The organism is Enterobacter sp. 200527-13, assembly GCF_027924865.1.
GTDB lineage: Bacteria > Pseudomonadota > Gammaproteobacteria > Enterobacterales > Enterobacteriaceae > Enterobacter > Enterobacter ludwigii.
In genome coordinates this window covers 57,118-155,732 of sequence record NZ_BSCM01000009.1, presented here as the reverse complement: position 1 = coordinate 155,732, position 98,615 = coordinate 57,118, and the positions used below count along the sequence as shown (strand labels likewise).

93 protein-coding genes (1 of these 93 running past the window's edge) are annotated in these 98,615 nt (G+C 54.0%); 42 read left to right on the top strand and 51 right to left on the bottom strand.

Going from position 1 to position 98,615, the window contains the following annotated elements; genetic code table 11:
• Positions 1-182: 182 nt before the first annotated feature.
• The 7 genes from QMG44_RS21440 to QMG44_RS21410 all read right to left on the bottom strand — a co-directional run bounded on the left by QMG44_RS21440 (position 183) and on the right by QMG44_RS21410 (position 9,613).
• Positions 183-941, bottom strand: coding sequence for an amino acid ABC transporter ATP-binding protein (locus tag QMG44_RS21440; RefSeq protein WP_040018709.1), 759 nt, complete (start codon positions 939-941; stop codon positions 183-185).
• A gap of 7 nt (positions 942-948) precedes the next feature.
• Positions 949-2,052 carry an amino acid ABC transporter permease gene (locus tag QMG44_RS21435; RefSeq protein ID WP_086532052.1) on the bottom strand — a complete coding sequence of 368 codons (1,104 nt, stop codon included), beginning with the start codon at positions 2,050-2,052 and terminating at the stop codon, positions 949-951.
• 9 nt (positions 2,053-2,061) lie between these two features.
• The gene (locus tag QMG44_RS21430) at positions 2,062-3,243 is read right to left on the bottom strand and encodes an amino acid ABC transporter permease (protein ID WP_014171878.1); all 1,182 of its coding nucleotides are present in this window, start codon (positions 3,241-3,243) and stop codon (positions 2,062-2,064) included.
• A 67-nt stretch (positions 3,244-3,310) separates the two neighbouring features.
• Positions 3,311-4,336 carry an amino acid ABC transporter substrate-binding protein gene (locus QMG44_RS21425; protein WP_014171877.1) on the bottom strand — a complete coding sequence of 342 codons (1,026 nt, stop codon included), beginning with the start codon at positions 4,334-4,336 and terminating at the stop codon, positions 3,311-3,313.
• Between the two features lie 487 nt (positions 4,337-4,823).
• Positions 4,824-5,045: a lipoprotein gene (locus tag QMG44_RS21420; protein ID WP_008502867.1), complete on the bottom strand. Its 222-nt coding sequence runs from the start codon at positions 5,043-5,045 to the stop codon at positions 4,824-4,826.
• Between the two features lie 303 nt (positions 5,046-5,348).
• Entirely contained in the window at positions 5,349-8,462 is a 3,114-nt protein-coding gene (locus QMG44_RS21415) for an efflux RND transporter permease subunit (RefSeq protein ID WP_086532053.1), read from the bottom strand.
• An 11-nt stretch (positions 8,463-8,473) separates the two neighbouring features.
• Positions 8,474-9,613, bottom strand: a complete 1,140-nt coding sequence (locus tag QMG44_RS21410) for an efflux RND transporter periplasmic adaptor subunit (RefSeq protein WP_025202897.1) — start codon at positions 9,611-9,613, stop codon at positions 8,474-8,476.
• A 383-nt stretch (positions 9,614-9,996) separates the two neighbouring features.
• Here QMG44_RS21410 and envR point away from each other — a divergent pair, with 383 nt between their 5' ends.
• Complete coding sequence (gene envR, locus QMG44_RS21405; protein WP_073396289.1) at positions 9,997-10,716, top strand: acrEF/envCD operon transcriptional regulator; 720 nt, start codon at positions 9,997-9,999, stop codon at positions 10,714-10,716.
• On the opposite strand, the gene QMG44_RS21400 is transcribed toward envR, so the two are convergent.
• From QMG44_RS21400 to QMG44_RS21335, 14 genes are all read right to left on the bottom strand, one after another.
• A complete protein-coding gene (locus tag QMG44_RS21400; RefSeq protein ID WP_020883497.1) occupies positions 10,620-12,713 on the bottom strand; it encodes a bifunctional diguanylate cyclase/phosphodiesterase in 2,094 nt (697 codons plus the stop codon). The genes envR and QMG44_RS21400 overlap by 97 nt on opposite strands.
• Positions 12,714-12,852: 139 nt before the next feature.
• The gene (locus tag QMG44_RS21395; RefSeq protein WP_020883498.1) at positions 12,853-13,017 is read right to left on the bottom strand and encodes a DUF2556 family protein; all 165 of its coding nucleotides are present in this window, start codon (positions 13,015-13,017) and stop codon (positions 12,853-12,855) included.
• Between the two features lie 180 nt (positions 13,018-13,197).
• On the bottom strand, positions 13,198-13,494 hold the full coding sequence (fis, locus tag QMG44_RS21390; protein WP_000462905.1) for a DNA-binding transcriptional regulator Fis: 297 nt from the start codon (positions 13,492-13,494) through the stop codon (positions 13,198-13,200).
• A 23-nt stretch (positions 13,495-13,517) separates the two neighbouring features.
• Positions 13,518-14,483 carry a tRNA dihydrouridine synthase DusB gene (dusB, locus tag QMG44_RS21385; protein WP_014171871.1) on the bottom strand — a complete coding sequence of 322 codons (966 nt, stop codon included), beginning with the start codon at positions 14,481-14,483 and terminating at the stop codon, positions 13,518-13,520.
• Between the two features lie 330 nt (positions 14,484-14,813).
• Positions 14,814-15,554, bottom strand: a complete 741-nt coding sequence (locus tag QMG44_RS21380) for a carbonic anhydrase (protein ID WP_063156911.1) — start codon at positions 15,552-15,554, stop codon at positions 14,814-14,816.
• A gap of 137 nt (positions 15,555-15,691) precedes the next feature.
• Positions 15,692-16,573, bottom strand: coding sequence for a 50S ribosomal protein L11 methyltransferase (gene prmA, locus QMG44_RS21375; RefSeq protein ID WP_063156910.1), 882 nt, complete (start codon positions 16,571-16,573; stop codon positions 15,692-15,694).
• A gap of 11 nt (positions 16,574-16,584) precedes the next feature.
• The gene (panF, locus tag QMG44_RS21370) at positions 16,585-18,036 is read right to left on the bottom strand and encodes a sodium/pantothenate symporter (RefSeq protein WP_086532054.1); all 1,452 of its coding nucleotides are present in this window, start codon (positions 18,034-18,036) and stop codon (positions 16,585-16,587) included.
• The gene (locus QMG44_RS21365) at positions 18,026-18,268 is read right to left on the bottom strand and encodes a YhdT family protein (RefSeq protein WP_006178860.1); all 243 of its coding nucleotides are present in this window, start codon (positions 18,266-18,268) and stop codon (positions 18,026-18,028) included. The genes panF and QMG44_RS21365 overlap by 11 nt, the downstream gene beginning before the upstream one ends.
• A gap of 110 nt (positions 18,269-18,378) precedes the next feature.
• Positions 18,379-19,728, bottom strand: a complete 1,350-nt coding sequence (gene accC, locus QMG44_RS21360; protein ID WP_020883502.1) for an acetyl-CoA carboxylase biotin carboxylase subunit — start codon at positions 19,726-19,728, stop codon at positions 18,379-18,381.
• 10 nt (positions 19,729-19,738) lie between these two features.
• Positions 19,739-20,200: an acetyl-CoA carboxylase biotin carboxyl carrier protein gene (gene accB, locus QMG44_RS21355; protein ID WP_014171866.1), complete on the bottom strand. Its 462-nt coding sequence runs from the start codon at positions 20,198-20,200 to the stop codon at positions 19,739-19,741.
• A gap of 21 nt (positions 20,201-20,221) precedes the next feature.
• Complete coding sequence (aroQ, locus tag QMG44_RS21350) at positions 20,222-20,674, bottom strand: type II 3-dehydroquinate dehydratase (RefSeq protein ID WP_014171865.1); 453 nt, start codon at positions 20,672-20,674, stop codon at positions 20,222-20,224.
• A gap of 234 nt (positions 20,675-20,908) precedes the next feature.
• Positions 20,909-21,508 carry a protein-methionine-sulfoxide reductase heme-binding subunit MsrQ gene (msrQ, locus tag QMG44_RS21345; RefSeq protein ID WP_014171864.1) on the bottom strand — a complete coding sequence of 200 codons (600 nt, stop codon included), beginning with the start codon at positions 21,506-21,508 and terminating at the stop codon, positions 20,909-20,911.
• Entirely contained in the window at positions 21,509-22,510 is a 1,002-nt protein-coding gene (msrP, locus tag QMG44_RS21340) for a protein-methionine-sulfoxide reductase catalytic subunit MsrP (RefSeq protein ID WP_281853270.1), read from the bottom strand.
• A 77-nt stretch (positions 22,511-22,587) separates the two neighbouring features.
• Positions 22,588-23,562: an MDR family oxidoreductase gene (locus tag QMG44_RS21335; RefSeq protein ID WP_020883505.1), complete on the bottom strand. Its 975-nt coding sequence runs from the start codon at positions 23,560-23,562 to the stop codon at positions 22,588-22,590.
• Between the two features lie 182 nt (positions 23,563-23,744).
• Between QMG44_RS21335 and csrD the strand changes: the two genes are divergently transcribed.
• The 8 genes from csrD (at position 23,745) to tldD (ending at position 36,011) form a co-directional block, all read left to right on the top strand.
• Positions 23,745-25,685: an RNase E specificity factor CsrD gene (csrD, locus tag QMG44_RS21330; RefSeq protein WP_086532056.1), complete on the top strand. Its 1,941-nt coding sequence runs from the start codon at positions 23,745-23,747 to the stop codon at positions 25,683-25,685.
• 281 nt (positions 25,686-25,966) lie between these two features.
• Complete coding sequence (mreB, locus tag QMG44_RS21325; RefSeq protein ID WP_000913396.1) at positions 25,967-27,010, top strand: rod shape-determining protein MreB; 1,044 nt, start codon at positions 25,967-25,969, stop codon at positions 27,008-27,010.
• Positions 27,011-27,071: 61 nt separating this feature from the next.
• Positions 27,072-28,088 (top strand): rod shape-determining protein MreC, encoded by a 1,017-nt coding sequence (gene mreC, locus QMG44_RS21320; protein ID WP_014171860.1) that lies wholly within the window; start codon positions 27,072-27,074, stop codon positions 28,086-28,088.
• Positions 28,088-28,576 (top strand): rod shape-determining protein MreD, encoded by a 489-nt coding sequence (gene mreD / locus QMG44_RS21315; protein ID WP_014071997.1) that lies wholly within the window; start codon positions 28,088-28,090, stop codon positions 28,574-28,576. The genes mreC and mreD overlap by 1 nt, the downstream gene beginning before the upstream one ends.
• A gap of 9 nt (positions 28,577-28,585) precedes the next feature.
• Positions 28,586-29,179: a nucleoside triphosphate pyrophosphatase gene (locus QMG44_RS21310; protein ID WP_014171859.1), complete on the top strand. Its 594-nt coding sequence runs from the start codon at positions 28,586-28,588 to the stop codon at positions 29,177-29,179.
• Positions 29,169-30,638, top strand: coding sequence for a ribonuclease G (rng, locus tag QMG44_RS21305; protein WP_014885432.1), 1,470 nt, complete (start codon positions 29,169-29,171; stop codon positions 30,636-30,638). Before QMG44_RS21310 ends, rng begins: the two co-directional genes overlap by 11 nt.
• A 42-nt stretch (positions 30,639-30,680) precedes the next feature.
• Positions 30,681-34,481 (top strand): AsmA2 domain-containing protein YhdP, encoded by a 3,801-nt coding sequence (gene yhdP, locus QMG44_RS21300; RefSeq protein ID WP_049021931.1) that lies wholly within the window; start codon positions 30,681-30,683, stop codon positions 34,479-34,481.
• A gap of 84 nt (positions 34,482-34,565) precedes the next feature.
• The gene (gene tldD / locus QMG44_RS21295) at positions 34,566-36,011 is read left to right on the top strand and encodes a metalloprotease TldD (RefSeq protein ID WP_014171856.1); all 1,446 of its coding nucleotides are present in this window, start codon (positions 34,566-34,568) and stop codon (positions 36,009-36,011) included.
• 51 nt (positions 36,012-36,062) lie between these two features.
• Here the strand turns inward: tldD and QMG44_RS21290 are convergent, their stop codons facing one another.
• Entirely contained in the window at positions 36,063-36,677 is a 615-nt protein-coding gene (locus tag QMG44_RS21290; RefSeq protein ID WP_032680184.1) for a YagU family protein, read from the bottom strand.
• A 218-nt stretch (positions 36,678-36,895) separates the two neighbouring features.
• Entirely contained in the window at positions 36,896-37,822 is a 927-nt protein-coding gene (gene aaeR / locus QMG44_RS21285; protein WP_014171854.1) for an HTH-type transcriptional activator AaeR, read from the bottom strand.
• A 179-nt stretch (positions 37,823-38,001) separates the two neighbouring features.
• On the opposite strand from aaeR, the gene aaeX reads away from it, so the two are divergent.
• The 5 genes from aaeX to QMG44_RS21260 all read left to right on the top strand — a co-directional run bounded on the left by aaeX (position 38,002) and on the right by QMG44_RS21260 (position 42,980).
• A complete protein-coding gene (aaeX, locus tag QMG44_RS21280; protein WP_003860416.1) occupies positions 38,002-38,205 on the top strand; it encodes a p-hydroxybenzoic acid efflux pump operon protein AaeX in 204 nt (67 codons plus the stop codon).
• Between the two features lie 7 nt (positions 38,206-38,212).
• Positions 38,213-39,145 (top strand): p-hydroxybenzoic acid efflux pump subunit AaeA, encoded by a 933-nt coding sequence (gene aaeA, locus QMG44_RS21275; protein WP_020883509.1) that lies wholly within the window; start codon positions 38,213-38,215, stop codon positions 39,143-39,145.
• Positions 39,146-39,150: 5 nt separating this feature from the next.
• Complete coding sequence (gene aaeB, locus QMG44_RS21270; RefSeq protein WP_014171852.1) at positions 39,151-41,118, top strand: p-hydroxybenzoic acid efflux pump subunit AaeB; 1,968 nt, start codon at positions 39,151-39,153, stop codon at positions 41,116-41,118.
• 89 nt (positions 41,119-41,207) lie between these two features.
• Positions 41,208-42,662, top strand: a complete 1,455-nt coding sequence (locus QMG44_RS21265) for an NAD-dependent succinate-semialdehyde dehydrogenase (protein WP_086532057.1) — start codon at positions 41,208-41,210, stop codon at positions 42,660-42,662.
• 45 nt (positions 42,663-42,707) lie between these two features.
• Entirely contained in the window at positions 42,708-42,980 is a 273-nt protein-coding gene (locus QMG44_RS21260; RefSeq protein WP_014171850.1) for a barstar family protein, read from the top strand.
• A 67-nt stretch (positions 42,981-43,047) separates the two neighbouring features.
• On the opposite strand, the gene yhcN (QMG44_RS21255) is transcribed toward QMG44_RS21260, so the two are convergent.
• The 3 genes from yhcN (QMG44_RS21255) to argR all read right to left on the bottom strand — a co-directional run bounded on the left by yhcN (QMG44_RS21255) (position 43,048) and on the right by argR (position 44,536).
• Complete coding sequence (gene yhcN / locus QMG44_RS21255; RefSeq protein ID WP_014171849.1) at positions 43,048-43,314, bottom strand: peroxide/acid stress response protein YhcN; 267 nt, start codon at positions 43,312-43,314, stop codon at positions 43,048-43,050.
• 110 nt (positions 43,315-43,424) lie between these two features.
• Complete coding sequence (gene yhcN / locus QMG44_RS21250) at positions 43,425-43,688, bottom strand: peroxide/acid stress response protein YhcN (protein WP_086532058.1); 264 nt, start codon at positions 43,686-43,688, stop codon at positions 43,425-43,427.
• A gap of 377 nt (positions 43,689-44,065) precedes the next feature.
• Positions 44,066-44,536 carry a transcriptional regulator ArgR gene (argR, locus tag QMG44_RS21245; protein WP_014171847.1) on the bottom strand — a complete coding sequence of 157 codons (471 nt, stop codon included), beginning with the start codon at positions 44,534-44,536 and terminating at the stop codon, positions 44,066-44,068.
• Between the two features lie 397 nt (positions 44,537-44,933).
• Between argR and mdh the strand changes: the two genes are divergently transcribed.
• A complete protein-coding gene (mdh, locus tag QMG44_RS21240; protein WP_014171846.1) occupies positions 44,934-45,872 on the top strand; it encodes a malate dehydrogenase in 939 nt (312 codons plus the stop codon).
• 83 nt (positions 45,873-45,955) lie between these two features.
• Here mdh and degS read toward each other — a convergent pair whose 3' ends face one another.
• From degS to zapG, 3 genes are all read right to left on the bottom strand, one after another.
• Positions 45,956-47,023, bottom strand: coding sequence for an outer membrane-stress sensor serine endopeptidase DegS (gene degS / locus QMG44_RS21235; protein WP_020883511.1), 1,068 nt, complete (start codon positions 47,021-47,023; stop codon positions 45,956-45,958).
• Between the two features lie 92 nt (positions 47,024-47,115).
• Complete coding sequence (gene degQ / locus QMG44_RS21230) at positions 47,116-48,483, bottom strand: serine endoprotease DegQ (RefSeq protein WP_014171844.1); 1,368 nt, start codon at positions 48,481-48,483, stop codon at positions 47,116-47,118.
• A gap of 169 nt (positions 48,484-48,652) precedes the next feature.
• Positions 48,653-49,051 carry a Z-ring associated protein ZapG gene (zapG, locus tag QMG44_RS21225; protein ID WP_014171843.1) on the bottom strand — a complete coding sequence of 133 codons (399 nt, stop codon included), beginning with the start codon at positions 49,049-49,051 and terminating at the stop codon, positions 48,653-48,655.
• A gap of 189 nt (positions 49,052-49,240) precedes the next feature.
• Between zapG and zapE the strand changes: the two genes are divergently transcribed.
• The 3 genes from zapE to rpsI all read left to right on the top strand — a co-directional run bounded on the left by zapE (position 49,241) and on the right by rpsI (position 51,491).
• Positions 49,241-50,365: a cell division protein ZapE gene (zapE, locus tag QMG44_RS21220; protein ID WP_086532059.1), complete on the top strand. Its 1,125-nt coding sequence runs from the start codon at positions 49,241-49,243 to the stop codon at positions 50,363-50,365.
• Between the two features lie 289 nt (positions 50,366-50,654).
• Positions 50,655-51,083: a 50S ribosomal protein L13 gene (gene rplM, locus QMG44_RS21215; protein ID WP_003860434.1), complete on the top strand. Its 429-nt coding sequence runs from the start codon at positions 50,655-50,657 to the stop codon at positions 51,081-51,083.
• Between the two features lie 15 nt (positions 51,084-51,098).
• Positions 51,099-51,491 (top strand): 30S ribosomal protein S9, encoded by a 393-nt coding sequence (gene rpsI / locus QMG44_RS21210; protein WP_003860436.1) that lies wholly within the window; start codon positions 51,099-51,101, stop codon positions 51,489-51,491.
• Positions 51,492-51,502: 11 nt separating this feature from the next.
• On the opposite strand, the gene QMG44_RS21205 is transcribed toward rpsI, so the two are convergent.
• Positions 51,503-51,805 (bottom strand): hypothetical protein, encoded by a 303-nt coding sequence (locus QMG44_RS21205; RefSeq protein WP_136342246.1) that lies wholly within the window; start codon positions 51,803-51,805, stop codon positions 51,503-51,505.
• Between QMG44_RS21205 and sspA the strand changes: the two genes are divergently transcribed.
• The 6 genes from sspA to QMG44_RS21175 all read left to right on the top strand — a co-directional run bounded on the left by sspA (position 51,804) and on the right by QMG44_RS21175 (position 57,814).
• Positions 51,804-52,442 carry a stringent starvation protein SspA gene (gene sspA / locus QMG44_RS21200; RefSeq protein ID WP_014071978.1) on the top strand — a complete coding sequence of 213 codons (639 nt, stop codon included), beginning with the start codon at positions 51,804-51,806 and terminating at the stop codon, positions 52,440-52,442. The two genes, QMG44_RS21205 and sspA, sit on opposite strands and share 2 nt — an antisense overlap.
• A 5-nt stretch (positions 52,443-52,447) precedes the next feature.
• Entirely contained in the window at positions 52,448-52,939 is a 492-nt protein-coding gene (sspB, locus tag QMG44_RS21195) for a ClpXP protease specificity-enhancing factor (RefSeq protein ID WP_025202910.1), read from the top strand.
• Between the two features lie 379 nt (positions 52,940-53,318).
• Positions 53,319-54,002 carry a DUF1120 domain-containing protein gene (locus tag QMG44_RS21190; protein WP_020883513.1) on the top strand — a complete coding sequence of 228 codons (684 nt, stop codon included), beginning with the start codon at positions 53,319-53,321 and terminating at the stop codon, positions 54,000-54,002.
• Between the two features lie 120 nt (positions 54,003-54,122).
• Positions 54,123-54,827, top strand: coding sequence for a fimbria/pilus chaperone family protein (locus QMG44_RS21185; RefSeq protein ID WP_086532060.1), 705 nt, complete (start codon positions 54,123-54,125; stop codon positions 54,825-54,827).
• Positions 54,828-54,836: 9 nt separating this feature from the next.
• Positions 54,837-57,257 carry a fimbrial biogenesis outer membrane usher protein gene (locus QMG44_RS21180; protein ID WP_020883514.1) on the top strand — a complete coding sequence of 807 codons (2,421 nt, stop codon included), beginning with the start codon at positions 54,837-54,839 and terminating at the stop codon, positions 57,255-57,257.
• Complete coding sequence (locus QMG44_RS21175) at positions 57,254-57,814, top strand: membrane protein (protein ID WP_014171836.1); 561 nt, start codon at positions 57,254-57,256, stop codon at positions 57,812-57,814. Before QMG44_RS21180 ends, QMG44_RS21175 begins: the two co-directional genes overlap by 4 nt.
• Positions 57,815-57,919: 105 nt before the next feature.
• Here the strand turns inward: QMG44_RS21175 and QMG44_RS21170 are convergent, their stop codons facing one another.
• Complete coding sequence (locus QMG44_RS21170) at positions 57,920-59,338, bottom strand: glutamate synthase small subunit (RefSeq protein WP_014171835.1); 1,419 nt, start codon at positions 59,336-59,338, stop codon at positions 57,920-57,922.
• A gap of 9 nt (positions 59,339-59,347) precedes the next feature.
• Positions 59,348-63,808 (bottom strand): glutamate synthase large subunit, encoded by a 4,461-nt coding sequence (gene gltB, locus QMG44_RS21165; protein ID WP_281853271.1) that lies wholly within the window; start codon positions 63,806-63,808, stop codon positions 59,348-59,350.
• 682 nt (positions 63,809-64,490) lie between these two features.
• On the opposite strand from gltB, the gene QMG44_RS21160 reads away from it, so the two are divergent.
• Positions 64,491-65,432, top strand: coding sequence for a TIGR01212 family radical SAM protein (locus QMG44_RS21160; protein ID WP_123266848.1), 942 nt, complete (start codon positions 64,491-64,493; stop codon positions 65,430-65,432).
• On the opposite strand, the gene QMG44_RS21155 is transcribed toward QMG44_RS21160, so the two are convergent.
• Positions 65,412-66,914: a helicase HerA-like C-terminal domain-containing protein gene (locus QMG44_RS21155; RefSeq protein ID WP_086532061.1), complete on the bottom strand. Its 1,503-nt coding sequence runs from the start codon at positions 66,912-66,914 to the stop codon at positions 65,412-65,414. The genes QMG44_RS21160 and QMG44_RS21155 overlap by 21 nt on opposite strands.
• 137 nt (positions 66,915-67,051) lie before the next feature.
• Between QMG44_RS21155 and QMG44_RS21150 the strand changes: the two genes are divergently transcribed.
• Positions 67,052-68,698 (top strand): glycerone kinase, encoded by a 1,647-nt coding sequence (locus tag QMG44_RS21150; protein WP_086532062.1) that lies wholly within the window; start codon positions 67,052-67,054, stop codon positions 68,696-68,698.
• A gap of 81 nt (positions 68,699-68,779) precedes the next feature.
• Here QMG44_RS21150 and QMG44_RS21145 read toward each other — a convergent pair whose 3' ends face one another.
• From QMG44_RS21145 to pepA, 5 genes are all read right to left on the bottom strand, one after another.
• Positions 68,780-69,799, bottom strand: coding sequence for an NAD(P)-dependent alcohol dehydrogenase (locus QMG44_RS21145; protein WP_020883520.1), 1,020 nt, complete (start codon positions 69,797-69,799; stop codon positions 68,780-68,782).
• Positions 69,800-69,882: 83 nt separating this feature from the next.
• On the bottom strand, positions 69,883-70,386 hold the full coding sequence (locus tag QMG44_RS21140) for a GNAT family N-acetyltransferase (RefSeq protein WP_020883521.1): 504 nt from the start codon (positions 70,384-70,386) through the stop codon (positions 69,883-69,885).
• A 123-nt stretch (positions 70,387-70,509) separates the two neighbouring features.
• On the bottom strand, positions 70,510-73,365 hold the full coding sequence (locus QMG44_RS21135) for a valine--tRNA ligase (protein WP_086532063.1): 2,856 nt from the start codon (positions 73,363-73,365) through the stop codon (positions 70,510-70,512).
• Positions 73,365-73,808 carry a DNA polymerase III subunit chi gene (holC, locus tag QMG44_RS21130; protein WP_086532064.1) on the bottom strand — a complete coding sequence of 148 codons (444 nt, stop codon included), beginning with the start codon at positions 73,806-73,808 and terminating at the stop codon, positions 73,365-73,367. The genes QMG44_RS21135 and holC overlap by 1 nt, the downstream gene beginning before the upstream one ends.
• A 111-nt stretch (positions 73,809-73,919) precedes the next feature.
• Positions 73,920-75,431 (bottom strand): leucyl aminopeptidase, encoded by a 1,512-nt coding sequence (gene pepA, locus QMG44_RS21125; protein WP_014171826.1) that lies wholly within the window; start codon positions 75,429-75,431, stop codon positions 73,920-73,922.
• A gap of 266 nt (positions 75,432-75,697) precedes the next feature.
• Here pepA and lptF point away from each other — a divergent pair, with 266 nt between their 5' ends.
• From lptF to mtgA, 5 genes are all read left to right on the top strand, one after another.
• Entirely contained in the window at positions 75,698-76,798 is a 1,101-nt protein-coding gene (gene lptF, locus QMG44_RS21120; RefSeq protein WP_014171825.1) for an LPS export ABC transporter permease LptF, read from the top strand.
• Positions 76,798-77,880: an LPS export ABC transporter permease LptG gene (gene lptG / locus QMG44_RS21115; protein WP_020883523.1), complete on the top strand. Its 1,083-nt coding sequence runs from the start codon at positions 76,798-76,800 to the stop codon at positions 77,878-77,880. The genes lptF and lptG overlap by 1 nt, the downstream gene beginning before the upstream one ends.
• A 135-nt stretch (positions 77,881-78,015) precedes the next feature.
• Complete coding sequence (gene arcB, locus QMG44_RS21110) at positions 78,016-80,349, top strand: aerobic respiration two-component sensor histidine kinase ArcB (RefSeq protein WP_032679053.1); 2,334 nt, start codon at positions 78,016-78,018, stop codon at positions 80,347-80,349.
• 231 nt (positions 80,350-80,580) lie between these two features.
• A complete protein-coding gene (gene elbB, locus QMG44_RS21105) occupies positions 80,581-81,234 on the top strand; it encodes an isoprenoid biosynthesis glyoxalase ElbB (RefSeq protein WP_032670144.1) in 654 nt (217 codons plus the stop codon).
• Entirely contained in the window at positions 81,231-81,956 is a 726-nt protein-coding gene (gene mtgA / locus QMG44_RS21100; protein ID WP_044857272.1) for a monofunctional biosynthetic peptidoglycan transglycosylase, read from the top strand. Before elbB ends, mtgA begins: the two co-directional genes overlap by 4 nt.
• A 38-nt stretch (positions 81,957-81,994) precedes the next feature.
• Here the strand turns inward: mtgA and npr are convergent, their stop codons facing one another.
• The 11 genes from npr to QMG44_RS21045 form a co-directional block, all read right to left on the bottom strand.
• A complete protein-coding gene (gene npr, locus QMG44_RS21095; protein WP_003861872.1) occupies positions 81,995-82,267 on the bottom strand; it encodes a PTS phosphocarrier protein NPr in 273 nt (90 codons plus the stop codon).
• Positions 82,264-83,118 carry an RNase adapter RapZ gene (gene rapZ / locus QMG44_RS21090; RefSeq protein WP_014171820.1) on the bottom strand — a complete coding sequence of 285 codons (855 nt, stop codon included), beginning with the start codon at positions 83,116-83,118 and terminating at the stop codon, positions 82,264-82,266. Before rapZ ends, npr begins: the two co-directional genes overlap by 4 nt.
• A gap of 45 nt (positions 83,119-83,163) precedes the next feature.
• Positions 83,164-83,655 carry a PTS IIA-like nitrogen regulatory protein PtsN gene (gene ptsN / locus QMG44_RS21085; protein ID WP_014171819.1) on the bottom strand — a complete coding sequence of 164 codons (492 nt, stop codon included), beginning with the start codon at positions 83,653-83,655 and terminating at the stop codon, positions 83,164-83,166.
• An 82-nt stretch (positions 83,656-83,737) separates the two neighbouring features.
• A complete protein-coding gene (gene hpf / locus QMG44_RS21080) occupies positions 83,738-84,025 on the bottom strand; it encodes a ribosome hibernation promoting factor (protein ID WP_014171818.1) in 288 nt (95 codons plus the stop codon).
• A 22-nt stretch (positions 84,026-84,047) separates the two neighbouring features.
• Entirely contained in the window at positions 84,048-85,481 is a 1,434-nt protein-coding gene (rpoN, locus tag QMG44_RS21075; protein ID WP_014171817.1) for an RNA polymerase factor sigma-54, read from the bottom strand.
• A 47-nt stretch (positions 85,482-85,528) separates the two neighbouring features.
• Positions 85,529-86,254: an LPS export ABC transporter ATP-binding protein gene (gene lptB / locus QMG44_RS21070; RefSeq protein ID WP_014171816.1), complete on the bottom strand. Its 726-nt coding sequence runs from the start codon at positions 86,252-86,254 to the stop codon at positions 85,529-85,531.
• Between the two features lie 6 nt (positions 86,255-86,260).
• On the bottom strand, positions 86,261-86,815 hold the full coding sequence (gene lptA, locus QMG44_RS21065) for a lipopolysaccharide ABC transporter substrate-binding protein LptA (RefSeq protein ID WP_020883526.1): 555 nt from the start codon (positions 86,813-86,815) through the stop codon (positions 86,261-86,263).
• On the bottom strand, positions 86,784-87,359 hold the full coding sequence (lptC, locus tag QMG44_RS21060) for an LPS export ABC transporter periplasmic protein LptC (RefSeq protein ID WP_014171814.1): 576 nt from the start codon (positions 87,357-87,359) through the stop codon (positions 86,784-86,786). The genes lptA and lptC overlap by 32 nt, the downstream gene beginning before the upstream one ends.
• Positions 87,356-87,922, bottom strand: coding sequence for a 3-deoxy-manno-octulosonate-8-phosphatase KdsC (gene kdsC, locus QMG44_RS21055; protein WP_014171813.1), 567 nt, complete (start codon positions 87,920-87,922; stop codon positions 87,356-87,358). The genes lptC and kdsC overlap by 4 nt, the downstream gene beginning before the upstream one ends.
• A gap of 14 nt (positions 87,923-87,936) precedes the next feature.
• Positions 87,937-88,923: an arabinose-5-phosphate isomerase KdsD gene (gene kdsD / locus QMG44_RS21050; RefSeq protein ID WP_020883527.1), complete on the bottom strand. Its 987-nt coding sequence runs from the start codon at positions 88,921-88,923 to the stop codon at positions 87,937-87,939.
• A gap of 13 nt (positions 88,924-88,936) precedes the next feature.
• Entirely contained in the window at positions 88,937-89,914 is a 978-nt protein-coding gene (locus QMG44_RS21045) for a calcium/sodium antiporter (RefSeq protein ID WP_020883528.1), read from the bottom strand.
• Between the two features lie 231 nt (positions 89,915-90,145).
• Here QMG44_RS21045 and mlaF point away from each other — a divergent pair, with 231 nt between their 5' ends.
• From mlaF to murA, 7 genes are all read left to right on the top strand, one after another.
• Positions 90,146-90,958 carry a phospholipid ABC transporter ATP-binding protein MlaF gene (gene mlaF / locus QMG44_RS21040; protein WP_020883529.1) on the top strand — a complete coding sequence of 271 codons (813 nt, stop codon included), beginning with the start codon at positions 90,146-90,148 and terminating at the stop codon, positions 90,956-90,958.
• Between the two features lie 7 nt (positions 90,959-90,965).
• Complete coding sequence (gene mlaE / locus QMG44_RS21035; protein ID WP_010436044.1) at positions 90,966-91,748, top strand: lipid asymmetry maintenance ABC transporter permease subunit MlaE; 783 nt, start codon at positions 90,966-90,968, stop codon at positions 91,746-91,748.
• A 4-nt stretch (positions 91,749-91,752) separates the two neighbouring features.
• Positions 91,753-92,301, top strand: coding sequence for an outer membrane lipid asymmetry maintenance protein MlaD (gene mlaD / locus QMG44_RS21030; RefSeq protein WP_025202923.1), 549 nt, complete (start codon positions 91,753-91,755; stop codon positions 92,299-92,301).
• Between the two features lie 18 nt (positions 92,302-92,319).
• Positions 92,320-92,955, top strand: a complete 636-nt coding sequence (gene mlaC / locus QMG44_RS21025; RefSeq protein WP_014171807.1) for a phospholipid-binding protein MlaC — start codon at positions 92,320-92,322, stop codon at positions 92,953-92,955.
• Positions 92,955-93,248, top strand: a complete 294-nt coding sequence (mlaB, locus tag QMG44_RS21020; protein WP_014171806.1) for a lipid asymmetry maintenance protein MlaB — start codon at positions 92,955-92,957, stop codon at positions 93,246-93,248. The genes mlaC and mlaB overlap by 1 nt, the downstream gene beginning before the upstream one ends.
• A gap of 126 nt (positions 93,249-93,374) precedes the next feature.
• Positions 93,375-93,629 carry a BolA family iron metabolism protein IbaG gene (gene ibaG, locus QMG44_RS21015; protein ID WP_008501458.1) on the top strand — a complete coding sequence of 85 codons (255 nt, stop codon included), beginning with the start codon at positions 93,375-93,377 and terminating at the stop codon, positions 93,627-93,629.
• A 50-nt stretch (positions 93,630-93,679) separates the two neighbouring features.
• Positions 93,680-94,939, top strand: a complete 1,260-nt coding sequence (murA, locus tag QMG44_RS21010) for a UDP-N-acetylglucosamine 1-carboxyvinyltransferase (protein WP_020883531.1) — start codon at positions 93,680-93,682, stop codon at positions 94,937-94,939.
• Between the two features lie 61 nt (positions 94,940-95,000).
• On the opposite strand, the gene sfsB is transcribed toward murA, so the two are convergent.
• The gene (gene sfsB, locus QMG44_RS21005; protein WP_014171802.1) at positions 95,001-95,288 is read right to left on the bottom strand and encodes a DNA-binding transcriptional regulator SfsB; all 288 of its coding nucleotides are present in this window, start codon (positions 95,286-95,288) and stop codon (positions 95,001-95,003) included.
• Between the two features lie 231 nt (positions 95,289-95,519).
• Positions 95,520-96,491 (bottom strand): octaprenyl diphosphate synthase, encoded by a 972-nt coding sequence (ispB, locus tag QMG44_RS21000; protein ID WP_020883532.1) that lies wholly within the window; start codon positions 96,489-96,491, stop codon positions 95,520-95,522.
• A gap of 256 nt (positions 96,492-96,747) precedes the next feature.
• Here ispB and rplU point away from each other — a divergent pair, with 256 nt between their 5' ends.
• The 4 genes from rplU to cgtA form a co-directional block, all read left to right on the top strand.
• A complete protein-coding gene (gene rplU, locus QMG44_RS20995; protein ID WP_003025032.1) occupies positions 96,748-97,059 on the top strand; it encodes a 50S ribosomal protein L21 in 312 nt (103 codons plus the stop codon).
• A 19-nt stretch (positions 97,060-97,078) separates the two neighbouring features.
• The gene (gene rpmA / locus QMG44_RS20990; protein ID WP_004385076.1) at positions 97,079-97,336 is read left to right on the top strand and encodes a 50S ribosomal protein L27; all 258 of its coding nucleotides are present in this window, start codon (positions 97,079-97,081) and stop codon (positions 97,334-97,336) included.
• Between the two features lie 96 nt (positions 97,337-97,432).
• Positions 97,433-98,398, top strand: coding sequence for a DMT family transporter (locus QMG44_RS20985; RefSeq protein WP_014171799.1), 966 nt, complete (start codon positions 97,433-97,435; stop codon positions 98,396-98,398).
• 15 nt (positions 98,399-98,413) lie between these two features.
• Positions 98,414-98,615, top strand: the start of a protein-coding gene (gene cgtA, locus QMG44_RS20980) for an Obg family GTPase CgtA (RefSeq protein WP_014171797.1). 971 nt of this gene lie beyond the right edge of the window; only the first 202 of its 1,173 coding nucleotides appear in the window; it begins with the start codon at positions 98,414-98,416; the stop codon falls past the right edge of the window.

Below are 98,615 nucleotides of genomic sequence, written 5' to 3'. Positions count from 1 at the left end.
TGCCGAACTCAGAAGTGAAACGCCGTAGCGCCGATGGTAGTGTGGGGTCTCCCCATGTGAGAGTAGGGAACTGCCAGACATCAAACAAGTGAAGAGGCCATCCGAAAGGATGGCCTTTTTGCGTTATGTTTCCCGGAAAAAGTCAGACCCGGTAAGCGAAGCGCCACCGGGCTAAGACACGCTTAATGGATCACTTGTGACAGGAAAGCCCGCGTACGTTCAGATTTAGGATGTGCGAAGAACTCATCCGGCGGTGCCTGCTCAACGATTTCCCCACGATCCATAAAGATCACCCGATCGGCCACGGTTCTGGCAAACCCCATTTCGTGCGTCACACACAGCATGGTCATCCCGGACTGCGCCAGTCCAATCATGGTATCCAGTACCTCTTTCACCATTTCCGGATCCAGGGCGGATGTCGGTTCATCAAACAGCATAATTTTTGGTTTCATACAGAGCGAACGGGCGATAGCCACGCGCTGCTGCTGACCGCCTGATATCTGGCCTGGAAATTTATTGGCGTGCTCTGCGATACGTACCCGTTCCAGGTAGTGCATCGCCAGTGCTTCAGCATCCTTTTTAGGCATCTTTCGTACCCAAATTGGCGCAAGCGTACAGTTCTGCAGAACGGTGAGATGGGGAAACAGGTTAAAGTGCTGAAACACCATTCCCACTTCCTGGCGCACCCGTTCGATGTTACGAATATCTTCATTCAGCTCGATGCCATCAACAACAATGCGCCCCTGCTGATGTTCTTCAAGGTGGTTAATACAGCGAATGGTCGTGGATTTTCCGGACCCGGAAGGGCCACAAAGAACGATCCGTTCTCCCTGCTTAACCTTGAGGTTAATGTCTTTCAAAACATGAAACTGCCCGTACCATTTATTCACGTTTTCCAGCGTAATCATCGCGTCGGCAGGTGTCATAGTAATCTGGCTCATAATTTCCTCAGTGCGGTGTACGCCCGGTGTTAAAGCGCTTTTCCAGATGCTGGCTATAGCGCGACATGCTAAAACAAAAGATCCAGTAGATCAGAGCAGCGAAGACATATCCCTCGGTGGACATACCCAGCCAGGCAGGGTCAACGGTCGCCTGTTGCACGCTGCTAAAGAGATCGAACAGCCCGATGATGATCACCAGGCTGGTATCTTTGAAGAGGGCAATGATGGTATTGACCAGGCCCGGGATAACCAGCTTGAGTGCTTGTGGCAATATCACCAGTCCCTGCGTTTTCCAGTAGCCAAGCGCCAGTGATTCCGCCGCTTCGTACTGACCTTTAGGCAGAGCCTGCAGGCCCCCACGCACCACTTCCGCAACGTAAGCGGACTGGAAAAGGATGACCCCGACCAGGGCACGGATCAGTTTGTCTATCGTTGTCCCTTCTGCCATAAACAGCGGCAACATGACCGAAGACATAAACAGAACGGTGATAAGCGGTACGCCACGCCAGAATTCAATGAAAATAACGGAAAGCACACGTACGACAGGCATTTTTGAGCGCCGCCCAAGCGCGAGCAAAATACCCCATGGCAGTGCGCCGGCTATCCCAACGGACGCGATAATCAGCGTCAGCGTTAACCCACCCCACTGACGTGTTTCAACACGTTCCAGCCCCAGGAAGCCGCCATACAACAGCCCCCAAACAATAATGGGATACACCACTGCCCAACAGGCAATATAACGGCCCCGATGAGGCAGTTTTTTCCAGAACATTACGGCGATGGAGAGCAGCCCGATGGCCAGTGCCAGATTAATCCGCCAGCGCTGTTCATGCGGATACAATCCATACATGAACTGGCCAAAGCGCTCATGGATAAACACCCAGCAGGCCCCTGCTTTTGTGCAGTCTGCGCGAGTGGATCCCGACCAGTTAGCCTGTAAAAAAGCCCAGTTCAGCAACGGTGGAATTAATTCCCACATAAGCCACAAACATACAATTGTCAGCAGGCTGTTACTCCAGCTGGAGAACAGATTCTTACGCGCCCAGAGAATTAAACGTCCGCCTGTCGAACTGGCAGGGCGCGAGGAGTGCGACAGTATCGCTTTTGTCATCATAGATCCTTAGCGCTCGACCAGTGCTATACGACGGTTATAGAGGTTCATCAGCAACGAAATCACCAGGCTGATGATCAGATAGACAGACATTGTGATGGCGATAGTTTCAATGGCTTGTCCGGTCTGGTTAAGCACGGTTCCGGCAAACAGCGACACCATATCGGGGTAGCCAATGGCGGCCGCCAGCGATGAGTTTTTGACAATATTGAGGTATTGACTGGTCAGCGGCGGAATGATGACCCGTAACGCTTGCGGAATAATGACCTGACGAAGCGTCACCGTATGGGGTAATCCCAGCGAGCGTGCCGCCTCGTGTTGTCCGTAAGGAACGGCCTGGATCCCCGCACGAATAATCTCGGCGATAAATGCAGAGGTATAAATCGAAAGCGCCAGCGTCAGTGCTGCCAGCTCAGGAATTAAAACCATTCCGCCCTGGAAGTTAAAGCCACGCAGCTGCGGAATATCCCAGTGAAGGGCGGCCCCAAACAGCCAGTGTGTCAGGAGTGGCAGACCAATGATAAGGATGGCGGCGGTTGGCCAGGTTTTACGAAGCTGCCCGGTTTTGAACTGATGCTTGCGGTTATAGCGGAACATGGCGGCTGAGAGAGCAAGCGCTATTACAAGGGCGGCAATGAAGGCATACAACCCTTCACCCGGCTGCGGAGAAGGAATATACAACCCGCGATTACTCAGGAAAAACAGATCAAGAGCGTCAATAGCTTGACGTGGCCCCGGCAGGTTGCGCAGCACGGCAAAATACCAGAAAAAAATCTGCAGCAGCGGCGGGATATTACGGAACGTCTCAATATAAAAAGTAGACAGTTTGCGCAGCAGCCAGTTTTCGGACAGACGTGCCAGACCAATAAAGAAGCCCAGTATGGAGGCAAAAACAATACAAAGTGCAGAGACCAGCAGCGTATTCAGTAAACCGACCACGAACACGCGTCCATACGTGTCGCCTTCCTGATAATCAATAAGGTGTTGAACAATGCCAAACCCCGCGCTGCGATCCAGAAAAGCAAAGCCGGAGGTAATACCGCGATTATTCAGGTTGGTTATAGTGTTATGGATGAGATACACGGCGATAAGAACAACCGCAATAATCGCAATAACCTGGAATAGCCAGGCGCGGACCGCGGGATGAGAAAAGGATAGCGATCCTTTTACGGCTGAGCGGCGATGGGACATAAAGAAACCTCGGTAACCATGACTCTGGGGCGGGCACTGCCTTAACAGTGCCCGTTACAACAATGTCTTAACGTACTGGTGGCGCGTACTGAATACCGCCGTTGTTCCAGAGATTGTTCTGGCCGCGTTTGATCTTCAGAGGGCTTTCCGATCCCACGTTGCGCTCAAAGATCTCAGCGTAGTTACCCACCTGTTTGATGATGTTGTAAGCCCACTTGTTATCCAGCTTCAGATCCTTCCCGAAATCGCCCTCTGTTCCCAGCAGATGAGCCATATCCGGCGTGGACGGTTTAGCGGCTTTCTCGTCGACGTTTTTCGAGTTGATGCCCATCTCTTCGGCATTCAGCATGGCAAACAGCGTCCAGCGAACAATGGAGAACCAGTCTTCATCGCCACGACGCACAACCGGTCCAAGAGGCTCCTTGGAGATCACTTCGGGCAGGACAATCCACTCCGCCGGGTTGCTCAGCTTAATACGCAAGGCGTACAGCTGTGACTGGTCAGAAGCCAGCGTGTCGCAACGACCGGATTCCAGCGCTTTGGCCGATTCATCGGAGCGATCGAATGTCACAGGGGTATATTTCATGTTATTTGCTTTGAAATAATCCGCGACGTTCAGCTCGGTATCGGTACCGGCCTGGATACAAACGGTCGCGCCATCCAGCTCTTTGGCGCTTTTCAGGCCCGCTTTATTGTGGGTCAGGAAACCGATACCGTCATAATAGGTCACGCCAGTAAATGCCATTCCCATGCCTGCATCACGGGAGGAGGTCCAGGTGGTATTACGGGAAAGCATGTCAACTTCGCCAGACTGTAATGCAGTAAAACGTTCTTTCGCCGTCAGCGGGGTATATTTTACTTTACTGTCGTCACCGAAAACGGCGGCGGCGACACCGCGGCAGACATCGACATCAATACCGGTAAATTTGCCGTTTGCATCGGCATAAGAGAAGCCAGGTAAACCGTCACTGATCCCACATTGAACAAACCCTTTCTTTTTAACGGCATCCAGTGTCGTACCCGCATGGGCCTGACCGGCTACAGCAAACAACATGCCCGCGGCGGCCAGGCTGGCTATCATCGTCTTTTTCATAATGCATCCTGTGTGGCGAAATTTATCGTTATAGAGGCGTTTTAAACGCTTTACCTGTCTGTGGCTTTGGCCAACGTTTATAAAGCAAACGTAATGCCAGGTTTTGCGCTCAACAAAATAGGTGACCAGTGAGCGCATAATGCTGAGTGTAGACAGGGTTAAATAAAGATAGCGCCCCGAAACGGTGCGAAATTACAACCTGTGCCACAAATCGGAGCAAAACTTTCAGCGGCTATACCTTAAAAAGAAGAGATAGTTTCTGGGGTGAATATTGGCAGGGTATTAAATGTAATTAATATGTGAAAATCATCACGATAGAATATGTAATTTAACGCTGTGCATTAAAAATATGTGACTGTCCGCAGGATGAAATAAACAAGGTGGGTAAAGACAGGGCTATTTTTTTACTTATCTGGAAACGCTGCACTCTTTAAAAGCAAAAGCGCGGACAGAGCCGCGCTTTCTACACACATGATACGTTCTGATGTTACTTCGTCAGAGCAACGATACCCAGCGTCAAACCTGCCACTGCGGCAGCACCACCGGCGATAGCACCTGCTGTTTCCCAGTTGTCCTGAGTGGTGCCTTTCATACAGGTATTGGTATGAACCAGTCGGCCTTGATCGTCGTATACCGGTACACATGGAGAGTCGTGCGCGCATCCAGCAAGCAGCGCAGCGAGTAGTGCAACGGAAATGAATCTTTTCATGATGTTACCTCAGTATTATTTCTCATTCGCTATACAGCCAGGAGGGCTATTAACGAACTGGAGACTATTTTACCACCGGGATAAGGCAACGTTGCACGGGGAATAATCTCAAATTATGTTGTTTGTAAAAATCGTGGAGAAAAGTCGCTGTCAGGATGAATTAATGGAGAAAATATGAAGACGTAACGCGGCGTTTTTACTTAATGCAAATGGTTAACTATTAATGCTGTGATTATGACATATCTAATTCATTGTTTATGCTAAAAATAAAAAAGGCACCTGAGGTGCCTTTTTTGAGAAACATTACTCTTTATGTTTCGTAAACCGGCGCCGGACAACCACAAAGAAGACGGGCACGAAGAAAATGGCCAGAAGCGTTGCGGAAAGCATCCCTCCCATAACGCCTGTCCCGACAGCATTTTGCGCGCCGCTCCCGGCTCCTCTGCTGATGACCAGCGGCATCACGCCAAGGATAAAGGCCAGCGACGTCATCAGGATCGGTCGAAGACGCATTCTGGATGCTTCCAGTGTGGCTTCAATGATCCCTTTACCTTCTTTATCCATCAGATCCTTAGCAAACTCGACGATCAGGATGGCGTTTTTCGCCGACAGACCAATCGTTGTCAGCAGGCCGACCTGGAAATAGACATCATTGTTTAACCCGCGAATCGATGCGGCGAGAAGCGCGCCCGTGACACCCAGCGGCACAACCAGCATGACCGAGAAGGGAATAGACCAGCTTTCATAAAGCGCAGCCAGGCACAGGAACACCACAATCAGTGAAATGGCGTACAGGGCAGGTGCCTGGTTACCAGACAGTCGTTCCTGATAAGACATTCCCGTCCAGTCATGGCCGATACCGGAAGGCAGTTTTGCGGCGAGGTTCTCCATCAAGGCCATCGCCTCACCGGTACTTTTACCCGGCGCGGACTCACCGAGGATCTCCATCGAAGGCATTCCGTTGTAGCGCTCCAGGCGAGGCGAGCCATACACCCAGTGCGAGCTGCTAAAGGAGGAGAACGGCACCATTTCACCATTCGCGCTGCGCACGTAGAGGTTGTTTATGTCCCCTGGCAACATACGGAAGTGCGCGTCGGCCTGGACGTACACTTTTTTCACGCGTCCATGATCGATAAAGTCGTTCACATAGGTTCCCCCCAATGCCGTCGAGATCGTCTGGTTGACGTCAGAGAGGCTGACGCCCAGCGCCTGTGCCTTCTCCTGGTCGACATCCAGTTTGAACTGTGGGGTATCTTCCAGACCGTTAGGACGAACGCGAACCAGCAGATCGGGGTGCGCTTTCACCATGCCGAGCAGCTGATTACGCGCCTGAGTCAGTTGGGTATGCCCCAGGTTAGCTTGATCAATCAACTCAAAGTCAAAGCCCGTTGCGGTACCCAGCTCGATAATCGCAGGCAGGTTAAACGGGAACACGAGGCCATCTTTAATCTGACTGAAGGCCTTTGTCGCACGCCTTACGATCGCCTCAACGCTATTTTCTGCTCCGGGACGTGCTTCCCAGGGCTTCAGGCTAACGAATGCAATACCGGAGTTCTGACCCTGACCACTAAAGCTAAAGCCGTTCACGGTAAACACCGATTCAACGTTAGCCTTCTCGTTGTTGAGATAATAATTTTGAACCTGGTCAAGCACCTGCTGGGTACGCATCTGGGTGGCTCCGGCGGGGAGCTGGACCATAGTCATAAATACCCCCTGATCCTCTTCGGGCAGGAAGGAGGTGGGTAAGCGCAGGAACAGTACAGCCATACCACCGACGATGATGACGTATACCACCAGATAGCGCCCGGTCTTACGCAAAATGCCGCTTACGCTGTTGCTGTAATGCTCCACGCTCCGGTCAAAGAGCGCATTAAACCAGCCGAAGAAGCCACCTTTCTTTTCGTGGTGATCGCTGGAAACGGGCTTAAGCAAGGTGGCGCACAGTGCCGGTGTCAGAATCAGAGCGACCAGCACCGACAGCGCCATAGCCGAGACAATGGTCAGCGAGAACTGACGATAGATGGCTCCCGTTGAACCGCCAAAAAAGGCCATGGGGATAAAGACCGCTGAAAGCACCATGGCGATACCCACCAGTGCGCCCTGTATCTGCCCCATCGACTTCTGTGTCGCCTCTTTTGGCGGCAGCTTGTCCTCAACCATGACGCGTTCGACGTTCTCAACCACCACGATGGCGTCATCAACCAGCAGGCCAATCGCCAGCACCATACCGAACATGGTCAGGGTGTTGATGGAGAAACCGAACGCCGCCAGGATCGCAAACGTACCCAACAGCACGACCGGCACCGCAATTGTCGGGATAAGCGTCGCCCGCAGGTTTTGCAGGAAAAGATACATCACCAGGAAGACGAGAATGATCGCTTCGAACAGCGTTTTCACCACTTCGTGGATAGAGATCTTCACAAAAGGCGTGGTGTCATAGGGGTAGACTACCTTCAGCCCCTGCGGGAAGAACTGCTGGAGCTGGGCCAGTTTGCTCTTGATGGCGGCGGCCGTGTCCAGTGCGTTTGCACCGGTAGCCAGCTTAATCCCCAGGCCGGTTGCCGCTTGCCCGTTGATTTTGGTGACCATATTGTAGTTTTCGCCACCCAGCTCGATGCGGGCCACATCTTTCAGATGAACCATGGAGCCGTCCTGGTTCACCTTGAGCGTCACGCGGCCAAACTCTTCCGGAGATTTCAGACGCGTTTGTGCAATGATCGAGGCGTTCAACTGCTGCCCCGGTACTGACGGCGTTCCGCCTAACTGGCCGGCCGCTATCTGGTCGTTCTGCGTTTTCAGCTGATTAATCACATCCAGTGGCGTCAGCTGGTATTTGTTCATCGCGTTGCTGTTGAGCCAGATGCGCATCGCATACTGGGCACCAAACAGCTGCACATCACCAACTCCCGTGGTGCGGCTAATGGCATCTTTCACGTTAGATGCGACATAGTCAGAGATGTCATCCTGCGTGAGGTCTTTGTTATCGGAAACAAAGCCTGCGACCAGCAGGAAGCTGCTGCTGGACTTCTCAACACCGATCCCTTGCTGCTGGACCTCTTGGGGGAGCAGAGGCATGGCGAGCTGCAGTTTGTTCTGCACCTGTACCTGCGCAATGTCCGGGTCTGTTCCAGACTGGAAGGTCAGCGTGATGGTGACATTACCTGCGGAATCGCTGGTGGATGACATATACATCAGGTTATCGATACCGTTCATGTTCTGTTCGATAACCTGCGTTACGGTATCCTGCACCGTTTGCGCATCAGCACCCGGATACGTTGCGGTGATAGCCACGGCGGGAGGGGCAATGGTCGGATACTGCGCGATGGGCAGTTTGAGAATAGCCAGCCCGCCTGCAATCATCAAAATGATGGCAAGCACCCAGGCGAAAACCGGCCGTTGGATAAAGAAATTAGCCATGTCGTCGTCCCTTAACCGGCTGGAGTCGTGGTGGTATCAGGCGTCGCGACGACGGTAGCGCCCGGTCTGACTTTTTGTAAGCCGCTGACAATGACGCGGTCGCCATTTTTCAGCCCTTCCGTCACCAGCCAGCGATCGCCAATCGCCTGAGGGGCAACGACGGTACGTGACTCAACCTGGTTTTTATCGTTAACCACCAGAACGGATGCATCACCGCGCGGCGTGCGGGTCACGCCTTGTTGTGGGACCAGAATCGCATCAGGCTGTGTGCCTTCATCAATGCGGGCCCGGACAAACATGCCAGGCAACAGCAGGTGCTGTGGGTTTGGGAAAATCGCGCGCAAGGTGATAGAGCCGGTACTTTCGTCGACCGTGACATCCGAGAACTGCAGCGTACCTTTCAACGGGTAGGGCTGACCATTCTCCATCACCAGCTCAACGGTGCTGGTGGCCTCTCCTTTTTGCAGGCTCGTCTGCTTCAGACGCATAAAATCACTGCTGGACTGGGTGACGTCGACATACATCGGATCAAGCTGCTGAACCGTTGCCAGGGCTGCGGCTTGCCCGTTCGTCACCAGTGCGCCTTCGGTGACGCTGGATTTACCGATGCGACCCTCGACGGGAGACGTCACTTTGGTATAGGCAAGATTAATGCGCGCGCTTTCAACGCCTGCCTGTGCGGCAACGACGCTGGCATCTGCTTGCTGCGCTGTCGCCACGGCCTGGTCGTATTCCTGCTTGCTGACATACTGCGTGCCAACCAGCGTGAGATAGCGTTTTACCGTCAGGTGCGCAATGTTAGCCGCCGCCTGGGCCTTCGCGAGTTCACCTTTCGCGTTGTCATACGCGGCCTGATAGGTGGCAGGATCGATCTGATAAAGTGACTCGCCGGCTTTTACATCACTTCCCTCTGTGAAGTTACGACGCAATATGATGCCGCTCACCTGAGGACGAACCTCCGCAACGCGAAAGGCATCTGTTCTGCCCGGGAGTTCGGTGGTGACAGCCAGAGGGGCGCTTTTCACAATATGCACGCTGACCTGAGGTGCCTGCGGATGCGGTGGTTGGTTTTCCTGACCATCGCATCCAGTGAGCAGTACCGCGCAGACAATAAAACCGGATAAGGGCAAACGTCTGAAATAATTCGTCATTACTGTTCCTTTAAATACCCATGAACCGATATTTGCCGTGAATCGGTAGCAGGGCAGAGGGATAAAAATAAAATGTAGGGCGTATAATAATGAGGGTAATTAATGTTTTTTAATTTATAAGTGCGAATGAACAGGCCTTAAGGCAAAAATCAGAATCAAACCTGGTGTTAGCGAGGATATACTTCTGGCTGGTTAATCAGATAAATGGCATTTAACGTGGTTCAATTATTCATCTCATGAATTTAATTATATCTATGCATTTGTCTTAATTATTAATTAAGCGATTTGACTTTTTTTGTGCAAAATTAAAACGCAAAGTAGTGAATACTTTCGTGTACCTGAACCGTGTAAATATAAACTTTGTGAGTAACGAGTAGTCGTCTATGGCGCGTAAAAAGAAAGAAGAGGCTCAACAAACCCGTCAGCAGCTGATTGAAGCGGCTATCGGGCAGTTTGCGACGCGGGGCGTGGCGAACACGACGCTGACGGATATCGCGGATGCAGCAAATGTTACACGGGGTGCCATCTATTGGCATTTTACCAGTAAAACAGAAATATTTAATGCCATCTGGGAACAGCAATTACCGTTTCGTGACATCATTCGTGACAGACTTTCTCTTTCTGCAGGCAGCGATCCCTTGTTAATGCTTCGTGAGCAATTTATTGCTGCGTTGCAATATATTGCACATGAGCCTCGGCAATGCGCTCTTTTGCAAATTTTGTATCATAAGTGTGAATTTAATAGCGATATGATTTCAGAGTGTGAAATCAGAAAACGTATTGGTTTTAATTATGAGTCTTTACGTGCCACGTTGCAGGACTGTATTTCGCGGAACCTCATTTCGTCACAGGTAAATGTTGATCTAACCCTGATTGTTTTCCACGGTTTTTTCAGCGGAATCATTAAAAACTGGTTAATGAATAACAGCAGCTTTAATCTTTATCAGCAGGCTCCTGCGCTGGTTGATAGCATTCTGGCGACACTCCCTGTCGTGCGGGTGTCGCCTCATGAGGATGATTTTAGCTCAGCGCCAGGTAACATTTCCCCTTGCGCGCAGAGCGTTTCGATGGTCTGCGCACTGACCGGCTTGCCCAACAGATAGCCCTGAAGCGTGTTGCAGCCCAGCGCCGTCAAAAAGGTTTGCTGTGCTTCGGTTTCCACCCCTTCCGCCACGACTTTCAGATTTAGCGTTTTTGCCAGGGCCACAATCGCTGAGACAATGGTGGCGTCTTCGCTTTCACCGCTTAACTCTTTCACGAACGCTCTGTCAATTTTCAACTCACAGGCCGGCAGGCGCTTGAGATAAAGCAGGCTGGAATAGCCTGTACCAAAATCATCAATGGACGCTTTCACGCCCGCGTCCGTCAGCTCTGTCAGCACGCGCACACTCTCATCCGGGTTGCTCATCGCCGTGGTTTCCGTCACTTCAAGGATCAGCATCTCCGGCGGTACGTTGTGACGCGTCAGGCAGTCGAGCACCGTTTTAACCAGTGAAGGTTGCTCAAACTGCAGTGTCGACAGATTCACCGCCATCGACCAGTTTTGATGCCCCTGAAGGTGCCACTCCCGCAACTGACGGCAGGCCTCATTAAGCACCCAGTTACCAATCGGGATGATCAGCCCCGTTTTTTCCGCCAGCGGCAGGAACAGGTCTGGCGTCAGTAATCCCTGTTTCGGGTGTTGCCAGCGCAATAGCGCCTCGAACCCAAGGACAGGACCCGCCGGTGCGTGGAATTTTGGCTGATAAAGCAGGCGCAGTTCATTACGATCGATAGCCAGCCACAGATCGTTCATCAACTGGAGATGGGTCTGCGCCAGGGTGTTCATGGAGGGCTGGAAAAAGTGATAACCGTTTCGGCCCATGTGCTTCGTGTGGTACATCGCCGCATCGGCGTTAAACATCAGCTCGCGCTCGGTTTTACCGTCGTGGGGATAGAGCGCGATACCAATGCTAAGGGTTACCACCAGTTCATAGGGATCCAGATTGAATGGGCTATCGATAGCGCGAACCAGCGAGTTGGCCAGCGAGGCCGCATCATCCGGACCTTCTCCTTCTGCCAGCAGAACAAACTCATCACCACCGATACGGGCAAGGGTGAACTGACCCTTCAGGGGCGTGAGCAGGCGCTGCGTCACGGCGACAAGCAGTCTGTCACCGACATCATGGCCGTACGCATCGTTGATGGTTTTAAACCCGTCGAGATCCATGAACATCAGTGCAAAATGGGTGCCTTCACGGTCAGCTTTGCTGATGGCCTGATCGAGTCGGTCCTCCAGCAAAACACGGTTCGGCAGACGCGTCAGCGTATCCTGCAAAGCCAGTTGAGCGAGTTCGCGGTTCGCTTCTGCAAGTGATGAGGCCAGAAGAGAGGTTCGTGCCTGAAGGCGGGCATCCAGCATCGAGACCAGCAGCGTGATCCCCAGTATGGCGAGTGCGACGACGCTGACCAGTACTGCCAGCCAGCTGCCGTTAATACCTTCATGATGTGTCATGGTCGACATTGGGAACTGAGCGGCTTTCATCCCGGCATAGTGCATACCGGCAATGGCGATCCCCATCGTAACGGCGGCGGCAAGACGCATCAGAGACACCTGAGACGCTTCATGCCGCAAGCGGAACGTCAGCCATAATGCGGCGAGCGAAGCCGCAAGCGCAATGACAACCGAAATGGCCACCCATGTTTTGTCCCAGATAATACCGGGAGAGACTTCCAGCGCCGCCATGCCGGTGTAATGCATCGCCACAATGCCGCAGCCCATCACTAACGCACCGGGCAGCAGACGGCGCAAACGTAACTGCTCACAGCTTACGAGCCACAGCGCAAACAGTGACGAGCCCACGGCGATAACCATGGATAGCACCGTCAGGGTCGCGTTGTAGCGCATGCTCATGGAGAGGTCCATCGCCAGCATGCCGATAAAATGCATGGCCCACACGCCAATCCCCATGGCAATACCGCCGCCGGCCAGCCAGACGCGCGCAGCCACGCCCTGACTCCCGGCAACACGAGCAGCCATATTCAGCGCGGTATAGGCAGCAAGGATAGCAACAACAAAGGAGAGGACGACGAGGATATGGTTGTATTGGCTAACCAGCATGATCGGTTCTACTCGAGTGTGAGGTTACGCAGGTGCGGTTGAGAAGGGCGAGACATTATCATCGTAAGGTAACGGCTCAAAGGGATTTAAATCCCCGTTTTTAGTGGGTCATAATAGTGAGTTTAGCGACGTCAGGCGGTTAGTCGAGTTCTGAGCAGTTCACTAATTTTAGCGGATTTACGGAATTCATATTGCGACACTTATCGGCTTCAGTGCTCATCAGTTCAATCCACTGCATCAGGAGCGCGTCGAAGAGGAAAACCGAGACAGCAAATACAACCAGCCACCAGTATTTACGAATCATACGTATCGTTCCGGGTGAAGAGGTTCAGTGAGGTGGTGGAAATATACACGAAAAGTTGCGGTTTAAAAGGGGGATAAACGAAGGTTTACACAGCCTTGACGGTGACAGGCACGGGCAATAAAAAAGGCGCATCCCCATGCCAGGTAGCGCCTTTTTAAACAAGCATTTCGCTAACCGAAATTAGTTCATGCCGTATTTTTTCAGTTTCTTACGCAGTGTACCACGGTTGATACCCATCATCAGGGCAGCGCGGGTTTGGTTACCGCGGGTGTATTGCATCACCATGTCCAACAGTGGCTGTTCAACTTCAGCCAGTACCAGCTCATACAGGTCATTAACATCCTGACCGTTCAGTTGAGCAAAATAGTTCTTCAGTGCCTGTTTAACCGAGTCACGCAGGGGCTTTTGAGTTACCTGATCCTGAGAGTTAACGGTAGAAACGGTCAGTACGTCAGAATTTACGCGTTGTTCGAACATAGTTCTGTCAGCTCTTTATTTCATTACGCAAGATTTTCGAAGTATGCCTCCAACGCCTCCAGCTGTACGCTGGCATCCTCTATGGCGTTGAATGTGCGCCGAAACTGGTCATTTGGAGCGTGCTCCTGGAGATACCAGGATACGTGTTTACGCGCAATTCGGTACCCTTTTGCCTGACCATAAAAGTCATGCAATTCCCGAACATGCGAACAAAGCAAGCGCTTTACCTCTGCCAGTGGCAGTGGGGCAAGCAACTCCCCAGTGTCCAGATAATGCTGGATTTCCCGAAAGATCCAGGGTCTTCCCTGAGCGGCACGTCCTATCATCAGAGCATCAGCTCCCGTATAGTCGAGCACAGCTCTGGCTTTAAGCGGGTCAGTAATGTCACCATTCGCGATAACCGGAATGGAAACTTTCTGCTTAACTGCCCGAATGCTGTCGTATTCAGCTTCACCATTGAACAAACAGGCGCGAGTGCGTCCATGGATGGTCAGGGCCTGAATGCCACAGTCTTCGGCCAGTTGGGCAATCTCTACACAGTTACGGTGTTCCGGCGACCAACCCGTGCGAATCTTCAACGTAACAGGAACGTCCACTGCGCTGACAACCGCGGTCAGGATAGACTTCACCTGGTCGGGGTATTGCAGAAGGGCTGAACCTGCAAGCTTGCGATTCACTTTCTTGGCCGGGCAACCCATATTGATATCAATAATCTGGGCGCCACTTTCCACGTTAATCCGCGCGGCATCTGCCATCTCTTCAGGCACGCTTCCGGCAATTTGCACGGTGCGAATACCTGGTTCATCAACGTGCACCATCCGAAGGCGGGACTTATCGCTTTCCCACACTTGTGGGTTAGACGACATCATCTCGGAAACGGTTAAACCTGCCCCCATCTCATAGCACAGCGTCCTGAACGGCCGGTCGGTAATACCTGCCATTGGGGCTGCGATCAGGCGATTTCTGAGCTGGTAGTGTCCGATGCGCATGAGTTAAGAAATGACCATACTGTGACTGCAAGGCGGCGTATATTACGCATTTTTTGCACGAGATGAAAGGCCAAACTTTGAACAATCCACTGTTGTAGATCAAGGAATCGCCGCTCTGTCCTTCAGGTGAAAATTATAAATCTGTTAAATCATAAGGTTATGACGTAATGATTATTTTATAGCCGCTTACAATTTCCCGTAACTTCTCATCATTTCTGAATAAATGCATCACTTGAGCGGGATAATCTGCTGTTTTTAGCAGCAGATTATCCCGCTTGTTTGCGATCTGAGTCGCATTTTAGAACATGATCTGCATGCGAAAAATGCGCATTATTCGACGACTACGCGACCATGAAGGGGTTGTACCGGGCGGTTATTTTCGTGGTGCATCGTGTGGGAGAATTTCTCAAGCTGCTCTGCAGAGACGGTCAGCGGGTGCTTCAGTACAATCCAGGTTACCCCCTCTGAGCACGGCGGCGTGGTCAGCGAGCCGCTAAAGCGCCAGTATGTTTTATCTTTTGGAATCAGCTTGTTTAGATTGAGATCCTGCTTAATGGAGACGTTCTGTTCGGCCTGCTCAGGCATGACGCTCCACAGCTTATCCAGCTCCGGGTTCGTGGCCCCTTTATCGAACATGACCGCCACCACCGCCAGCTCTCCGGCCGCGTTTTTGTGCACCAGATGCATTTCCATCGCAAATTTCTTGCCATGCACGGTGTTTTCGCTCGGCGCGTGGAAATGGAACTGTTGCAGGGTCCAGGTTTGCTTATCGAGGGTAAGGGTATCGCGGGTTTCCGGCTTTTCACTTGCCTGAATGGTGTGGCCGTTGTTCGTCAGCGTCACAGGGCCATCAATGTAATGTGTTTGCAGCGGGGAGAGGTGCGCGTTCGCGGTGGATTCAATGTTGATGGGGGACTGATTCATCCCGCTTTGACAGGTTTTGTAAGCCTCGTCCAGTTCGCCCCAGTGTTCCGGTGCGCCTTCGCCTTCGTAGCTCCAGTGTGATGCACAGGCTGAAGCCGAGATAATGCTCAGCGCAAAGAGCGCTGCCTTGCCAGTAAAGTGGGTCATAGTATTCTTCCGGTGAATTATTGTGGTTCAAACCATTTTTATCAATATGATTTGTGTGGGTATTTTACCGGAGAAGGGCACGGGAAGAGAGGATTATCGGAGGAAGAGAGGCGTGGTCAGATGACCACGCCAATGGCTTACTTTTTACAGCCCGTAATACGACACCACTCTTCTTTTTCGACCACCGGGTCGAGGGCGAAAAGATCGGCGTAGGCTTCGCAAACGCTGTCAGCCTGGCTTGCCAGGATCCCGGAAAGCCCCAGCAGACCGCCGTCAACGGGCAGTACGCTGATTAACGGGGCCAGTTCGCGTAATGGGCCGGCCAGAATGTTCGCCACCACCACATCGGCTTTCATGGCTTCTGGCTGCGCATCCGGCAGATACAGTTCAAGGCGGTCAGAAACGCCGTTGCGTTCAGCGTTATCACGGCTGGCCTGAATAGCCTGTGGATCGATATCGATCCCAATGGCTTTGGCCGCGCCCAGTTTCAGCGCCGCGATAGCGAGGATCCCGGATCCGCATCCGAAGTCGATCACCGTCTTGCCGTCCAGATCCAGACTGTCCAGCCACTGCAGGCACAGAGAAGTCGTCGGGTGAGTACCGGTCCCAAATGCCAGGCCCGGATCCAGCATCACGTTTACCGCGTTTTCATCCGGAACGTCACGCCAGCTCGGGCAGATCCACAGACGTTTACCGAACTGCATCGGGTGGAAGTTATCCATCCACTCACGTTCCCAGTCTTTGTCTTCCAGCTGTTCGATTTTGTGTGCAAAACCCGCACCCAGCAGCGGATGATTTTCCAGGATCGCGACAACCTCTTTCATGTCAGTTTCTGCATCAAACAGGCCAATAACGTCGGTATCACCCCACAGGCGGGTTTCGCCCGGCAGTGGCTCAAACACCGGCGTGTCATGCGTGTCCTGGAAGGTGATGGAGACCGAACCGGCTTCCATCAGCGCATCGCTTAGCTCTTCGGCGTTAGCGCCGGTTGTATTCAGTTTTAGTTGGATCCACGGCATGGCAAAACTCTTTATTTATCAGTAGAAATCGTAGCGGGCTGTGGGACAGGCTGACCGAAACGGTTCCCGACCACAAACGCCAGTAAACTTAACAGTAACGAAGGCACAATAGGATGGAAGCCCAGGTACTGAATTTTAAATGTAGCTAGCACGGCATACAGCACACCGCCGACAATCATGCCGCTCAGGGCACCGGCAGCGTTGGCGCGCTCCCAGTAGAGGCCCAATACCAGCGGCCACAGGAAGACGGCTTCAAGGCCGCCAAACGCCAGCAGGTTCAGCCAGATAATCATCTCCGGCGGACGCCATGCGGCTAACAGCAGCAGCGCGCCTAAAACGAGCGTAATCACCGCCGACATACGCTTCAGGCGTCGTTCATTTTGAACCTGCTCAGGACGCAGGTTCAGATAGAGATCTTTAATGATCGTAGCGGAACTCTGCAGTAGCTGGGCGTTAATGGTCGACATTATGGCGGCCATTGGCGCGGCGAGGAATATCCCCGCGGCAAAAGGCGGAAGCACTTTGACCATCAGGGTCGGGATCACCAAATCGGGTACCGTAAGGTCGGGGATCACCGCACGTCCTAACGCACCCGCCAGATGCATGCCGAACATCAGGATTGCAACAACGACCGTCCCGATAATAATACCCCGGTGAACGGCTTTGCTGTCTTTATACGAGATACAACGCACGGCGGTATGCGGCAGGCCAATAACACCAAAGCACACCAGCACCCAGAACGACGTCATAAATGTTGGCGAAAGGATATCATCCGCACCCTGTGGGGAAATCAGTTTCGGGTCAATCGCTTCCAGAGTTTCAACGGCATGGCTCAGACCACCTGCGGCGCGAACAATTCCCACCAGCAGAACGATTGTGCCGACGAGCATCACCATCCCCTGCAGCGTATCGTTCAGCACGCTGGCGCGAAATCCGCCAAACGCGGTATACAGCGCAATGCTCACCCCAAAGATGATAAGGCCCGTCTCATAGGGGATCCCTGCAGCGGTTTCCAGCAGACGTGCCCCGCCGATGAACTGCACCGTCATTGCACCAATAAACGCGACCAGCAGGCTTAAGCTTGCCAGCCACACCAGCAGACGGCTCTGGTAGCGCGCAAACAGCATATCGTTGAGCGTCACGGCGTTATAACGGCGTGCCAGAATGGCAAACTTTTTACCCAGTATACCCAGCGAGAGCCAGACGGCAGGCAGTTGAATCATTGCCAGCAGCACCCAGCCTAACCCGTATTTATAGGCTGCACCGGGGCCACCGATAAACGAGCTGGCGCTAATATAGGTGGCGGTAAGCGTCATGGCCAGCACGACACCGCCCATCGAGCGACTGCCGAGGAAATACTCATTCAGGAAGGTGCCGGTCGTTCTCTTACGCATTGCATAAACGGACAAACCAAACACGACCACCAGGTACGCGACCAGCGGCAGAATGACTTCAAGCTGCATCATCATCCTCCAGCGGGATATCCCGGTAGATAAATTTCACCATTGCCCAGCACAGCAGGATAAAGACCAGCGGCACCAGCAGGCAGGCCATTTCGAACCAGTGAGGCAGGCCGGTAATGCCAATAGCCGAGTCAGGTAAGTAAGCGGTCACCAACCATGCGGCAAGATAGAGAAGGGTCAGCCACAGCGCCCATCGCGCTTCTTTATGGGCCTGAACAAAACGCTTGTCCATTTTTTGTCCCTTGTGGATGAATAAAGCGGGGATTGTACATGATGGGGCTTTCCGATCCCCAGAAATAAAAAAAGGCCGGATTATCCGGCCTTTTTGGCGTGACTGCGCGATTACTTCTCTTGCAGACCGAGTTTTTTCTCCAGATAGTGGATGTTAGTCCCACCATTCTGGAAGTGCTCGTCGCTCATGATACGCATCTGCAGTTCAACGTTGGTTTTGATACCGTCGATGATCAGCTCCTGCAGGGCGTTCTTCATGCGGGCAATTGCCACGTCACGGTTTTCGCCGTAGCAGATAAGCTTACCGATCATGGAGTCATAGTACGGCGGTACGGTGTAACCCGCGTAGATATGAGACTCCCAACGCACACCAAAGCCACCCGGCGCGTGGAAACGCGTGATTTTACCCGGGCTTGGCAGGAAGGTATTCGGGTCTTCGGCGTTGATACGGCATTCCACCGCATGGCCTTTGACCACAACTTCTTCCTGTTTGATGGACAGAGGCTGACCCGCAGCGATACGCAGCTGTTCTTTGATCAGGTCAACGCCGGTAATCATTTCGGTAACCGGGTGTTCTACCTGAATACGGGTGTTCATCTCAATGAAGTAGAACTCGCCGTTTTCGAACAGGAACTCGAAAGTACCCGCACCGCGATAGCCGATATCGACACAGGCTTTAGCACAACGCTCGCCGATGTAGCGACGCAGTTCCGGCGTAATGCCCGGTGCTGGCGCTTCTTCAACCACTTTCTGGTGACGACGCTGCATGGAGCAGTCACGTTCTGCCAGATAGATAGCGTTACCCTGACCGTCAGCCAGCACCTGAATTTCGATGTGGCGTGGGTTTTCCAGGTATTTTTCCATGTACACCATGTCATTGCTGAAAGCTGCTTTCGCTTCCGCTTTGGTCATGGAGATGGACTGGGCCAGTTCAGCATCGCTACGCACAACGCGCATACCGCGACCGCCGCCGCCACCGGACGCCTTGATGATAACCGGATAGCCAATGCGTTTCGCATGAGCACGGTTAGCATCCATGTCGTCGGTCAGAGGACCGTCAGAGCCCGGTACGGTTGGAACACCGGCTTTTTTCATCGCGGTGATTGCGGACACTTTGTCGCCCATCAGGCGGATAGTGTCAGCTTTCGGGCCGATGAAGATAAAGCCAGAGCGCTCAACCTGCTCAGCAAAGTTGGCGTTCTCAGAGAGGAAGCCATAACCCGGATGAATTGCCACCGCGCCGGTGATTTCAGCGGCGCTGATGATAGCCGGGATGTTCAGATAGCTTTTTACGGACGGAGCCGGGCCAATACAGACCGTCTCATCCGCCAGCAATACGTGTTTTAAATCGCGATCCGCGCTTGAGTGCACAGCGACGGTCTTGATGCCCAGTTCTTTACAGGCACGAAGAATACGCAGTGCAATCTCGCCGCGGTTGGCGATAACAATTTTATCCAGCATGTTCGCCTCGTTACTCGATGACGACCAGCGGCTCGTCAAATTCAACCGGCTGACCACTTTCGACCAGAATCGCTTTCACAGTGCCTGATTTGTCTGCTTCGATCTGGTTCATCATTTTCATCGCTTCAACGATGCACAGGGTATCGCCTGCGTTGACTTTCTGACCCACTTCGATGAACGCTTTCGCGTCCGGGCTCGGGGTGCGGTAGAAAGTACCAACCATTGGGGAACGTACGATGTGACCACTGATTTCTGCTGCAGCGGCAGGTGCGGCTTCAGCTGCTGGTGCAACGGCTGCGGAAAGCGCAGGCTGCTGCACTGGCGCAGCATAAGCCTGCTGCATTACCGGGAAGCTAGCGGCTGGGGCTGCACGGCTGATGCGTACAGACTCTTCGCCTTCAGAAATTTCCAGTTCGGAGATGCCTGATTCTTCAACCAGCTCGATCAGTTTTTTAATCTTACGAATATCCATGAGTGGGTTCCGTACTCTTGTTTAGTGTGATTGTGACAAGCGTTTTACCGCTGTCTGTAAAGCGTATGAATAGCCGTCAGCGCCCAGTCCGCAAATAACGCCAGCGGCGATATCTGATAGATAGGAATGATGGCGGAACGGCTCTCGGGCGTGCACGTTGCTCAGGTGGATCTCGATAAACGGGATACTCACTGCGAGCAGTGCGTCGCGAATAGCAACACTGGTGTGCGTAAACGCGGCCGGATTGATCAGGATATAGTCCACAGTGTCTTTAGCCTGATGAATACGGTCGATGATTGCGTACTCCGCGTTCGACTGAAAATGATCCAAATCCACATTCAGCGACGTTGCTTCCGTGCTCAGACGGTTAACAATTTCACTCAATGTTAGCGAGCCGTACTTCTCTGGCTCGCGGGTGCCGAGCATGTTCAGGTTCGGTCCGTTTAAAACTAAGATATGGAACTTATCAGCCATTGTGCCGCTATCTCCTGCGATTCTCCGGTAAAAAACAAAATATACCTTCGAAGCACGATTGTCACCTTTTCAGAGGCCTAAAACCGCTGTCGGGTAAACCAAAGTCGCACATTATAACGATTTCGTAGCATTTGGCAGCTAAATACTGGTCTTATCAGGGAAGATTATCAACCGCTATCCGAAAAAGATTCGCGGTTGACAGGGATTCTGCGGGAAAACGCACAGTTTCGCGAATTATCGCAACCACTGACGGAACTTCTTGTAACGCCATGCTAAAAGCGCCACAGCCAGCAGCGCGTAGAGTATGGGCTGCGGGGAGAGGATCTTCACCGACCACAGATAATGGATGGGTGCGAGGATCGCGACAAGATAGACGAAGTTGTGCAGCAGTTGCCAGCGCCTGCCCAATGTACGTTGTGCATATTGCGTTGATGTCAGTGCTAATGCCAGTAACACCAGCCAGCTCACGATACCTAACGTCAGGTACGGACGGGTGACCAGTTCGCGGCCCAGCAGTGCCAGGTTGTTAATGCCCAGTTCCAGCAAGGCGTAGCTGGTCAAATGGAGCGTCGCCCAGGCAAAACACCATAGTCCCAAAAGCCGGCGGGTGCGTATCAATAATGGCTGTTTAGCGTAGCGCGCTAACGGTGACACCAGCAAGGTCGCCAGTAAAAATTTCAGAGCCATCCGACCGGTAAAGTGCTGGATATCCTTTGCCGGATCAGCGCTAAAAAGCCCCTGGCTGGCGGCCCAGAATAACCAGATAAAAGGAAGCAACCCGGCTAAGTGCAACAGCACTTTCAGCCAGGTTATCTGTTTTGCCGTTAAACGCACTCAGAAGTTCTCCCGTAAATTAAGGCCACGGTAAAGCGACGCCACTTCATCAGCGTAGCCGTTAAACAGCAGTGTTGGCTGACGCTTCACATCCAGCGCGCCGCCGGAACCGATAAATCGCTCGGTGGCCTGCGACCAGCGGGGATGATCGACGTGCGGGTTCACATTGGCAAAAAAGCCATATTCGTCGGGCGCCGCCAAGTTCCAGGTCGTGGGGGGACGTTCGCGGGTGAGCTTAATGCTGACGATAGATTTAATCCCTTTAAAACCGTACTTCCACGGCACCGTTAAGCGAACAGGCGCGCCGTTCTGCGGCGGGAGTGCTTTGCCGTAAACACCGACGGTCAGCAGCGTAAGAGGATGCATCGCTTCGTCGAGCCGTAACCCTTCGACATACGGATACGCAAGCCCACCGCCGATAAACCGATCTTTCTGGCCCGGCATCTCGTCCGGGGCGTAGCGCGTCTGGAAAGAGACATATTTTGCGTTGCTGGTGGGTTCAACCATCGCCAGCAGTTTATGCAGCGGGAAGCCTACCCAGGGCACGACCATCGACCAGGCTTCCACGCAGCGCATGCGGTAGATACGCTCTTCCAGTGGAAAACGGGTGGTGAGATCGTGATGGTCCAGCGTCAGCGGTTTTGCCACTTCACCGTCGATTTTCAGCGTCCACGGATCGGTTTTCATACTCCCCGCGTTGGCCGCAGGATCGGCCTTATCGAGACCAAATTCGTAGAAATTGTTATAGCCGGTCACTTTGTCTTCCGGCGTCAGCGTCAGTGTGTTTTGCCACTGAGCGGGTTTCGTAAAGGTGAGTGGGGCGCCAGAAGGGGCTTTCGGGCGATCGTTACCTTTAAACCAGTCGAGCAAGTCGGCATGAGCCACAGGGGAAAGCGTCAGTGCGGTGGCGCTGATGCTAAGCATTTTCAGGATCTGGCGGCGCTGTAACATAAAGACAGATTCCGACGTTACGTCGGCTTCCGTCAGTTTTCGGGTTTTCATGGCATCCTCCGTCATGCGTTTTTCTAAGCATGACGGAGGAGAGGGATTAGCGCGAATATGTCACGAAAATTTGAAGATTAGGCAATTTTCACCAGCGCGCGGCCGTGGAACTGGTTGTCCATGATCTTGCTGGCATATTCAGGCGCCTGGCTAAGCGTGATTTCGGTTGCGCTCTGAGTAAAGAACGTGTCCGGCAAATCGCGCTGCAGACGTTCCCAGGCCGCAATGCGGCGCGCCGCCGGGGTCATCACGGAATCAACACCCTGCAGGCGAACGTTACGCAGAATAAAGGGCATCACGGTGGTGGGCAGGGCAAAACCGCCCGCCAGACCACAGGCTGCCACGCAGCCGCCGTAGTTCATCTGCGCCAGCACTTTTGCCAGCACTTTGTCACCGACGGTATCTACCGCACCTGCCCAGAGCTGTTTTTCCAGTGGACGGGTTTCGGCAAACTCGTCGCGGCTCAGGATGCGATTAGCGCCGAGCTGACGCAGGTACGCGTGGGTGCTCTCGCGCCCGGAAACTGCCGCAACCTGGTAACCCAGTTTGTGCAGCAATGTTACCGCCGTGCTGCCCACACCACCGCTGGCACCGGTCACGACGATCTCACCCGATTCAGGGCGAATACCGGCATCTTCCAGCGCCATCACGCACAGCATGGCGGTAAAGCCTGCGGTACCGATGATCATCGCTTTACGACCATCCAGGCCTTGTGGCATCGGCACCAGCCAGTCGCCTTTCACGCGCGCCTGTGTCGCCAGCCCGCCCCAGTGATTTTCGCCCACGCCCCAGCCCGTGAGCAGCACCTGCTGGCCGGCATGGAAGCGCGGATCTTCGCTCGCATGAACCCGGCCCGCAAAATCGATACCTGGCACCATAGGGAAATTTCGGATGATTTTACCCTTCCCGGTAATAGCCAGCGCATCTTTATAATTTAAACTGGACCAGTCGATGTCGACGGTCACTTCGCCTGCCGGCAGTCGGCTCTCTTCAACGGCCTGCACCGAGGCAAGCGTTTTGCCGTCCTGCTGTTCTAAAATCAAAGCCTGCATACAGGGTCCTCACGACTCAGATGATTGGAAAATAGCTCCTGAAGACTATACTCCCTCAGGGAAAAGCAATGCCGATTTAACGCAATAAATTGCCAGATACGCCAGGTTTGATAGTATGCCGCATTTGAAATGCAAGTTAGCGCTTACTCGCTACCCCCACAACCCACGGAGTTATCTCAAGGATGCGATTAACGACGAAGTTCTCGGCTTTTATCACCTTACTGACGGGGCTGACCATTTTTGTCACGCTCCTTGGCTGTTCTCTGAGCTTTTATAACGCCATTCAGGACAAGCTGGTTAATCGGGTGCAGTCTGTCGCGTCGGTGATTGATAATCGTCTCCTCACCACCCCGCTGCCGGCGCTGTCCCGCGAGCTGGATGAGTTGATGGTGCCTGTCGATATTGTCCAAATCGACATTCTGCAGGGAAAGCATAATGTTTTAAGCCATGCCCGGCAGGACAGCTATCGGCCTGCGGGCGTGGTAAGCCAGTACCGGGAAGTGACGGTGCACTCCCTTAAAAACCCGGGCATGACCATAAACATGGTCTACCTCGATCCAATGGCCAGCTACTTCCGCTCGATGATGACCACCGCGCCGCTCACCGTCGCCGTCGCGTTTATTGTCCTGCTGATTTTTCTCGCGGTTCGCTGGCTGCGCCGTCAGCTCTCTGGTCAGGAACTGCTGGAGATGCGCTCCGTGCGTATACTGAACGGTGAACGCGGCCCGCAGGTGCGTGGCTCGATCCATGAATGGCCTGCGCGTGCCAGCAGTGCGCTGGATACGCTGCTCTCAGAAATTCAGTTCGCCAGCGATCAGCGCAGCCGTATGGACACACTGATCCGCTCTTACGCTGCGCATGATAATAAAACCGGGCTGAATAACCGTCTTTTCTTTGATAATCAACTGGCCACGTTACTGGACGATCCGGAAAAAGTCGGGACGCACGGTGTTGTCATGATGATTCGCCTGCCTGATTTCGATCTGCTGCGCGACACCTGGGGACAGCGCGTGGCGGAAGAGAATCTCTTTACGCTGATCAACCTGCTCTCCACCTTTATTATGCGTTATCCGGGGGCGCTGCTGGCCCGTTATCACCGCAGCGACTTTGCCGTGCTGCTGCCTCACCGTACGCTGAAAGAGTCAGAAAGCATCGCCAGCCAGCTGCTGAAAGCGGTGGATGCGCTGCCGCAGAGCAAAATGCTCGACAGGGACGATATGGTTCATATGGGCATCTGTGCCTGGCGCGGCGGCCAGTCGACGGAACAGGTGATGGAACATGCTGAAGCGGCAACCCGCAACGCCGTGTTGCAGGGCGCTAACGGCTGGGCTGTGTATGACGATTCGTTACCGGAAAAAGGGCGCGGCAATGTGCGCTGGCGAACGTTGATAGAGCAAATGCTCAGCCGCGGCGGGCCGCGCATTTATCAAAAACCGGCGGTGATGAAAAACGGGAACGTTCATCACCGTGAGCTGATGTGCCGTATTTTTGACGGTACGGAAGAGGTCATCTCCGCGGAATATTTACCGATGGTGCTGCAGTTTGGGCTTTCTGAAGAGTATGACCGCCAGCAGATCACCCGACTCATGCCGTTTTTATCCTTCTGGCCCGAAGAAAACCTGGCGCTACAGGTTACCGTGGAGTCGTTAATTCGCCCGCGTTTTCAGCGCTGGTTGCGTGATACATTAATGCAATGCGAAAAATCGCAACGCAAACACATTATTTTTGAACTTGCTGAGGCGGATGTGGGTCAACACATCAGCCGGTTACGTCCGGTAGTACGGTTGATTAATGCGCTAGGTGCCCGTGTCGCGGTCACGCAGGCGGGTTTAACGCTGGTCAGTACTAACTGGATTAAGGAACTGGATGTGGAGTTATTAAAGCTGCATCCGGGGCTGGTAAGGAACATTGAAAAGCGCACAGAAAACCAGCTGCTGGTACAGAGTCTGGTAGAAGCGTGCAAGGGAACGCGAACACAAGTCTTTGCCACGGGCGTGCGCTCCAGAAGCGAATGGCAGATGTTGACAGAGCGCGGTGTGACGGGCGGTCAGGGGGATTTTTTTGCCTCCTCTCAGCCGCTTGACACCAATGTGAAAAAATATTTGCAAAGATACTCTGTTTGACCTGCCGTTTAATCCGTTTTCACGTAGAATATCGCGCCTGTAGCTTTGAGTATGACGAGCAAAAAGCCAGTGAACGACCTTTAGCGGGTTACAAATGTCAGTGAGGGACGCTACTGTGTACTCAGCCCTGAGGGAATCAGGGAAAGATTTGTAACATCAGGATACGTACTGCACAAATTTTCACCGCTGCAGATGATTTTTGCGCCTTGTCGCTGCTGCGTGTGGTTGGTAAAGTAAGCGGATTTTGTTTTCCGCCCCAGCTTTCAGGATTATCCCTTAGTATGTTGAAAAAATTTCGTGGCATGTTTTCCAATGACCTGTCCATTGACCTGGGTACCGCGAATACCCTTATTTACGTTAAAGGACAAGGCATCGTATTGAATGAGCCTTCCGTTGTGGCCATTCGTCAGGATCGTGCCGGCTCGCCGAAAAGCGTAGCCGCTGTGGGTCATGACGCGAAGCAGATGCTGGGACGTACCCCTGGCAACATCGCCGCAATCCGCCCAATGAAAGACGGCGTTATCGCTGACTTCTTCGTGACTGAAAAAATGCTTCAGCACTTCATCAAGCAGGTTCACAGCAACAGCTTCATGCGCCCAAGCCCGCGTGTTCTGGTGTGTGTGCCGGTTGGCGCCACCCAGGTTGAACGTCGCGCAATCCGTGAATCAGCCCAGGGTGCAGGCGCGCGTGAAGTGTTCCTGATTGAAGAGCCAATGGCGGCGGCAATCGGTGCGGGTCTGCCTGTTTCTGAAGCGACCGGTTCTATGGTGGTGGATATCGGTGGTGGTACCACTGAAGTGGCCGTTATCTCCCTGAACGGCGTGGTGTACTCCTCTTCCGTGCGTATCGGTGGCGATCGTTTCGACGAAGCCATCATTAATTATGTGCGTCGTAACTACGGTTCCCTGATCGGCGAAGCGACCGCTGAGCGTATCAAGCATGAAATCGGTTCCGCTTACCCGGGCGATGAAGTGCGTGAAATCGAAGTTCGCGGCCGTAACCTGGCTGAAGGTGTTCCACGCGGCTTTACCCTGAACTCCAACGAAATTCTGGAAGCGCTGCAGGAACCTCTGACCGGTATCGTGAGCGCAGTGATGGTTGCCCTGGAACAGTGCCCACCAGAACTGGCGTCTGATATCTCCGAGCGCGGTATGGTTCTGACCGGTGGTGGTGCGCTGCTGCGTAACCTCGACCGCCTGTTAATGGAAGAGACAGGTATTCCTGTCGTAGTTGCAGAAGATCCACTGACTTGCGTCGCCCGTGGTGGTGGCAAGGCGCTGGAAATGATCGACATGCACGGCGGCGACTTGTTCAGCGAAGAGTAGTCATTGTGAAAGGGTAGCGTATCGCTACCCTTTCTCTCTGACACGAGAATACGCATAGCCTATGAAGCCAATTTTTAGCCGTGGCCCATCGCTACAGTTTCGCCTCATTCTGGCGGTCCTGGTTGCGCTTGGGGTCATTATTGCCGATAGCCGCCTCGGTACGTTCAGTCAGATCAGAACGTACATGGATACCGCCGTCAGTCCTTTCTACTTTATTTCAAATGGTCCCCGTGAGTTGCTCGACTCCGTTTCTCAAACGTTGTCTTCACGTGACCAACTCGAACTCGAAAACCGGGCATTACGTCAGGAACTGCTGTTGAAAAACAGCGAGCTGCTGATGCTGGGACAATATAAGCAGGAAAACGCGCGTCTGCGCGAGCTGCTTGGCTCGCCGCTGCGTCAGGATGAGCAGAAGATGGTGACGCAGGTGATCTCCACCGTCAACGATCCTTACAGCGATCAGGTTGTGATCGACAAAGGAAGCGTGAACGGTGTGTATGAAGGTCAGCCTGTTATCAGTGATAAAGGCGTTGTAGGCCAGGTTGTTGCTGTGGCCAAACTGACCAGCCGCGTTCTGCTGATCTGCGATGCCACGCATGCGTTGCCGATTCAGGTACTGCGTAATGACATTCGCGTCATCGCGGCCGGTAACGGGTGTACCGACGATCTCCAGCTGGAACATCTGCCGGCTAACACGGACATTCGTGTGGGCGACGTTCTGGTGACGTCGGGTCTGGGTGGACGTTTCCCTGAAGGGTATCCGGTTGCGGTTGTCTCTTCGGTGAAGCTTGATACGCAGCGTGCCTATACCGTGATTCAGGCGCGTCCAACCGCGGGTTTACAGCGTCTTCGCTACCTGCTGCTGCTGTGGGGCGCCGACCGCAATGGTGCTAACCCCATGACGCCTGAAGATGTTCATCGCGTCGCGAATGAACGCCTGATGCAAATGATGCCGCAGGTTCTGCCGGCACCGGATGCCATGGGCCCCCCTGCGCCAGTACCGGCCCCTGCTACGGGGCTAACGCAGCCGCTGCCGGATGCACCGCCACCGCCTAAACTCTCCTCGGGAGGGCAGTAGTGGCAAGTTATCGTAGCCAGGGACGCTGGGTTATCTGGCTCTCATTTCTCATTGCGCTGTTACTGCAAATCATGCCCTGGCCGGACGACATTCTCGTTTTCCGGCCAAACTGGGTATTGCTCATTTTGCTCTACTGGATCCTTGCCCTGCCGCACCGCGTAAATGTCGGCACAGGTTTTGTGATGGGTGCCATACTGGATCTCATTAGTGGCTCTACGCTTGGCGTGCGCGCCTTGTCCATGAGTATTATTGCGTACCTCGTCGCACTTAAATTCCAGCTCTTTCGTAACCTCGCGCTCTGGCAACAGGCGCTGGTGGTGATGTTGTTGTCGCTTGCTGCGGATATCGTTGTTTTCTGGGCAGAGTTTTTAGTGATCAACGTCTCTTTCCGACCGGAAGTGTTCTGGAGTAGTGTAGTAAACGGTGTGCTCTGGCCGTGGCTGTTCCTGCTGATGCGTAAGGTTCGCCAGCAGTTTGCTGTGCAATAAAAGGTTTCTATGACGTCTCTATATCTTGCTTCTGGTTCTCCGCGTCGTCAGGAGTTGCTCACTCAGCTGGGCGTCTCCTTTGAACGCATTGTTACGGGCATCGAAGAGAAACGCGCTGAAGGCGAAAGTGCCCAGCAGTACGTTTCTCGACTGGCGCGTGAGAAAGCGCAGGCAGGCGTGGCGCAAACGCCGCGTGACTTGCCGGTGCTGGGGGCAGATACCATCGTTATTCTTAACGGTGAAGTGCTTGAGAAGCCGCACGACGCTGAACATGCGGCGCGCATGCTGCGCAAAATGTCCGGACAAACACATCAGGTAATGACCGCCGTCGCGCTGGCGGACAGCCAGCACGTGCTGGATTGCCTGGTGGTAACGGACGTGACATTCAGAGTGCTTACCGACGACGAGATCGCCGCTTATATCACCAGCGGTGAACCGATGGATAAGGCAGGTGCATACGGTATTCAGGGGCTGGGTGGCTGTTTTGTCAGGAAGATTAATGGCAGCTATCACGCCGTAGTCGGCTTACCGCTGGTGGAAACGTATGAGTTGCTGAGCAATTTTAACTCACTGCGTGAGGGAAGGGATAATTATGACGGCTGAATTGTTGGTAAACGTAACGCCATCGGAAACCCGTGTGGCCTATATTGATGGTGGCATTCTTCAGGAAATTCATATTGAGCGTGAAGCGCGGCGCGGAATAGTAGGCAATATCTACAAAGGTCGTGTCAGTCGTGTACTACCGGGTATGCAGGCGGCTTTTGTAGATATTGGACTGGATAAGGCGGCATTTTTACATGCCTCCGACATTATGCCGCATACCGAGTGCGTCGCGGGCGAAGAGCAAAAGCAGTTTGCCGTGCGCGATATCTCCGAACTGGTGCGTCAGGGCCAGGATCTGATGGTGCAGGTCGTCAAAGATCCGCTGGGCACGAAAGGCGCCCGTCTGACGACCGACATTACCTTGCCTTCCCGTTATCTGGTCTTTATGCCTGGCGCGTCGCACGTGGGCGTTTCGCAGCGCATTGAGAGCGAAAGCGAGCGCGAGCGTCTTAAAAAAGTGGTCAGCGCTTACTGCGATGAACAGGGCGGGTTTATCATCCGTACCGCCGCAGAAGGGATCAGTGAAGACGATCTGGCGTCTGATGCGGCTTATCTCAAGCGCGTCTGGACCAAAGTCATGGAGCGTAAAAAACGCAACCAGACCCGCTACCAGCTTTACGGCGAACTGGCGCTTGCTCAGCGCGTCCTGCGTGATTTTGCCGATGCACAGCTCGACAGAATTCGCGTGGATTCCCGCCTGACCTATGAAGCACTGCTGGAATTTACCGCCGAATACATTCCCGAAATGCCTGGCCTGCTGGAGCATTACACGGGGCGTCAGCCTATCTTCGATCTCTATGACGTCGAAAATGAGATCCAGCGAGCGCTGGAACGCAAGGTTGAACTGAAGTCCGGCGGCTATCTGATCATCGATCAGACCGAAGCGATGACGACGGTGGATATCAACACCGGCGCGTTTGTCGGCCATCGCAACCTGGATGACACCATCTTTAATACCAACATCGAAGCCACGCAGGCCATCGCCCGCCAGCTTCGCCTGCGCAATCTGGGTGGCATTATCATCATCGACTTTATCGATATGAGTAATGAAGACCATCGCCGTCGTGTGCTGCACTCGCTGGAGCAGGCGCTGAGTAAAGATCGCGTGAAAACCAGCATCAACGGCTTCTCACAGCTGGGGCTGGTGGAAATGACGCGTAAGCGTACCCGCGAAAGCGTGGAGCACGTGCTGTGCAATGAATGCCCAACCTGCCACGGACGTGGCACAGTAAAGACGGTTGAGACCGTCTGCTACGAGATCATGCGTGAAATCGTTCGCGTTCATCATGCCTACGACTCCGATCGTTTTCTGGTCTATGCTTCCCCTGCGGTGGCTGAAGCGCTGAAAGGCGAAGAGTCGCACGCGCTGGCGGAAGTGGAAATCTTTGTCGGCAAACAGGTAAAAGTTCAAATCGAACCGCTCTATAACCAGGAGCAGTTTGACGTCGTGATGATGTAAGACGCGGTACGCCGCGTGACCAAAGCTGACAAGGAGAGATGAGTGAGGCGATTGCCGGGGATTTTATTGCTTACAGGGGCAACGCTGGTCGTGATTGTCGCGTTGCTCGTGAGCGGGCTGCGCCTCGTTTTACCGCATCTGGACAGCTGGCGTCCGCAGCTGCTGGCAAAAATCGAATCCACCACCGGTGTCCCGGTGGACGTGAGCCAGATAAGCGCCAGCTGGCAGAATTTTGGTCCGACGCTTGATGTCCGGGATATCAATGCCAGCCTGAAAGATGGCGGCTATCTGAAAATCAAACGCGTCACCCTGGCGCTGGATGTCTGGCAAAGCCTGCTCCATTTTCGCTGGCAGTTCCGCGATCTCACCTTTTATCAGCTTCAGTTTCTGACCAATACCCCGCTGTCCGGCGGCGATAGCAATCAGAGCCTTGAAACCAACCGCTTCAGCGATCTCTTCCTGCGTCAGTTCGATCATTTCGATCTGCGCGACAGCGAAGTGAGCTTTATTACCCTCTCCGGACAGCGCGCTGAACTGGCGATCCCACAGCTGACCTGGCTCAACGGCAAAGAACGCCATCGCGCGGAAGGACAGGTGAATCTCTCCAGCCTGAACGGCCAGCACGGCGTGATGCAGGTTCGTATGGATCTGCGCGACGACGACGGTTTGTTAAATAACGGCAAGGTATGGCTGCAGGCCGACGACGTGGATGTTAAGCCGTGGCTCGGCGACTGGTTACAGCAAAATATGCAGCTGGAAACCGCCCGTTTTAGCCTTGAAGGCTGGATGACCCTGACGAAAGGGGTATTTGCCAGCGGCGATATCTGGCTTAAGCAGGGGGGCGCAAGCTGGAAGGGCGAAAAACAGCAGCATCAACTTTCGGTCGATAACCTCACCGCGCACGTGACGAAAGAGAAAGAGGGCTGGCAGTTTGCCATTCCGGACACACGCATCACCATGGATAACAAACCCTGGCCGCGCGGGGCTCTGACGCTGGCCTGGATGCCGGAACAGGATGTCGGTGGGGCGACCAGCAAACGCAGTGACGAGCTGCGTATTCGCGCCAGCAACCTTGATCTGGCCGCAATAGAAGGTCTGCGCTCGATGGCCGCCAAGCTCTCTCCGGATCTGGGGGAGATCTGGCTGGCAACGCAGCCAAGCGGAAAGATAGATTCGCTGGCGCTGGATATCCCGCTTCAGGCCACGGAAAAGACCCGTTTTCAGGCCGCATGGAAAGGTCTGGCCTGGAAGCAGTGGAAGATGTTACCGGGGGCGGAAAACTTCAGCGGTAAGCTGGAAGGGAGCGTTGAGAACGGCAGGTTAACGGTCGATATGCATGACGCCAGAATGCCTTACGAAACGGTCTTCCGTGCGCCGCTGGAAATTGAACAAGGCAATGCGGTGCTCAACTGGTTGCGTAACGATAAAGGCTTCCAGCTGGATGGGCGCCATATCGATGTGAAAGCCAAAGCGGTGCATGCGCGTGGCGATTTCCGCTATCTGCAGCCTGAAGGTGAAGAGCCGTGGCTGGGTATTCTGGCCGGGATCAGCACTAACGACGGTTCTCAGGCCTGGCGCTACTTCCCCGAGAACCTGATGGGCAAAGCGCTGGTGGACTATCTGAGCGGCGCGATCCAGGGCGGTCAGGCGGATAATGCCACCCTGGTCTACGGCGGTAATCCACATCTTTTCCCGTACAAGCACAATGAAGGTCAATTCCAGGTGCTGGTGCCGCTGCACAACGCTACCTTCGCCTTCCAGCCGGGCTGGCCTGCGCTGAAAAATCTCGACATTGAACTTAATTTTATCAATGACGGATTATGGATGAAGGCAGACAACGTGGCGCTGGGCGGCGTAACGGCCAGTAACCTGACGGCAAACATTCCGGATTACTCAAAAGAGAAGCTTTTGATTGATGCCGACATTAACGGCCCCGGGAAAGCGGTCGGCCCCTATTTTGAAGACACACCGCTGAAAGAGTCACTGGCAGCCACCCTTCAGCAGCTGCAGCTGGATGGCGATGTGAGTGCTCGCTTACATCTTGATATCCCGCTCGACGGTGAAATGACCACCGCCAAAGGCGACGTCCGTCTCAATAACAACAGCCTGTATATTAAGCCGCTTGAAAGCACCCTGAAGAACCTCAGCGGGCAGTTTAGCTTTGAGAACGGTAATCTGAAGAGCGAGCCGCTCACGGCCAGCTGGTTTAATCAGCCTGTGAATATTGATTTCTCGACCACCGAGGGCGAGAAAGCTTATCAGGTAGCCGTCAACCTGGACGGCAACTGGCAGCCATCGCGCATGGATGTTCTGCCGAAGCCGATCGAGGAGTCCGTTAATGGTGCAGTCTCCTGGAATGGCAAGGTGGCAATTGAACTGCCTTATCACGCCGGTGCGCGCTATAAAGTTGATATCACTGGCGATCTGAAAAACATTCAGAGCCAGTTGCCTGCACCGCTGGATAAATCGTCCGGTCAACCGCTGCCAATAAAGGTTAACGTCGATGGCAATCTTAACAGCTTCGCGCTGACCGGCAGTGCGGGTGAGAAAAACCATTTCAACAGCCGCTGGCTGCTTAACCGTAAGCTCACGCTCGACAGAGCCATCTGGACGACGGACAGCCGCACCACGCCGCCGCTGCCCGATCACACCGGCATTGAGCTTAATCTGCCGCCAATGGACGGGGCCGAGTGGCTGGCCCTGTTCCAGAAGGGCGTCGGCCAAAACGTTGATGAGGCTGCCCAGTTCCCGCAGAGCATTACTGTTCGTACGCCGTCGCTGATGCTGGGTGGACAGCAGTGGAATAACCTGAGCATTGTTTCGCAGCCGACGGCGAACGGGTCAAAAGTCGAAGCCCAGGGCCGCGAGATCAATGGCACGCTGACCATGCGCGACAACGCGCCGTGGCAGGCGGCGATTCGCTATCTTTACTACAACCCGGCCACCGCGAGCGGAAAAGATCGTCCGTCAAATACGGCGCCGTTGAATAACCCAACCCGTATCGACTTCAGCGGCTGGCCCGATCTCCAGCTACGCTGTGCTGAGTGCTGGCTTTGGGGTCAAAAGTATGGCCGTATTGACGGCGATTTCGCCATTAAGGGGAATACGCTGAGCCTTGCGGGCGGACTTATCGACACCGGCTTTGGCCGTCTGAGGGCCGCCGGGGAGTGGGTTAATAACCCGGGCGAGCAGCGAACCTCTTTGAAGGGCGACATCAAGGGCAATAAACTGGATTCCGTGGCTAACTTCTTTGGCATCAGCACGCCGCTGCGGGGGTCATCATTTGACGTGAATTACGATCTCCACTGGCGTGCGGCACCGTGGACGCCGGATGAAGCCTCGCTGAACGGCATTCTGAAAACCCGCTTTGGCAAGGGTGAGATTGCCGATGTGAGTACCGGCCATGCGGGCCAGATACTGCGTCTGTTGAGCTTTGATGCCCTGCTGCGTAAGCTGCGTTTCGACTTTAGCGATACCTTCAGCGAAGGTTTCTATTACGACTCCATCCGCAGTACGGCATGGATCAAAGACGGGGTGCTGCATACCGACGATACGCTGGTGGACGGCCTGGAAGCGGATATTGCGATGAAAGGCTCGGTCAACCTCGTGCGCCGCGAACTGGATATGGAAGCGGTGGTGGCACCTGAAATTTCTGCCACCGTCGGCGTGGCGGCGGCTTTTGTGGTGAACCCGATTGTCGGTGCGGCGGTGTTTGCCGCCAGTAAAGTGCTGGGGCCGCTGTGGAGCAAAGTCTCTATTCTGCGCTATCGCATCACCGGGCCGGTGGATAAACCGCAGATTAATGAAGTGCTGCGCCAGCCGCGCAAAGATGCACAGCAATGATTTGACGTGGGCAGGTAATTGCCTCACTCTCAATAAATACGATTTATATACCGCCACGGGCGGCAACGAACGAGTAGCAATACGATGAGTCTGAACCTGGTAAGTGAACATTTGCTCGCAGCGAACGGCCTGAGCCATCAGGACCTGTTCTCCATTCTTGGTCAACTGACCGAACGCCGTCTCGACTACGGCGATCTCTATTTCCAGTCGAGCTATCACGAATCCTGGGTTTTAGAAGACAGCATCATTAAAGATGGCTCTTATAACATTGACCAGGGTGTCGGTGTACGTGCCGTCAGCGGCGAGAAAACCGGTTTTGCTTATGCCGACCAGATTAGCCTGGCCGCACTGGAGCAGAGCGCGCTGGCTGCGCGGACTATCGTGCGCGAAACCGGTGACGGTCGCGTGAAGACGCTGGGTGAAGTGCAGCACTCTGCGCTCTATACCAGTATCGATCCCCTGCAGAGCATGAGCCGTGAAGAGAAACTGGATATCCTGCGCCGCGTGGATAAAGTCGCACGCGCTGCGGATAAACGCGTGCAGGAAGTCTCTGCCAGCCTGAGCGGTGTCTATGAACTGATCCTGGTCGCGGCGACAGACGGCACGCTGGCAGCGGATGTGCGTCCGCTGGTACGTCTTTCTGTCAGCGTGCAGGTTGAAGACGACGGTAAGCGTGAGCGCGGTTCAAGCGGTGGCGGCGGTCGTTTTGGTTATGACTGGTTCCTGGGCGATGTTGACGGTGAAGCACGCGCTGACGCGTGGGCAAAAGAAGCCGTGCGCATGGCGCTGGTGAACCTGTCTGCCGTGGCGGCACCCGCCGGTACATTGCCGGTGGTACTCGGCGCAGGCTGGCCTGGCGTGCTGCTGCACGAAGCGGTGGGCCACGGTCTGGAAGGCGATTTTAACCGTCGCGGCACCTCCGTATTCAGCGGCCAGATGGGACAACGCGTCTCTTCTGAACTCTGTACCGTGGTTGATGACGGCACGATGCAGGATCGCCGTGGCTCGATTTCAATCGACGATGAAGGTACGCCCGGGCAGTACAACGTGCTGATTGAAAATGGCGTCCTGAAAGGCTACATGCAGGACAAACTCAACGCGCGTCTGATGGGCGTTGCGCCAACGGGCAACGGCCGTCGTGAATCCTACGCGCATCTGCCGATGCCGCGTATGACGAACACCTACATGTTGCCGGGTAAATCCACACCGCAGGAGATCATCGAGTCCGTTGATTACGGCATCTTCGCGCCAAACTTTGGTGGCGGTCAGGTAGATATCACCTCCGGTAAGTTCGTCTTCTCCACTTCAGAAGCGTATCTGATTGAGAAAGGCAAAGTGACCAAAGCGGTGAAGGGGGCGACCCTGATTGGCTCCGGTATTGAAGCCATGCAGCAGATCTCCATGGTCGGTAACGATCTGAAACTGGATAACGGCGTTGGTGTTTGCGGTAAAGAGGGCCAGAGCCTGCCGGTTGGCGTCGGTCAGCCAACGCTGAAAGTGGATAACCTGACGGTGGGCGGCACCGCCTGACCTGAACCAATCTGAAAAAATGGCGCGACTGTAAAAGTCGCGCCATTTTTTTTAACGTGCGTTACCCAGCGGGATCTCCGGGTCGGGCTCGTGCGTGATGCGGTTGCGAAGGTCACGACGAATGATTTCAATCGACCAGAACCAGATCAAATGCCCCACGATCTCTGAGACGTGTTCGTACCAGGGCAGTTCGAACAGCGGGGGTGTCAGCCCCATCAGCGGGAAGGAGATCATGTGAACAAAAAGCTGCGCTAACGCACCCGCCAGTAAACCTTGCCAGAGTTTAATTTTCGGGAAGACTTCAGCAACTACACAATACCCTACAGCAAAGACGATAGAGAAAATAATATGTGTTACGCCGACCGCGTTAAATATATGGCCGGCAAAGGTATAAACCGCGGCGTTAGGGTCAGCAATGCCCAGCCAGTCGCGTAAAAATACATAAGGAGGATTTAAAAAATTGCGGGAACAATCAATCTGACCTGCGGCTCTTATTAATTGCTCCGGTCCGCATGCGCTGGTGAATAAATCGGTAGGGCTTCGTGGCGGAAGCGGCACCTCTGCTCCCCATTTTACGAAGGCGGAGACAATCCCTGCAATCAAACCAATAAACGCGGCGAGTCCATAGCGCCTGCGTGAAGGCGGTGTTTGTTCAAATAGATTCATTTCTTTTCCTTGTTTAAGGTCATCCTGAAAAATACATTTTATTATTCATATCAGTAACAAATTAATAACAGCCTGACTGTCAGACTGTTTATAAGGTAAGGCGCAGATGGCGGCAGTGTCAATTCGCTATTCCTGACAGGGGTGAAGGAATATTCCTGAATGACGGTCTGTATCATCCTGGAATATTCATTGCAAATATACTTTTGGGAAATTAAAGGTTATTCCTTTCGTCTTTCGCGCATTCCCTGAAACAGCTCCGCCACGTCCACAAAATACTCGGTCAGATAGTTTATGCACACCTGAACCTTGAGCGGCAGTTTGTCTTTCTCGGTGTACAACGCGTACACCGGACGCGGATCGGACTGATAGCGCGGGAAGAGGATCTCCAGTACACCGCTGTTGATCTCGTTAATCACCCACATTAACGGCACATACGCGATCCCGGCGCCGGCCACCAGCCAGCGCGAGATGGTCATCGGATCGTTGGTGACGAACCGTCCTTCCGGCAGCAGTCTGGTGGAAATCCCTTCCGGGGCAATCAGCTCAAATTCATTGTCGGGGCGAACGCTGTACTCCAGCCAGGAGTGGTTGGTGAGATCGGCGGGTTTCTCCGGCACCCCGTACTGAGCCAGATAGCTTTTCGAGGCGCAGACCACCATTGGCATACTGCCCAGCCGCCGGGAGAAGAGGCTGGAGTCCTGCAATGCCCCCACGCGGATCACCACGTCCAGCCCGTCGGCAATCAGGTCCGGGGCGGGAATGCCCGTGACCAGATTGACGGTTAATCCCGGGTACTCTTTCAGCATGTCAGCGGTCATGGCGGCGAGAACATTTTGTGCCATAGTTGAAGAACAACCGATGCGCAGCGTACCGATAGGCGTGTTGTTGAAGGCGTAAAGTTGTTCGTGCACATCCTGCACTTCGAGCAGCATGCGGCGACAACCCTGATAGTAAATCTTACCCGCTTCCGTCAGCCCAATGCTGCGGGTGCTGCGGTTGAGTAGCTTGACCTGCAGCTCATCTTCCAGTTTGGACACAGTCTGGCTGATGGAAGAGACGCTCATCTGAAGCTGACGTGCAGCGGCGGTAAAAGAGCCAAGTTCAACCACTTTGGCAAAGACCGACATCCGTTTTAGACGTTCCATTGTTAACTCTGGCTTAAAAGTGATTTAGATCACATATTATAGATAACAGCATAACAGTTACGTTAATATATTATTAATTACATAACGGCTGCGCCATTCTCGCCCGGCGTTTCTTGCTCTCCTGCGGTGGCGTGCGCTAAAAAAGTCTGAAGCCTGCACTCTCTCTAATCAAGGTCAACATGAGTCTGTTTCCCGTTATCGTGGTGTTCGGTTTGTCGTTCCCACCGATATTTTTCGAGCTTCTTTTGTCACTGGCGATTTTCTGGCTGGTGCGCAAGGTGCTGGTCCCCACCGGGATCTACGATTTTGTCTGGCATCCTGCATTGTTCAATACCGCGCTGTATTGCTGCCTGTTTTACCTGATATCGCGCATGTTTGTCTGAGGTTGATGTGAAAACGCTAACAAGAAAAATCTCCCGCACTGCCATCACCATGGCGCTCGTTATCCTCGCGTTCATCGCTATTTTCCGCGCCTGGGTCTACTACACCGAATCACCGTGGACGCGTGATGCACGCTTTAGCGCCGATGTCGTGGCAATCGCCCCCGACGTGGCGGGTCTCATCACTGCGGTCAATGTCCACGATAACCAGCTGGTGAAAAAAGATCAGGTACTGTTCACCATCGACCAGCCGCGTTATCAGAAAGCGTTAGAAGAAGCCGAAGCGGATGTGGCCTATTATCAGGCGCTGGCTTCCGAGAAACGTCGTGAGGCAGGTCGCCGTAACCAACTGGGTGTTCAGGCGATGTCCCGCGAAGAGATTGACCAGTCCAATAACGTCCTGCAAACCGTGCTGCATCAGCTGGCCAAAGCGCAAGCGACGCGCGATCTTGCCCGGCTCGATCTTGAGCGCACCGTGATCCGCGCACCAGCCGATGGTTGGATCACCAACCTGAATGTTTATGCCGGGGAGTTTATCACCCGCGGCTCAACCGCCGTGGCGCTGGTTAAACAGAACTCCTTCTACGTGCTCGCCTATATGGAAGAGACCAAACTGGAAGGCGTGCGTCCGGGGTTCCGGGCTGAAATTACGCCGCTTGGCAGTAACCGAGTGCTGAAAGGTACCGTCGACAGCGTAGCCGCGGGGGTCACTAACTCCAGCAGCTCTAACGATACTAAAGGGATGGCGACGGTGGATTCCAACCTGGAATGGGTACGTCTGGCCCAGCGTGTGCCGGTGCGTATCCATCTGGATGAACAGCAGGGTAATCTGTGGCCTGCCGGGACCACGGCGACGGTGGTGATCACCGGTGAAAAAGACCGTGACGCCAGCCAGGACTCCATCTTCCGTAAAATTGCCCATCGCCTGCGCGAGTTTGGTTAATCGTTATGGGTATCTTTTCCATCGCCAGCCAGCACATTCGCTTCGCCGTTAAGCTGGCGTGTGCCATTGTGCTGGCGCTGTTTGTCGGCTTCCACTTTCAGCTGGAAACCCCCCGCTGGGCCGTACTGACGGCAGCGATTGTCGCAGCAGGGCCTGCCTTTGCTGCGGGCGGGGAACCTTACTCCGGGGCGATCCGCTACCGTGGGATGCTGCGCATCATTGGGACATTTATCGGTTGTTTCGCCGCACTGACCATCATCATATTGATGATCCGCACGCCGCTGCTGATGCTGATGGTGTGCTGTATCTGGGCGGGCTTCTGCACCTGGCTCTCGTCACTGGTGAAGGTGGAGAACTCCTACGCCTGGGGACTGGCCGGCTATACCGCGCTGATTATTATCATCACCATTCAAAGCGAACCGCTGCTTGCCCCACAGTTTGCCGTAGAGCGCTGCAGTGAGATTGTCATCGGTATTGTCAGTGCGATTGTCGCTGACCTGCTTTTCTCTCCTCGCTCCATTAAGCAGGAAGTGGATCGTGAACTGGATGCGCTGATTGTTGCCCAGTATCAGTTGATGCAGCTCTGTATTAAGCATGGTGACAGCGAAGAGGTGGATAAAGCCTGGAGCGCTCTGGTGCGCCGCACCACGGCGCTGGAAGGAATGCGCAGCAATCTGAACATGGAGTCTTCGCGCTGGGCCCGTGCCAACCGACGCCTTAAAGCCATCAACACCGTCTCCTTAACGCTGATTACCCAGGCGTGTGAAACCTATCTGATCCAAAACACCCGCCCGGACGCGGTAACCGATACCTTCCGTGAGCTGTTTGCGGAACCGGTGGAAACCGTTCAGGACGTACACAAACAGCTTAAACGCATGCGCCGGGTCATTGCCTGGACCGGGGATCGTGATACGCCAGTGACGATCTATACCTGGGTCGGGGCCGCGACGCGCTACCTGTTGCTGAAACGCGGTGTGATCAGTAACACCAAAATCAGCGCGGTAGAAGAAGAGGTGCTGCAGGGTGAAGTGGTGATCAAGGCAGAATCCGCCGAACGCCATCACGCAATGGTTAACTTCTGGCGTACAACGCTTGCCTGTATGCTCGGCACGCTGTTCTGGCTGTGGACCGGCTGGACCTCCGGCAGCGGCGCGATGGTGATGATCGCCGTCGTTACCGCGTTGGCGATGCGTCTTCCGAATCCGCGCATGGTGGCCATTGATTTCCTGTTCGGCACAATTGCTGCACTGCCGATTGGCGCGTTCTATTTTCTGGTGATCATTCCCTCAACCCAGCAGAGCATGTTACTACTCTGTATTAGCCTCGCGGTGATGGCATTCTTTATCGGAATCGAAGTGCAAAAGCGCCGGCTGGGTTCATTGGGTGCCCTGGCCAGTACGATTAACATCATTGTGCTGGATAACCCGATGACCTTCCATTTTAGCCAGTTCTTAGACAGCGCCTTAGGTCAGCTGGTGGGTTGTTTCCTGGCGATGATGGTCATTCTGCTGGTACGGGATAACTCTCAGGCACGGACGGGCCGCGTGCTGTTGAATCAGTTTGTCTCGGCTGCCGTGTCGTCCATGACCACCAATACCGCGCGTCGCAAAGAGAACCACCTGCCGGCGCTCTATCAGCAGCTGTTTTTACTGCTGAACAAGTTCCCGGGTGACATCGCCAAGTTCCGTCTGGCCTTGACCATGATTATCGCGCACCAGCGTTTGCGTAATGCCCCCGTGCCCATCAATGACGATCTGTCGGCTTTCCACCGCCAGCTGCGTCGGACGGCCGACCACGTGCTTTCCGCCTCCAGCGATGACAAACGACGTCGTTACTTTAAGCAACTGCTTGAAGAGCTGGATATCTACCAGGAGAAGCTGAAAGTCTGGGAAGCGCCACCTCAGGTGACAGAGCCGGTAGGACGGCTGGTGTTTATGCTGCATCGCTACCAGAACGCCCTTACGGATAACTGACTGAAGTAAAAAAGCCGACGCCAAAAGCGTCGGTTTTTTTGTGGCTATACTTATTCCAGCATGCTCTTACATTCAGGAAGGGAGGACACATGACAACCCAGGCGCTTCAGGACAATCACCTTTTTCAGACCGGTTATCTGGTCAACGGCATATGGAAAACGCTGGACACGACGTTTGATGTGCTGAACCCGGCTACCGGTGAGGTCATCGCCAGAGTAGCCAAAGCCGGCAAAGCAGAAACCGAAGACGCCATTGCCGCGGCGGCCAAAGCCTTCCCGGCATGGCGCGCCAAAACCGCGAAAGAGCGTTCGGCAATTCTCTACCGCTGGTACGAACTAATCATTGAGAACAAAAGCTGGCTCGGGCGTTTAATGACCACCGAACAGGGCAAGCCCCTGAAAGAAGCGGAAGGCGAAGTGGAATACGCCGCGAGTTTTATCCAGTGGTTCGCCGAAGAGGCCAAGCGCGCGAACGGCGAAATTATTCCACCGATCAAACCGGGCTCCCGCATCCTGGCGACCCGCGAGCCCATCGGCGTGGTTGCGGCGATTACGCCGTGGAACTTCCCGATGGCCATGCTCACCCGTAAATTAGGTCCGGCGCTGGCGGCAGGGTGTACCGGGGTAATCAAACCGGCAAATAACACACCTCTCAGCGCCTTCGCGCTGCTTACGCTGGCAAAACAGGCCGGCGTACCGGATGGGGTACTCAACGCCGTAGCCGGGAATACGCATGAAATCAGTGACGCGATTATGGCGAGTCATGAGGTGCGGAAAATCTCCTTTACCGGCTCGACTTCCGTCGGCAAAACGCTGGTGCGTAACGCCGCAGAAACCATGAAGAAAGTGTCGATGGAGCTGGGGGGCAATGCGCCGTATATCGTCTTTGAAGATGCGGATATCGAGGCTGCCGTTAAAGGGGCTATCGCCAATAAATTCCGCAATGCCGGCCAGGTCTGCGTCAGCGTTAACCGTTTCTATATTCAGGAAACCGTCTACGACAAATTTGTGAATAAGCTTGCCGATGCGGTGAAGGCCCTGAAGGTCGGGAATGGTCTGGAAGAGGGCGTCATCGTGGGGCCGCTGATCGAATCCTCCGCCGTCGATAAGGTGCGTGAACACGTTGAAGATGCCGTGGCCCGGGGCGCGACCGTTCTGGCGGGCGGTAAACCCCATTCGCTTGGCGGCAATTTCTGGATGCCAACTGTCCTGGGCGATTGCCATGAAGGCATGAAACTGGCTGAAGAAGAGACGTTTGGCCCGGTTGCGGCCTGCTTCCGTTTCACCTCGGAAGATGAGGTTATCCAGCGTGCCAACAACACGCCATATGGCCTGGCGGCTTACTTCTATACCCAAAATCTGGCACGTGTCTTCCGCGTGTCGCAGGCCATCGAAAGCGGGATGATAGGAATTAACGAATGTGCCGTCTCCACAGAGCTGGGGCCGTTTGGTGGGGTAAAAGAGTCTGGCCTTGGGCGTGAAGGGTCCGTGCTGGGACTGGAAGAGTATCTGGAAGTCAAAACCCTGCATATTGGGGGATTATAATAATCAGGGCGGCGCAGGCCGCTCGCCTGGACTGGGTGACTGGCAATGAAAACCTATACCTTTGATTTTGACGAGATCGACAGTCAGGATGACTTCTATCGTGAATTTATCCGGGTGTTTGATCTTGAACGGGAAAGCGTCACCAATCTGGATACGCTGTGGGACGTGGTGACCGGCAGCCTGCTGCCGTTACCGCTGGAAATTGAGTTTATCCATCTGCCTGAAAAGTTGCGCAGACGGTTTGGCGCACTCATTTTGCTGTTTGATGAAGCGGAAGAAGAGCTGGAAGGGCAGCTACGCTTCAACGCGCGCCATTGATCAAGCCATAAAAAAGCCCCTGACCAGAAGGCCAGGGGCAAGTCGTATGATGAGATACGACGAGGGTTTATTTATACAGTTGAGCCGTTGCATGCCAGTGGTCACCCTGGTTCAGCTCGGTGACGCGATAGCTGCTGGCGCCTGCTTTTTCAGCTTTAGCGGCCAGTGCCTGACGGATATCCATTGGAGAGCCGGTAACGGACGTCACAGACACACTCCCCATAGACTGCAGATTCTGCGCCTGGTCAGCGTTCACTTGCTGTACGGCGGCACTTGCGCCGAAAGAGAGAACGGATGCCAGACCGAGGGTTGCGATGATGAATTTGGTTTTCATAGTTTTTGCTCCTGAATAGGGTTTTTGCTCAACGGCGAGAAGGGTTGAACTGCTATTTTTATGCCTGGTGCCGTTGAGTAGAGATTTTGGTCTTCAGTTATTACTAAAACTTATTTGTACAGCTCAGCGGTGGCGTGCCAGTGGTCACCTGAACGCGCTTCAATGATGCGATAAGATGACGCACCTTGTTCTTCCGCTTTTTTGTTCAGCATCTCATGCATGTCCATTGGAGACGTGCCGATTGCGCCGACGGAAACCGTACCGATTGCCTGGCGGGAATGTGCCTGCTCGGCATTGATAGCGTCAGCGGCGAAAGCACCGAATGACAGGACAGACAGGACGCTGAGCGCCGCTACAGTAGTTTTGATTTTCATGATTCTTTACCTCGTCGAATTTTTAGTGGGGTCTTTGTTTCGTGACCCTCATCACAAAATCAAGTATACACTAATAACGGTAAAAATTAATACCAGACTAATTGTTTCTGTTGTTATTACGTATTAACTAGCCTGTTTTTTATAACCTAATGGCATAAAATTGTGCGTTTATTGTTCAATGTGTGGCTGTATATCTAAGAAAATCATATGGATATCAGCTTTTGATTTTTTGTGCGATTTTTTGATTTATCATTCACCAAGTGAATGTTAATGGGCGGTAAAAAGCACTATTTGTTAAAGTAAAGGGCGGGATAAAACAGGGGGAAACGCGGCAGAAGCAGAATGATCCCCGCAGCAGGACGCCACGGGGAGGGTAATCAGAGTTCCTGCTCGAACAGGTCCAGAATCGCTTCGTAGAGATCTTTCACTGAGAAGCCATTGGCGGGGGTAGTGAAGATGGTATCGTCACCCGCAATCGTCCCAAGGATGCCTTTGGGCTTACCCAGCGAGTCCAGCATACGTGCAATCAACTGTGCAGCGCCCGGGCTGGTATGGATCACGACAACGGCATCGTTGTAATCGATATCGAGAACCAGATTCTTCAACGGGCTGGAAGTGGTTGGCACGCCAAGTTCTGCAGGCAGGCAGTAGACCATCTCCATTTTGGCGTTACGCGTACGTACCGCACCAAATTTGGTTAACATGCGGGAGACTTTCGACTGGTTGATGTTATCGAAGCCTTGTTCCTGTAAAGCCTGAACAATTTCTCCCTGAGAACTGAATATCTCTTCTTTGAGTAGCGCTTTAAACGCCTTCACTAAATCTTCTTGCTTAGACGAGCTTCGCATAAGTCACCCGGAATATGACGAAAGAAACAACATTATTATGCATGTGGATGAATTTTTATGCAAATTATCTGCCAGCGGTTAGGCTGAAATAATGTTATGAAAGGGAGTGATTTTATCAGATTTCGTTATCAGAAAACATGCCTGGGTCACGGCAAGCAAATAAGCTTAAAAGTAAATTAAATGTTATCAAAATGATGTTGTTTTGGTGGCGTGGCAGGGTGTATTGTAACCCCCTCTTAATTCGTTGTCGTCTGTCGTCAGATAGCCTTCTGGTGAGAGATAAAGTCGCGCGACCTCAAATTATTTAGTGACGAAAATTGTAATTAATTACCTGCTGAATTATGGTCGCCGCAACGGAGTTACAGATACTTAAGTTAACCATAATAAGGAGTTTAGGATGAAAGTCGCAGTCCTCGGCGCTGCTGGTGGTATCGGCCAGGCGCTTGCCCTACTACTGAAAACCCAACTGCCTTCAGGCTCAGAACTCTCCCTGTACGATATTGCTCCGGTAACCCCAGGTGTGGCGGTTGACCTGAGCCACATCCCGACAGCTGTGAAAATCAAAGGCTTCTCCGGTGAAGATGCTCGTCCTGCCCTGCAGGGTGCGGACGTGGTGCTGATCTCCGCTGGCGTGGCGCGTAAGCCAGGCATGGATCGTTCAGACCTGTTCAACGTCAACGCGGGTATTGTGAAAAACCTGGTGCAGCAGATTGCTGAAACCTGCCCGAAAGCGTGCATTGGTATCATCACCAACCCGGTGAACACCACGGTTGCTATCGCGGCAGAAGTGCTGAAAAAAGCCGGTGTTTACGACAAGAACAAACTGTTCGGCGTGACCACGCTGGACATCATCCGTTCCAACACCTTTGTGGCTGAACTGAAAGGCAAACAGCCTTCAGAAGTTGAAGTGCCGGTTATCGGCGGTCACTCTGGTGTCACCATTCTGCCTCTGCTGTCGCAGATCCCTGGTGTTAGCTTCACCGAGCAGGAAGTGGCTGATCTGACCAAACGCATCCAGAACGCGGGCACCGAAGTGGTGGAAGCGAAGGCGGGTGGCGGTTCTGCAACCCTGTCTATGGGCCAGGCGGCGGCACGTTTCGGTCTGTCACTGGTTCGTGCACTGCAGGGCGAGAAAGGCGTTGTTGAATGCGCGTATGTTGAAGGCGACGGCGAACACGCTCGTTTCTTCTCTCAGCCGCTGCTGCTGGGTAAAAACGGTATCGAAGAACATCAGCCGATTGGCAAGCTGAGCGCGTTTGAACAGAACGCGATGGAAGGCATGCTGGATACGCTGAAGAAAGATATCACTCTGGGCGAAGAGTTCGTTAACAAGTAAAACGGATGTCCCCACAGGCCGGGTAAGCAGTCATGCCGCCCGGCAAAAAAAACGGAGCAATGCGCTCCGTTTTTTTATGCCTGTCAGTTGGTGGCCGGGTATTCCTGAATCGTCACCTGCAGCGTCAGCTTCTTATCGTTACGCATGACTTCAACCGGGATGATAGAGCCAGGACGGATCTCTGCAACCTGATCCATGGTCTCCAGCGCCGATACCGCTGGTGTGCCGTTGACCGACACGATGACATCATTAACCTGAATTCCCGCGTTAGCCGCCGGGCCGCCAGGCGACACTTCGTTGACCACGATGCCCTGAATCTGATCGATACCGCCGCCCTGCGAATGCATAGGCGCAATTTCACGACCGCCAATACCAATATAACCGCGGATCACACGGCCATCGCGGATCAGCTTATCCATGATCTTGGTCGCCAGCTGGAATGGAATGGCGAACCCAATCCCTTCCGGCGTCTCACCGTCATTGCTCTTATCGAACGAGAGGGTATTGATACCCATCAGTTCGCCCAGCGAGTTGACCAGCGCACCGCCGGAGTTACCGTGGTTGATGGACGCATCGGTTTGCAGGAAGTTCTGCCGTCCCGACGGGTTGAGGCCAATGCGACCGGTGGCACTGATAATCCCCTGCGTGATCGTCTGACCCAGGTTATAAGGGTTACCGATAGCCAGCACGACGTCGCCAATATGAGGGGTTCGTTTACGGTTGATAGGAATAACCGGTAAACCGCCCGTGGCGTTGATCTTCAAAACAGCCAGGTCGGTCAGGCTATCCGAGCCCACCAGCAGGGCCTCAAACACGCGGCCATCCTGCAGGGCAACGATGATCTGGTCGGCATCGTTAATCACGTGTTTGTTGGTAATGATGTAGCCGCGCTCGTCCATAATTACCCCGGAGCCGAGAGTGCGGATCTCCAGCTGGTTATGGGCTGAGCTATTGAGGCCACGGTTATAAACGTTAACCACGGCAGGCGCGGCACGGCGAACGGCCTGGTTGTAGGTCGCAGGCGTTTCATCCGCACTGTCGAACTGAGGCGCCGACAGCTTATTGAACTGGCGTAAAGACGGCATGACGACCAGCAGCAGGCCGGCAACAATCAAACCGATGACAATTGAACGAAAGAGCTTTAAAAGCATGATGCGCGTGTCGTTAATAAAGGAACGATTTGCAGCATAACATGAGTTATCCGGACATCACACGCAGCGGTGATGTCCGGAATCGCAAATGCTTAGCGCAACAGAATATAGATAGACTCGTTGCCGCGCATAACCTGCAGGGCAATGACCGCCGGTTTGCTTTCCAGCACCTTGCGCAGTTCTGCGATGGATTGCACGCGATTGCGGTTCACGCCGATGATCACATCATCCTGATGCAATCCGGCCTGCGCGGCAGGGCTGCTCTTCTCGACGGTATCGACGCTAATCCCTTTCGTCCCGTCTTTCAGCTGCCCATCGCTCAGCGTTGCCCCTTGCAGCGCCGGGGCGATAAGCTCCGCGCTGGCAGAGGATGAGGTGCTCTTATCAAGCGTCACTTCGACATCCAGCGGCTTACCATCACGAATCAGGCCTAACTTCACTTTGGCACCCGGTTCGGTGGTGGCAATACGCGAGCGCAGTTCCGCAAAGCTGCTCAGCGGTTTATCGTTCAGGCTGACAATCACATCGCCCGACTTCACGCCAGCTTTTGCCGAGCCGGAGTTTGGCAGCACTTCACTGACAAACGCACCGCGCTGCACATTGATGTTGAACGCTTTCGCGATGTCAGCGCTCATCTCCATCCCTTTGATGCCCAACAGCCCGCGTTTGACCTCACCGAACTGAATGAGCTGCTGCGCCAGCGTTTTGGCCATATTGCTGGGGATAGCAAAACCGATGCCGATACTGCCGCCGCCCGGCGCCAGGATAGCGGTGTTAATCCCAATCAGCTCGCCGTTGAGATTGAGCAATGCCCCGCCGGAGTTCCCTCGGTTGATTGAGGCATCGGTCTGGATAAAGTTTTCCAGGCCTTCCAGATTCAGACCGCTGCGACCCAGCGCCGAGATTATCCCGGAGGTAGCGGTTTGCCCTAAACCAAACGGATTCCCCACGGCGACGGCAAAATCACCAACACGCAGTTTATCGGAGTCCGCAATGGCAATTTGAGTCAGATTGCTCGGGTTTTGCACCTGCAGCAGTGCGATGTCGCTCTGGTCATCGCCGCCAATCAGTTTGGCCTCAAACTCACGCCCATCGTTGAGCTGTACGCTGATTTTATCGGCCTGACTGATAACATGATTGTTGGTCAGAATATAACCTTTGGCCGCATCAATAATGACGCCAGAACCCAGACCTTCAAAAGGCTGCGCCTGCTGGTCGGGCGACTCATCGCCAAAATATTTTTTCAGTTCTTCAGGTACGCGTTGATTTTGTAATGCCGTGCCTTCTACCTGCACGCTCACTACCGCAGGCAGAACTTTTTCCAGCATTGGCGCAAGGCTTGGAATTGCCGCCTGGCCGGGTACCTGGGAAGGCAGGGCGGCAGATGCAGGGAAGGACGCCGAGAGAGATAACCCGACACTTAACGCTATAGCGCTCAACAGCTGGTTTTTTTTCTTCATCGATGCTGACTCTCGTAACCTGGAATAAAGGAAAAACGGCCCTAAAACACGTTGATGTTATTGAATTTTAAACCGCTGAACAATGAAGTGCTTAATCAATAATAACTGTGGTCATGAAGAAAGGACGGGCGCAGTTGCAGCGCCCGTAAAATAAATTCAGGTTGTGCGATTAATCGCGTTTTGCACCGCCGCGCAGCAGGCCAGACGCGCCATCGGAATAGTCGCGTGGCATCTGAACAGGGGCCTGATCGTTACCGGCTTCAGAGTCGGCCAGACGGTTACGGAATGGATTGGATTCCGCGGTCATTTCTGGCAGCAGGCTGCTGGAGCTTTTTGCCATATGTTGATAGAGCTGACGATAGTCGGTCGCCATGTTGTCCAGCAGCTCGGCGCTACGGGCAAAGTGGCTGACCAGCTCTTCACGATACTCTTCCAGTTCGGCTTTGTTCTTTTCCAGTTCGTACTGCAGTGACTGCTGCTGACGCAATTTGCGATTACCGAAACGCATGGCCACAGCACCAATGACGATGCCGACGACTAAACCGATTAGCGCATATTCCCAGGTCATGAACTTCTCCCGTTGTCTTGTTGTTCCGTAGGGTGTTGGCTCGGCTCCTGCCTGTGCCTGATATTGCCACTATAACCGCTATTTCCGCAGAAGTGGAATCCTGACGTATCATCGCGTAGTGTAGAACGGCCTTTTTTTCATCAGTCACGTCTGCTGGTGAGTATTATTTGAAGGAATAACAATACGTTTATGCAAAACCTGTCCCCTGCATCGCGATACCAACTTGCCCTAAATGAGGGTACACATCAGCCGGATGACGTTCAGCGTGAAGCGGTGAATCGTCTGGATACGATTTATCAGGAGCTCACGGCAAAACCTGCAGAGGGTGAACAGAGCGGTGGGTTGAAGGCGGCTCTGGGGCGGTTGCTCGGAAAAAAAGAGCCGCAGACTCATGCGCCGGTGCGCGGTTTGTATATGTGGGGCGGCGTCGGGCGCGGGAAAACCTGGCTGATGGACCTCTTTTATCTGAGCCTGCCGGGTACCCGTAAGCAGCGCCTGCATTTCCACCGCTTCATGCTGCGTGTTCACGAAGAGCTGACGGCACTGCAGGGCAAAAGCGATCCGCTGGAGATTGTGGCCGACAGGTTTAAGGCGGAAACGGACGTACTCTGTTTTGACGAGTTTTTTGTCTCCGATATTACCGACGCCATGCTGCTGGGTGGCCTGATGAAAGCGCTGTTCGCGCGCGGGATAACGCTGGTGGCGACCTCGAATATCCCGCCGGATGAGCTTTACCGCAATGGCCTGCAGCGCGCGCGTTTCCTGCCCGCTATTGATGCCATCAAACAGCACTGCGACATCATGAATGTTGATGCCGGGGTGGATTACCGTCTGCGTACCTTAACTCAGGCGCATCTGTGGCTCTCTCCCTTAAACGATGAGACCACGCAGCAGATGGATAAACTGTGGCTGGCGCTGGCGGGGGCAAAACGGGCTCATGCCCCTGAGCTCGAGATTAACCATCGCCCGCTGCAAACCCTGGGTGTCGAAAATCAAACCCTGGCCGTCTCCTTTGCAACGCTCTGTGTGGATGCCCGCAGTCAGCATGACTACATCGCGCTCTCGCGTTTGTTCCATACCGTGATGCTGCTCAACGTGCCGGTCATGACGCCGCTGATGGAAAGCGAAGCGCGCCGCTTCATTGCGCTGATCGATGAGTTCTATGAGCGTCACGTGAAGCTTGTGGTCAGCGCCGAGGTACCTTTATATGAGGTGTATAAAGGCGAGCGGCTGAAGTTTGAGTTCCAGCGCTGTCTGTCGCGCCTGCAGGAGATGCAAAGCGAGGAGTATCTTAAGCTTCAGCATATGCCATAAATGCGACCTTCTCCCTGTGGGAGAGGGGCTGGGGGTGAGGGCGGCAGACCGCAAAAACCTTACCCCCGAAAAACCCGCCTCGAATCACATTTAAGGGTCGATCTTTGACCTCAACTTCTCTATAATCTTGCGACCCCACGTTACGAGAAGGTTTTTTTCCCGAAACTTTCTATGTGTCGGCATTAGCTATTCGAAGGGGTAGGTTTGCCGGACTTTGTCGTGTGAACCTCAACTGACTAAACGTTTGGGTGTTCACCAACGTGTAACTTATTATTTGGGTAAGCTTTTAATGAAAACTTTTACAGCTAAACCAGAAACCGTACAGCGCGACTGGTATGTTGTTGACGCGACCGGTAAAACTCTGGGCCGTCTGGCTACTGAACTGGCTCGTCGCCTGCGCGGTAAGCATAAAGCGGAATACACTCCGCACGTTGATACGGGTGATTACATCATCGTTCTGAACGCAGATAAAGTTGCTGTAACCGGCAACAAGCGTACAGACAAAATGTACTACCATCACACTGGCCACATCGGTGGTATCAAAGAAGCGACCTTTGAAGAGATGATTGCTCGCCGTCCTGAGCGTGTGATTGAAATCGCGGTTAAAGGCATGCTGCCAAAAGGCCCGCTGGGTCGTGCTATGTTCCGTAAACTGAAAGTTTACGCAGGTAACGAGCACAACCACGCGGCACAGCAACCGCAAGTTCTTGACATCTAATCGGGATTATAGGCAATGGCTGAAAATCAATACTACGGCACTGGTCGCCGCAAAAGTTCCGCAGCTCGCGTGTTCATCAAACCGGGCAGTGGTAAAATCGTAATCAACCAACGTTCTCTGGAACAGTACTTCGGTCGTGAAACTGCCCGCATGGTAGTTCGCCAGCCGCTGGAACTGGTTGATATGGTAGAAAAACTGGATCTGTACATCACCGTTAAAGGTGGTGGTATCTCCGGTCAGGCAGGTGCGATCCGTCACGGTATCACCCGCGCTCTGATGGAGTACGACGAATCCCTGCGTTCTGAACTGCGTAAAGCTGGCTTCGTTACTCGTGACGCTCGTCAGGTTGAACGTAAGAAAGTGGGTCTGCGTAAAGCACGTCGTCGTCCACAGTTCTCCAAACGTTAATCCTTTTCTGCTTACGCAGAAACGATTGGCGAAAAACCCGCTTCGGCGGGTTTTTTTTTATGGATAATGTGCAGGTTATCCACAGCATCACTGCATATATCTTCTCTTTTTCCACATTTCCAGAATCCCCTCACCACAAAGCCATCAAAATCTGGTAAACTATCATCCAATTTTCTGCCCAAATATCGGTGAATACTCGTTTTTTGTTCGATTCTTGAACAATGTGTTTTCTCTGGGATGGGCGATACAACATCTGGCTGGCCCTGTTTGGGCTGGTAGCAGTAAAAATTCTGAATATACCTGGAGGTTTTCATGGCTGTCGCTGCCAACAAACGTTCGGTAATGACGCTGTTTTCTGGTCCTACTGACATTTATAGCCATCAGGTTCGTATCGTGCTGGCCGAGAAAGGTGTCAGTTTTGAGATCGAGCATGTGGAAAAGGATAACCCGCCTCAGGATCTGATCGATCTCAACCCGAGCCAAAGCGTACCGACGCTGGTGGATCGCGAGCTGACCCTGTGGGAATCCCGTATCATTATGGAATATCTGGATGAGCGTTTCCCGCATCCACCACTGATGCCTGTTTACCCTGTTGCACGTGGTGAAAGCCGCCTGTACATGCAGCGTATCGAAAAAGACTGGTACACGCTGATGAACGTTATCGTCAACGGTTCCTCTTCTGAAGCAGACGCTGCACGCAAGCAACTGCGTGAAGAGCTGCTGGCGATTGCCCCTGTGTTTGGTCAGAAACCATTCTTCCTGAGCGATGAGTTCAGCCTGGTAGATTGCTACCTGGCGCCATTGCTGTGGCGTCTGCCAACCCTGGGCGTAGAGTTCAGCGGTCCAGGCGCGAAAGAGCTGAAGGGCTACATGACTCGCGTATTTGAACGCGATTCTTTCCTGGCATCTTTAACTGAACCGGAACGTGAAATGCGTCTCGGCCGAGGCTAATGACTGTGGAAATGTCACAACTTACCCCACGCCGTCCGTATCTGCTGCGCGCCTTCTATGAATGGCTGCTGGATAACCAGCTCACGCCGCACCTGGTTGTGGATGTGACGTTGCCGGGCGTGCAGGTTCCTATGGAATATGCACGTGACGGGCAGATCGTACTGAACATCGCGCCGCGCGCGGTGGGTAACCTTGAACTGGCCAACGACGAAGTGCGCTTTAACGCGCGTTTCGGCGGTGTGCCGCGTCAGGTTTCTGTACCGCTGGCTGCGGTGCTGGCGATTTATGCGCGTGAAAACGGTGCAGGCACCATGTTTGAGCCGGAAGCGGCTTATGACGAGGATGTTGTCGGCCTGAATGACGAAAACGGCGCTTCGGAAAACGAAAGCGAAACGCTGATGTCGGTCATTGAGGGTGACAAGCCCGATCACAATGACGATCCTGATGACGATCCGCCGCCGCGCGGAGGCCGTCCGGCACTGCGCGTTGTGAAGTAGTAAAAGCATTTTTATCGACTATCCAGTTAGTTATTCAGACTAGCTGGATTTTTTTATGTCTTTTTATGTCAAAACGTTTAATAAAGTAAATCATATACATCCCTTCTTTTTTGCTTGCCCCCACCGTTCGGATAATTTCAAGCTATATCTCCGCTGAATATAATATGTCGTTTTAAAGCTATATACACTCTTATAAATAAATATCACTTATTGATAACGTTATTCTAAATCCATAAATTAATTTTTCTAAATTGCTTGTATTTATAAAGATTATATTATCTACGCATGCTCTCAAGCATGACGATAAACAGTATGGGGTAAATTTATTTATCCCTGCTGTATTTAATATTGCAATTACTCATATGTTAAGGAATAACAAGTGAAAAAGGTTTTACTCGCTACTGCGCTCTCTCTGTGTGTGACATCCGCTTTTGCGGCTAACCCGACTGCCGTTCTGAAAGTCAAAGGTACGCTGACTAATTCAGCCTGTACGCCTCAGTTAAGCAACGGCGGAACGGTTGACTACGGCACAGTTAGTTTGGGTGGTTTAAGCTCAACGGCAGTTAACCAGCTGGGCCAGAAAGACATCGATCTGACTATTACCTGCACCGCAGCAACAAAAGTGTCCTGGAATATGATTGACGATCGCGCTGATTCTAACGCGAAACTCACCGTTGAGAATGGCATGTTTGGTGGTGGTTCTAATTCGTCTGAAAGCCAGACTTACGGTGTAGGTAAAACAACAGGTACAACACCAGTGAACATCGGAACATACTCGCTGTTCGTTAAAACTGACAGCGTAATGGCTGACGGCGCTAAAGTTGACCCAATTTACCAGCAGAATGCTACCGGTAACTGGTCAAAGAGCACCAACGGTACAACTCAGGGCGATAACTATCGTGATTTCACCGTTGCGACTGTTGGCACCCTGGCTCCACTGGCGTTCCAGACCGCAACCTTCCCACTGGTGACCTCTCTGGCGATCCAGGATACCACCACGCTGGCGATCACTGATGACACCCAGCTTGATGGTCAGGTGACTATCAGCCTGCGTTATCTGTAAGACTTTTAATCGAGTAAACGTAATTTAATTAACCGGAGAGTAAATGCGCTGCATTTACTCTCTTTTTAACGGCGCGATAAACATGGACTGTTCTGTTGTTGCTTTCAAGGAGATATTATTATGCATTGTTTAAAATCCACTTTATTTAACACGCTTATTACTGCCGCGTTATTATCTGCCAGTGCTGCTGTACATGCAGAAGGCATGGTGCCTGAAACCAGTCTGTTAATCATTGATGAAGCAACGCACAGTGGAACCATTAACGTCAAGAATACCGATTCGCATCCTTCACTTTTATATACGAATGTTGTTGACCTGCCGGACGATACCGGTCTTAAGCTTATTGCAACGCAGCCGGTGGTACGTCTTGAGCCAGGTCAGACGCAGCAGCTGCGCTTTATTCTTCAGAACAAACAGCCATTGGATGTAGAGCATTATAAACGCGTCACATTCGACGGTATTCCGCCTAAAAACGATGATAAAAAAATAAAGATCGGCATTAACATTCGCCAGGATATCCCCGTGCTTATTCGTCCGGCATCCCTGGGAGTGGTCACTGATGCCTGGAAGTTCCTGAAGTGGTCCTCAAACGGCACGTCCGTCACCGTGAACAATCCCAGCAAATATGTGGTCCGTCTTGGGCAGAACGTGATGCTGCTGCCTTCAGGGATGAGTGCCTCTCTGTCCAAAACCTACATTCTTCCTGGCGAAACGCTAACGGCTGATATGAGTAAGAAAGTCAGTGGTGACAGCAGCGTTAAGTTTTTCCCGGCCAGCCGTTATGGCGTTGAGGTCCCGAGCTTTACGTCGGAATTAAATAAATAAAATAGGGATATGACGGTGAGTAAACAAAGCCGCCTTGCACTTTGTGTCCGCGCCATTCTTTGCGGCACATTACCTCTGGTGTTACTTGATTCAACATCCGTACTGGCGAGGGAGGTCACCTTCGACACGGGGATAATGCAAACGCTGGGGTTGAATAAAGATCTCAACCATTACTTCGCAGAAGCACCGCGCTTTTTACCCGGAACCCACTCCGTTTCGGTGAAGGTCAACGGGAAAGAGCGAGGAATGGCTGCAGTTCGTTTCAATAAAGATGGCATGCTTTGCTTTGATAACGATCTCATGGAGTTTGCTGGGCTGATGCCTGTGTCAATAAAGTCCGGTGAGGAGTGTCATGATATTCGGGATAACTATCCTAAAGCCGTCATCAACGCCTTGCCTAACCAGGAGGCCGTTGAACTCTATCTGCCAGCTGAAGCGGTGAACAGTCTGTCGTCGGATATCAAAAACTTCCAGCATGGCGGAACGGCGGCGCTGCTGAACTATTCATTGTTCAGCACCCATAACGACTATGGTGACAATGACAGCAGCCGCTACTCTCAGGCCAGCCTGGAAGCCGGATTCAACACGATGGACTGGGCGCTGCGCAGCCGTTATATCCTGACGGATGACGACGGTAGCCGAAATGCCGAAAGCATTTACACCTATGCAGAGCATGTTTTTACCGCGCAAAAAATGACGATGCAGGTGGGTGAAATCAACGCCATGTCCAACGTGTTGAGCGGGGTGCCGATTACCGGCGTTCAGTTTATGCCGACCAGCGGTCTGGCGAGAGCAAGCTCTGGCGTGAGCGTTTCCGGTATTGCCCAGTCTTCCCAGGCACGTGTCGAAATCCGCCAGAACGGTCAACTGGTCTTCAGTACCCTTGTGCCAGCCGGCCCCTTCACGCTGGATGACGTGCCCGTGGTTCGCAACAATGTGGATCTGGACGTCTCAGTGGTGGAATCCGACGGCGCAACTAACCGTTTCATCGTTCCGGCGTCTCAGGTAAGGGCGCGCAACCTTTCACGCCCGCAGGGTCTAACCCTTTCTGTAGGTCAGGTGCGCAGCATCGACAGCGACTATAACGATCCGCTGGTGATGAACATCTCTGACGGCTGGCGTGTCTCTCCGTGGATGAATCTCCTGGCTTCAGGTGCCGCTGCGGAAAACTATCAGGCGGCAGGCGGCAGGACAGAGTTCCTGGTAAGCGATGACTGGACCCTTTCAACGGGTGCGGCAGTCAGCAATGCGAGCTTTGGTGACAGCAGCAGCGGGGTAAAAACCGAGCTGCAAAGTGATTACATCCTGAACGAGTACGTCGGTCTTTCAGGCAGTGCGACGCATTACAGCGGAGAGTATCGCGAACTGGCTGATGCGATGGACGATGATTATCAGGGATATGACAACACCTATTCCGGCAACGTTCGTTTCTCCTCCCCTCTGGCGGGGGTGTTTAGCGCAGGGTTCAACTACAACCAGACCAGCGGTGACGGTGAAGATTCACGTTACCTCTTGCTGTCATGGGGCAAGACCTTTACGTACGCGTCAGTATCCATGAACTGGCAAAGTGCGGTCGGTAATGTCGATGACGATCAGGACAATGAGATGTTCTACGTCAACGTGAGCATCCCGCTCGGCGGCAGTCAGTCCATCAGTACCTATATGCGTAAACAGGGTGATAGCACCTCCTATGGCGCGTCTAACAGCGGCTCGCTGGGAGACAATACGAACTATTACATCTCAGCCGATCGCGATCAGGATTCGAAAGACAACAGCTTCAACGGCAACATCAACACTAACCTGCGCTATACGCAACTGAGCGTGGGGGGCGGAACCAGTGGGGATAATCAGCGGAACTACAATGCGACATTGTCGGGTGGCGTGGCCATGCATAAAGAGGGTGTGACTTTCTCGCCGTATACGATTCAGGACACCTTCGCGATTGCCAGACTGAGCGAGAAGAAGAGCGGCGTTGAAATCTCCACTCCGCAAGGTACCGTCTGGACCGATCCATGGGGCCAGGCCGTGGTACCTTCACTCAACGAATGGCATAACTCCCGCATAGAAATTGATGCTAATAAGCTGCCGCAGAGTATGACGCTGGCTAACGGCACGAAATATATTGCCGCAGGCCATGCCTCGGTCAGCGAGATTGATTTCAAAGTACTTAACAGCCGCCGCGTCATGCTAAGCGTTAAGCAGGCTGACGGTCAGCCCCTGAGTAAAGGGATCTCGATTGTTGATGAGAAAGGTAACTATATCGTGACCACGGTTGATGATGGCCACGTCTTTATTAACGATGCCGATCAGCTGAGCGCGCTCTACGCGCTAGACGGTGACAATAACCGACTGTGTAAGATTGATTACACCCTGGCTGATAAGCGTGACGAAAATGCCTTCTATGAAGAAGTGAACGGAGTCTGCCGATGAACAGTCGACACTTATCGGGCTTAGTGGCCTTGCTGATGCTCGGTGTGACAGGAATAACCCATGCTGAAGATTGCCAGCTCAGCCTCTCACAGCCGGTGGTGGATTATCATGAGATGCGCCGGGATACGATCGAAACGACGCAGCAGGACTGGCATAAAATGGCCGATCGCGACATCACGGTAAATGTTTTTTGCCCTCAGTCTCAGCAGATGGCGGTGATACTGCGCGGTACAGCGGGAGATAAGGGGCGGTTTCTTTTTGGGCAGTCCGGCGGTGTCGCAGTCAAAATTGACAACATGACCGTCGATGGCAAAAGTTACACCGTGGGTAAAACGGTCGATCAGCTGAATTTTACGCCGGAAAACGGTACACCGACGCCGTTCTATCTGCGTAATAACGAGGCGGTGATTGCGCTTGAGAATAACCAGGTCCCTTCCGGCCAGCAGATGAGTTTCAACGTAACGCTCTCACCGGTTCTCAACGAAAGCGCGTTCAGCCATCTGACAGATCAAACTACGCTGGAAAGTGATTTGACCTGGAGCTTATTGACGAAGTAACCCTTCTTTTTGCGGCACCACAGAAAAGCGGAGCTGCAGGGGGAAAATCAACGGCGGTTAACCGCATAAAAAAAGCCGGATGGTATTTGCCATCCGGCTTATTTCTTACACTTCCAGGTAGTTCAGAATACCGTCAGCGGCTTTACGGCCTTCGGCAATCGCGGTAACGACCAGGTCGGAACCGCGAACGATATCACCGCCAGCAAAGATTTTCGGGTTGCTGGTCTGGAACGCGTTTTCGTTGCCTTCCGGCGCAATAACACGACCCTGAGAGTCCAGCTCTACGCTGTGCTTCGCCAGCCACTCCATGCTGTGAGGACGGAAACCGAACGCCATTACTACGGCATCGGCCGGGATCACATGCTCGGAGCCTGCCACGATCTCTGCGCGACGACGACCTTTCGCATCCGGCGCACCCATCTCAGTGCGCGCCATTTTCACGCCGCTCACTTTGCCGTTGGCATTCACTTCAATACCCAGAGGCTGGATGTTGAACTGGAATTCCACGCCCTCTTCACGCGCGTTTTTCACTTCGCGTTTAGAGCCCGGCATGTTCTCTTCGTCACGACGATAGGCGCAGATCACGTGTGCCGCATTCTGGCGAATGGAGGTACGCACGCAGTCCATCGCGGTATCACCCCCGCCCAGTACCACCACGCGTTTGCCTTCCATGCTGACATACGGCTCATCGGCGGTTTCGCCATAGCCCATGATCTGTTTGGTATTGGCAATCAGGAACGGCAGTGCGTCGAATACGCCCGGCGCATCTTCGTTTTCCAGACCACCGCGCATGGACTGATAGGTTCCCACGCCCAGGAAGACGGCGTCGTAATCCTTCAGCAGGTCGTCGAGCTGCACGTCGCGACCGACTTCCACGTTCAGTTTGAACTCAATACCCATACCGGTGAAGATTTCACGGCGGCGGGTCATGACCTCTTTTTCCAGCTTGAAGGCCGGAATACCGAAGGTCAGCAGACCGCCGATTTCCGGATGGCGGTCAAAGACCACCGCCTTCACGCCGTTACGGGTCAGAACGTCCGCACAGGCCAGGCCCGCCGGGCCCGCACCGATGATCGCCACACGCTTGTCGGTTTGCTTCACGCCGGTCATATCCGGACGCCAGCCCATTTCGAAGGCTTTATCGTTGATATAGCGTTCGATATTACCGATGGTCACCGCGCCAAATTCGTCGTTCAGCGTACAGGAACCTTCACACAGACGGTCCTGAGGACACACGCGGCCGCATACTTCCGGCAGGGTGTTTGTCTGGTGAGACAGCTCGGCAGCTTCAAAAATACGTCCTTCGTTGGCCAGTTTCAGCCAGTTCGGGATGTAGTTATGGACCGGACATTTCCATTCGCAGTAAGGGTTACCGCAGGACAGGCAGCGGTCTGCCTGTGCTTTGGCCTGGCCTTCTGAAAACGGCTCATAGATTTCTACAAATTCAATTTTACGGATCTTCAGCGGTTTCTTTGGCGGATCAACACGCTGCAGGTCGATAAACTGGTATACGTTCTGGCTCATCTGAATTCCTTACTGCGCCTGCACACGCAGCTCTGCTGCGCTACGACTACGGTGACCCAACAGGGCTTTAACATCGCTGGACTTCGGTTTAACCAGCGCGAATTTCGCAGAGAACGCCGGCCAGTTGGCCAGGATCTCTTCGCCGCGCGAAGAACCGGTATGCTGCACGTGTTCGGTAATCAAACCGCGCAGGTGTTCTTCGTGGATAGCCAGCGTTTCAACGTCCAGCACTTCCACCAGTTCAGGGTTCACGCGTTTGCGGAACTCACCGTCTTCATCCAGGACGTAAGCAAAACCGCCCGTCATGCCTGCGCCAAAGTTCACGCCGGTTTTACCCAGGACGCACACAATCCCGCCCGTCATGTATTCACAACCGTTATCACCGATACCTTCAACTACGGTGATGGCACCGGAGTTACGTACGGCAAAACGTTCACCTGCACGACCCGCTGCAAACAGACGACCGCCGGTCGCGCCGTACAGACAGGTGTTACCGATGATGCTGGCATCGCAGCTACGGAAGGCTGAACCGACCGGCGGACGCACCGCCAGCAGACCACCCGCCATGCCTTTACCGACATAGTCGTTGGCATCACCGGTCAGATACAGTTCAACGCCGCCGGCGTTCCACACGCCGAAGCTCTGACCCGCGGTACCGCTGAAGTGCGCGGTAATCGGGTCGGCCGCCAGGCCCTGGTCACCGTGCGTTTGCGCGATGTAACCGGAAAGCGATGCACCGACAGAACGGTCAGTGTTGCGAATATCAAACCAGAACGTTTTGCTCTGCTTGTCATCCACGTACGGCTTCGCTTGCTGCAGCAGCTGCGCGTTCAGCACGCCATTGTCGAACGGCGGGTTATTCTCGGTGCAGTAGACCGCTTTGCAAGGATGTGGCTCGGCAGTTTCCAGCAACTTAGACAGCTCAAGCTTCTGCTGTTTGGCTGTGAAGCCTTCCAGCTCTTTGAGCAGGTCGGTACGGCCAATCAGATCCACCAGGCGTTTCACGCCCAGCTGTGCCATCAGCTCACGGGTTTCGCGGGCGATGAAATCAAAGTAGTTCGTCACTTTGAACGGCAGGCCGTGGTAATGGTTCTTACGCAGCTTCTCGTCCTGGGTTGCAACACCGGTTGCACAGTTGTTCAGGTGGCAAATACGCAGGTATTTACAGCCGAGCGCGACCATAGGGCCCGTGCCGAAACCAAAGCTTTCCGCACCCAGAATCGCCGCCTTGATGATGTCGAGGCCGGTTTTCAGGCCGCCATCCACCTGCAGACGGATCTTATGACGCAGACCGTTAGCCACCAGCGCCTGCTGGGTTTCCACCAGGCCAAGCTCCCACGGACAGCCCGCGTATTTCACGGAGGAGAGTGGGCTTGCCCCGGTACCACCGTCATAACCGGCGATGGTGATCAGGTCCGCATAGGCTTTTGCCACACCGGTCGCGATGGTGCCAACGCCCGGTTCGGAAACCAGCTTCACGGAGATCATCGCTTTCGGGTTGACCTGTTTCAGGTCGAAAATCAGCTGCGCCAGATCCTCGATAGAATAAATATCGTGATGCGGTGGCGGAGAAATCAGCGTCACACCCGGTACGGAGTAGCGTAATTTGGCGATATACGGCGTGACTTTATCACCCGGTAACTGGCCGCCTTCGCCCGGTTTTGCACCCTGAGCGACTTTAATCTGAATCACGTCGGCGTTAACCAGATACGCTGGCGTGACGCCAAAGCGACCGGATGCAACCTGCTTGATACGTGAGACTTTGTTGGTGCCATAACGGGCAGGGTCTTCACCACCTTCACCGGAGTTTGAATTGCCGCCGATGCTGTTCATCGCTTCAGCCAGCGCTTCGTGAGCTTCCGGGCTGAGCGCACCGATGGACATTGCCGCGGTGTCAAAGCGTTTAAACAGTTCAGTGGCAGGCTCAACGTCGTCAATGCTGACGGCTTCATCACCCGGGTTCAGCGCCAGCAGGTCACGCAGCGTCGCCGCCGGACGGCTGTTCACCAGTTCAGCATACTGCTGGTAATCGCTGTACTCGCCGCTCTGAACGGCCTGTTGCAGCGTACGCACCACGTCCGGGTTATAAGCGTGATATTCACCGCCGTGGACATACTTCAGCAGACCACCTTGATCCAGCGGCTTACGTGCCAGCCAGGCTCGTTTCGACAGGTTCATCAGATCCTGCTGGAAGTCAGCGAATCCAGCACCGCCGATACGGCTGATAACGCCCTGGAAGCAAAGTGTCGCCACGTCGTCATGCAGACCGACCGCTTCAAACAGCTTCGAGCAGCGGTAGGAGGCGATGGTCGAGATGCCCATTTTGGACATGATTTTGTACAGGCCTTTGTTGATGCCGTTACGGTAGTTCAGCATCACCGTGCGGTAATCTTTGTCGATAGCACGGGTATCCACGAGACGCGCCAGCGTTTCGTAGGCCAGGTACGGGTAAATAGCCGTCGCACCAAAGCCTAACAGCACGGCAAAGTGGTGCGGATCGCGGGCGCTGGCGGTTTCAACAATGATGTTGGCGTCGCAGCGCAGGCTCTTATCGACCAGACGCGTCTGGATAGCACCCACCGCCATGGGGGCCGGTACCGGCAGACGGTTTTTCGCAATATTGCGGTCAGAGAGCACCAGCAGAACGGTACCGTTACGCACCATCTGTTCCGCTTTGTCACACAGCGCGTTCACCGTCTCTTCGAGGGTCGCTTCGGTCACGTCGAAAGTGATATCGAGCGTGTCGGCGCGGTAGTGATCCTCTTTCAGGGTGGTGAGCTGTTTGAAATCAGAGTACAGCAGGATCGGCGATTTAAAGGTCAGGCGGTGCGCTTGGCCTTCAGCTTCGCAGAAGACGTTCATCTCGCGACCGATGCTGGTGGCCAGTGACATCACGTGTGCTTCACGCAGCGGATCGATTGGCGGGTTGGTCACCTGCGCAAACTGCTGACGGAAGTAATCATAAATGATGCGTGGCTGGCTGGAGAGCACGGCAAACGGGGTATCGTCACCCATGGAGCCGACCGCTTCCTGGCCATTTTCACCGAGTACGCGGATCACGGAATCCAGCTCTTCGGCGCTGTAGTTAAACTGTTTCTGGAAGCTGGCGAGCGTATCGTCGTCCAGCTCACGACTGCCCACTTCTTCATCCGGCAGATCTTCGAATGGCACCAGGCGACGAACGTTTTTCTCCATCCACTCTTTGTACGGATGGCGGCTCTTCAGATCGTTATCGGTTTCAGCAGAGTGCAGAATGCGCCCACCGCGGGTGTCGATAACCATCAGCTCGCCCGGGCCAACGCGGCCTTTCTCAACCACTTCGTCAGGCTGGTAATCCCAGATACCGACTTCAGAGGCGCAGGTGATGAGCTTATCTTTGGTGATGACGTAGCGTGCCGGACGCAGACCGTTACGGTCCAGGTTACAGGCAGCAAAGCGACCGTCGGACATAACGATGCCCGCCGGGCCATCCCACGGCTCCATGTGCATGGAGTTAAAGTCGAAGAACGCACGCAGCTCTGGATCCATATCCGGGTTGTTCTGCCATGCCGGTGGCACGAGCAGACGCATGGCGCGCACGATATCCATACCGCCTGCCAGCAGCAGCTCCAGCATGTTATCCATGGAGCTGGAGTCAGAGCCAGTTTCGTTAACGAACGGCGCGGCATCGTGCAGGTCAGGGATCAGTGGCGTCTGGAACTTATAGGTACGAGCACGCGCCCACTGGCGGTTACCGGTAATGGTATTGATCTCGCCGTTGTGCGCCAGGTAGCGGAACGGCTGTGCCAGCGGCCAGCGAGGGACGGTGTTGGTGGAGAAGCGCTGGTGGAAGAGGCAGATGGCCGATTCCAGACGCAGGTCCGCCAGGTCCAGGTAGAAGCGCGGCAGGTCAGCCGGCATACACAGACCTTTATAGATGTTCACCAGGTTAGAGAGGCTACAGACGTAGAACTCCTTGTCGTCCTGGAGACGTTTTTCAATGCGACGACGGGCGATAAACAGACGGCGTTCCATATCACGCGGACGCCAGCCCGCAGGGGCATTAACAAAAATCTGTTCAATTCGAGGCAGCGAGGAGAGGGCGATTTCGCCGAGTACCCCTTCGTTGGTTGGCACATCGCGCCAGCCAACAATAGACAGGGTTTCACGTTGAAGTTCTTCTTCGACGATGCGGCGTGAGGCGGCAGCTTTTTCAGGATCCTGATTCAGGAACAGCATACCGACAGCGTAGTTTTTGGCTAAACGCCAGCCGCGCTCTTCCGCAACGATACGGAAGAAACGATCCGGTTTTTGCAGCAGCAGACCGCAACCGTCGCCGGTTTTACCATCAGCAAGGATGGCACCACGGTGCTGCATGCGGGCCAGTGCGTGAATAGCAGTACGCACTACCTTGTGGCTAGGTTCGCCTTCTATGTGGGCGATCAGGCCGAAACCACAGTTATCCTTCTCAAGGGATTTATCGTACAACATATCAGTGAACCTCCCCAGGCTCGTCGGGCTTCCCACTGAACCGTGGCGCACAGGCACAGAAAGAGCATGGCGACGGGGTTTGCGTTTCATACGCGTACCTCGCATTCGCCCTCTTTTTCATCCTTTCGCGCAGGTAAACAAGTTTGAGGACTTGCTTCAGAGGGAATCTCAATTACTGCATAAATATGATGAGCAGGCTGCTCATCCAGAAAGCTTCCAGCGGATTTCCAACTTATCGGGAATTGGTACACAGGTCAAATGGCAATCTTATTTATACAAAAATGTGCTAAAGAGCTGTTAACTATTTGTATATAAAAGAAATTCAACTCTATTTACAACGTTTGTAAGCTGTGGTGAGACGCAGCGGAGTGTGATCTGACTCACTATATGAAAGCGGTATTATCGATGTAGCGTGCTGAATAGCCGTTTTTTAGCAGAATAATTCTCTACGATGAAATGCAAACCCGCATAAAGTCACTGTTTTTCAGTGCTGACGCTATAAGTGAAAAAAACAATCAGAACATAAGGAAAAGTAATCACAACTGGCGTGAATGAAATTGCAGTAATCCTGAGTATTTATTCATAGAGATAAAGGCCGTCCAGGGCGATTGATCCAGGTCATCGCCGACAGAGGCTAAAAATGGCAGGCTTGTCCCCTTTCTTTGGGACGGTCTATCAGATTATGCAGTTACAGAAATTAGTCAATATGTTTGGTGGGGATCTTTTGCAGCGTTATGGGCAAAAGGTTCACAAGCTGACGCTGCATGGCGGTTTTAGCTGCCCGAACCGTGACGGGACGATCGGGCGCGGTGGCTGTACTTTCTGTAATGTGGCGTCTTTTGCTGACGAAGCGCAGCAGCATCGTTCCATCGTCGAACAGCTGTCCCATCAGGCGAGTCTGGTCAACCGTGCGAAACAGTATCTGGCCTATTTCCAGGCCTACACCAGCACATGGGCGGAAGTACAGGTCTTGCGCTCCATGTATCAGCAGGCGGTAAGCCAGGCCAGTATCGTAGGGCTGTGTGTGGGCACCCGCCCGGACTGCGTGCCGGAAGCGGTACTGGACCTGCTCAGCGAGTACAAGGAGCAGGGGTATGAGATCTGGCTGGAGCTGGGCCTGCAAAGTGCGCACGACAAAACTCTGCACCGCATCAACCGTGGACATGACTTCGCCTGTTACCAGCGCACCACACGTCTCGCGCGTGAGCGTGGGCTAAAGGTGTGCTCGCACCTGATTGTCGGCCTGCCAGGCGAAGGACAGCAGCACGGTCTTAAGACACTGGAAAAGGTGGTCGAAACCGGTGTAGACGGAATTAAGCTGCATCCACTGCACATCGTAAAGGGCAGTATCATGGCCAAAGCCTGGGAAGCCGGGCGCTTAACCGGTATTGAGCTTGATGCGTATACGATGACAGCGGGGGAGATGATTCGGCACACCCCGCCGGAGATTGTCTACCACCGCATCTCCGCCAGCGCCCGCCGTCCAACGCTTCTTGCACCGCTCTGGTGTGAGAACCGCTGGACGGGGATGGTGGAAATCGACCGTTATCTGCAAGAGCACGGCGTACAGGGATCGGCGCTTGGTCGCCCCTGGGTTCCCCGCTTACCGGCGACGACCGCCTAACAGGCTCCCCAGCATGCCGCGTACAATCTGATTCGTGACCTGACGCGCTGCACTTTTCGCCATGGTCTGCACGACGCCATCGCGTTTGCCGCCGCGTGGTCCGGTTGTACCAAACAGGATATCCTTAAGCCCGCCCAGGATGCCGTCGTCCACGGCAACAGACTGGCCTTTGGCGGCAGGCGCGTCCTGGGATTCGGTGGTGGCCTGAACCCCTTTTTGCAGCATCTCGAATGCCGACTCGCGATCCACGTCGTCCTCATACTTACCATACAGCGGGGAGCGGTTAATCAGGCCGTTGCGTTCATCGTCCGTCACGGGTCCCATCCGGGAGCAAGGGGCAATCACCATTGCGCGTTCCACAACGGACGGGCTGCCTTTTGCATCCAGGAAAGAGATAAGCGCTTCACCGGTGCCCAACGCCTGGATGGCCGCTTCGGTATCAAATGCCGGGTTCGCTCGCATGGTTTGTGCGGCGGCTTTGACGGCCTTCTGATCTTTCGGTGTAAAGGCGCGAAGGGCATGCTGTACGCGGTTGCCGAGCTGTCCCAGCACGTTGTCAGGAATATCGGACGGGTTTTGCGAAACAAACCAGACGCCGACGCCTTTAGAGCGGATCAGGCGGATCACCTGTTCAATCTTATCCAGCAGAACCTGTGGCGCATCGTTAAACAGCAGGTGCGCTTCGTCGAAGAAGAAGACCAGCTTGGGCTTGTCGAGATCGCCGGCTTCAGGTAACTGCTCGTACAGTTCAGAGAGCATCCACAGCAGGCTGGCGGCGTAGAGCTTCGGCATCTGGTAAAGCTTCTCTGAGCTCAGAATATTGATGATGCCTTTCCCGTTGCTGTCGGTGCGCATCCAGTCCTTGATATCCAGCATCGGCTCGCCAAAGAAATGTTCGGCACCCTGTTGCTCCAGGGTCAGTAACCCGCGCTGGATGGCCCCGACTGAGGCGCTGCTGATATTACCGTACTGGTTCTGGAACGATTTGGCGTTATCACCGATGTACTGGGTAATGGCCCGCAGATCTTTGAAATCAAGCAGCAGCAGACCCTGGTCGTCGGCAATACGGAAGATGATGTTCAGCACACCGGACTGCACGTCGTTGAGGTTGAGCAGACGAGCCAGCAGCAGCGGACCGAGATCGGAGACGGTTGCACGTACCGGGTGACCTTTCTCACCAAAGATATCCCATAACACGACCGGATTGTTGTGCGGTGTCCAGTCCGTGATGCCGATATTTTTGAGTCGGTCGAGCAGTTTTTCGGAGGGAGTGCCTTCCTGAGCCACACCGGTTAAATCGCCTTTTACATCGGCCATAAAGACCGGTACGCCGATCTCTGAAAGCGACTCTGCCAGCTTCTGCAGGGTCACGGTTTTCCCCGTCCCGGTGGCCCCGGTGATGAGACCGTGGCGGTTGGCCATCGCGGGCAGTAAAAACAGCTCTTTGTCCAGCGTGCGGGCAATTAACAATGGTTTACTCATAATGCGCTTCCTCTCTTAGTCCTCGGTCGAGTATAGGCAACCTGACGGCAAAATGGCTGAGTAAATTGCTGACTTTGCGGCGCATTATCCAGCGCGGACTATGCTTTTGCATACGGTTCACAAAATTTTGGAAAACTATGTCCAGATTCTTCTTTAACGATCGCAAACAGCTGGTCAACGACGCCATCGAAGGCATACTGATTTCGGCACCACACGCTAATCTCGTCAAACTTGATATCGACCCGGCCATTCGGGTGGTGGCGCGCAGCGACTGGGATAAAAGCCGGGTGGCGGTTATTTCAGGCGGTGGCTCTGGTCACGAACCTGCACACGCCGGGTTTGTCGGCAAAGGGATGCTCACGGCAGCGGTGTGCGGTGATCTTTTTGCTTCGCCGAGCGTTGATGCGGTGCTGAACGCCATTGTGGCGGTAACGGGCGATCGGGGTTGTCTGCTGATCGTGAAAAATTACACCGGCGACCGGCTTAATTTCGGTCTGGCGGCAGAAAAAGCCAAGCGCTATGGCCTGAAGGTCGAGATGGTCATTGTCGCCGATGATATTGCCCTGCCGGATAACAAGCAGCCGCGCGGTATCGCCGGTACGGCACTGGTTCATAAAATCGCGGGCTATGCGGCAGAGCACGGCAAATCACTGACCGAGGTGCGCGATATCGCGCAGCAGGCTTGCGATAATCTCTGGAGCCTGGGCGTGGCAATGCAAACCTGTAACCTGCCGGGCAGTGATGATGAAGAGGGGCGGATCAAGCAGGGGCACGTGGAGCTGGGGCTTGGGATCCACGGCGAGCCTGGTGCCTCGGTTGTCGATACGCAAAACAGCAAAGCCATCATCGAGACGCTGGTCGAGCCGCTCAAAGCGCAGGCCGGTAACGGGCGTTTTGCGGTGCTTATCAATAACCTCGGCGGCGTGTCGGCGCTGGAGATGGCATTGCTCACCAAAGAGCTGGCCCACTCGGCGCTGAAAGAGAATATCGCTTATCTGATTGGTCCGGCACCGCTGGTGAGTGCCCTGGATATGAAAGGCTTTTCGCTGACGTTGCTGAAGCTTAACGATCTGTTCGAAAAAGCTCTCCATGAAGAGGTGGAGACGTTGGGCTGGCAGAAGCCGGTGGCGTTTGCGCCGCTGCGCGTGCAGGAACATAGTGCGATCCATGACCGCGTGGAATATACCGCCTCGGACAATCCACGGGTCGCAGAGATCGTCTCCACGGTCACGCAGACGCTGATCCAGCTGGAAAACCGCCTCAATGCGCTGGATGCCAAAGTGGGTGATGGCGATACGGGCTCTACCTTTGCGCAAGGGGCGCGGGATATTGCGCAGCGTCTGGAGAAGAAACAGCTTCCGCTAAATGATGTGTCGACGCTGTTGCTGCTGGTTGGCGAGCGGCTGGCAACGGTTATGGGGGGCTCAAGCGGTGTGCTGATGTCGATCTTCTTTACCGCTGCCGGGCAGACGTTGCACGACGGTCAGCCGTTGCCGGAAGCGCTCTTCAGCGGGCTGGCGCAGATGAAGCAGTATGGTGGGGCAGATCTTGGCGATCGCACCTTGATCGATGCCCTGCAACCGGCGCTGGAGGCATTGCAGAAAGGCGACCTTCAGGCTGCTGCGCAGGCTGCGAACGCGGGCGCTGAGGCGACAGCGAATATGGTGAAAGCGGGTGCCGGACGTTCGTCGTATGTCAACAAAGAGAACCTGGAGGGGGTGACCGACCCGGGGGCCGTGGCGGTGGCAGAGGTGTTCAAGGCAATGACCGCAGCAAAACGGTAGCGTTTTGAGTATTCCACCCTCTCCCGACGGGAGAGGGTGGAGATGCGTGCAATCAGGCCGCACGCACCCCGCGCGTTCACATCAAAAATCCGCTTTCAACACCACGCGATAACGGGCTTTACCGTCACGCACATGCTGGATAGCTTCGTTGATCTTAGACATCGGATACAGTTCGGTGGTGGGCGCCACTTTAGTGCGTCCGGCAAACTTCATCAGTTTGCGCAATTCGAACGGCGTACCGGTTGCGGAACCGGAGACGCTGCGATCCCCCCCGATCAGCGTAAACGCAGGCACCGGCAGCGGCTTCATCACCGCACCGACGGTGTGGAAGTTACCGCCGTGGGCCAGCGCTTCAAAGTACGGTTGCCAGTCGAGATCGACGTTAACGGTATTGATGATCAGATCAAACTGACCTGCCAGCGATTTGAGCGCTTGCGGATCGCGGCTGTTGACTACCTTATCCGCCCCCATCGCCAGCACTTCTTTCTCTTTGGCCGGGTTCGAGCTAAACGCCGTGACTTCACAGCCCATCGCATGCAGCAGTTTAATTGCGATATGGCCCAGACCACCAATCCCGATGACACCCACACGGCTGGTGGCGGTGACATGATGCATCAGCAGCGGTTTGAATACGGTGATACCGCCGCACAGCAGCGGACCGGCAGATTCGATATCAATGCTGTCCGGCAGGGGAATAACCCATTGCCAGTCGGCACGCAGTTTATCGGCGAAACCGCCTTTGTTCAGAATGGTAGGGACTGCGCCTTCGAGGCAGTTGATTTGGTTACCGCTGATACAGGCATCGCAGTGACCACAGCTGCGCGCCGTCCAGCCAATACCCACGCGCTGGCCGACCTTCAGCCCTTTGTCCTGTGCGGCGCTACCGAGCGCCACTACGCGGCCAATGACTTCGTGGCCGGCAATCAGTGGATACTGTGAGAAGCCCCATTCATTGTCGATCATGGAGAGATCGGAGTGGCAGATCCCGCAGTAATCAACCTGCACTTCGACGTCTTCTGCTTTTAGGTCGCCCGCATCGTATTCGTACAGCTCAAGTTCTGCACCCGCCTGCGGTGCGGCGTAGCTTTTTATCTTCGACATCGTGTTTCCCCCGTTATGGTGTGAACTGAGAGTGTAGAGCATTCAGTTTACAGTCGCTTAACAGAAGAGGGCAGGAATGCCCTTTACAGAGTTTTCAGCATCCTGACTTCGCAATCGACGTGGCCGGTACAGCCCAGCGGCGCATCAATATGCGTAAAGCCCAGATGTTCATACAGGCCAATGGCCTCTTTGAGGAAGGCGGTTGTTTCCAGGTAACAGCGTTTAAAACCCTGAGTACGCGCATGTTCAAGGGCGATAAGCGCCAGCTTTTTCGCCAGCCCTTGCCCGCGTACCGACGGCAGAAAATACATTTTTTGCAGTTCGCAGATATCCGGCTCGCTGCAGCTTAAAGGTGCCACGCCACCGCCGCCCACCACCTGACCGTTCTGCTCAATAACCCAATAGGCGTAGCCCGGCTGGCTGTACAGCTGAAACAGCTCATCCAGATTCGGGTCGGCAACGGTATAGCCTTTGTCGGCCGTCAGGCCATACTCTGCGGAAACCGTTCGGATAACGGCGGCAATAGCCGGGTTGTCCTGCTCAGTGATCCGACGCATCGTCGTCGCGACGGGGGTAATCACGCTCATAGTCTTACTCATTACAAAAATTGACACACAACTGCTGTTAATAGCACCGCAGTAAAGGGAGCGCAAGCGAGGAGTTTTCAGGAAGGATACCCCTTACGCCCTGAAGCGTAAGGGGTAAAAGCATTACAGGGCTGCAATAACCGCCTGCTGCTCGATCAGTTTGGTCTTAGCATCGGCGAAGGCAACCAGACGCTCACGCTCTTTCGCGATAACCGCTTCCGGCGCGCGGGCAACAAAGCCTTCGTTCGCCAGTTTGCTTTCGATTTTGCCAATTTCCACATCGACCTTAGCCACTTCTTTTGCCAGACGAGCCAGCTCAGCGTCTTTGTCGATAAGACCTGCCATCGGGATCAGCAGCTCGGCGCCGTCGATGATTTTGGTCACGGATACCGGACCTTTGTCATCCGCAGGCAGCACGGTGATGCTTTCCAGACGCGCCATGGTTTTCAGGAAGGTGTTGTTCTCGGTGACACGGCGAACAGCAGCCTCACTGCAACCGCGCAGCAGCAGCTCCAGAGGTTTACCCGGGGCGATGTTCATTTCGGCACGGATATTACGTACCGCCACGATCGCCTGTTTCAGCCATTCGGTATCGGCTGACGCCGCTTCATCGACCTTCGCTGCATCGAATTCCGGGAACGGCTGCAGCATGATGGTGTCGGCGTTGATGCCGGCAATCACTTTCACACGCTGCCAGATGGTTTCGGTGATGAATGGAATAATCGGGTGCGCCAGACGCAGCAGACCTTCCAGAACGGTAATCAGCGTGTTGCGCGTACCGCGCAGTTCCGCTTCAGAACCGCCGTTCATTACCGGTTTTGCCAGCTCCAGGTACCAGTCACAGAACTGGTTCCAGGTGAATTCATACAGAATGCCCGCCGCGATATCGAAGCGGTAGCTGTCCAGCGCTTCGCGGAAGGCTTTCACCGTCTGGTTGAACTCTGCCAGGATCCAGCGATCGGCCAGAGACAGGGTCATCTCGCCGCCGTTGAAGCCGCAATCCTGATCTTCCGTGTTCATCAACACGAAGCGGCTGGCGTTCCACAGCTTGTTACAGAAGTTACGGTAACCTTCCAGACGCTTCATGTCCCAGTTGATGTCACGACCGGTTGAAGCCAGTGCCGCCAAAGTGAAACGCAGGGCGTCAGTACCGTGAGGTTCGATCCCATTCGGGAACTGTTTCTCAGTACGCTTGCGGATCTTCTCTGCCAGCTGCGGTTGCATCATGTTGCCGGTACGTTTTTCCAGCAGCTCTTCGAGGGAGATACCGTCAACCATGTCCAGCGGGTCGATAACGTTACCCTTGGACTTGGACATCTTCTGGCCTTCGTCGTCACGAATCAGACCGGTCATGTAGACGGTATGGAACGGAACCTGTGGCTTGCCGTTTTCATCTTTGATGAAGTGCATGGTCATCATGATCATGCGGGCGATCCAGAAGAAGATGATGTCGAAGCCGGACACCATCACGCTGGTTGGGTGGAACTGACGCAGCGCGTCGGTGTTCTCCGGCCAGCCCAGCGTGGAGAAGGTCCACAATGCGGAGGAGAACCAGGTGTCCAGTACGTCTTCGTCCTGACGCAGGGCGACATCGGCACTCAGGTTGTTTTCCTGACGAACTTCATCTTCGCTGCGGCCAACATAGACGTTGCCTTCGCTGTCGTACCAGGCCGGGATACGGTGGCCCCACCACAGCTGACGGGAGATACACCAGTCCTGAATATCACGCATCCAGGAGAAGTACATGTTTTCATACTGCTTCGGCACGAACTGGATGTCGCCGTTCTCGACCGCTTCAACAGCCGGTTTCGCCAGCACGTCGGCGCGCACGTACCACTGGTCGGTCAGCATTGGCTCGATAACAACACCACCACGGTCACCGTACGGCACGGTCAGATCGTGAGGTTTGATCTCTTCCAGAAGGCCGAGTGCATCCACTGCAGCGACAATCGCTTTACGCGCGGCAAAACGTTCCATTTTCTGGAATTCAGCCGGAATGTCGCTGGAGTAAACGTCGGATTCGTTACCTTTGGTGTCATACACTTCCGCGCTTTCACGGATATCACCGTCGAACGTCAGAATGTTGATCATTGGCAGGGCGTGACGACGACCCACTTCGTAGTCGTTGAAGTCGTGTGCCGGGGTGATTTTCACACAGCCGGTGCCTTTTTCCATGTCGGCGTGTTCATCGCCCACAACGGGAATGCGGCGGTTAACCAGCGGCAGCACCACGAATTTGCCAATCAGATCTTTATAACGCGGATCTTCCGGGTTAACGGCCACGCCGGTATCGCCCAGCAGGGTTTCCGGACGGGTGGTCGCTACCACCAGGTAATCTTTACCGTCTGACGTTTTAGCGCCGTCGGCCAGCGGATAGCGGATATGCCACATGGAGCCTTTAGACTCACGGTTTTCCACTTCCAGGTCGGAGATAGCGGTGCGCAGTTTAGGGTCCCAGTTTACCAGGCGCTTGCCACGGTAAATCAGGTCTTCTTTGTACAGACGGACAAACACTTCTTTAACGGCGTTGGAAAGGCCTTCGTCCATGGTGAAGCGCTCGCGCTCCCAGTCCACGGAGTTGCCAAGACGGCGCATCTGACGGGTGATGGTACCGCCGGATTCTGCTTTCCACTGCCAGATTTTATCGATGAACGCGTCGCGACCGTAGTCGTGGCGGGTTTTACCTTCTTCAGCGGCAATTTTACGCTCAACCACCATCTGGGTCGCGATACCCGCGTGGTCAGTCCCCGCCTGCCACAGGGTGTTTTTGCCCTGCATGCGCTGGTAGCGGATCATGGTATCCATGATGGTCTGCTGGAAGGCATGACCCATATGCAAACTGCCGGTGACGTTCGGCGGTGGGATCATGATGCAGAAGGACTCTTTGCTTTCATCGCCGTTAGGCTTGAAATAGCCCTGCTGTTCCCAGTGCTCGTAAAGCGGCTGTTCGATATCGCGTGGGTTATATGTCTTTTCCATTATTTCCAGGTTGCCGTTTTCAGGTTAAAACCAGCCAGGCGGTACGCTTTATAGCGTTCGCGAGCCAGTTGTTTCAAAGATTCTTCGTAAGGGACAAAGTCTACCACTTCTGTGAAAGCGGTGGCAAAATCTGCAAAATCTATCCGCAGGCTAATCAGAATATCGCGCGCGCTGCTGTTGCGCTTTTGCGGCCAGGCAATCTCTACCGGTGCGCCGCCACGAGGGCCTTCGCCAGACAGATTATGCGGAACAAAACTCTCCGGCGGGCGTGCCCAGAGTGCTTCGTCAAGGCGGATGGCCTGCTGCTCATCTTCGCAGGCAATCAGAACGCGTTTACCTGCGCGCCAACGTTCTGCGGCAATTTCACACACCAGCTGTTCAACTGCGCTGAGGCCGTCCTGATGGGTGTCGTTGTCCAGAAGGTAGAACGTTGCATTCTTCATATATAGGGCTTCTTGTTGTGGATTTAAATGCAAGGCCGGGCTGACCCGGCCTACAAACGGCATCTTTCCGTAGGCCCGGTAAGCGTAGCGCTACCGGGCATCTGACGGCAATTACTCTTCGCCGTTAAAACCCGCACGATTGAGCAGGAACTGCGACAGTAACGCGACCGGACGACCGGTTGCGCCTTTGGCCTTACCGGAACGCCAGGCGGTACCTGCGATATCCAGATGCGCCCAGTTGTACTTACGGGTAAAGCGCGCCAGGAAGCAGCCCGCAGTAATTGCCCCGCCAGGACGACCGCCGATGTTCGCCATATCGGCGAAATTAGACTCCAGCTGTTCCTGGTACTCGTCACCCAGCGGCAGACGCCATGCGCGGTCACCGGCCTGTTCGGACGCGCCAATCAGCTCGTGCGCCAGAGGATTGTGGTTCGACATCAGCCCGGTGATGTGATGGCCCAGCGCAATCACACAGGCACCGGTCAGCGTGGCCACGTCAATGACCGCTTCAGGCTCGAAGCGCTCAACGTAGGTCAGCACGTCGCACAGCACCAGACGGCCTTCGGCGTCGGTGTTCAGCACTTCAACGGTCTGGCCGGACATGGTCGTCAGAACGTCACCCGGACGGTACGCACGACCGCCAGGCATGTTTTCACAGCCCGCCAGCACGCCAATGACGTTAATCGGCAGCTGAAGTTCCGCCACCATACGCATCACGCCATACACTGCTGCTGCGCCACACATGTCGTACTTCATCTCGTCCATGCCTTCGGCAGGCTTGATGGAGATACCGCCGGAATCGAAGGTCAGACCCTTACCAACCAGCACAATCGGACGCGCATCTTCAGACGGGTTACCTTTGTACTCGATAACCGACATCAGCGACTCATTCTGGGAGCCGTTGCCGACTGCCAGATAGGAGTGCATTCCCAGCTCTTTCATCTGCTGTTCGCCGATGACGCGGGTGATGACATTTTTACTGTAGGCGTCAGCCAGCTGACGTGCCTGAGAGGCCAGATACGCTGCGTTACAGATGTTAGGCGGCATATTGCCCAGATCTTTTGCGGCTTTAATCCCGGCAGCAATCGCCAGACCGTGCTGGATCGCGCGTTCACCGCTGGTCAGCTCGCGACGGGTCGGTACGTTAAAGACCATTTTACGCAGCGGACGACGTGGCTCGCTTTTGTTGGTTTTCAGCTGATCGAAGCTGTACAGGCTCTCTTTTGCCGTTTCGACCGCCTGACGCACTTTCCAGTAGGTGTTACGGCCTTTGACGTGCAGCTCGGTCAGGAAGCAAACGGCTTCCATTGAGCCGGTATCATTCAGCGTATTAATCGTTTTCTGAATAACCTGCTTATACTGACGTTCATCCAGCTCGCGCTCTTTACCGCAGCCAATCAGCAGAATACGTTCAGACAGTACGTTTGGAACATGGTGCAGTAACAGCGTCTGCCCAGGTTTGCCTTCCAGTTCGCCACGGCGCAGCAGGGCGCTGATGTAGCCATCACTGATCTTATCGAGTTGCTCGGCGATCGGGGAGAGTCGGCGTGGTTCAAAGACGCCCACAACGATGCAGGCACTCCGCTGTTTCTCCGGGCTACCGCTTTTTACACTGAACTCCATGCACTACGCTCCTGAATCTTAAAGACAACAGCGGCTGCTACAGATAGAATTGAAACCTTTCGTAACTCATGTCCGCTGTTGTGGTGACTTCGTGTTAATCTTACGTTACTACGGTTTCGACACGTCAGAAAAAGTCCTGAAGCGTGAATCCGCCGGATGTTTTAATCTTAGCGATGATTTCGACGACTCAAGAGAATAAATGACGTTTAAGCCATGAAACAAGCGATTTTCCAGCAAAGAGACGGGTTTTTACGGGCGTATTTAAAGTGATAATCATAAGATATCTGGTGCGGGAGACGCTCAAAAGCCAGCTGGCGATCCTCTTCATCCTGCTGCTGATTTTTTTCTGTCAGAAGCTGGTCAGGATCCTCGGTGCGGCCGTTGACGGCGAAATTCCTACGAATCTGGTGCTTTCCCTGCTTGGTTTAGGGATCCCGGAAATGGCGCAGCTTATCCTGCCGCTAAGTCTTTTCCTCGGTCTGCTCATGACGCTCGGCAAGCTTTATACCGAGAGTGAAATCACCGTGATGCACGCCTGCGGCTTGAGTAAAGCCGTACTGGTGAAAGCCGCTATGGTTCTGGCGCTTTTCACAGGTATCGTTGCGGCGGTGAATGTGATGTGGGCGGGCCCAACGTCTTCCCGTCACCAGGATGAAGTGCTGGCAGAAGCCAAAGCAAACCCGGGTATGGCCGCACTGGCGCAGGGCCAGTTCCAGCAGGCGACGGACGGGAATTCTGTTCTCTTTATCGAAAGCGTGGATGGTAGCCGCTTTAACGATGTGTTCCTTGCTCAGCTCCGCACCAAAGGGAATGCCCGTCCTTCCGTCGTGGTGGCCGATTCGGGTCAACTGTCACAGCGTAAAGATGGCTCTCAGGTAGTGACGCTGAATAAAGGCACGCGCTTCGAAGGCACTGCGATGCTGCGCGATTTCCGCATCACCGATTTCCAGAACTACCAGGCTATTATTGGTCACCAGACCGTGGCGCTCGATCCAAGTGATACCGAGCAAATGGATATGCGTACCCTGTTCAATACGGACAACAACCGTGCGCGTGCCGAACTGCACTGGCGTATCACGCTAGTATTCGCCGTATTTATGATGGCTCTGATGGTCGTTCCGCTGAGCGTGGTTAACCCACGTCAGGGACGCGTGCTGTCAATGTTGCCAGCCATGCTGCTGTACCTGGTATTCTTCCTGTTGCAGACCTCGATTAAGTCTAACGGTGGTAAGGGTAAAATTGACCCGTTCGTCTGGACCTGGGTGGTCAATGGTCTGTATCTGCTGCTGGCGGTGGGACTCAATCTGTGGGATACGGTGCCTGTGCGCCGCATTCGTGCCCGCTTCTCGCGTAAAGGAGCCCTCTAATGCAGGCGTTTGGCGTTCTTGACCGCTATATCGGTAAAACTATTTTTTCCACCATCATGATGACGTTGTTCATGCTGGTGTCGCTCTCCGGCATTATCAAATTTGTCGATCAGTTGAAAAAAGCCGGGCAGGGGAGCTATGACGCGCTGGGTGCGGGCATGTATACCCTGCTCAGCGTGCCAAAAGATGTGCAGATCTTCTTCCCGATGGCAGCCCTGCTGGGTGCGCTGTTGGGCTTAGGGATGCTGGCACAGCGCAGTGAACTGGTTGTTATGCAGGCTTCGGGCTTCACCCGTATGCAGGTTGCGCTGTCGGTGATGAAAACCGCGATCCCGCTGGTGCTGTTGACCATGGCAATTGGCGAGTGGGTGGCACCGCAGGGTGAGCAGATGGCGCGTAACTATCGTGCGCAGGCGATGTACGGTGGCTCATTGCTCTCAACGCAGCAAGGGTTGTGGGCAAAAGATGGTGACAGCTTCGTCTATATCGAACGTGTGAAGGGCGATGACGAACTGGGGGGCGTGAGTATTTACACCTTCAATGACGATCGTCGTTTGCTCTCCGTGCGTCACGCCTCTTCGGCCAAGTTTGACGCCGAGCATAAGCAATGGCGTTTGTCGCAGGTAGATGAGTCAGACCTGACCGATCCAAAACAGATCTCCGGCTCTCAGACGGTGTCGGGCATGTGGAAAACCAAACTCACGCCCGACAAACTCGGCGTGGTGGCGCTGGATCCTGACGCTCTCTCCATCAGTGGTTTGCACAACTACGTGAAATACCTGAAGTCGAGCGGACAGGACGCCGGACGTTATCAGCTCAACATGTGGAGCAAAATCTTCCAGCCGTTGTCCGTGGCGGTGATGATGCTGATGGCACTGTCGTTTATCTTTGGCCCGTTGCGTAGCGTGCCGATGGGCGTGCGCGTGGTGACCGGGATCAGCTTCGGCTTTGTGTTCTACGTTCTCGATCAGATCTTCGGCCCGCTGACGCTGGTTTATGGTATTCCGCCTGTTATCGGCGCGCTGCTGCCGAGTGCCAGCTTCTTCCTGATCAGCCTCTGGCTGATGCTGAAACGCTCCTGACAGACCTCTCCTCGCTTCCGGAGAACCGGAAGCGAGGCTAATCTCCTGTTTCACCCCGCACTTTTTCTCACAACCTTCAACGCCCCGCCGCGAATTTGAGTATTATTGAGCGATAAAGTCGTGAAGGGATCCTCTATGAAGCAAATTCGAATGCTGGCCCAGTACTACGTCGATCTGATGATGAAGCTTGGGCTGGTGCGTTTCTCCATGCTGCTGGCACTGGCGCTGGTCGTTCTGGCCATTGTCGTACAGATGGCCGTAACCATGGTTCTGCACGGTCAGGTCGAGAGTATCGACGTGATCCGCTCCATCTTCTTTGGCTTGCTGATTACACCCTGGGCGGTCTATTTCCTCTCCGTGGTGGTTGAACAACTGGAGGAGTCCCGTCAGCGCCTGTCAAAACTGGTCGATAAACTGGAAGAGATGCGCGATCGCGATCTGAAGCTCAACGTTCAGCTAAAGGATAATATCGCCCAACTGAATCAGGAGATTTCGGATCGTGAGAAGGCGGAGGCTGAGCGCCAGGCGACGCTGGAGCAGCTGAAAATCGAAATGAAAGAGCGCGAGGTGACGCAGATCCAGCTTGAGCAGCAATCCTCTTTCCTGCGCTCGTTCCTTGATGCATCGCCGGATCTGGTTTTCTACCGTAATGAAGATAAAGAGTTTTCCGGCTGTAACCGGGCGATGGAATTGCTGACCGGGAAGAGCGAGAAGCAGCTGATTCACCTGAAGCCGCAGGACGTATACTCCGAAGAGGCGGCCGCCAAAGTGATGGAGACGGACGAAAAAGTGTTCCGTCATAACGTTTCGCTGACCTATGAACAGTGGCTGGATTACCCGGACGGGCGCAAAGCCTGCTTTGAGATCCGTAAGGTGCCGTACTACGACCGCGTGGGGAAACGCCACGGTCTGATGGGGTTTGGCCGCGATATCACCGAGCGTAAGCGCTATCAGGATGCCCTTGAACGTGCCAGCCGCGATAAAACCACCTTCATCTCCACCATCAGCCATGAACTGCGTACGCCACTTAACGGAATTGTCGGCCTGAGCCGCATTCTGCTGGACACCGATCTCACCGCAGAACAGGAAAAATACCTTAAAACCATCCATGTCTCAGCGGTCACGCTGGGGAATATCTTCAACGATATTATCGATATGGATAAGATGGAACGCCGCAAAGTGCAGCTTGATAACCAGCCGGTTGATTTCACCGGTTTCCTTGCCGATCTGGAAAACCTGTCGGGTTTGCAGGCGCAGCAGAAGGGGCTGAGCTTTGTCATGGATCCCACGCTGCCGCTGCCGCACAAGGTGGTTACCGACGGCACGCGTCTGCGCCAGATCCTGTGGAACCTTATCAGCAATGCGGTCAAATTTACCCAGAAAGGGCAGGTCTCGGTACGTATCCGCTATGACCAGGGCGACATGCTGCACTTTGAGGTGGAAGACTCCGGCATTGGTATTCCGCAGGAAGAGCAGGACAAAATCTTTGCGATGTACTATCAGGTGAAGGACAGCAACGGCGGCAAGCCCGCTACCGGCACGGGAATTGGTCTGGCAGTGTCTAAACGCCTTGCGAAGAGCATGGGCGGTGATATTACCGTCGCCAGCCATCCGGGCAAAGGCTCAACCTTCACGCTGACGGTGCACGCGCCGGCGGTGGCGGAAGAGGTGGAAGATACCTTCGAAAACGACGATATGCCGCTGCCTGCGCTGCATGTCCTGCTGGTGGAAGATATTGAGCTTAACGTAATTGTCGCACGCTCTGTCCTGGAAAAACTGGGCAACAGCGTGGATGTGGCGATGACCGGTAAAGCCGCGCTGGAGATGTTTAAGCCGGGTGAATATGATCTCGTTCTGCTGGATATTCAGTTGCCGGACATGACCGGGCTGGATATTTCCCGTGAACTGACGAGCCAGTACGCTGCCGACGAACTGCCGCCACTGGTGGCGTTGACGGCGAACGTGCTGAAAGATAAAAAAGAGTACCTCGATGCCGGTATGGATGATGTACTTAGCAAGCCGCTGGCGGTGCCTGCCCTGACCGCCATGATCAAGAAGTTCTGGGATACCCATGATGAAGAGGAGAACACCATGACGTCTGTGGATAGCGCGAAAGCCCAAACGATACTCGATACCGCGATGCTGGAGCAGTACATCGATCTGGTTGGTCCAAAACTGATTACCGACGGTCTGGCGGTATTTGAAAAAATGATGCCGGGCTATCTGAGCGTGCTGGAGTCAAATCTGACAGCGCGGGATCAGAAAGGCATTGTGGAAGAAGGGCATAAAATCAAAGGTGCGGCCGGCTCGGTCGGCTTACGTCACCTGCAGCAGCTGGGACAACAGATTCAGTCACCTGATTTACCTGCCTGGGAAGATAACGTAGGTGATTGGGTTGAAGAGATGAAACAAGAGTGGCAGAACGATGTGGCGGTGCTTAAAGCCTGGGTGGACGCCAGAAAAAAATGACCCCGGCTTAACCGGGGTGCGCGAATACTGCGCCAACACCAGGGAAATTGTGGCTGCGCCTGTTTTTTTGTGTTGTTTTCGTATGGACGCCGCCTGAAAATTTAGGCCGCACGCAAATAAGATAGCAAATCTTAAATGGTTTGTTACAGGAATCAGTGAAATGTGTGAAGCATAGCGTTTTAATCAAAATTAATTATGTGCTTCAGCGAGTTGCAGAGAAGGATCGTCATGATGAAAAAGATTGGTGTCGTACTGAGCGGATGTGGCGTTTACGATGGTTCTGAGATACACGAAGCCGTCATCACATTGCTGGCCCTGGCAAGAGAGGGGGCTGAAGTCATTTGCTTCGCGCCAGACAAAAATCAGGCTGATGTCATTAATCATCTGACCGGGGAGCCGATGGCGGAAACCCGTAACGTCCTGATTGAAGCCGCGCGTATTGCGCGTGGCGAAATTCATCCTCTGATTCAGGCGGACGCGGCAGAGCTTGATGCGTTAATTGTGCCGGGCGGGTTTGGGGCGGCTAAAAACCTCAGCACGTTTGCCACGCAAGGCGCCGGGTGTCAGGTTGATCCGCATTTAAAAGCATTATCACAGGCCATGCATGCGGCGGGTAAACCGCAGGGCTTTATCTGTATCGCTCCGGCCATGCTTCCGACAATTTTTGATTTCCCGCTGCGCCTGACCATCGGGACCGATATTGATACAGCGGAAATCATCGAGGAGATGGGGGGCGAGCATATCCCTTGTCCGGTGGATGACATTGTGGTGGATGAAGACAATAAAATCGTCACCACACCTGCGTATATGCTGGCGCAGACTATCGCGGAAGCCGCTTCAGGCATTGAAAAGCTGGTGGCCAGAGTGCTGGTGCTGACTGAATGAGGCGTCAATTCGCCGCAGGCGCCTGGGTAAAACGTATTCTTTGGCGTGCCGTGCTGGTGCTGGCGGTGTTCTGGGGCGGCGGACTGGCATTATTCAGCATTCTGCCGGTTCCGTTTTCTGCCGTGATGGTTGAGCGTCAGCTGAGCGCGTGGTTCACCGGTGACTTCAGCTATGTTGCCCACTCTGACTGGGTGAGCACAGATGAAATCTCCCCGTGGATGGGGCTGGCGGTGATAGCGGCGGAGGATCAGAAATTCCCGGAGCACTGGGGGTTTGACGTGGCGGCAATCGAGAAAGCGCTCGCCCATAATGAACGCCATGAAAACCGCGTGCGCGGCGCATCGACGCTGTCACAACAGACGGCCAAAAACCTGTTTTTGTGGGATGGCCGCAGCTGGGTGCGAAAAGGGCTGGAAGCCGGATTGACGCTGGGGATGGAAACGGTCTGGAGCAAGAAACGTATTCTGACGGTCTATCTGAACATTGCCGAGTTTGGTGATGGCGTGTTTGGTGTCGAAGCCGCGTCGAAGCGATATTTCAATAAACCTGCCAGCCGGCTGAGCCTCTCTGAAGCTGCGCTGTTGGCCGCGGTCTTGCCTAACCCAATTCGCTTTAAGGCTGATGCCCCCTCAGGCTATGTGCGAAACCGACAGGCGTGGATCATGCGCCAGATGCGGCAGCTGGGAGGAGAAGGGTTTATGGCGAGAAATAAATTGATGTAAGGCGGGTAAGCGTAGCGCTACCCGCCATGAAAGAGGCGTTAGTCTTCGTCAAACCCGGCGTTAAACAGCGCAATCACCGCCGCCAGCGCTTCCTCTTCCTGTGGACCGGTAGCTTCTACTTCAATCTGGCGGCCTTTGGCGGAGTCCAGCATCAGTAGCGCAATTACGCTGTTCGCTTCCGCCTCGGTACCTTCATCGTTACGCAGCAGAACTTCTGCATCGAAACCCTGCATCAGCTCAAACAGTTTCATCGCCGGACGTGCATGCATGCCCAGCTTATTGGTGATCTCAACGGTTTGTTTTACGGTCATGTTTTACGTTTTTCCAGCGTGCGATGACGGGACTGAACGTTCTTTCCGCGTGAACGGAAATAGTCGGCCAGCTGTTCGGCGATATAGACCGAACGATGTTTACCGCCGGTACAGCCAATCGCCACGGTCAGGTAGCTACGATTGTTTGTCTCCAGCATAGGTAACCATAGCTCAAGGTAGCTTCGCGTCTGGTAGATAAAATTGTGAACTTCTGTGTGTCTGTCGAGGAAGGCCGCGACGGGCTTATCGAGACCAGTCATTGGACGCAGCTTCGGATCCCAGTGCGGGTTCGGCAGGAAGCGCACGTCGAAAACATAATCCGCATCGATAGGAATACCGTGCTTAAAGCCGAATGACTCGAACACCATCGTCAGTTCACGCTCGCGTTTGCCCAGTAAACGGGTACGCAGCATTTCCGCCAGCTCATGCACGGACATTTCGGACGTATCGACAATCAGGTCAGCACGGGAACGCAGCGGTTCCAGCAGATCGCTCTCTTCGTCGATAGCACTTTCCAGCGAGAGGTTCTTGCTGGAAAGCGGGTGCAAACGACGGGTATCGCTGTAGCGACGGATCAGAGTATTGCGGTCTGCATCGAGGAACAGCAGCTGAGGCGAGAATGAATCAGGCAGGTTGCTCATTGCCTGTTCAAAAATTTCTGGCGATTCAGGCATGTTACGAACGTCGATACTAACGGCGGCAGAGATTTGCCTCTCCGCAAGCGTGCGTGCCAGGTCGGGCAACAGCACGACCGGCAGGTTATCTACGCAGTAAAACCCCATGTCTTCCAGCGCGCGCAGGGCCACGGATTTCCCGGACCCTGAACGGCCACTGACAATCATCAGCACCATGTTCCGTTTCTCCTCAGGACAACAGATGTGAAGGCCATCTCCTGGTTATGCATCATCCTGATTGCCTTCTGCTTCAGTGATAATTTGATATAGCTCTTCATCACTTTGGGCTGCGCGCAGTCGACGGCAAATGGTTTTATCGGCCAGGCGTTTTGCGACCAGCGAAAGCGTATGCAAATGGGTTTTCGTCTGGTCGGCAGGCACCAGCAGCGCGAAGAGGAGATCGACGGGCTGATTATCGATGGCATCGAAGGCGATAGGCGTCTCCAGCTGCACAAACACACCGACGGCACGCAGGGTGTCCTCTTCCAGTTTGCCGTGCGGGATCGCGATGCCGTTGCCGATGCCGGTACTGCCCATTTTTTCACGGGTCAGGATCGCTTCGAACACGACCTGCGGCGGCAGGCCCAGCTGTTTTGCGGCCAGTTCACTGATGATCTCCAGCGCACGTTTTTTGCTCTGGCAGTGAACAGCACTGCGCGTACATTCCTGGTTAAGGACATTGCTCAGTTGAAGAGCGGAATCGTTGTTCATCATAATTTCACCTAAGCGCTAACTGTACAAACGGCCTGTTGTGTTTCACAACAGGCCTTCCTGCACCCGTTAACTGCCCGGACAATTAGTGTTGTTTCAGTTTGTCTTTATGTTTATTGAGCTGTCGTGCAAGCTTATCAATCAAGCCGTCGATAGCAGCGTACATGTCTTGCCCTTCCGCACTGGCATGGAGCTCACCCCCGTTGACATGCAGGGTCGCATCCGAGATATGAGTCACTTTCTCCACTTTCAATACAACATAGACCTGGTTGATCCTTTCGAAATACTGCTCGAGTTTCGCGAATTTAGCATTCACAAAATCACGTAAAGCCTCAGTAATCTCGACGTTATGTCCTGTGATATTGAGCTGCATAGTGTCTTCCTTATCGGTTGTGTCAGACCAGCTGTTTACGCTGGTTAGACGGCGGAATGGATAAAGACTCTCGATACTTCGCAACAGTTCGGCGTGCCACCATAATACCCTGGTCGGACAGTATGGTGGTTAACTTACTGTCGCTCAGTGGCTTCGCGGGGTTCTCCGCGGCGATCAACTTCTTCACCAGGGCGCGAATGGCCGTTGACGACGCTTCACCGCCGCCCTCGGTATTCACATGGCTGGAGAAGAAATACTTAAGCTCAAAAATACCGCGTGGGCTGTGCAGATACTTCTGCGTGGTCACGCGGGAAATGGTTGATTCATGCATCTCGACGGCCTGGGCGATATCCGCCAACACCATCGGTTTCATATACTCTTCACCCTGCTCAAAGAACGCCTGCTGCTGTTCAACAATACAGCGGCTTACGCGGAGCAGCGTATCATTTCGGCTCTCCAGACTTTTGATCAACCATCGCGCTTCCTGCAAATTGCTACGAATGTATTGATTATCGGAGTCGTTACGCACGCTGGTGCACATGGAGGCATACTGCTGGTTGATTTGCAGGCGAGGGATGCTGTCCGAGTTCAGTTCAACGACCCAGCGGTCATTGTGTTTTCTGACCAGCACATCCGGGATGACGTACTCGGGTTCGCTGGTCTGAATGGACTGACCGGGGCGCGGATCGAGGGACTGAATCAGATTGACCGCCTCTTTCAGCACCTCTTCTTTCAGGCGCGTGACGCGCATCAGGCTGCGGAAATCGTGATTGGCCAGAAGATCCAGATGGTCGCTGATGATCAAGCGGGCTTCATCAAGCCATGGCGTCTCTTTGCTGAACTGAGAAAGTTGGATAAGCAGGCAGTCGCGCAGATCTTTTGCGGCCACCCCAACCGGATCGAAACGCTGAATGCGCTTCAGAACGGCTTCTATCTCCTCGAGTTCAATCTCTTCGTCACCCATGCTTTCCAGAATTTCGTCCAGCGTGACGGTCAGATAACCGGTGTCATCCACGGCATCGACAATGGATGTCGCGATCGCGCGGTCGGTATCGGAGAAGGGGGTAAGTTCCACCTGCCACATCAGGTAATCCTGCAGTGACTGGGTAGTTTCACCCTGATAAACCGGTAGCTCATCGTCCTGGTAGTCTGCACGCGTACCGGAAGGGGTTCCGGCGGTGTAGATTTCATCCCAGCTGGCATCCAGCGGAAGCTCGTCCGGCATCTCTTTTTGTTCGAGCGCATCGGCGGTGTCGAGTGCTTCAGTATCCTGCGACTGCTGGGTATCTACCTCTTCATGAAGATCGGCTTGCTCCAGCAACGGATTGCTATCCAGCGCTTGCTGGAGCTCCTGCTGGAGTTCTAAGGTGGACAGTTGCAACAGGCGAATCGCCTGCTGTAGCTGCGGCGTCATCGCCAGTTGTTGGCTGAGCCGTAATTGCAAACCTTGCTTCATGTTCAGAGCATTTTTCTCCGGTTCGGCGTTACATTACCTCTACCCTATCAGAGTCTGAAGTCTTCCCCAAGGTAGACACGCTTAACATGATCATCTTCGAGGATCTGCTGCGGCGTACCGTGGGCGATCAGATTGCCCTGGCTCACGATGTATGCGCGTTCGCACACGGCCAGCGTTTCACGGACGTTATGGTCAGTGATCAGTACGCCAAGCCCGCTGTCGCGCAGATGCTCAATGATACGTTTAATGTCGATAACGGAGATGGGGTCAACGCCTGCAAACGGTTCATCCAGAAGGATAAATTTCGGGTTTGCAGCCAGCGCACGCGCAATCTCAACGCGACGGCGTTCACCGCCGGACAGCGCCTGACCGAGGCTGTCGCGCAGATGTTCGATATGGAACTCTTCCATCAGCTCGTTAGCCCGGTCCTGACGCTGTTCACTGGTCAGATCGTCACGAATTTGCAGGACGGCCATCAGGTTATCAAAGACGCTCAGGCGGCGGAAAATGGAGGCTTCCTGCGGCAGATAGCCGATACCGCGACGCGCACGCGCATGCAGCGGCAGAAGACTGATATCTTCATCATCAATGACGATGTTGCCCGCATCGCGCGACACAATGCCAACGACCATGTAGAAAGTTGTGGTTTTGCCCGCACCGTTAGGGCCAAGCAGGCCTACAATTTCGCCGGAGTTGACGGTCAGACTGACATCTTCTACGACACGGCGGCCCTTATAGGCCTTCGCGAGATTTTTTGCAGTTAATGTTGCCATAACGAATTAGTTACTCTTCTTCTGTGCCGGGGCCTGACCCTTACCTTTGTCCTGCAGCTGCGACGGAACCAGCACGGTGGTTACGCGTTTGCCTTTCTCGCTGGAGGCCTGCATTTTTTGCTCTTTCACCAGATAGGTGATCTGGTCGCCGGTGATGTTGCTGTCCAGCTGTTCCAGATAAGCGTTACCGGTCAGGATGACCAGGTCCTTCGCCAGCTCATAGTGCATATGTGTGGCGCGGCCTTTCACGGGTTTGCCGTTATCCTGCATCTGGTAGAAGGTTGCCGGGTTGCCATAGCCATCAATGATCTCTTTGCCTTGCTCGCCACCGGGACGGGTAACGACCACTTTGTCGGCGTTGATTTTAATGGTGCCCTGGGTCATGACGACGTTACCGGTAAAGGTAACGACATTGCCTTGCATATCAAGTGACTGCGTGTCGGACTCGATATGGATAGGCTGGTCAGTATCGCCCGTTACAGCAAGCGCGGGAAGACTGGTCGCCAGCATCGCACTGGCGATAATTACTTTAAGGCTGAGTTTGTTTGTTTTGAATTTCATAGGAGGTTCTAACCTTTTCAATCAGCTCGGCGTTTTTGCTGCGTAAGTTCCCGCGCATTCTTAAACCGCTGGAATTAAATGTTGTGCCATACAGTGTGACCAGATCCTGCGACGTCACGTCCTGGGTCACGAGGTTGATCTGTGCATTATCCGTCGTGATTTTGCGCAGTTGTGAGTCAGCGGTCAGGGCGTTGACTTCAACGTGGCCATACAGATAAAGCATACGGTCATTCGTCAGTTTTGCCCGGTCAGATTTAATCGACCACGTCGGCACTTTGTCTTTATCAAACGTGGTCATGACGGGCTGGGTAAACCACGAAATACCGTCATCTGAAAAATATTCAACATGCTGGGCAATCAGGCGATAGTTCAGCGCACCTTCCGGGCTGTAGACCACGGTGTCACTGTGATCGCTTTTATAAGTTGGCTCGCTCGTATTGACCACTTCCGTCTGCGTATCGTCGCGATCGGCAAGGTTCACGCCAATCAATACCAGTGCGACAAGCGAAAGCAGAATGATAACCCAACGTCTGGTTTTACTCATATCGATTGCCCTTTGGCCTCATCAAGCTTGCCCTGCGCCAGCAAAAGCAGATCGCAGACTTCACGTACGGCACCACGGCCACCGTTAATATGGGTGACATAGTCAGCGCGCGGGATCAGCAGCGGATGCGCATCGGCCACGGCGATACTCAGACCGACTTCAGCCATCACCGGCCAGTCAATCAGATCGTCCCCGACATAGGCCACGTTTTCCGGCGCGACAGCCAGTTTACCCAGTAAATCGTTGAACGCCGCCATCTTATCGGACTGACCCTGATACAGATGGGTAATGCCTAACGTTTCACAACGGTCTTCTACCAGTTTAGCTTTCCGACCGGTGATGATGGCAACGTCGATGCCTGATGTGAGCGCACAACGAATACCGTAGCCATCGCGAACGTTAAACGCTTTCAGCTCTTCACCATTATTGCCCATGTAAATCAGGCCATCAGAGAGTACCCCATCCACATCCAGGATGAGCAGGCGAATGTTTTCCGCCTTTGCCATCATATGGGTACTGACCGGACCATAACAGGTTGCAAGGGATGCACCCGCATTACTCATTGTCTTATCCTTCATTACACTACGCCTGCGCGCAGCAGATCATGCATATGTACCACACCCAGCAACTGGTCGCCATCGGCAACCATCACTGAGGTGATATGACGGGACTGCATCAGGTTCAGCACATCCACCGCCAGCGTGCCAGGACGAACACGGATACCGCCGGACGTCATCACATCAGCGATGCCCAGCGTGCGAACATCAACACCCATGTCGAACACGCGGCGCAGGTCGCCATCGGTGAAGATCCCCTGGATCTTCATCAGGTCGTCGCACACAACCGTCATACCCAGATTCTTGCGGGTGATCTCCAGCAGCGCATCGCGCAGGGAGGCCTCTTTACTGACGTGAGGGATCTCATCGCCAGTGTGCATAATATCGTTAACCCGAAGCAGAAGCTTACGCCCGAGCGCGCCACCTGGGTGGGAAAGCGCGAAATCTTCCGGGGTAAAACCGCGGGCTTCCAGCAACGCAACGGCAAGCGCATCGCCCATGACCAGTGCAGCGGTCGTGCTGGAGGTTGGAGCAAGACCCAGCGGGCAGGCTTCTTTAGGCACTTTCACGCACAGGTGAATATCCGCCGCGCGCGCCATGCTACTTTCCGGGCGGCTGGTCATGCAAATAAGCGGAACCCGCAGCCGCTTCAGTACGGGGATCAGCGCCAGGATCTCATTAGACTCACCGGAGTTCGACAGCGCGATGACGATATCCTGCGGCGTTACCATGCCCAGATCGCCGTGCGCGGCTTCCCCCGGGTGTACAAAGAAGGAAGAGGTTCCGGTGCTGGCAAACGTTGCTGCCATTTTGCGCCCAATGTGACCGGACTTGCCCATGCCCATCACCACGACTTTACCGGCACAGTAGAACATCTTCTCACATGCCAGACTAAAATCCTGATTAATGTACTGATCTAACTGCGCCAGACCTTCACGTTCAATCTCCAGAACCTCTTTGCCTGCTTTCTGAAAGTCAAAACCCGGCTGCAATTCTATTTGCGACATAATGCGTTTCCGTTTACCCAGAGAGAAGAGGCGAAAGCCAGTACAGCATCGCCATCCATACGATAAATCCACCCGTCAGCAGCGCCCCTGCGCCTTTGCCGATCTGTCGTTGCCGCCGCCAGCAGAGCAGGGCAAAAATGACGCTGACCAGCAACATCACCCCGTAATCGCGTGAGAATGCCAGGGGGTTAAAAGGCCCGGGCGTTATCAGGGCCGGCAGGCCCATCACGATGGCGATATTAAAAATGTTTGAACCGATAATATTGCCTATGGCAATGTCATCTTCACCTTTACGTGCCCCTGCGATAGCGGTGGCAAGTTCCGGCAGACTGGTGCCAATGGCAATGACCGTCAGGCCAATGGTGAGCTCACTCATGGCGAAATAGTTCGCCAGCACCGTGGCGTTATCGACGACCATGCGCGTGGCCATCGGCATGATGATCAGCGCGACGCCGAGCCACAGCAGCGCCACAGGCAGCGTGCCTTCACGCGGGAGTTCGGCGACCTGCTCTCGCGTCAGGCTATCCTGGCCCTGTTTTTCTGCCAGACGGGCGATTTTAACACTATACAGCAGCCAGATAACGGCCAGCGCCAGCAAGAAAATGCCGTCACCGTAGCTCAGTACGCCATCATAAAATACGCACCCTGCCAGCAGGCTTACGATTAACATTAGCGGCAATTCACGGCGCAGAACATCAGAATGCACGCGAAATGGATGGAGCAGGGCCGCCAGGCCAAGAATCAGTAAGATATTGACGATGTTGGAACCAATCGCGGTGCCGACGGCAAGGTCTAACTGACCGTGCAGTGATGCCGTGACAGAGACGATGATTTCAGGAAGTGAGGTTCCGACACTGACCACGGTCATCCCGATGACGACAGGCGGTACGCCAGTCAGGCGGCACAGGATAGATGCAGCAAATACCAAACGGTCAGCACTGTAGACCACCAAAAGTAAACCAATTATTAACAGTGCTGTTGCTAAAAGCATCAAAAGTCCTTTCTTCAGGTATACTCGTCGGTCCATCGCGCAGGAATGGAATGGCAGGACTGCATACAGTCTGAGGCGTAACGAATTCCTAATTTTGACTTTATGCGCCGGAAAAGTAAAACAAATGCCAGCTTTCGCTAACCTCAACGGCTAATATTCTGTAAAAATGCTGAGTTTAGGGCTGATTCAGTCTGCATGCTTAACGTGAGCAGGGTAAGAAAGGAACCATAAATGAGCCAAACTATGGCGAATTTAGTTGATGTCCGGGGTGTGAGTTTTTCTCGCGCCAACAGATTGATATTCGATGATATTTCGTTGACCGTACCGCGTGGCAAGATCACTGCCATCATGGGGCCGTCTGGGATCGGTAAAACGACCCTGCTGCGCCTTATTGGTGGCCAGATCCCACCCGATAGCGGTGAAATCCTCTTTGACGGCGAAAACATCCCGGAGATGTCACGATCGCGCCTGTATACTGTTCGTAAACGCATGAGTATGCTTTTCCAGTCGGGAGCGTTGTTCACGGACATGAACGTCTTTGATAACGTGGCCTATCCGCTGCGCGAGCACACCAGTCTGCCGCCAGAGCTGCTGAAAAGTACGGTAATGATGAAGCTTGAGGCCGTGGGGCTGCGAGGGGCTGCAAAACTGATGCCCTCAGAGCTGTCCGGCGGTATGGCACGCCGCGCCGCGCTGGCACGCGCCATCGCCTTAGAACCCGATTTAATCATGTTCGACGAACCGTTCGTCGGGCAGGACCCTATCACGATGGGCGTGCTGGTGAAGCTCATCTCTGAGCTGAACAGCGCGCTCGGCGTAACCTGTATAGTGGTTTCTCACGATGTACCGGAAGTGTTGAGCATCGCCGACTATGCCTACATTGTGGCAGACAAAAGGATCGTCGCGCATGGCAGCGCTCAGGCGTTACAGGAAAACTGCGATCCGCGTGTACGGCAGTTCCTCGACGGCATTGCGGATGGGCCTGTGCCGTTCCGCTACCCGGCGGGCGACTATCGTGACGATTTACTGGGAATAGGGAGTTAAGCCACTGATGCTGTTAAATGCATTGGCCGCTCTTGGACACCGTGGCATAAAAACCATCAGGACGTTCGGGCGTGCCGGATTGATGTTGTTCAACGCGCTGGTCGGCAAGCCGGAATTTCGTAAGCATGCACCGCTACTGGTGCGGCAGCTCTATAATGTCGGCGTGCTGTCGATGCTCATCATCATTGTCTCCGGTCTGTTTATCGGCATGGTGTTGGGGCTGCAGGGCTACCTCGTTCTGACGACCTACAGCGCCGAAACCAGCCTCGGCATGCTGGTGGCGCTGTCGCTGCTGCGTGAACTGGGGCCGGTGGTGGCGGCGCTGTTGTTCGCCGGGCGTGCAGGGTCGGCATTGACCGCTGAAATTGGCCTGATGCGTGCGACCGAGCAGCTTTCCAGCATGGAGATGATGGCGGTCGACCCGCTGCGTCGCGTGATCTCGCCACGCTTCTGGGCGGGGGTGATTTCCTTACCGCTCCTGACGATCCTCTTTGTCGCCGTGGGTATCTGGGGCGGCTCGCTGGTTGGCGTTCACTGGAAGGGCATCGATGCGGGCTTCTTCTGGTCGGCCATGCAGGACGCCATCGATCTGCGAATGGATCTGGTTAACTGTCTGATTAAAAGCGTGGTATTTGCCATTACGGTCACCTGGATCGCCTTGTTCAATGGCTATGATGCGATCCCGACCTCGGCGGGCATCAGCCGTGCAACTACACGTACTGTCGTACATTCGTCGCTGGCCGTACTGGGTCTGGATTTTGTGCTCACCGCACTGATGTTTGGGAATTGAGTTCATGCAAACGAGAAAAAATGAAATTTGGGTCGGCGTGTTCCTGTTACTGGCGTTGCTGGCCGCGCTGTTTATCTGCCTGAGAGCGGCGGATATCACGTCTGTGCGCACCGAGCCGACTTATCGCATTTATGCGACCTTTGATAACATCGGCGGGCTGAAGGCGCGCTCGCCGGTACGTATAGGCGGGGTGGTCATCGGGCGCGTCTCTGACATTACGCTTGATGAGAAAACCTATCTGCCGCGCGTGTCGATGGATATTGAAGAGCGTTATAACCATATCCCGGACACCAGCTCGCTTTCTATCCGTACTTCCGGCCTCCTGGGTGAGCAATATCTGGCGCTTAACGTCGGTTTTGAAGACCCGGAGCTGGGAACGACTATCCTTAAAGACGGTAGCGTAATCCAGGATACGAAGTCCGCGATGGTACTGGAGGATATGATTGGTCAGTTCCTTTATAACAGTAAAGGAGATGATAAGAAGTCCGACGCTGCCCCTGCGCAGAGCGAAGATCCTGCCAGTGTCGCACCGACACCAGGCACGACGAATTAATTTCAGGAGAAGTCATTCATGTTTAAACGACTGTTAATGGTTGCCATGCTGGTCATTGCCCCTCTCACCGCGGCGCATGCTGCGGATCAGAGTAACCCGTACAAACTGATGGATGAGGCTGCGAAGAAGACCTTCGACCGGCTTAAAAACGAACAGCCGAAAATTCGTTCCAATCCTGATTATCTGCGCGACGTGGTTGATCAAGAGCTGCTGCCGTATGTGCAGATCAAATATGCGGGTGCGCTGGTTCTGGGCCGTTATTACAAAGACGCGACTCCGGCGCAGCGCGACGCCTATTTTGCCGCGTTCCGTGAATACCTGAAACAGGCTTACGGTCAGGCACTGGCGATGTATCACGGTCAGACCTATCAAATTGCGCCAGAGCAGCCGCTGGGCGACGCGACTATCATTCCTATCCGCGTAACGATTATCGATCCTAATGGCCGTCCGCCAGTGCGCCTGGACTTCCAGTGGCGTAAAAACAGCCAGACCGGTCACTGGCAGGCCTATGACATGATTGCGGAAGGGGTGAGCATGATCACCACTAAACAGAACGAGTGGAGTGACCTGCTGCGCACCAAAGGCATTGATGGCCTGACCGCACAGCTGCAGTCTATCTCGCGTCAGAAAATCTCTCTGGACGAGAAGAAGTAATGTCGGATCAACTGAGCTGGTCGCGTGAGGGTGAGACGTTGAAGCTGACGGGTGAACTCGACCAGGATCTGCTGAACCCGCTCTGGGACAAACGTTTTGAAGCGATGCAGGGCGTGACGGTTATCGATCTGAGCGGCATTTCACGGGTGGACACGGCAGGCGTCGCGCTGCTGGCCCATCTTGTTGCCGTGGGGAAAAAGCAGGGGACAAGCGTTACGCTGCACGCGGCGAGCGATAATGTGGTCACCCTGGCCCAGCTCTATAATCTCCCTCAGGACGTACTGCCTCGTTAATATTTTCAGTGCGTTACTTCTGAAAGCCCTGACAGATTCATCGTCGGGGCTTTTTGCTTGTTTAAGACGACGCCACTTTGCTCTAAGATGTTGGGCTTGTTTTCACTATCAGATGATTAAGAACCCATGGAAAATCATGAAATCCAGACAGTGCTGATGAATGCACTCTCCCTTCAGGAAGCCCACGTCACTGGCGATGGCAGTCACTTCCAGGTTATTGCTGTGGGTGAGATGTTCGACGGTATGAGCCGTGTGAAGAAACAGCAGGCTGTATACGCGCCGCTGATGGAATACATTGCGGATAACCGCATCCATGCCCTGTCGATTAAAGCGTTCACCCCTCAAGAGTGGGCACGCGATCGCAAACTAAACGGTTTTTGAGTTGTGGGCGACACGCCCGCAGCACGGTTGAATTTATAAGAGAGCACACAATGGATAAATTTCGTGTACAGGGGCCAACGCGTCTCCAGGGCGAAGTCACAATTTCTGGCGCAAAAAATGCCGCGCTGCCCATCCTCTTTGCTGCGCTGCTCGCGGAAGAGCCGGTAGAAATTCAGAACGTACCGAAGCTGAAAGATATCGACACCACCATGAAGTTGCTCAGCCAGCTGGGCACCAAAGTTGAGCGTAACGGTTCCGTCTGGATCGACGCCAGCAACGTTAACAACTTTTCTGCACCTTACGATCTGGTGAAAACCATGCGTGCATCCATCTGGGCGCTTGGCCCGCTGGTGGCACGTTTTGGTCAGGGTCAGGTTTCCCTGCCGGGTGGCTGCGCAATCGGCGCACGTCCGGTTGATCTGCACATCTTTGGCCTGGAGAAACTGGGCGCCGAGATCAAACTCGAAGAAGGTTATGTTAAAGCGTCTGTGAATGGCCGCCTGAAAGGTGCGCACATTGTCATGGACAAAGTGAGCGTTGGTGCCACCGTCACCATCATGTCTGCGGCAACGCTGGCAGAAGGTACTACCATCATCGAAAACGCCGCGCGTGAACCGGAGATTGTGGATACCGCGAACTTCCTCGTAGCGCTGGGTGCGAAGATTACTGGCCAGGGCACCGACCGTATCACCATCGAAGGCGTTGAGCGTCTGGGCGGCGGTGTGTACCGCGTCCTGCCAGACCGTATCGAAACCGGGACGTTCCTGGTTGCTGCCGCGATTTCAGGCGGGAAAATTACCTGCCGCAACGCGCAGCCAGATACCCTGGATGCGGTGCTGGCGAAACTGCGTGACGCAGGCGCTGATATCGAAATCGGTGAAGACTGGATCAGCCTGGACATGCACGGCAATCGTCCAAAAGCGGTAAACGTGCGTACAGCTCCGCATCCTGCTTTCCCGACCGATATGCAGGCGCAGTTCACCCTGTTAAACCTGGTGGCGGAAGGGACGGGGTTCATTACCGAGACCATCTTTGAAAACCGCTTTATGCACGTACCGGAACTGATCCGTATGGGCGCACATGCTGAGATCGAGAGTAATACCGTGATTTGCCACGGCGTTGAGAAACTGTCTGGTGCTCAGGTGATGGCAACCGATCTGCGTGCATCTGCAAGCCTGGTGCTGGCGGGTTGTATTGCGGAAGGGACGACGGTCGTTGATCGTATTTATCACATCGATCGTGGCTATGAACGTATCGAAGATAAACTGCGCGCGTTGGGTGCGAATATCGAGCGTGTGAAGGGCGAGTAATCGTTCCGGCAGCCCCCTGCCAGAAATGACCGGGGGGTTGCTGTTCCTGTCAAAAAAACCGCTATTCCTGCGGGTCTTTCTTCACTTTCCTCTGGCGGATCATGCGCGATCTGTCGATAAATTCATGGGTAATGGGATCGTGGTAACGCGAAGGCCAGATCACCCACGGATGCGTATCCAGCGCCGTCGCAATGATCAATTCTCCCTTCGGCCAGGGGCGCGTCAGGGCATTTGCCAGGGTTGAAGAACTCAGGCCATGGCGGCGAGATTCCGCAGCCAGTGATGTGCCTTTTTTGCGCAGTGCCGCAATGATATCTGCTGTGTGCCAGTCGATAAATTTCGTGTCCATAACGCTGTCCTTAAGTTCGGATTCACTTACGCCATTTCGTCTGAAACGACTGGCCTTACTATACCCATTTCAATTTCTTGTTCTAAAAAGTTCGCGTTACTGGTAGGGATATTCAGAATAAGGCATGGCTTTATTCATGCGGTCTGTAAACCGGTGCGTTTACGTGAAAGAGGAATATACAGGTGTGTACTGGAATCTCCCCGCGAGGGCCGCGGGGAGGGGAGAGCAGGATTAACGGTCGCGCTGAACGGCGATATGGGCAAGACCAATGAGCGCATCGCGCCATGGGCTGTCCGGGATGACCTGAAGTGCGGCGATGGCTTTATCCGCCTCTTCTTCGGCACGCTGACGCGTCCAGTCCAGCGATCCGCAAATGGCCATTGTTTCCAGCACGGGTTCCAGAAGATGACGACCATTTCCCTGCTCGATCGCTTCACGGATCATTTTCGCCTGGTCGGCTGACCCGTTGCGCATCGCGTGGAGTAGCGGCAGCGTCGGTTTGCCTTCGTTCAGGTCATCGCCCACGTTTTTGCCGAGCGTTTCACCGTCTGCACTGTAATCCAGCAAATCATCAATCAGCTGGAATGCGGTACCCAGATAACGGCCATAGTCCTGCAGCCCTTTTTCCTGGGCTTCGCTACAGCCAGCCAGAATGCCGGAACACTGTGCAGCCGCTTCAAACAGGCGCGCAGTTTTGCTGTAAATCACGCGCATGTAGTTTTCTTCGGTGATGTCAGGGTCGTTGACGTTCATCAGCTGAAGCACTTCGCCTTCAGCAATCACGTTAACGGCTTCAGACATGACCTCCAGCACTTTCAGCGAACCCAGGCTGGTCATCATCTGGAAGGCACGGGTATAGATAAAATCCCCCACCAGGACGCTGGCAGCATTGCCAAAGGCGGCGTTGGCGGTGGCTTTACCCCGGCGCATGTCTGATTCATCCACAACATCATCATGAAGAAGCGTCGCAGTGTGAATAAATTCGATCAGTGCCGCGATCGTGACGTGAGCATTTCCCTGATAGCCGACGGCTCGGGCAGCCAGGATGGCAATCATCGGGCGAATGCGTTTACCGCCGCCGCTGACGATGTAATAGCCCAACTGATTGATCAGCTGAACGTCAGAATTGAGTTGCTCCAGGATTGCTGCATTCACACCCGCCATATCTTGCGCGGTTAACTCGTTGATTTTTTCTAAATTCATCGCAAAAGCCGGGCTTTTTATCCTGTTTATCCCATCTTCAATGGGGTAACGAAGGGTTAGGTTTATCAATAGTAGTGCTGATTGTACTGAAAAAACGGCTCAGATAAACGTTACCTTACGCGTTGTGTTTTTTTTCTTCATGTATTGATGGTAGCACTTGTCAAAGGCTCGCGTTTTGCGTAATATTCGCGCCCTATTGTGAATATTTATAGCGCACTCTGATTCATACGAGGATGTGCGCGGAAGCGGAGTTTATATGTACGCGGTTTTCCAAAGTGGTGGTAAACAACACCGAGTAAGCGAAGGTCAGACCGTTCGCCTGGAAAAGCTGGACATCGCAACTGGCGAATCTGTTGAGTTCGCAGAAGTTCTGATGATCGCAAACGGTGAAGAAGTCAAAATCGGCGTTCCTTTCGTTGATGGCGGCGTTATCAAAGCTGAAGTTGTTGCTCACGGTCGTGGCGAGAAAGTTAAAATCGTTAAGTTTCGTCGTCGTAAACACTACCGTAAGCAGCAGGGCCACCGTCAGTGGTTCACTGATGTGAAAATTACTGGCATCAGCGCCTAAGACCTGAGGAGAGATTTAAATGGCACATAAAAAGGCTGGCGGCTCCACACGTAACGGTCGCGATTCAGAAGCTAAACGCCTGGGCGTTAAGCGTTTCGGTGGCGAATCCGTTCTGGCGGGTAGCATCATTGTTCGTCAACGTGGCACCAAATTCCACGCTGGCAACAACGTAGGTTGCGGTCGTGACCACACTCTGTTTGCTAAAGCAGACGGTAAAGTGAAATTTGAAGTTAAAGGCCCGAACAACCGTAAATACATCAGCATCGTTGCTGAGTAAGGTTTTCTCGGTCCGGTAACGGATTAAAGCCCCGCAACCTGTTGCGGGGCTTTTTACATTGGAAACCCGGTAATTTTTTCTGTAGGGAAAACGGGCATGAAGCAGCAGGCCGGCATTGGTATTCTTTTGGCGCTCACGACCGCAATGTGCTGGGGTGCGCTGCCAATTGCAATGAAGCAGGTACTGGAAGTGATGGAGCCGCCAACGGTGGTGTTTTATCGCTTTCTGATGGCAAGTATCGGCCTTGGGGCCATCCTCGCGATCAAAGGTAAGCTTCCGCCGTTGCGTATCTTCCGTAAACCGCGCTGGCTGGTGTTGCTGGCTATCGCGACGGGTGGCCTGTTCGGTAACTTCATACTGTTCAGTTCTTCCCTGCAGTATCTTAGCCCCACGGCGTCGCAGGTGATTGGTCAGCTTTCACCGGTCGGCATGATGGTCGCCAGCGTCTTTATCCTCAAGGAGAAGATGCGTGGCACGCAAATTATCGGGGCGAGCATGTTGCTCTGTGGTCTGGTGATGTTCTTCAACACCAGCCTGATAGAGATTTTTACCCGACTGACGGATTACACCTGGGGTGTGATCTTCGGAGTGGGAGCAGCAACGGTTTGGGTGAGTTATGGCGTCGCGCAAAAGGTGTTATTGCGTCGTTTGGCCTCACAGCAGATCCTCTTTTTGCTGTACACTTTGTGTACAATAGCATTATTGCCGTTAGCTAAACCGGGTGTGATTACCCAGCTTAGCGACTGGCAACTGGCGTGCCTCATTTTTTGTGGGCTGAACACGCTGGTCGGTTATGGCGCGCTGGCCGAAGCGATGGCGCGCTGGCAGGCAGCACAGGTGAGCGCACTCATTACGCTTACCCCGCTGTTTACGCTGTTATTTTCAGATTTGTTATCAATGGCCTGGCCCGATGTCTTCGTCAGACCGATGCTCAACATGTTGGGCTATCTCGGTGCGTTTGTCGTGGTTGCGGGCGCGATGTATTCCGCCATTGGTCATCGTCTTTGGGGGCGTTGGCGCAAAAATGAAGCGGTCGTAGTAGTCCCCCGCTCAGGCGAATGAGTTACGGAGAGTAAAATGAAGTTTGTTGATGAAGCGACAATCCTGGTCGTGGCAGGTGATGGCGGCAATGGTTGCGTGAGCTTCCGCCGTGAGAAATATATTCCACGTGGCGGTCCTGACGGCGGTGACGGCGGGGACGGCGGTGACGTGTGGCTGGAGGCGGATGAGAACCTCAACACGCTGATCGACTACCGTTTCGAAAAATCCTTCCGCGCTG

What these genes read in the sequence shown, in the direction of transcription:
- lptB (WP_014171816.1), bottom strand. Translation starts at nt 86,254, where the DNA reads ATGGCAACATTAACTGCAAAAAATCTCGCGAAGGCCTATAAGGGCCGC.
- QMG44_RS21415 (WP_086532053.1), bottom strand. Translation starts at nt 8,462, where the DNA reads ATGGCTAATTTCTTTATCCAACGGCCGGTTTTCGCCTGGGTGCTTGCC.
- dusB (WP_014171871.1), bottom strand. Translation starts at nt 14,483, where the DNA reads ATGCGCATCGGACACTACCAGCTCAGAAATCGCCTGATCGCAGCCCCA.
- kdsC (WP_014171813.1), bottom strand. Translation starts at nt 87,922, where the DNA reads ATGAGTAATGCGGGTGCATCCCTTGCAACCTGTTATGGTCCGGTCAGT.
- aaeB (WP_014171852.1), top strand. Translation starts at nt 39,151, where the DNA reads ATGGGTATCTTTTCCATCGCCAGCCAGCACATTCGCTTCGCCGTTAAG.
- rng (WP_014885432.1), top strand. Translation starts at nt 29,169, where the DNA reads ATGACGGCTGAATTGTTGGTAAACGTAACGCCATCGGAAACCCGTGTG.
- QMG44_RS21175 (WP_014171836.1), top strand. Translation starts at nt 57,254, where the DNA reads ATGAACAGTCGACACTTATCGGGCTTAGTGGCCTTGCTGATGCTCGGT.
- QMG44_RS21335 (WP_020883505.1), bottom strand. Translation starts at nt 23,562, where the DNA reads ATGCAGGCTTTGATTTTAGAACAGCAGGACGGCAAAACGCTTGCCTCG.
- lptG (WP_020883523.1), top strand. Translation starts at nt 76,798, where the DNA reads ATGCAGGCGTTTGGCGTTCTTGACCGCTATATCGGTAAAACTATTTTT.
- QMG44_RS21145 (WP_020883520.1), bottom strand. Translation starts at nt 69,799, where the DNA reads ATGTCGAAGATAAAAAGCTACGCCGCACCGCAGGCGGGTGCAGAACTT.
- accB (WP_014171866.1), bottom strand. Translation starts at nt 20,200, where the DNA reads ATGGATATTCGTAAGATTAAAAAACTGATCGAGCTGGTTGAAGAATCA.
- QMG44_RS21205 (WP_136342246.1), bottom strand. Translation starts at nt 51,805, where the DNA reads ATGAAAACCTCCAGGTATATTCAGAATTTTTACTGCTACCAGCCCAAA.
- mreC (WP_014171860.1), top strand. Translation starts at nt 27,072, where the DNA reads ATGAAGCCAATTTTTAGCCGTGGCCCATCGCTACAGTTTCGCCTCATT.
- QMG44_RS21430 (WP_014171878.1), bottom strand. Translation starts at nt 3,243, where the DNA reads ATGTCCCATCGCCGCTCAGCCGTAAAAGGATCGCTATCCTTTTCTCAT.
- sspA (WP_014071978.1), top strand. Translation starts at nt 51,804, where the DNA reads ATGGCTGTCGCTGCCAACAAACGTTCGGTAATGACGCTGTTTTCTGGT.
- QMG44_RS21135 (WP_086532063.1), bottom strand. Translation starts at nt 73,365, where the DNA reads ATGGAAAAGACATATAACCCACGCGATATCGAACAGCCGCTTTACGAG.
- rplU (WP_003025032.1), top strand. Translation starts at nt 96,748, where the DNA reads ATGTACGCGGTTTTCCAAAGTGGTGGTAAACAACACCGAGTAAGCGAA.
- tldD (WP_014171856.1), top strand. Translation starts at nt 34,566, where the DNA reads ATGAGTCTGAACCTGGTAAGTGAACATTTGCTCGCAGCGAACGGCCTG.
- accC (WP_020883502.1), bottom strand. Translation starts at nt 19,728, where the DNA reads ATGCTGGATAAAATTGTTATCGCCAACCGCGGCGAGATTGCACTGCGT.
- mlaD (WP_025202923.1), top strand. Translation starts at nt 91,753, where the DNA reads ATGCAAACGAGAAAAAATGAAATTTGGGTCGGCGTGTTCCTGTTACTG.
- envR (WP_073396289.1), top strand. Translation starts at nt 9,997, where the DNA reads ATGGCGCGTAAAAAGAAAGAAGAGGCTCAACAAACCCGTCAGCAGCTG.
- QMG44_RS21265 (WP_086532057.1), top strand. Translation starts at nt 41,208, where the DNA reads ATGACAACCCAGGCGCTTCAGGACAATCACCTTTTTCAGACCGGTTAT.
- elbB (WP_032670144.1), top strand. Translation starts at nt 80,581, where the DNA reads ATGAAAAAGATTGGTGTCGTACTGAGCGGATGTGGCGTTTACGATGGT.
- yhcN (WP_086532058.1), bottom strand. Translation starts at nt 43,688, where the DNA reads ATGAAAATCAAAACTACTGTAGCGGCGCTCAGCGTCCTGTCTGTCCTG.
- rapZ (WP_014171820.1), bottom strand. Translation starts at nt 83,118, where the DNA reads ATGGTGCTGATGATTGTCAGTGGCCGTTCAGGGTCCGGGAAATCCGTG.
- QMG44_RS21180 (WP_020883514.1), top strand. Translation starts at nt 54,837, where the DNA reads ATGACGGTGAGTAAACAAAGCCGCCTTGCACTTTGTGTCCGCGCCATT.
- QMG44_RS21400 (WP_020883497.1), bottom strand. Translation starts at nt 12,713, where the DNA reads ATGCTGGTTAGCCAATACAACCATATCCTCGTCGTCCTCTCCTTTGTT.
- degS (WP_020883511.1), bottom strand. Translation starts at nt 47,023, where the DNA reads ATGCTTTTAAAGCTCTTTCGTTCAATTGTCATCGGTTTGATTGTTGCC.
- mlaF (WP_020883529.1), top strand. Translation starts at nt 90,146, where the DNA reads ATGAGCCAAACTATGGCGAATTTAGTTGATGTCCGGGGTGTGAGTTTT.
- mlaB (WP_014171806.1), top strand. Translation starts at nt 92,955, where the DNA reads ATGTCGGATCAACTGAGCTGGTCGCGTGAGGGTGAGACGTTGAAGCTG.
- QMG44_RS21365 (WP_006178860.1), bottom strand. Translation starts at nt 18,268, where the DNA reads ATGGACAAGCGTTTTGTTCAGGCCCATAAAGAAGCGCGATGGGCGCTG.
- QMG44_RS21435 (WP_086532052.1), bottom strand. Translation starts at nt 2,052, where the DNA reads ATGACAAAAGCGATACTGTCGCACTCCTCGCGCCCTGCCAGTTCGACA.
- gltB (WP_281853271.1), bottom strand. Translation starts at nt 63,808, where the DNA reads ATGTTGTACGATAAATCCCTTGAGAAGGATAACTGTGGTTTCGGCCTG.
- QMG44_RS21185 (WP_086532060.1), top strand. Translation starts at nt 54,123, where the DNA reads ATGCATTGTTTAAAATCCACTTTATTTAACACGCTTATTACTGCCGCG.
- degQ (WP_014171844.1), bottom strand. Translation starts at nt 48,483, where the DNA reads ATGAAGAAAAAAAACCAGCTGTTGAGCGCTATAGCGTTAAGTGTCGGG.
- aaeR (WP_014171854.1), bottom strand. Translation starts at nt 37,822, where the DNA reads ATGGAACGTCTAAAACGGATGTCGGTCTTTGCCAAAGTGGTTGAACTT.
- panF (WP_086532054.1), bottom strand. Translation starts at nt 18,036, where the DNA reads ATGCAGCTTGAAGTCATTCTGCCGCTGGTCGCGTACCTGGTGGTCGTG.
- prmA (WP_063156910.1), bottom strand. Translation starts at nt 16,573, where the DNA reads ATGCCGTGGATCCAACTAAAACTGAATACAACCGGCGCTAACGCCGAA.
- csrD (WP_086532056.1), top strand. Translation starts at nt 23,745, where the DNA reads ATGCGATTAACGACGAAGTTCTCGGCTTTTATCACCTTACTGACGGGG.
- hpf (WP_014171818.1), bottom strand. Translation starts at nt 84,025, where the DNA reads ATGCAGCTCAATATCACAGGACATAACGTCGAGATTACTGAGGCTTTA.
- QMG44_RS21140 (WP_020883521.1), bottom strand. Translation starts at nt 70,386, where the DNA reads ATGAGCGTGATTACCCCCGTCGCGACGACGATGCGTCGGATCACTGAG.
- sfsB (WP_014171802.1), bottom strand. Translation starts at nt 95,288, where the DNA reads ATGGACACGAAATTTATCGACTGGCACACAGCAGATATCATTGCGGCA.
- rpoN (WP_014171817.1), bottom strand. Translation starts at nt 85,481, where the DNA reads ATGAAGCAAGGTTTGCAATTACGGCTCAGCCAACAACTGGCGATGACG.
- rpmA (WP_004385076.1), top strand. Translation starts at nt 97,079, where the DNA reads ATGGCACATAAAAAGGCTGGCGGCTCCACACGTAACGGTCGCGATTCA.
- QMG44_RS21170 (WP_014171835.1), bottom strand. Translation starts at nt 59,338, where the DNA reads ATGAGCCAGAACGTATACCAGTTTATCGACCTGCAGCGTGTTGATCCG.
- fis (WP_000462905.1), bottom strand. Translation starts at nt 13,494, where the DNA reads ATGTTCGAACAACGCGTAAATTCTGACGTACTGACCGTTTCTACCGTT.
- yhcN (WP_014171849.1), bottom strand. Translation starts at nt 43,314, where the DNA reads ATGAAAACCAAATTCATCATCGCAACCCTCGGTCTGGCATCCGTTCTC.
- arcB (WP_032679053.1), top strand. Translation starts at nt 78,016, where the DNA reads ATGAAGCAAATTCGAATGCTGGCCCAGTACTACGTCGATCTGATGATG.
- QMG44_RS21155 (WP_086532061.1), bottom strand. Translation starts at nt 66,914, where the DNA reads ATGAGTAAACCATTGTTAATTGCCCGCACGCTGGACAAAGAGCTGTTT.
- QMG44_RS21045 (WP_020883528.1), bottom strand. Translation starts at nt 89,914, where the DNA reads ATGCTTTTAGCAACAGCACTGTTAATAATTGGTTTACTTTTGGTGGTC.
- lptA (WP_020883526.1), bottom strand. Translation starts at nt 86,815, where the DNA reads ATGAAATTCAAAACAAACAAACTCAGCCTTAAAGTAATTATCGCCAGT.
- QMG44_RS21260 (WP_014171850.1), top strand. Translation starts at nt 42,708, where the DNA reads ATGAAAACCTATACCTTTGATTTTGACGAGATCGACAGTCAGGATGAC.
- mreB (WP_000913396.1), top strand. Translation starts at nt 25,967, where the DNA reads ATGTTGAAAAAATTTCGTGGCATGTTTTCCAATGACCTGTCCATTGAC.
- QMG44_RS21160 (WP_123266848.1), top strand. Translation starts at nt 64,491, where the DNA reads ATGCAGTTACAGAAATTAGTCAATATGTTTGGTGGGGATCTTTTGCAG.
- mlaC (WP_014171807.1), top strand. Translation starts at nt 92,320, where the DNA reads ATGTTTAAACGACTGTTAATGGTTGCCATGCTGGTCATTGCCCCTCTC.
- argR (WP_014171847.1), bottom strand. Translation starts at nt 44,536, where the DNA reads ATGCGAAGCTCGTCTAAGCAAGAAGATTTAGTGAAGGCGTTTAAAGCG.
- npr (WP_003861872.1), bottom strand. Translation starts at nt 82,267, where the DNA reads ATGACCGTAAAACAAACCGTTGAGATCACCAATAAGCTGGGCATGCAT.
- QMG44_RS21380 (WP_063156911.1), bottom strand. Translation starts at nt 15,554, where the DNA reads ATGACCCACTTTACTGGCAAGGCAGCGCTCTTTGCGCTGAGCATTATC.
- murA (WP_020883531.1), top strand. Translation starts at nt 93,680, where the DNA reads ATGGATAAATTTCGTGTACAGGGGCCAACGCGTCTCCAGGGCGAAGTC.
- QMG44_RS21150 (WP_086532062.1), top strand. Translation starts at nt 67,052, where the DNA reads ATGTCCAGATTCTTCTTTAACGATCGCAAACAGCTGGTCAACGACGCC.
- pepA (WP_014171826.1), bottom strand. Translation starts at nt 75,431, where the DNA reads ATGGAGTTCAGTGTAAAAAGCGGTAGCCCGGAGAAACAGCGGAGTGCC.
- rplM (WP_003860434.1), top strand. Translation starts at nt 50,655, where the DNA reads ATGAAAACTTTTACAGCTAAACCAGAAACCGTACAGCGCGACTGGTAT.
- mdh (WP_014171846.1), top strand. Translation starts at nt 44,934, where the DNA reads ATGAAAGTCGCAGTCCTCGGCGCTGCTGGTGGTATCGGCCAGGCGCTT.
- QMG44_RS21290 (WP_032680184.1), bottom strand. Translation starts at nt 36,677, where the DNA reads ATGAATCTATTTGAACAAACACCGCCTTCACGCAGGCGCTATGGACTC.
- QMG44_RS21395 (WP_020883498.1), bottom strand. Translation starts at nt 13,017, where the DNA reads ATGATTCGTAAATACTGGTGGCTGGTTGTATTTGCTGTCTCGGTTTTC.
- mtgA (WP_044857272.1), top strand. Translation starts at nt 81,231, where the DNA reads ATGAGGCGTCAATTCGCCGCAGGCGCCTGGGTAAAACGTATTCTTTGG.
- ibaG (WP_008501458.1), top strand. Translation starts at nt 93,375, where the DNA reads ATGGAAAATCATGAAATCCAGACAGTGCTGATGAATGCACTCTCCCTT.
- msrP (WP_281853270.1), bottom strand. Translation starts at nt 22,510, where the DNA reads ATGAAAACCCGAAAACTGACGGAAGCCGACGTAACGTCGGAATCTGTC.
- kdsD (WP_020883527.1), bottom strand. Translation starts at nt 88,923, where the DNA reads ATGTCGCAAATAGAATTGCAGCCGGGTTTTGACTTTCAGAAAGCAGGC.
- lptC (WP_014171814.1), bottom strand. Translation starts at nt 87,359, where the DNA reads ATGAGTAAAACCAGACGTTGGGTTATCATTCTGCTTTCGCTTGTCGCA.
- zapE (WP_086532059.1), top strand. Translation starts at nt 49,241, where the DNA reads ATGCAAAACCTGTCCCCTGCATCGCGATACCAACTTGCCCTAAATGAG.
- zapG (WP_014171843.1), bottom strand. Translation starts at nt 49,051, where the DNA reads ATGACCTGGGAATATGCGCTAATCGGTTTAGTCGTCGGCATCGTCATT.
- ptsN (WP_014171819.1), bottom strand. Translation starts at nt 83,655, where the DNA reads ATGATGAACAACGATTCCGCTCTTCAACTGAGCAATGTCCTTAACCAG.
- aaeX (WP_003860416.1), top strand. Translation starts at nt 38,002, where the DNA reads ATGAGTCTGTTTCCCGTTATCGTGGTGTTCGGTTTGTCGTTCCCACCG.
- QMG44_RS21425 (WP_014171877.1), bottom strand. Translation starts at nt 4,336, where the DNA reads ATGAAAAAGACGATGATAGCCAGCCTGGCCGCCGCGGGCATGTTGTTT.
- mlaE (WP_010436044.1), top strand. Translation starts at nt 90,966, where the DNA reads ATGCTGTTAAATGCATTGGCCGCTCTTGGACACCGTGGCATAAAAACC.
- ispB (WP_020883532.1), bottom strand. Translation starts at nt 96,491, where the DNA reads ATGAATTTAGAAAAAATCAACGAGTTAACCGCGCAAGATATGGCGGGT.
- aroQ (WP_014171865.1), bottom strand. Translation starts at nt 20,674, where the DNA reads ATGGCTGATAAGTTCCATATCTTAGTTTTAAACGGACCGAACCTGAAC.
- QMG44_RS21440 (WP_040018709.1), bottom strand. Translation starts at nt 941, where the DNA reads ATGAGCCAGATTACTATGACACCTGCCGACGCGATGATTACGCTGGAA.
- QMG44_RS21410 (WP_025202897.1), bottom strand. Translation starts at nt 9,613, where the DNA reads ATGACGAATTATTTCAGACGTTTGCCCTTATCCGGTTTTATTGTCTGC.
- QMG44_RS21420 (WP_008502867.1), bottom strand. Translation starts at nt 5,045, where the DNA reads ATGAAAAGATTCATTTCCGTTGCACTACTCGCTGCGCTGCTTGCTGGA.
- holC (WP_086532064.1), bottom strand. Translation starts at nt 73,808, where the DNA reads ATGAAGAATGCAACGTTCTACCTTCTGGACAACGACACCCATCAGGAC.
- rpsI (WP_003860436.1), top strand. Translation starts at nt 51,099, where the DNA reads ATGGCTGAAAATCAATACTACGGCACTGGTCGCCGCAAAAGTTCCGCA.
- QMG44_RS21310 (WP_014171859.1), top strand. Translation starts at nt 28,586, where the DNA reads ATGACGTCTCTATATCTTGCTTCTGGTTCTCCGCGTCGTCAGGAGTTG.
- QMG44_RS20985 (WP_014171799.1), top strand. Translation starts at nt 97,433, where the DNA reads ATGAAGCAGCAGGCCGGCATTGGTATTCTTTTGGCGCTCACGACCGCA.